The organism is Streptomyces sp. NPDC002125 (genome assembly GCF_053593715.1).
Window position 1 is genome coordinate 225829 of the sequence record NZ_JBSFDD010000003.1, and the last position, 111787, is coordinate 337615.

Annotated in this window: 119 protein-coding genes, 3 tRNA genes and 1 pseudogene; 48 read left to right on the forward strand and 75 right to left on the reverse strand. The window is 69.6% G+C overall.

Annotated elements, in window-relative coordinates; translation table 11 throughout:
• The 26 genes and pseudogenes from ACWCQM_RS06855 to ACWCQM_RS06980 all read right to left on the reverse strand — a co-directional run.
• Positions 1-563 (reverse strand): annotated as a pseudogene (locus ACWCQM_RS06855) (phage distal tail protein); the annotation flags it as partial.
• A gap of 16 nt (positions 564-579) precedes the next feature.
• Positions 580-4542, reverse strand: a complete 3963-nt coding sequence (locus ACWCQM_RS06860) for a phage tail tape measure protein (RefSeq protein ID WP_450914247.1) — start codon at positions 4540-4542, stop codon at positions 580-582.
• Between the two features lie 3 nt (positions 4543-4545).
• Entirely contained in the window at positions 4546-4818 is a 273-nt protein-coding gene (locus ACWCQM_RS06865; protein WP_450914248.1) for a hypothetical protein, read from the reverse strand.
• A gap of 47 nt (positions 4819-4865) precedes the next feature.
• Complete coding sequence (locus tag ACWCQM_RS06870; RefSeq protein WP_450914249.1) at positions 4866-5387, reverse strand: hypothetical protein; 522 nt, start codon at positions 5385-5387, stop codon at positions 4866-4868.
• Positions 5387-5866 (reverse strand): phage tail tube protein, encoded by a 480-nt coding sequence (locus tag ACWCQM_RS06875; RefSeq protein ID WP_450914250.1) that lies wholly within the window; start codon positions 5864-5866, stop codon positions 5387-5389. Before ACWCQM_RS06875 ends, ACWCQM_RS06870 begins: the two co-directional genes overlap by 1 nt.
• A 64-nt stretch (positions 5867-5930) precedes the next feature.
• On the reverse strand, positions 5931-6260 hold the full coding sequence (locus ACWCQM_RS06880) for a hypothetical protein (RefSeq protein WP_450914251.1): 330 nt from the start codon (positions 6258-6260) through the stop codon (positions 5931-5933).
• Positions 6261-6272: 12 nt separating this feature from the next.
• Positions 6273-6644, reverse strand: coding sequence for a hypothetical protein (locus tag ACWCQM_RS06885; RefSeq protein WP_450914252.1), 372 nt, complete (start codon positions 6642-6644; stop codon positions 6273-6275).
• A 29-nt stretch (positions 6645-6673) separates the two neighbouring features.
• On the reverse strand, positions 6674-7081 hold the full coding sequence (locus ACWCQM_RS06890) for a hypothetical protein (RefSeq protein ID WP_450914253.1): 408 nt from the start codon (positions 7079-7081) through the stop codon (positions 6674-6676).
• Positions 7078-7488: a DUF6093 family protein gene (locus ACWCQM_RS06895; RefSeq protein ID WP_450914254.1), complete on the reverse strand. Its 411-nt coding sequence runs from the start codon at positions 7486-7488 to the stop codon at positions 7078-7080. Before ACWCQM_RS06895 ends, ACWCQM_RS06890 begins: the two co-directional genes overlap by 4 nt.
• Positions 7485-7853, reverse strand: coding sequence for a hypothetical protein (locus ACWCQM_RS06900; RefSeq protein WP_450914255.1), 369 nt, complete (start codon positions 7851-7853; stop codon positions 7485-7487). The genes ACWCQM_RS06895 and ACWCQM_RS06900 overlap by 4 nt, the downstream gene beginning before the upstream one ends.
• Before the next feature lie 3 nt (positions 7854-7856).
• A complete protein-coding gene (locus tag ACWCQM_RS06905; protein WP_450914256.1) occupies positions 7857-8174 on the reverse strand; it encodes a hypothetical protein in 318 nt (105 codons plus the stop codon).
• A 13-nt stretch (positions 8175-8187) separates the two neighbouring features.
• Positions 8188-9144, reverse strand: coding sequence for an SU10 major capsid protein (locus ACWCQM_RS06910; protein WP_450914257.1), 957 nt, complete (start codon positions 9142-9144; stop codon positions 8188-8190).
• Positions 9145-9190: 46 nt separating this feature from the next.
• The gene (locus tag ACWCQM_RS06915) at positions 9191-9841 is read right to left on the reverse strand and encodes a hypothetical protein (protein ID WP_450914258.1); all 651 of its coding nucleotides are present in this window, start codon (positions 9839-9841) and stop codon (positions 9191-9193) included.
• A gap of 47 nt (positions 9842-9888) precedes the next feature.
• Entirely contained in the window at positions 9889-10887 is a 999-nt protein-coding gene (locus tag ACWCQM_RS06920; RefSeq protein WP_450914259.1) for a VG15 protein, read from the reverse strand.
• An 18-nt stretch (positions 10888-10905) separates the two neighbouring features.
• Positions 10906-12324, reverse strand: coding sequence for a phage portal protein (locus tag ACWCQM_RS06925; RefSeq protein ID WP_450914260.1), 1419 nt, complete (start codon positions 12322-12324; stop codon positions 10906-10908).
• Between the two features lie 4 nt (positions 12325-12328).
• Positions 12329-13969 (reverse strand): hypothetical protein, encoded by a 1641-nt coding sequence (locus tag ACWCQM_RS06930; protein ID WP_450914261.1) that lies wholly within the window; start codon positions 13967-13969, stop codon positions 12329-12331.
• A complete protein-coding gene (locus tag ACWCQM_RS06935) occupies positions 13956-14420 on the reverse strand; it encodes a hypothetical protein (RefSeq protein WP_450914262.1) in 465 nt (154 codons plus the stop codon). Before ACWCQM_RS06935 ends, ACWCQM_RS06930 begins: the two co-directional genes overlap by 14 nt.
• A 208-nt stretch (positions 14421-14628) precedes the next feature.
• The gene (locus ACWCQM_RS06940; RefSeq protein ID WP_450914263.1) at positions 14629-14847 is read right to left on the reverse strand and encodes a hypothetical protein; all 219 of its coding nucleotides are present in this window, start codon (positions 14845-14847) and stop codon (positions 14629-14631) included.
• Between the two features lie 450 nt (positions 14848-15297).
• Positions 15298-15663 carry a hypothetical protein gene (locus ACWCQM_RS06945; protein WP_450914264.1) on the reverse strand — a complete coding sequence of 122 codons (366 nt, stop codon included), beginning with the start codon at positions 15661-15663 and terminating at the stop codon, positions 15298-15300.
• A 65-nt stretch (positions 15664-15728) separates the two neighbouring features.
• Positions 15729-15980 carry a MerR family transcriptional regulator gene (locus ACWCQM_RS06950; RefSeq protein ID WP_450914265.1) on the reverse strand — a complete coding sequence of 84 codons (252 nt, stop codon included), beginning with the start codon at positions 15978-15980 and terminating at the stop codon, positions 15729-15731.
• A gap of 327 nt (positions 15981-16307) precedes the next feature.
• Positions 16308-17147 (reverse strand): hypothetical protein, encoded by an 840-nt coding sequence (locus ACWCQM_RS06955; RefSeq protein ID WP_450914266.1) that lies wholly within the window; start codon positions 17145-17147, stop codon positions 16308-16310.
• Between the two features lies 1 nt (position 17148).
• The gene (locus ACWCQM_RS06960) at positions 17149-17595 is read right to left on the reverse strand and encodes a hypothetical protein (RefSeq protein ID WP_450914267.1); all 447 of its coding nucleotides are present in this window, start codon (positions 17593-17595) and stop codon (positions 17149-17151) included.
• Positions 17596-17607: 12 nt separating this feature from the next.
• Positions 17608-18258: a hypothetical protein gene (locus tag ACWCQM_RS06965; RefSeq protein WP_450914268.1), complete on the reverse strand. Its 651-nt coding sequence runs from the start codon at positions 18256-18258 to the stop codon at positions 17608-17610.
• The gene (locus ACWCQM_RS06970; protein ID WP_450914269.1) at positions 18255-19319 is read right to left on the reverse strand and encodes a protein transporter Sec31; all 1065 of its coding nucleotides are present in this window, start codon (positions 19317-19319) and stop codon (positions 18255-18257) included. The genes ACWCQM_RS06965 and ACWCQM_RS06970 overlap by 4 nt, the downstream gene beginning before the upstream one ends.
• Positions 19320-19385: 66 nt before the next feature.
• Complete coding sequence (locus ACWCQM_RS06975) at positions 19386-19544, reverse strand: hypothetical protein (protein ID WP_450914270.1); 159 nt, start codon at positions 19542-19544, stop codon at positions 19386-19388.
• A complete protein-coding gene (locus ACWCQM_RS06980) occupies positions 19544-19888 on the reverse strand; it encodes a hypothetical protein (protein WP_450914271.1) in 345 nt (114 codons plus the stop codon). Before ACWCQM_RS06980 ends, ACWCQM_RS06975 begins: the two co-directional genes overlap by 1 nt.
• A gap of 129 nt (positions 19889-20017) precedes the next feature.
• Between ACWCQM_RS06980 and ACWCQM_RS06985 the strand changes: the two genes are divergently transcribed.
• Complete coding sequence (locus tag ACWCQM_RS06985) at positions 20018-20293, forward strand: hypothetical protein (RefSeq protein WP_450914272.1); 276 nt, start codon at positions 20018-20020, stop codon at positions 20291-20293.
• A 64-nt stretch (positions 20294-20357) separates the two neighbouring features.
• On the opposite strand, the gene ACWCQM_RS06990 is transcribed toward ACWCQM_RS06985, so the two are convergent.
• The 19 genes from ACWCQM_RS06990 to ACWCQM_RS07080 form a co-directional block, all read right to left on the reverse strand.
• The gene (locus ACWCQM_RS06990; RefSeq protein WP_450914273.1) at positions 20358-21110 is read right to left on the reverse strand and encodes a hypothetical protein; all 753 of its coding nucleotides are present in this window, start codon (positions 21108-21110) and stop codon (positions 20358-20360) included.
• 21 nt (positions 21111-21131) lie between these two features.
• Positions 21132-21590: a hypothetical protein gene (locus ACWCQM_RS06995; RefSeq protein WP_450914274.1), complete on the reverse strand. Its 459-nt coding sequence runs from the start codon at positions 21588-21590 to the stop codon at positions 21132-21134.
• Entirely contained in the window at positions 21587-21724 is a 138-nt protein-coding gene (locus ACWCQM_RS07000) for a hypothetical protein (RefSeq protein WP_450914275.1), read from the reverse strand. The genes ACWCQM_RS06995 and ACWCQM_RS07000 overlap by 4 nt, the downstream gene beginning before the upstream one ends.
• Complete coding sequence (locus tag ACWCQM_RS07005) at positions 21721-22047, reverse strand: hypothetical protein (protein ID WP_450914276.1); 327 nt, start codon at positions 22045-22047, stop codon at positions 21721-21723. The genes ACWCQM_RS07000 and ACWCQM_RS07005 overlap by 4 nt, the downstream gene beginning before the upstream one ends.
• Positions 22044-22466 carry an Lsr2 family DNA-binding protein gene (locus ACWCQM_RS07010; RefSeq protein ID WP_450914277.1) on the reverse strand — a complete coding sequence of 141 codons (423 nt, stop codon included), beginning with the start codon at positions 22464-22466 and terminating at the stop codon, positions 22044-22046. Before ACWCQM_RS07010 ends, ACWCQM_RS07005 begins: the two co-directional genes overlap by 4 nt.
• A gap of 101 nt (positions 22467-22567) precedes the next feature.
• Positions 22568-22798 carry a hypothetical protein gene (locus ACWCQM_RS07015; RefSeq protein WP_450914278.1) on the reverse strand — a complete coding sequence of 77 codons (231 nt, stop codon included), beginning with the start codon at positions 22796-22798 and terminating at the stop codon, positions 22568-22570.
• Positions 22795-23109: a hypothetical protein gene (locus ACWCQM_RS07020; RefSeq protein WP_450914279.1), complete on the reverse strand. Its 315-nt coding sequence runs from the start codon at positions 23107-23109 to the stop codon at positions 22795-22797. Before ACWCQM_RS07020 ends, ACWCQM_RS07015 begins: the two co-directional genes overlap by 4 nt.
• Complete coding sequence (locus tag ACWCQM_RS07025) at positions 23106-24530, reverse strand: hypothetical protein (RefSeq protein ID WP_450914280.1); 1425 nt, start codon at positions 24528-24530, stop codon at positions 23106-23108. Before ACWCQM_RS07025 ends, ACWCQM_RS07020 begins: the two co-directional genes overlap by 4 nt.
• 129 nt (positions 24531-24659) lie before the next feature.
• The gene (locus tag ACWCQM_RS07030) at positions 24660-25109 is read right to left on the reverse strand and encodes a hypothetical protein (protein ID WP_450914281.1); all 450 of its coding nucleotides are present in this window, start codon (positions 25107-25109) and stop codon (positions 24660-24662) included.
• Positions 25106-25318 carry a hypothetical protein gene (locus ACWCQM_RS07035; RefSeq protein WP_450914282.1) on the reverse strand — a complete coding sequence of 71 codons (213 nt, stop codon included), beginning with the start codon at positions 25316-25318 and terminating at the stop codon, positions 25106-25108. The genes ACWCQM_RS07030 and ACWCQM_RS07035 overlap by 4 nt, the downstream gene beginning before the upstream one ends.
• Positions 25315-25593: a hypothetical protein gene (locus ACWCQM_RS07040; RefSeq protein WP_450914283.1), complete on the reverse strand. Its 279-nt coding sequence runs from the start codon at positions 25591-25593 to the stop codon at positions 25315-25317. Before ACWCQM_RS07040 ends, ACWCQM_RS07035 begins: the two co-directional genes overlap by 4 nt.
• Position 25594: 1 nt before the next feature.
• On the reverse strand, positions 25595-26509 hold the full coding sequence (locus ACWCQM_RS07045) for a hypothetical protein (RefSeq protein WP_450914284.1): 915 nt from the start codon (positions 26507-26509) through the stop codon (positions 25595-25597).
• Positions 26509-26640 carry a hypothetical protein gene (locus ACWCQM_RS07050; RefSeq protein ID WP_450914285.1) on the reverse strand — a complete coding sequence of 44 codons (132 nt, stop codon included), beginning with the start codon at positions 26638-26640 and terminating at the stop codon, positions 26509-26511. The genes ACWCQM_RS07045 and ACWCQM_RS07050 overlap by 1 nt, the downstream gene beginning before the upstream one ends.
• The gene (locus ACWCQM_RS07055; protein WP_450914286.1) at positions 26637-27185 is read right to left on the reverse strand and encodes a hypothetical protein; all 549 of its coding nucleotides are present in this window, start codon (positions 27183-27185) and stop codon (positions 26637-26639) included. Before ACWCQM_RS07055 ends, ACWCQM_RS07050 begins: the two co-directional genes overlap by 4 nt.
• Positions 27182-27577: a response regulator transcription factor gene (locus ACWCQM_RS07060; protein WP_450914287.1), complete on the reverse strand. Its 396-nt coding sequence runs from the start codon at positions 27575-27577 to the stop codon at positions 27182-27184. Before ACWCQM_RS07060 ends, ACWCQM_RS07055 begins: the two co-directional genes overlap by 4 nt.
• The gene (locus ACWCQM_RS07065; RefSeq protein WP_450914288.1) at positions 27574-27930 is read right to left on the reverse strand and encodes a phiSA1p31-related protein; all 357 of its coding nucleotides are present in this window, start codon (positions 27928-27930) and stop codon (positions 27574-27576) included. Before ACWCQM_RS07065 ends, ACWCQM_RS07060 begins: the two co-directional genes overlap by 4 nt.
• Positions 27927-28298, reverse strand: a complete 372-nt coding sequence (locus ACWCQM_RS07070; RefSeq protein ID WP_450914289.1) for a hypothetical protein — start codon at positions 28296-28298, stop codon at positions 27927-27929. The genes ACWCQM_RS07065 and ACWCQM_RS07070 overlap by 4 nt, the downstream gene beginning before the upstream one ends.
• Positions 28299-28380: 82 nt before the next feature.
• Positions 28381-28662, reverse strand: coding sequence for a helix-turn-helix domain-containing protein (locus ACWCQM_RS07075; protein WP_450914290.1), 282 nt, complete (start codon positions 28660-28662; stop codon positions 28381-28383).
• The gene (locus tag ACWCQM_RS07080) at positions 28662-28844 is read right to left on the reverse strand and encodes a helix-turn-helix transcriptional regulator (protein ID WP_450914291.1); all 183 of its coding nucleotides are present in this window, start codon (positions 28842-28844) and stop codon (positions 28662-28664) included. The genes ACWCQM_RS07075 and ACWCQM_RS07080 overlap by 1 nt, the downstream gene beginning before the upstream one ends.
• A gap of 652 nt (positions 28845-29496) precedes the next feature.
• Between ACWCQM_RS07080 and ACWCQM_RS07085 the strand changes: the two genes are divergently transcribed.
• The 4 genes from ACWCQM_RS07085 to ACWCQM_RS07100 all read left to right on the forward strand — a co-directional run bounded on the left by ACWCQM_RS07085 (position 29497) and on the right by ACWCQM_RS07100 (position 33335).
• Positions 29497-29874: a hypothetical protein gene (locus ACWCQM_RS07085; RefSeq protein ID WP_450914292.1), complete on the forward strand. Its 378-nt coding sequence runs from the start codon at positions 29497-29499 to the stop codon at positions 29872-29874.
• 96 nt (positions 29875-29970) lie between these two features.
• Entirely contained in the window at positions 29971-30216 is a 246-nt protein-coding gene (locus ACWCQM_RS07090) for a hypothetical protein (RefSeq protein ID WP_450914293.1), read from the forward strand.
• A gap of 37 nt (positions 30217-30253) precedes the next feature.
• The gene (locus ACWCQM_RS07095; protein ID WP_450914294.1) at positions 30254-31861 is read left to right on the forward strand and encodes a LacI family DNA-binding transcriptional regulator; all 1608 of its coding nucleotides are present in this window, start codon (positions 30254-30256) and stop codon (positions 31859-31861) included.
• Positions 31862-32045: 184 nt separating this feature from the next.
• Positions 32046-33335 (forward strand): MFS transporter, encoded by a 1290-nt coding sequence (locus ACWCQM_RS07100; protein WP_450914295.1) that lies wholly within the window; start codon positions 32046-32048, stop codon positions 33333-33335.
• 101 nt (positions 33336-33436) lie between these two features.
• On the opposite strand, the gene ACWCQM_RS07105 is transcribed toward ACWCQM_RS07100, so the two are convergent.
• On the reverse strand, positions 33437-34879 hold the full coding sequence (locus ACWCQM_RS07105) for a CCA tRNA nucleotidyltransferase (protein ID WP_450914296.1): 1443 nt from the start codon (positions 34877-34879) through the stop codon (positions 33437-33439).
• Between the two features lie 180 nt (positions 34880-35059).
• Here ACWCQM_RS07105 and ACWCQM_RS07110 point away from each other — a divergent pair, with 180 nt between their 5' ends.
• The 7 genes from ACWCQM_RS07110 (at position 35060) to trxA (ending at position 44532) form a co-directional block, all read left to right on the forward strand.
• Complete coding sequence (locus ACWCQM_RS07110) at positions 35060-37357, forward strand: DUF6049 family protein (protein WP_450914297.1); 2298 nt, start codon at positions 35060-35062, stop codon at positions 37355-37357.
• Positions 37358-37406: 49 nt separating this feature from the next.
• Complete coding sequence (gene murJ, locus ACWCQM_RS07115) at positions 37407-39566, forward strand: murein biosynthesis integral membrane protein MurJ (RefSeq protein WP_450914298.1); 2160 nt, start codon at positions 37407-37409, stop codon at positions 39564-39566.
• A gap of 129 nt (positions 39567-39695) precedes the next feature.
• Complete coding sequence (locus ACWCQM_RS07120) at positions 39696-41402, forward strand: serine/threonine protein kinase (protein ID WP_450914299.1); 1707 nt, start codon at positions 39696-39698, stop codon at positions 41400-41402.
• A 25-nt stretch (positions 41403-41427) separates the two neighbouring features.
• Entirely contained in the window at positions 41428-42132 is a 705-nt protein-coding gene (gene sigM / locus ACWCQM_RS07125) for an RNA polymerase sigma factor SigM (protein WP_267074711.1), read from the forward strand.
• Complete coding sequence (locus tag ACWCQM_RS07130) at positions 42129-43055, forward strand: hypothetical protein (protein ID WP_450914300.1); 927 nt, start codon at positions 42129-42131, stop codon at positions 43053-43055. The genes sigM and ACWCQM_RS07130 overlap by 4 nt, the downstream gene beginning before the upstream one ends.
• Positions 43056-43181: 126 nt before the next feature.
• Positions 43182-44153, forward strand: coding sequence for a thioredoxin-disulfide reductase (gene trxB / locus ACWCQM_RS07135; RefSeq protein ID WP_073750691.1), 972 nt, complete (start codon positions 43182-43184; stop codon positions 44151-44153).
• A gap of 46 nt (positions 44154-44199) precedes the next feature.
• A complete protein-coding gene (gene trxA / locus ACWCQM_RS07140) occupies positions 44200-44532 on the forward strand; it encodes a thioredoxin (protein ID WP_145808006.1) in 333 nt (110 codons plus the stop codon).
• 75 nt (positions 44533-44607) lie between these two features.
• Here the strand turns inward: trxA and ACWCQM_RS07145 are convergent, their stop codons facing one another.
• The 9 genes from ACWCQM_RS07145 to rpmH form a co-directional block, all read right to left on the reverse strand.
• Positions 44608-45225, reverse strand: coding sequence for a GNAT family N-acetyltransferase (locus ACWCQM_RS07145; protein ID WP_450914301.1), 618 nt, complete (start codon positions 45223-45225; stop codon positions 44608-44610).
• 305 nt (positions 45226-45530) lie between these two features.
• Positions 45531-46628 (reverse strand): ParB/RepB/Spo0J family partition protein, encoded by a 1098-nt coding sequence (locus ACWCQM_RS07150; protein ID WP_450914302.1) that lies wholly within the window; start codon positions 46626-46628, stop codon positions 45531-45533.
• Entirely contained in the window at positions 46625-47719 is a 1095-nt protein-coding gene (locus tag ACWCQM_RS07155) for a ParA family protein (RefSeq protein ID WP_323179245.1), read from the reverse strand. The genes ACWCQM_RS07150 and ACWCQM_RS07155 overlap by 4 nt, the downstream gene beginning before the upstream one ends.
• 304 nt (positions 47720-48023) lie before the next feature.
• Positions 48024-48743: a 16S rRNA (guanine(527)-N(7))-methyltransferase RsmG gene (rsmG, locus tag ACWCQM_RS07160; RefSeq protein ID WP_073750685.1), complete on the reverse strand. Its 720-nt coding sequence runs from the start codon at positions 48741-48743 to the stop codon at positions 48024-48026.
• A 110-nt stretch (positions 48744-48853) separates the two neighbouring features.
• Complete coding sequence (locus ACWCQM_RS07165) at positions 48854-49363, reverse strand: Jag family protein (RefSeq protein ID WP_073750684.1); 510 nt, start codon at positions 49361-49363, stop codon at positions 48854-48856.
• 14 nt (positions 49364-49377) lie between these two features.
• Complete coding sequence (gene yidC, locus ACWCQM_RS07170) at positions 49378-50643, reverse strand: membrane protein insertase YidC (protein ID WP_450914303.1); 1266 nt, start codon at positions 50641-50643, stop codon at positions 49378-49380.
• Positions 50644-50646: 3 nt separating this feature from the next.
• A complete protein-coding gene (gene yidD / locus ACWCQM_RS07175; protein ID WP_450914304.1) occupies positions 50647-51006 on the reverse strand; it encodes a membrane protein insertion efficiency factor YidD in 360 nt (119 codons plus the stop codon).
• Entirely contained in the window at positions 51003-51374 is a 372-nt protein-coding gene (rnpA, locus tag ACWCQM_RS07180) for a ribonuclease P protein component (RefSeq protein ID WP_450914305.1), read from the reverse strand. Before rnpA ends, yidD begins: the two co-directional genes overlap by 4 nt.
• Before the next feature lie 18 nt (positions 51375-51392).
• Complete coding sequence (gene rpmH, locus ACWCQM_RS07185) at positions 51393-51530, reverse strand: 50S ribosomal protein L34 (RefSeq protein WP_014047156.1); 138 nt, start codon at positions 51528-51530, stop codon at positions 51393-51395.
• Positions 51531-51911: 381 nt separating this feature from the next.
• On the opposite strand from rpmH, the gene dnaA reads away from it, so the two are divergent.
• The 9 genes from dnaA to ACWCQM_RS07230 all read left to right on the forward strand — a co-directional run bounded on the left by dnaA (position 51912) and on the right by ACWCQM_RS07230 (position 64673).
• Positions 51912-53702, forward strand: coding sequence for a chromosomal replication initiator protein DnaA (gene dnaA / locus ACWCQM_RS07190; protein WP_450914306.1), 1791 nt, complete (start codon positions 51912-51914; stop codon positions 53700-53702).
• Positions 53703-54750: 1048 nt separating this feature from the next.
• Positions 54751-55881 carry a DNA polymerase III subunit beta gene (dnaN, locus tag ACWCQM_RS07195; RefSeq protein ID WP_356742083.1) on the forward strand — a complete coding sequence of 377 codons (1131 nt, stop codon included), beginning with the start codon at positions 54751-54753 and terminating at the stop codon, positions 55879-55881.
• Positions 55882-56026: 145 nt separating this feature from the next.
• Positions 56027-56905: a phosphogluconate dehydrogenase (NAD(+)-dependent, decarboxylating) gene (gene gnd, locus ACWCQM_RS07200; protein WP_073750678.1), complete on the forward strand. Its 879-nt coding sequence runs from the start codon at positions 56027-56029 to the stop codon at positions 56903-56905.
• Between the two features lie 86 nt (positions 56906-56991).
• Positions 56992-58122 carry a DNA replication/repair protein RecF gene (gene recF / locus ACWCQM_RS07205; RefSeq protein WP_450914307.1) on the forward strand — a complete coding sequence of 377 codons (1131 nt, stop codon included), beginning with the start codon at positions 56992-56994 and terminating at the stop codon, positions 58120-58122.
• On the forward strand, positions 58119-58688 hold the full coding sequence (locus ACWCQM_RS07210) for a DUF721 domain-containing protein (protein ID WP_450914308.1): 570 nt from the start codon (positions 58119-58121) through the stop codon (positions 58686-58688). The genes recF and ACWCQM_RS07210 overlap by 4 nt, the downstream gene beginning before the upstream one ends.
• A 379-nt stretch (positions 58689-59067) precedes the next feature.
• A complete protein-coding gene (gene gyrB / locus ACWCQM_RS07215; protein ID WP_450914309.1) occupies positions 59068-61137 on the forward strand; it encodes a DNA topoisomerase (ATP-hydrolyzing) subunit B in 2070 nt (689 codons plus the stop codon).
• A gap of 67 nt (positions 61138-61204) precedes the next feature.
• Positions 61205-63832, forward strand: a complete 2628-nt coding sequence (gene gyrA / locus ACWCQM_RS07220) for a DNA gyrase subunit A (protein WP_450914310.1) — start codon at positions 61205-61207, stop codon at positions 63830-63832.
• Positions 63833-63925: 93 nt separating this feature from the next.
• A complete protein-coding gene (locus tag ACWCQM_RS07225) occupies positions 63926-64525 on the forward strand; it encodes a DUF3566 domain-containing protein (protein ID WP_267074721.1) in 600 nt (199 codons plus the stop codon).
• A 71-nt stretch (positions 64526-64596) separates the two neighbouring features.
• A tRNA-Ile gene (locus ACWCQM_RS07230) sits at positions 64597-64673 on the forward strand.
• Between the two features lie 435 nt (positions 64674-65108).
• On the opposite strand, the gene ACWCQM_RS07235 is transcribed toward ACWCQM_RS07230, so the two are convergent.
• Entirely contained in the window at positions 65109-65468 is a 360-nt protein-coding gene (locus ACWCQM_RS07235; protein WP_450914311.1) for a DUF6344 domain-containing protein, read from the reverse strand.
• Between the two features lie 281 nt (positions 65469-65749).
• Between ACWCQM_RS07235 and ACWCQM_RS07240 the strand changes: the two genes are divergently transcribed.
• Both ACWCQM_RS07240 and ACWCQM_RS07245 read left to right on the forward strand, forming a co-directional pair.
• Positions 65750-65884, forward strand: a complete 135-nt coding sequence (locus tag ACWCQM_RS07240; protein ID WP_003958712.1) for a DLW-39 family protein — start codon at positions 65750-65752, stop codon at positions 65882-65884.
• A gap of 530 nt (positions 65885-66414) precedes the next feature.
• Positions 66415-67749, forward strand: a complete 1335-nt coding sequence (locus tag ACWCQM_RS07245) for a hypothetical protein (RefSeq protein WP_450914312.1) — start codon at positions 66415-66417, stop codon at positions 67747-67749.
• A 4-nt stretch (positions 67750-67753) separates the two neighbouring features.
• On the opposite strand, the gene ACWCQM_RS07250 is transcribed toward ACWCQM_RS07245, so the two are convergent.
• Positions 67754-69136 (reverse strand): serine/threonine protein kinase, encoded by a 1383-nt coding sequence (locus ACWCQM_RS07250; protein WP_450914313.1) that lies wholly within the window; start codon positions 69134-69136, stop codon positions 67754-67756.
• A 265-nt stretch (positions 69137-69401) separates the two neighbouring features.
• Positions 69402-69950: a helix-turn-helix domain-containing protein gene (locus ACWCQM_RS07255; protein WP_450914314.1), complete on the reverse strand. Its 549-nt coding sequence runs from the start codon at positions 69948-69950 to the stop codon at positions 69402-69404.
• A gap of 169 nt (positions 69951-70119) precedes the next feature.
• On the opposite strand from ACWCQM_RS07255, the gene ACWCQM_RS07260 reads away from it, so the two are divergent.
• Positions 70120-70192, forward strand: a tRNA-Ala gene (locus ACWCQM_RS07260).
• Between the two features lie 291 nt (positions 70193-70483).
• On the opposite strand, the gene ACWCQM_RS07265 is transcribed toward ACWCQM_RS07260, so the two are convergent.
• A complete protein-coding gene (locus ACWCQM_RS07265; protein WP_450914315.1) occupies positions 70484-71209 on the reverse strand; it encodes a DUF5324 family protein in 726 nt (241 codons plus the stop codon).
• A 349-nt stretch (positions 71210-71558) separates the two neighbouring features.
• On the opposite strand from ACWCQM_RS07265, the gene ACWCQM_RS07270 reads away from it, so the two are divergent.
• Both ACWCQM_RS07270 and ACWCQM_RS07275 read left to right on the forward strand, forming a co-directional pair.
• Positions 71559-72086: a peptidylprolyl isomerase gene (locus ACWCQM_RS07270; protein WP_450914316.1), complete on the forward strand. Its 528-nt coding sequence runs from the start codon at positions 71559-71561 to the stop codon at positions 72084-72086.
• A 158-nt stretch (positions 72087-72244) separates the two neighbouring features.
• On the forward strand, positions 72245-73150 hold the full coding sequence (locus ACWCQM_RS07275; RefSeq protein ID WP_450914317.1) for a rhomboid family intramembrane serine protease: 906 nt from the start codon (positions 72245-72247) through the stop codon (positions 73148-73150).
• A gap of 242 nt (positions 73151-73392) precedes the next feature.
• Here ACWCQM_RS07275 and crgA read toward each other — a convergent pair whose 3' ends face one another.
• Positions 73393-73647, reverse strand: a complete 255-nt coding sequence (crgA, locus tag ACWCQM_RS07280) for a cell division protein CrgA (protein WP_383567994.1) — start codon at positions 73645-73647, stop codon at positions 73393-73395.
• 178 nt (positions 73648-73825) lie between these two features.
• Between crgA and ACWCQM_RS07285 the strand changes: the two genes are divergently transcribed.
• From ACWCQM_RS07285 to ACWCQM_RS07305, 5 genes are all read left to right on the forward strand, one after another.
• A complete protein-coding gene (locus ACWCQM_RS07285; RefSeq protein WP_073750648.1) occupies positions 73826-74551 on the forward strand; it encodes a DUF881 domain-containing protein in 726 nt (241 codons plus the stop codon).
• Between the two features lie 127 nt (positions 74552-74678).
• A complete protein-coding gene (locus tag ACWCQM_RS07290; RefSeq protein WP_073750646.1) occupies positions 74679-74867 on the forward strand; it encodes a hypothetical protein in 189 nt (62 codons plus the stop codon).
• The gene (locus ACWCQM_RS07295) at positions 74864-75502 is read left to right on the forward strand and encodes an aminodeoxychorismate/anthranilate synthase component II (RefSeq protein WP_450914318.1); all 639 of its coding nucleotides are present in this window, start codon (positions 74864-74866) and stop codon (positions 75500-75502) included. The genes ACWCQM_RS07290 and ACWCQM_RS07295 overlap by 4 nt, the downstream gene beginning before the upstream one ends.
• Positions 75499-76974 carry a class E sortase gene (locus ACWCQM_RS07300; protein ID WP_450914319.1) on the forward strand — a complete coding sequence of 492 codons (1476 nt, stop codon included), beginning with the start codon at positions 75499-75501 and terminating at the stop codon, positions 76972-76974. The genes ACWCQM_RS07295 and ACWCQM_RS07300 overlap by 4 nt, the downstream gene beginning before the upstream one ends.
• A 26-nt stretch (positions 76975-77000) precedes the next feature.
• Complete coding sequence (locus ACWCQM_RS07305; protein ID WP_450914320.1) at positions 77001-77729, forward strand: class E sortase; 729 nt, start codon at positions 77001-77003, stop codon at positions 77727-77729.
• Positions 77730-77825: 96 nt separating this feature from the next.
• Here ACWCQM_RS07305 and pknB read toward each other — a convergent pair whose 3' ends face one another.
• From pknB to ACWCQM_RS07335, 6 genes are all read right to left on the reverse strand, one after another.
• Positions 77826-79790 (reverse strand): Stk1 family PASTA domain-containing Ser/Thr kinase, encoded by a 1965-nt coding sequence (gene pknB, locus ACWCQM_RS07310; RefSeq protein WP_450914321.1) that lies wholly within the window; start codon positions 79788-79790, stop codon positions 77826-77828.
• A 168-nt stretch (positions 79791-79958) separates the two neighbouring features.
• Positions 79959-81416, reverse strand: coding sequence for a peptidoglycan D,D-transpeptidase FtsI family protein (locus ACWCQM_RS07315; protein ID WP_450914322.1), 1458 nt, complete (start codon positions 81414-81416; stop codon positions 79959-79961).
• Complete coding sequence (locus ACWCQM_RS07320) at positions 81413-82813, reverse strand: FtsW/RodA/SpoVE family cell cycle protein (RefSeq protein WP_450914323.1); 1401 nt, start codon at positions 82811-82813, stop codon at positions 81413-81415. The genes ACWCQM_RS07315 and ACWCQM_RS07320 overlap by 4 nt, the downstream gene beginning before the upstream one ends.
• Positions 82814-82834: 21 nt before the next feature.
• Positions 82835-84316 carry a Stp1/IreP family PP2C-type Ser/Thr phosphatase gene (locus ACWCQM_RS07325; RefSeq protein WP_450914324.1) on the reverse strand — a complete coding sequence of 494 codons (1482 nt, stop codon included), beginning with the start codon at positions 84314-84316 and terminating at the stop codon, positions 82835-82837.
• Between the two features lie 129 nt (positions 84317-84445).
• Complete coding sequence (locus ACWCQM_RS07330; protein ID WP_450914325.1) at positions 84446-84961, reverse strand: FHA domain-containing protein FhaB/FipA; 516 nt, start codon at positions 84959-84961, stop codon at positions 84446-84448.
• 10 nt (positions 84962-84971) lie between these two features.
• Positions 84972-85832 carry an FhaA domain-containing protein gene (locus ACWCQM_RS07335; protein ID WP_450914326.1) on the reverse strand — a complete coding sequence of 287 codons (861 nt, stop codon included), beginning with the start codon at positions 85830-85832 and terminating at the stop codon, positions 84972-84974.
• A gap of 315 nt (positions 85833-86147) precedes the next feature.
• On the opposite strand from ACWCQM_RS07335, the gene ACWCQM_RS07340 reads away from it, so the two are divergent.
• Positions 86148-86230, forward strand: a tRNA-Leu gene (locus ACWCQM_RS07340).
• Positions 86231-86572: 342 nt separating this feature from the next.
• On the opposite strand, the gene ACWCQM_RS07345 is transcribed toward ACWCQM_RS07340, so the two are convergent.
• The gene (locus ACWCQM_RS07345; protein WP_450914327.1) at positions 86573-87184 is read right to left on the reverse strand and encodes an FMN-dependent NADH-azoreductase; all 612 of its coding nucleotides are present in this window, start codon (positions 87182-87184) and stop codon (positions 86573-86575) included.
• 155 nt (positions 87185-87339) lie between these two features.
• Here ACWCQM_RS07345 and ACWCQM_RS07350 point away from each other — a divergent pair, with 155 nt between their 5' ends.
• On the forward strand, positions 87340-87684 hold the full coding sequence (locus ACWCQM_RS07350; protein WP_450914328.1) for a winged helix-turn-helix transcriptional regulator: 345 nt from the start codon (positions 87340-87342) through the stop codon (positions 87682-87684).
• Positions 87685-87716: 32 nt separating this feature from the next.
• Here ACWCQM_RS07350 and ACWCQM_RS07355 read toward each other — a convergent pair whose 3' ends face one another.
• Positions 87717-88169, reverse strand: coding sequence for a MarR family winged helix-turn-helix transcriptional regulator (locus tag ACWCQM_RS07355; protein ID WP_450914329.1), 453 nt, complete (start codon positions 88167-88169; stop codon positions 87717-87719).
• 82 nt (positions 88170-88251) lie between these two features.
• Here ACWCQM_RS07355 and ACWCQM_RS07360 point away from each other — a divergent pair, with 82 nt between their 5' ends.
• The 4 genes from ACWCQM_RS07360 (at position 88252) to ACWCQM_RS07375 (ending at position 92542) form a co-directional block, all read left to right on the forward strand.
• The gene (locus ACWCQM_RS07360; RefSeq protein WP_450914330.1) at positions 88252-89355 is read left to right on the forward strand and encodes a hypothetical protein; all 1104 of its coding nucleotides are present in this window, start codon (positions 88252-88254) and stop codon (positions 89353-89355) included.
• A 254-nt stretch (positions 89356-89609) separates the two neighbouring features.
• Positions 89610-91067 carry a DUF2252 domain-containing protein gene (locus ACWCQM_RS07365; RefSeq protein ID WP_450914331.1) on the forward strand — a complete coding sequence of 486 codons (1458 nt, stop codon included), beginning with the start codon at positions 89610-89612 and terminating at the stop codon, positions 91065-91067.
• 58 nt (positions 91068-91125) lie between these two features.
• Positions 91126-92151, forward strand: a complete 1026-nt coding sequence (locus ACWCQM_RS07370) for a J domain-containing protein (protein WP_450914332.1) — start codon at positions 91126-91128, stop codon at positions 92149-92151.
• Positions 92152-92197: 46 nt separating this feature from the next.
• Positions 92198-92542, forward strand: a complete 345-nt coding sequence (locus tag ACWCQM_RS07375; protein ID WP_450914333.1) for a rhodanese-like domain-containing protein — start codon at positions 92198-92200, stop codon at positions 92540-92542.
• Positions 92543-92999: 457 nt separating this feature from the next.
• Here ACWCQM_RS07375 and ACWCQM_RS07380 read toward each other — a convergent pair whose 3' ends face one another.
• From ACWCQM_RS07380 to paaA, 5 genes are read right to left on the reverse strand one after another with little or no spacing between them, the layout of a single operon-like run.
• A complete protein-coding gene (locus ACWCQM_RS07380) occupies positions 93000-94061 on the reverse strand; it encodes a 2Fe-2S iron-sulfur cluster-binding protein (RefSeq protein WP_450914334.1) in 1062 nt (353 codons plus the stop codon).
• The gene (paaD, locus tag ACWCQM_RS07385) at positions 94062-94559 is read right to left on the reverse strand and encodes a 1,2-phenylacetyl-CoA epoxidase subunit PaaD (RefSeq protein ID WP_450914335.1); all 498 of its coding nucleotides are present in this window, start codon (positions 94557-94559) and stop codon (positions 94062-94064) included.
• Complete coding sequence (gene paaC, locus ACWCQM_RS07390) at positions 94553-95254, reverse strand: 1,2-phenylacetyl-CoA epoxidase subunit PaaC (RefSeq protein ID WP_450914336.1); 702 nt, start codon at positions 95252-95254, stop codon at positions 94553-94555. Before paaC ends, paaD begins: the two co-directional genes overlap by 7 nt.
• Entirely contained in the window at positions 95251-95541 is a 291-nt protein-coding gene (gene paaB / locus ACWCQM_RS07395) for a 1,2-phenylacetyl-CoA epoxidase subunit PaaB (protein WP_031090474.1), read from the reverse strand. The genes paaC and paaB overlap by 4 nt, the downstream gene beginning before the upstream one ends.
• Positions 95538-96566: a 1,2-phenylacetyl-CoA epoxidase subunit PaaA gene (paaA, locus tag ACWCQM_RS07400; protein ID WP_450914337.1), complete on the reverse strand. Its 1029-nt coding sequence runs from the start codon at positions 96564-96566 to the stop codon at positions 95538-95540. The genes paaB and paaA overlap by 4 nt, the downstream gene beginning before the upstream one ends.
• A gap of 115 nt (positions 96567-96681) precedes the next feature.
• On the opposite strand from paaA, the gene ACWCQM_RS07405 reads away from it, so the two are divergent.
• From ACWCQM_RS07405 to ACWCQM_RS07415, 3 genes are read left to right on the forward strand one after another with little or no spacing between them, the layout of a single operon-like run.
• Positions 96682-97560: a DUF5819 family protein gene (locus ACWCQM_RS07405; protein WP_450914495.1), complete on the forward strand. Its 879-nt coding sequence runs from the start codon at positions 96682-96684 to the stop codon at positions 97558-97560.
• Positions 97557-98825 carry an HTTM domain-containing protein gene (locus ACWCQM_RS07410; protein ID WP_450914338.1) on the forward strand — a complete coding sequence of 423 codons (1269 nt, stop codon included), beginning with the start codon at positions 97557-97559 and terminating at the stop codon, positions 98823-98825. The genes ACWCQM_RS07405 and ACWCQM_RS07410 overlap by 4 nt, the downstream gene beginning before the upstream one ends.
• Positions 98822-99532: a TrmH family RNA methyltransferase gene (locus tag ACWCQM_RS07415; protein ID WP_450914339.1), complete on the forward strand. Its 711-nt coding sequence runs from the start codon at positions 98822-98824 to the stop codon at positions 99530-99532. Before ACWCQM_RS07410 ends, ACWCQM_RS07415 begins: the two co-directional genes overlap by 4 nt.
• A gap of 87 nt (positions 99533-99619) precedes the next feature.
• Here the strand turns inward: ACWCQM_RS07415 and paaN are convergent, their stop codons facing one another.
• Entirely contained in the window at positions 99620-101320 is a 1701-nt protein-coding gene (gene paaN, locus ACWCQM_RS07420) for a phenylacetic acid degradation protein PaaN (protein ID WP_450914340.1), read from the reverse strand.
• A 124-nt stretch (positions 101321-101444) separates the two neighbouring features.
• Here paaN and ACWCQM_RS07425 point away from each other — a divergent pair, with 124 nt between their 5' ends.
• On the forward strand, positions 101445-102035 hold the full coding sequence (locus tag ACWCQM_RS07425) for a TetR/AcrR family transcriptional regulator (protein WP_267074753.1): 591 nt from the start codon (positions 101445-101447) through the stop codon (positions 102033-102035).
• A gap of 10 nt (positions 102036-102045) precedes the next feature.
• Here ACWCQM_RS07425 and ACWCQM_RS07430 read toward each other — a convergent pair whose 3' ends face one another.
• The gene (locus ACWCQM_RS07430; protein ID WP_450914341.1) at positions 102046-102567 is read right to left on the reverse strand and encodes an Lrp/AsnC family transcriptional regulator; all 522 of its coding nucleotides are present in this window, start codon (positions 102565-102567) and stop codon (positions 102046-102048) included.
• 211 nt (positions 102568-102778) lie between these two features.
• On the opposite strand from ACWCQM_RS07430, the gene pdhA reads away from it, so the two are divergent.
• The 7 genes from pdhA to ACWCQM_RS07465 all read left to right on the forward strand — a co-directional run bounded on the left by pdhA (position 102779) and on the right by ACWCQM_RS07465 (position 111693).
• Positions 102779-103942 carry a pyruvate dehydrogenase (acetyl-transferring) E1 component subunit alpha gene (pdhA, locus tag ACWCQM_RS07435; RefSeq protein WP_450914342.1) on the forward strand — a complete coding sequence of 388 codons (1164 nt, stop codon included), beginning with the start codon at positions 102779-102781 and terminating at the stop codon, positions 103940-103942.
• Positions 103939-104970 carry an alpha-ketoacid dehydrogenase subunit beta gene (locus ACWCQM_RS07440; protein ID WP_450914343.1) on the forward strand — a complete coding sequence of 344 codons (1032 nt, stop codon included), beginning with the start codon at positions 103939-103941 and terminating at the stop codon, positions 104968-104970. The genes pdhA and ACWCQM_RS07440 overlap by 4 nt, the downstream gene beginning before the upstream one ends.
• Positions 104970-106430, forward strand: coding sequence for a dihydrolipoamide acetyltransferase family protein (locus ACWCQM_RS07445; RefSeq protein ID WP_450914344.1), 1461 nt, complete (start codon positions 104970-104972; stop codon positions 106428-106430). The genes ACWCQM_RS07440 and ACWCQM_RS07445 overlap by 1 nt, the downstream gene beginning before the upstream one ends.
• A gap of 243 nt (positions 106431-106673) precedes the next feature.
• Complete coding sequence (locus tag ACWCQM_RS07450; RefSeq protein WP_450914345.1) at positions 106674-107549, forward strand: NTP transferase domain-containing protein; 876 nt, start codon at positions 106674-106676, stop codon at positions 107547-107549.
• A gap of 479 nt (positions 107550-108028) precedes the next feature.
• Positions 108029-109537: a molybdopterin molybdotransferase MoeA gene (locus ACWCQM_RS07455; protein ID WP_450914496.1), complete on the forward strand. Its 1509-nt coding sequence runs from the start codon at positions 108029-108031 to the stop codon at positions 109535-109537.
• Entirely contained in the window at positions 109495-110637 is a 1143-nt protein-coding gene (locus ACWCQM_RS07460; protein WP_450914346.1) for a potassium channel family protein, read from the forward strand. Before ACWCQM_RS07455 ends, ACWCQM_RS07460 begins: the two co-directional genes overlap by 43 nt.
• A gap of 69 nt (positions 110638-110706) precedes the next feature.
• The gene (locus ACWCQM_RS07465; protein ID WP_450914347.1) at positions 110707-111693 is read left to right on the forward strand and encodes an NAD(P)H-quinone oxidoreductase; all 987 of its coding nucleotides are present in this window, start codon (positions 110707-110709) and stop codon (positions 111691-111693) included.
• Positions 111694-111787 lie beyond the last annotated feature (94 nt).

The window sequence follows — 111787 nt, forward strand, 5'->3', positions numbered from 1 at the left end:
GCGGCCGTCCCGGCGTTGACCGCGGTGATCTGCCCGGACGCGGTGGTGGCATCCAGCGTCACCGGCAGGGTGACCGGCGGAGTGATGCCCCCGGTGGACATCGGCAGCCCGGCTGTCTCCGCGTGCTCGTCGACTCCGTAGCGGCGCGGGTCCGCGGCCGTCACCAGCAGGCTGTACGACGCGATTGTGTCGGTCACGTACTGGATGATCGGCCGCCCCGACCGGCGTACTACCGCCCTTTTCCACACCGCTTCCTGGACGACCAGCACGGTGTCGGTGAGTGCGGCCGCCGCCCGGGCCCGCTCCATCGCCTCCTCCAGCGCGGTGCGGTCCGGTGCGATGATCAGCCCCTCCAGCGTCATCGGCCGCTCGGCCAGGTACACCGGGGTGAACCACGCCCCGTGGTCCCCCTCCCTGCGCTGCACCTCCGACCGGGCGTCGGAGGAATCCCAGCCCTCCAACTTCTGGAGGCGCCAGGCCACTCCCTTGCCGTCGACCCCGCCCAGTGGGAGCTCGCCAAGGTCTGCCCGCAGGCCGCCCAGGTCCTGGCCCGGTGTGTACATCCGTCCCGCCCCCTTCTCAGCCGATCAGCTGCATGTGACGGGCCACGTCCATGGCCTGCTCGGCGCTGGACTGCTTCGCGCCGTACAGGTGGACCTCGTTGTGGGTGGTGATCTGCTGCGTGCCCGGCACCGACCGTGCCGGGCCGCCCCACCGACCGGCGGGGCGTGCGTCGTACCCGAGCATTCGGGCCGTCGTCGCGAGCAGCGCCCGCGACCGCGCGGATCCGTTGATCGGGATGTACGCCTCGGGGATCTTCGCCTCACCAGCGATGACCGTTGGCGAGCGGAGAATCCCGCCGGCCGCCATGGCCACAGTCCCGCCCTGCCCCGCCCACTGCCGTAGAAATTCGTCCTTGTACGGGCCGGGCAGGCTGTTGATCTGCGCCATCATCCGGGGCACCAGCGCCTTGACCGTGGCCGTGTCCAGCCCGGCCGCGATCAGCTCGGCGTACCCGGCGCCCGACTTCCCCCGCAGGGTGGACAGCAGGACGAGGGAGTTCACCAGGTCGTCCCCTGTCAGGGCCGCCTGCTGCGCCTTGACTGCGGCGGAGGCTGCGGACACGTCCTTGGCCGAGCCGGAGGCGGCTTGCCGGGCCAGAGCCATGGCCGAGGAGTCGCCCTGTGCGGCCAGGGCCTGCGCCAGGTCCCCGAACCCGCGCGCCGCGAGGCTCTGCAGGTCCTTCGCGAACTGATTGGACTCCTTGGTGGACGCCCCGAGCTGCTTCGTGAAATCGGCCAGGGTCGCCTTCGCGATCTCCCCGGTGGCCTGAAGCTTCTTGATGATGTCGTTGAACTGCTTGGTGTTCGCCCCAGCCAGGGAGTTGACCAGCGCGTAGCCCTCCTCGCCCATGCCCGCAAGCATGTCCGCAACGTCCTGCCCACCCCGCCGGGCGATCTGGGCCAGGTTGTTGCGCCACTTCGTGGTCGCAGCCAGGGACTTGGTGAGCTGCAGCTGGTACGCGGACAGGTTGAACGTCTTCGGGGCCTGTGCGCCGGCCTTCAGGCCGAGCGCCTTGTCGTACACCTTCACGTCGGCGTACTCCTCGGCGACCTTGCGGCGCGCCGCGTCGCGCTCCTTCTTCGTCGACTTCTTGTCCTTCAGGACCTTGGTGAGCTCCTTGACCGCGTCCTTGTACTCCGCCCACGCGTCCTTGAGCTTGCCGACCAGGTCGGTGTACCGCTCCATGCCGTCACCCTGGCCGCCGAGCGCCGGGGTGCTGGTGGGCGAGTAGGTGAACCCGTTCAGGCCGCCGGAGGCGTACCACTCGACCCGGCCCCCGAGGCGGCTGACAGTCTCCGCAGCGATCGCGCGCGAGCGGGGACGCTTCGACTGGGCGAGCGGGATGTATGCCTCGCCGCCGGTCTCACGCTCCGCCCATACACGCATCGCGCCGGCAGGGGCGATCTGGGCGACGTGGTTCTCCCGAACACCCCCGTTCGCGTAGTAGTCGACGACGGCGCCCCGGGCGTGCGACTGGATCATGTCCGGCACGCCGTTGGCGTCCGAGTCGGAGGCGGTGGCCTTGAGGTACACCCCGATACCCACGGGCTTGCCCTGGATCCCGTTGATGGCCCGCTGAATCGCACCGACCTGAGAGATCGGCGTCCCCGTCGGCACGGTCACCGACACCGAGCCGTCCTTCATGTGCGTGACCTTGAACCCGAGCGTCTTGAGCTGCTTCTCGGCGCCGCTAGTCAGCGCCTTCATCGTGAAGGACTTGCCCTTGGTGCCCCGGATCTTCGCCTGCACCGCCTGCAGGTCCTTCACGGCCGCCGCGGTGTCGGCGGACACCTTCGTTGTGGCCGCGTCCGGCAGCTGCAGGTACGCCGACGTGAGCTTGTCGATGGCGTCCTTCGAGAAGCCCGCGGCGTCCATCTGCTTGCGCAGGAGGCCCACGTTCTTCTCCAGGACCGCCTGCCCCTGCTCCTGGCTCCCGGTCTGCTCGGCCACCGACTGGGCGTACTCCATGGCGCCCTTGGCCGCGTCCAGGAACGCGCCCTTGACCGCGCGCCCCTTCTCCGTGGTCACGTCAAGGCTGGTGCCGTTTTCCTTCACGGCCTCGCTGAGGTCAGCCAGCGACTTCCGGAATCCGATCTCCTGCTCAGCGGTCGAGATGGCAACGCCGTTCAGGGTCTTCAGCGCGTCGGCGAGCTTCTCCGCCTCGGTGCGCTGGTCCTTCATCTGGTCCGCGGTCATCTCGGCCGCGTCGCCCAGGCCGGCCTGACTCTGCGCCGCGAGCTTCTGCTGGGTGTCCGCCCCGGACAGCGCCTCGGCGTACTGCGGCAGCAGCGTGCGCAGCTTCTCCGTGCTGGTGCCCTGCGCCTCGGCCTCGGCGGCCATCTGCCCGAATGCCTTTGCGGCGACATCCGCACTTCCGGCGCTGACGAGACCAGCCAGAGCCTCATCCAGACTCTTGACGTTCTCCCGCGCCTTGGTCAGCTCGTAGCTGTCAGAGCCGAGATGGGTGATGTTGTACAGCGAGTCGCCGATGCGGTCCAGGGTCCCGGCATGCGCGATGCGGGACACGGAGATCCCGAATTTGTCGAGGTCCTCGCCGAACGCCTTGGTGAGCTCGCCGCCCGCCTTGCCCTTGAGCGCCAGGTCGACCAGCGAGTTGGTGAGCTTGGTGACGTTCGGCGGCGCCTCGTCGAACTGCTTCATCATCGTCTCGACGCCGTAGCTGACCGCCGCGAGCCCGGCCACGACGAGCGTCATGCGGCCGAGCATCATCATGGCGGACCGCACGGTGGTTGCCGTGACACCCATCGCGGTCAGGGCCGCCCGGGTCGCGGCGATCCTCGGCAGGAGCAGCAGGAAGGCGCCGCCCACGAGCGCCACGGCGCCGCCGACTCCCATGAACCCGGTCACCGTGTGCTGCAGGCCCGGTGGGAGGCTGTTGTAGGCGTTGACCAGCGCGGTGATCCACTGCGTCATCTCGCGCAGGGTCCCGTTCGCTGCGGATCCGCCCTCGATGAGCGCGACCTCCAGGGCGCCCTTGAGGCGCTCCAGGTCACCAATCAGGTTGTCCGTCTGGACAGCGGCCATGCGCTGGGCGGCGCCAGCGTCGTCCACGCTGGTGACGTACCGGTTGATGCCCTCGGACCCGAGCTCGTACAGGATCGTCGCCGACCGGACAGCGTCCGCACCGAAAATGGTGGCCATCGCCGAGTTCCGGGCCTCGGGGGTGAGCTTGCTGAAGCTGGTCTTCATGCGGCCGGCCATCTCGGACAGGCCGACAAATTTCCCGCGGGAGTCGTAGGCCGTGAAACCGATCGCCTCCATGGCGAGCTCGGCCTCTTTGGACTGCGGCACCAGGCGCTGCAACATCACCTTGAGGGACGTACCGGCGTCCGAGCCGATGAGGGCGTGGTCGGCGAAAGCCGCCAGAGTTCCGACGGTGTCCTCGATGGACAGGCCCGTCTGGTGGGCGAGGAGCCCGCCCATGCGCAGGGACATGCCGAGCCCGTGGACGTCGGCTGCGCTCTTGTTCGCGCCTGCGGCGAGGAGGTCCGCGATGTGGCTGACGTCCCGGCCCGCCAACCCGAAGGTGTTCATCGCCTGGGCGCTGACGACTGCGGCCTCGGTGAGGTCGACCTGGCCGGACGCGGCGAGGGCCAGCGCGCCCTTGAGCGCGCCGCCGATGATGTTGGCGGTGGAGATGCCCGCGCGCGCCAGCTCGGCCTCGGCGTTCGCCGCCTCGGTGGCCGTGAAGCTGGTGGTCTTGCCGGCCTCGAGCGCCGCCGCGCGGAGCTTGCCCATCTCGGTCGCGTTGGCCCCGGTGACCGCCCGAACGTTGGACAGTGCCTTGTCGAATCGGGCTGCAGCCGCTGCGGCCACCGCGAAACCGGCGAGCATCGTGGCGCCGGCCGCAGCGCCCGCGTTGGCCAGTCGAGAGGTGGTGTCAGAGGCCTGCCGCATGCCGCGGGTGTAGTTGCTGATGTCGGCGCGGAGCCGGACGGTGACAGTACGGACGGCCACGGTTCACCTCCCCTTCTTGTTCTTGCGGTGCTCCAGATGGACGTGGAGCCCGTCAGCCGAGCCCTTCTGATCCTGGTGAGCGCGGACGGTCTTCGCCGAGGTCGCACAGGAGTGGCACATGATCAACTCGGCCGTGTACTCGAATTCGTTCGCCGGGTCGGTGGCCTCTGACCATGCCTGTCCGCAGTCCGGACACGTGTCCGCCTCGATCTCCTTCAGGGCCAGGGCCCACGCCCGGTCCTCCTCGGTGAACAGCGGCTCTCCAGGAGCCACCACCCGCCCGAGGAACACCGAGCGCGGCACGCCCCAGTCGCGCGCGGTTTCTACTTCTCGCCGCCAACGGCCGCCGCCAGGAGAGCGGAGGCGGCCAACGAGAAAGGGGCGAGACCCGAGCTGTTGTGGACGTCCCACGCGGTGTCGAACAGCCGCTTGATGTCGCCCTGGCTGATGACCTCGAACAGCGCCTTCACGTCGTCCTCAGCCATCTCCGGGTCGATCGCCGAGGCGGCGATCAGGGCCCGTGGGAACGTCACCGAGTCGAAGCCCTCGTTGGGATCCTTCGACGGGTGGGCGGCCAGCAGGCTGGAGTACGCCTCGTCGCCGATGTATCGAAAGCGGAACACCGCCTCGGAGGTCTTCGCCTTCTGCCGGAGCTTCGCGATCTGCTCGCTGATCTTCCGACCCGGGTGCTGCTCGGTCAGGTCGGTCGGCTGCCAGTCCTCCGACACCTGGAGCAGCTCGGCCTCCAGGCGCTCGATCTCCCCGGCGGTCTGACCGTCGAGGAGGACCGTCGTGCTGCCCTCGCGCGGCTTGGCCTTGGCGAGCAGGGCCTTGATGTCGGGCATCAGGCCACCGTCGCGGCGGTCGCCGGAACGTCCGTCACCCGCATCGGGCTGGTGAACTTCATGACCTCGTTGGCGGCCGGGGAGTTGTTCGCGGGCTCCCCGCAGGTGATCGGGTACACCTCGGCCTTCTGGCCGACCGCCCACGCCGTGGCGAAGTCGACGCCACGGCGCACCGCGAGGAACCCGCCGACGCCGTACTTCAGGGTGGTGTAGGGCGCGTCGTCCGTAGGGTTGTCGCCCCGCTTGAACGTGAGCTCCACGTCGAAGCCGACCCTGCCGACGGTCTTGGTGTCGAACTTGCTGGCCAGCGAGGACGTGTCGACGTCGGCCGTGGTCGGGTCCAGCTTGAGCCCGTCCGGGGTGATCCGCTTCGTGTAGTCCGCGCCCGCGTTCAGCTCGGCCACGGTCGGGGCGTTGATGTTCGCGCAGGTGGCCATCCACACCACGCGGGTCTTTCCGTCAGAGATCAGGTCAGCCATTGGGCCCTCCAGGGCATAAGAGAAGCCCCGGCCGGCGGCGCGGGGCGTACGGGGCGGGTGGGGGTCAGATGCGCAGCGAGGCGACCGTCACCGTGGTCGCCGAGGAGTACCCGACGGCGCACAGGCCATCACTCGCGTTCTGGAGCAGATCGGCGGGGAGCGGGCCGACCATGCGCTCACCGGACGCCGGGACACTGACGGTGACGTTCGCGGCGGCCTGGCCACGCACGGTGGCGGTGGACGTCAAGGTCACCGTGATGGGGCTGGCCGCGCCGTTCTTCACGTGAATGAAGTTGCGGTCACCGCACTCGACTTTGTCTCCGCCGCCGGCCGCCGCGGTGTAGGTAGGGGCGAGGCCGCCGAGGGCCACGGTCTGGGTGGCGAGGGTCGCCATGAGGGTCTCCGATCAGGAGGGGATGGACTGGATGAGGTAGAGCACCGGCACGTACCACAGGGGCGGGGCCATGTCGTCGTCGCGCTGCAGCGGGGGGCCGCCCTGGTCCTCCGGCTGCCATGCCAGGCGGCCCGCCACGGTCAGCGGGCGGTCCAGGGCCTTGCGGGTCTGGTCCGCGACCCACATGGCGCGCTCAGGGTCCCCGCCCACGCACGTGATCTGGCACAGGTGGCGGAAATCCGTGCGCTCCCCGCCGAGGGACGCGCGGCCGGCCACCCCGGGGTCGGGGTAGAGGACTGCGAACTTGTCCGGCGGGGTCCAGATGCCGCCGGGTGTGCCGCCGATGTAGACGGTCAGCCCTCGGTCCTCGAGGGCCTGCTTCACAGCATCGACGTGGGGAAGGACGGTCGGTGTCACCACCAGGTCAGCCCCCTCTGCTGGATCAGCGCCATCTGAGCCTCGAACGCCAGCAGTTCGTTGATCAGGGCCCGGCCGCCGTCGTTGTGCGGCGGGTTCTTCACCGACCCGTACTCCAGGATGTTGCCAAGGGCGCCCTGGGGGCCGCCCTTGTCCGGGCCGATGATGGCCAGCAGCTGGTCAGGGCCGAAGGCGAGCAGGTCGAACCCGATGGTCCGCGGGTAGTACGGAGCATGCTTCGGGGCGGACGCGCGAGCATTCGCCCGCCACTCGTTCTTGATGTTCAGCGCGCCGCGCATCATGACGGCCCGGGTGTCGCGGCGCGCCTCCGGCACTACCCGAGCCAGATGGGTGCGCAGCCGCTGGACATCGCGCATGTCGAACGGGTTCCGCCCGCTGGTCACGAGCGGTCCTCGGTGCTGATCCGCCACCCGGTGGCCTGCCCGGAGAACTGCGACGACGCCACCCACAGGACCAGGCCCGTCATCCGCTGGTCCTCGGAGGCCAGGACTTCCACCCGCGCGCCGGCCAGCAGGCGGGTACCCGAGGGCAGCCCAGTCGCCCACGGCAGGATGACCTCGAACTCCCGGAGGACGACCTCCCGCTCACCGGCCTGCGTGTCCTCGCCGGTGGACTGGGACACCGGTTTCACCCGGGCCCGCCCCTCGTAGAGAACCGTCACCGGGCCCGGCACGGTGGTGCCCGACTCCCGGTCGAAGACGTCCTCGCCCTGGGTGTAAAGCCGCACCGTGTCGAGCATGCGGGCCTCCGACGCGGCCCGACCCCGGGCGAGGGCTTCCGCGATGCTCACGGCGTCACCGCCGGCGCCCCGGGGACGATGGAGAACGCGGCGCCGCCCCCGGGCGCGGGCCGGAGCTCCTCTACCTCGGCCTGGGTGAGGTAGATCTCCCCTGTCGAGCGGGAGGAGTCGATCGTGTACGAGTAGTCGTCGATCGACTCCTGCCGCTTGCCAGACGGGTTGTCGAGCTTGCGCAGCACCATGGCGCAGCAGACCTTCTTGGAGATCGCTGTCGGCGTGGTGGCGTACCGCGGGAACCGGTCGAGGATGACGGCGGTGGCGTCGTCGAGGAAGACGGGGGCCTGGCGCTCCTCGACGGCCGTCAGGTCACGGCCGAGCCGGTCCGCCAGGTCCTCCAAGGTGGCCAGGGCCGCCATCGGTCACTCCTTCGGGTCGGCGTCCGCGTACTGCTCCGCCAGCTGGTCGCGGGTCAGTGCGGACGCCTCTTCCTCGGTGGCCCCGACCTTGACCGCCCAGGCCACCCAGTCGTCCTTCGATGCCCGCTTCGACGGGGCCCTGTCGCCGGCAGGCTCGCCGCCCCCGGTCTCGGTGATGCCCTCGGATTCGGGCAGGGACCGCAGCCGCTTGGCCACGGCCGCATCCGACGTCTCGAACCGTCCGTCCTCGAAGCGTGCCCACACCCCGTCGTCGTCCTGGAGGGTGAGTGCCGGATAGGTGCTGCTGGTGAATGTCGCCATGGTGGCGGTCTCCTTAGCTGAGGTCCTTGATGACGCCGTGGTAGGTCTCGGGGCCGTACTCCAGGCCGACCTCGCCGTACAGCTGCCACTTCTCGGCCGCACCGGTCTTGGCGAGCTGCTCGGCGAACAGCAGGCCCTTGCCGGGGATCTCCAGCCACACCGGGGCGCAGACGGAGAGGTCGACGACAGCGACCTGCCCGGTCGGCATCCACCGGTCGAGCATTACGCCGAACGTCCCGAAGTCCGTGACGAGCGTGTCGACGGCGACGCCACCGATGTTGCGGGTCATGGTCGGCTGGTTGAGCGAACCGGTGCCGTAGAGGTTGGACAGGGCAACCTTCTGCGCCGGCCCGACCATGAACACGGTCGACTCCTGCGGCAGCTTCGCGCCGGCGGCGAACATCGCGGCCAGCTGCGCGTCAACGATCGCCTTCGAGATGGCGCGCGGGGTGCCGCCGTTCGCGTTGACGTTCGTCGTGATCGCGGTCAGCAGGCCACGGGTCTTGCGGGCGGTCGCGTTGTTCGCGGGCTTCGCGTAGGTGCCGGTCAGGAACGACATCTCCACGTCGACCGCCATCGACTCCAGCTCGGTGGTGATCTGCATGGTCAGCTCGTCGTTGACCGGGTTGTCGTCCGCCCCGATGTTGACCCCGGAGTACATGCCGGTGGCGGCCTGCCGGGTGTAGGACACCTCGATCGCGGAGTGGTGGATCTCCACCACGTTGGAGACGTTCGACCGGGACCGGGCGACCGCCGTCGGGGCGTTGGCCCCTTCGACGACCGCGTTACCGGCGGTCGACGTGCGGCGGTCCACGGTCTGCCACTCGAACTCGACCGACTTGGTCCGCTTCCCGCCGGACAGGCCGCCGATCGCGGCCAGGAACGGCGTCTCGGTCGGCGTGACCGTGTAGAGCTGACCGTGGTAGTTCGGCAGGTTGAAGGTCGTGCCCTGCCCGGAAACTGCACCCATGGGGTTGTCCTCTCAAAAGGGTGAGGGCCCGGCCTGGTGGCCTGCCCTACTTGGTCTTCGTGATCTCGCGCAGCTGCTGCGTCTTGAGCGCCATCACGAGCTTTGTGTTCCCGGCCTTCTCCGCCTCGGCGATCTGTCCGTCGAGGGTCGGAGTCCCGCCGGGGCGGGCGCCCTGGGCCGGGTCCGGGGCGGGAACGCGCGGAGCTGCGGGCCCGGCCGCCCAGTGCGGCTTGCGCTCCAGCAGCCCGTCCAGAGCCGCTGTGATCGCGTCGCTGTCAACAGCCCCGCCCTCAGTGAGGAACGAGCCGCTGGCGAGAGCGTCCACGGCGTCCTGCGGGTCCTGGAACCGGCCGGCCGCGAGTGCCTGAACCGACGCGGACACGGCCAGCCTCGTGGCCTGCTCAGCACGCGTCTCCGCCGCCTTCAGCGCGTCCGCCTGCCGCTCGGCCTCGGTCTTGTCCCGGTCCTCGTACTCCCGCAGCCGGGTGGCCTGCTCGGCGCGCTCTTTCTCCGCCGTCTTCGCGCGGGCCTTCCACTCGGCCAGCGCCTTCTCACCGGCGGGGCCCAGGGGGACGTCCGCGGGCGGTTCCCCGGCCGAGGCCGGAGGGTTGGCGGGGGGAGCCGGGTTCGGTTCGGCCGGCGGCGGGTTGCCCGCGCCCGGGTCCGTGATCGGTTCGGTCGGTGTGGGTGTGCTCATCAGTGCTCCCGTTGCAGGAGGTTGCGACCGTCGGCATTGCGCCGGGGTCAGGTCAGGTAGCCGTAGCGCCGCAGCATGCGCACCGCGTCCTCACGGCTCGTGGCGATACGGAAGATCTCTTCGGGCATCAGCCGTGCGGACCGGAGCCGGAAGGCCCGGTCGACGTCCGCCGTGATTTCCCCGGCGTCCAGCGCGCGGCGCCGCTCCACATGCCAGTACCGGCTGCCGCGCCGGGTGCCCATGCGCGTCGCGGTGCCCGCGGCATTCATGCCACGCCTCGCGTTGACGACCTGGCCCATGTCCGCGCCCTCGCGAATGGCACGGGCCCCGGCGTCACCGAAGATGCGGCGCTGCTCGGCAGCCGAAAGGCTGTTGAAGTACGCCCGCGGGTCGAGGAAGCCTGAGCCCTGGTCCGCGCCCGCACGGCCACGGTGCTGGTTCCGGGCGATCAGGGTGGTCGGCAGGTGAATGCAGTCGCACTTCGGGTGCCGCTGGAAACCGGTGTTCCACCCGAACTCTTTACCGGCCAGAATCACGCACCGGGAGCAGGCCGGAGGCTGGACCACCCGGACGTAGCCCTGGATCGTGCGCCGCCCGGCCATACCGGAGGCAACCGCGCCACGGCCGGCATCCGCGACCTGCGTGCTCGTGATCCGCAACGCTGACGCCAGCGACCCGCGGGCCGCATCCTGCATTGACTGCCCAGCCAGCAACCGCACTTTCCAGTCGATGATCGGCTGGTACAGCAGAGACAGCAGCGGTCGCCCGTCCGACGCGATCCCGCCGAACGCCGACGCCCGCACCGCACCGGCCGCCGCGGCTTCGGCGCCCTCGGCGGCCTGCACGGCGTCGAGGTAGGCATCGGCCAGCGCCGCCGCCGCGACCTGCTGCGCCGTCAGGGCCTGCTCCAGCGCGGGGGCCAGGGCCGCCCAGGAGCCGGTCAGGTCACCCCGGTCGAGCTGCCGCCACAGGGCCTGCACCTGGTTTGTGGCACGCCGCACGATCCGCTGCTGCGCCCGGTACTGGGCGGTGGCGACGGCCCGCACGTCCTGGGAGACCATCGCCTACTCCAGAGCCGGGATCTCGGCGGGCTCGGGCTCCGGCTTGGGGCCGAAGCCGGCCGCCAGGTCGTCACCCATGGCCCGGTCGAGGGCAGCCTGGTCCATCTGCCGCATCCGCTGCCGCTGCACCGCGGTGTACCCGAGGTCCTCACGGGCCTGCTCAACCGGCAGAATGCCCGACGCCACCAGCTTCGTGACCGCGTCAGCCTTCTGCGCGTAGGTCGGCGTCGCCGGGTCCCGCCACAAGGTCTCCAGCGACCGTGCGCGCGGGTCCCAGCGCCCGTCCCGGATACGCAGGACCAGCCGGTTCATCTGCTCGTAGGAGCCACCGAGCGGCCGGTGCCGCCGCTCGGCACGCTTGATGAGCCGCGTCTCAGCCGACCGGATCGCGTCCGCCGACGGCGGGTTGTTCGTGTCCAGGCCCATGTAGTTCGGCGGCAGACCGGCCAGAGACGCCACCAGGCGGGCCAGGAGCTCGATCGTCTGGTGGAAGTTCGACAGCTGGGCTTCGGGGAACTGGATGACGTCGGCGCCGTCGCCGCCCTCACCGGTCTTGCGGTTCTTCACCGTGGCCCAGATGCGGCCGGCCAGACGCGACCAGGCGGAGACGGGGTTGCCGTCCGCGTCCCGGAAGTCGTCCTCGTCGAACCCAAACGCCACCCGGCGGGGCATGGCGTGGTACTCCGAGCTGACCATCATGTCCGTGGCTTCCTTGCACGCCGCGTCGGACAGCGGGATCACGTCGGTCAGTTCGCTGATGCCGCCGGGACGCATCAGCCGCGGCCGGTTCACCAGCGCGACAACGGGCGGTACCTCCAGGCCGTGCTCGTCGCGGTCGACCTCGCGCCACCCGTTCGCGGTGGTCTGCTCGTACCAGTGGGTCACCCCGGGGACGTACAGGGCCGCGTACCGGTCGGTGATCGCGTCGGTGATCGGGTCCTGCTCGTGCCAGCGTTTCAGCGCGGCCCGGACCGCACGGGTCTGCGGGTCCCAGTCGACCTGCATCTGCAACGGCGACTCCACTGTCACCAGCGGCGTGGATGGGTCCTTCTCGTTCGTGCCGACCACCAGGAACGAGCGGCGCATCACCAGCGAATCGACGTGCGCCTGCTGGCTGGCCTCGTCCATCCCGTTGGCCTGCCAGATTTGCCACAGGTCCTCCGCCGCGCTCTCGTCGTCGGCGTACCGGAACCCTTCGACGTCCAGGCGTTCCTCCAGCGCGTCGACGACCAGCCGCGGCCAGTTGATGACGACCTGGCGCAGCTGCTCGCCGAGCTCCTCCAGAAGCTCCGGGTGCAGGTACGCGAGAGGCTGCTGGCCCTCGTAGTAGCGGTTCAGTTCCTCCAGGCCGGGCTTCTGTGCCTCGTGGACCCGGGCCAGGTGGGCCACCCACTCATCGGGGGTGCGGTCCGATGCCTTCACCTCGTCACCTCCGCCCCATCACGATCATTCGCCCGGACTTCTTGGGCTTGGCCTGTCCTGCCGCGATGGCGTCCGACGCCGCCTCGTGGGCGAGCACCGAGCACACGGTCAGGTCGATCTTCTGCAGCACGGACGCCTTGCGGAGCACGTACCGGTTCGACGGCCGCGCGGCTTTGCGGGCGTTCCGGATGTGCGTGGACGTTGTCTCGCACCCGTCGTGCCGGAAGGTGGTCTCGGCTTTCAGTACGTCTGTGAGGAGCGACTCGCACGCCGCGTGCATCTGCACCACCCGCGTCGTGTGCCACTCCGTCACCCGCTTCTCTCCGAAATCGGCCTGCCAGGCGGCTACCTCCGACGTCCAGTACGGCGGGTCGCAGTACGCGCGCACCACGTCGAACCGGGCAAACATCTCCCGGAAGGCCACATCGACCTCCAGCCGGGGGACCTGGCCCTCCCAGTCCGCCGGATTCCACACTGTCGGCAGCCGGTCAGGCCCGTACACCGGGGTGAACTGGTAGCCCTCCAGCGTCTCCGCCCGGATACCGGTCCAGTCGTCCACGTCGGACCCGTCGAACCCGAGGACGACCCGGGTACCGTCCGGGATGGTCTGGATGTCCTTGCGGGCGTCCCAGCGGTCCTGCTGGATCCAGGCACCCATACCGGCGACGATCCGGTTGCCGTAGAAGCGCTCGGCCTCGGCCGGCTCCTTCTCCAGCAGCTCGGCCGCCTCGCCCTCGATAGCGTCGAGGTCGATGTGGTGGCTGCCCTCGTAGACGTGTGCGTGGATACGGCGCCGCTCAGCCTTGTTCGTGTACGAGAGGCCCTTCGGCGGCAACCGGTGGTAGCGGTAGATGTCCACCGAGCTGGACTCCGCGGTCTTCTGCGCCACGCTGTTCTCGCTGGGGTCCCACCCGTTCGTCGTTTCCATCGAACGGCCGGACATGCCGGCCAGGCCGCGGCGCTGGGTGGTCGCGACCTTCGTCATCTTGTTCGTCTCGGTCCAGATCCCGGTCTCGTCCTGCACGACGAAGGTGACCGGGTTGCCCAGGCGGCTCTGCGCGCTGCTGGTGACGACGTCGATCCGCCCGTCGTTCGGCAGCCGGATGAACTGCTCGCCGACCTTCATCAGCTCGGACAGCGGACCGTTGCGGATCATCGCCTGCAGCGGCCGGTACACGTTGTCCGTCTGGTCCTCGGACGTCGCCGTGATCTGGAGCAGCGGAGTCGTCCACGGGCGCCCCAGAGGTTCGCCGGGCTCGTACTCGTACACCCAGCCGCAGCCGCAGCCGTGCTTGCGGCAGTCGTACCGCTCGCCACCCTCTGCCCAGCCCCCGAAGAGGACCGGGCCGACAGCTTCGGCCGCCACGATCCCAGCCGTCCACGGGCCCTTGCCGGACTTCTGCGGGGCGACGACCTGCGCGCGCCGGTAGTGGAACGCGGTGGACAGCTGGCCCACCGTGGCAGTCGGTCGGACCCGGTAGAAGCTCGCCGTGGCCCGGAGTTGCCAGTCGTACATCTCGAACGGCTGCGGCTCGGTGACCAGTCCGCCCACCGACTGGAGTTGGCAGTGCGCAGCGATCCAGTCCGGGACGACGAACAGGGTGGGGAAGTCCAGCGGCCACGTCCCGTCGTCAGCCGCTACCACCAGGCACCGCCCTCAGCCTGGCCCGCGCCGAGTTCGGGGCAGGCTGTACCGGCCCGGCCGGCCGCTCCTCGATCTCCTCGGCCCGGTCGATCCGCCACCGGTTCGCCCGCATCCCCGGCGTCGTCAGCCCGAGACTGTCGGACATCTGCCGGACCAGGGTGCCGACCGTGACCGGGGCGTCCGGAGACTCGGCCTCAGCCAGGCGCCGGACGTACAGGGCCACCTCGATGTCCTGCCCGTACCGTTCCCACATCAGGGCCTGCGGCATCAGCCACAGGCGTTCCCAGAGCGCATCCTCGCGGGCCGTCTGATCCGTCAGGGGCCAGGTGGGCGTTGCGCCCTGGCGGCCCTCGGCGGGCAGGATCGACCATTCGCCGGCGTCGCGTTCCCGGCGCAGGGCGTCGGGGTCGGGGGCCGGTCCGGAGCGTGCGCGTGCACCACCCTTTGCCATGTTGATCACTCCAACTGAGCCGCGTTGCACGGCGAAAGCGCCATCACATTGCGTGACAGCGGAGTATGATCGACACCCCTCGGACCATGATCACGAAGGCTCTGAACCTGGCAAACCTGCCAGCCACCTCCCCGGCGGTCCTTGGGATGATCTTGGTTGGGGCCCCTCCCCGGGGGTGATCATGGGTCGGGATCACCGTGTGTGACGATCACCCGTCGTCGTCGGGCTGCCGGACCGAGTCGGTCTCCAGGGTCTCGGCGATCCGGAGCATGCCGGCGCGCTCGATCCAGCCGAGGCCGTCGGAGTGGGCGAGGCTGAGCCTGGTACCGCCGTCTGCGTCCAGGACCTTCAGCAGCACCAGGGCGCCGGCCACGAGGTCGTCGGGGCCGACGGTCGCTTCGATGCCGAGGGCGTCGATGAAGGTCACCGATCGGGCGTGTTGGCGTGCCCGCGTTCTCGTCCCATCCGGTCACTGGTGCCACCCTCCCGGCTGGTGCCGTGCTGTCTCGCTGCTGTGGCATGGAGGGCAGAGGCCGCGCCCGTGCTTCGGGTCGTCGGGCTCGAGGCCCTGGCTCGCAAGCTCGCGCCGGCTGAGTGGCCAGTGGTCTGCGTGCACGGACGGCTGACCGCATGGTCCGTCGTGTCCGTGCCCCTGCTCGATGCACACGCACCGCGGGTCGCGGGCGAGGACTGCCGGCCGAAACCGGGTCTCGTGTCGCCTGCCGTATCCGCGCTGCCGTGCGCTGCCGCGCCGCTGTTCGGCTTCCCGCCTGTGCTCGGCACAGCGACCGCCTTGGTCGGTGTACTCGGGGCACCCGGGGGTGGAGCAAACGCGCCAGCGCTGGGGCTTGGCCATGGCGTCACCCCCGCGCTGTGGTCAGTGGCTGTAGCTGGCGTCCACGAGGTAGACGGATGCGCCGATCTCGGTGGTCTTCGCGGTGGCGATGGGCTGGCACGCGGTGGCCATGTCCTGCTCGAACCGGTCGACGTCGGTATCGGCGGGCAGTGTGGTCAGCCCGTCGTTCTTGCGGGCGCCGACGAGCATGTCGGCGGCGAGGGCCCAACGCTGGTGGTGGTCCATGGTGGTGAGGTAGTCGCCGCAGGTGGTGCTGCTGTACGGCGTGGGCCACGTCTGCGTGTACTTTCCGGCCGGGGCTGCCGCGCGGTCGCCGGTCGTGCCGCAGCCGGTGAGGCTGAGTGTGAGGGTGGCCGCGAGGGCGGCGAGGGTGTGTCTAGTGCGCATGGTCCCCCCTGGGACTGAACGGTGAGGGGCCATCGTGGCGCAGCGCGGGCGCTGGTGTCCTGGGGTCAGCGGGTCTCGGTCATGCCGACCATGCGCAGGGCTCGGCTGCGGGTGGCGCGTTCGGCTCGGGCGACGTCGGCGAGGGCGTAGAGGCGGGTGCGGCCGTCTTCGGCGAGGCCGGTGGGGGCGAGGTGGCCGCGGCTGCGCCATTGCCGGATGGTGCAGGACTTGATGTGCGCAGCGCCGGCGCTGAGCGCCTGGCGGGCCCTGTCTGCGTGGGCGGCGGCCTGCGCGGCGGTGAGCAGGATGGGGTCCATGGGCCTCCGTCCGGGCATGCGAAAGCCCCCGACGGTTGGTCAGGGGCTCGGTGTGGGCACACGTGTGGCGCTGGCAGCAGTGTGACGCTGATTGCCGATCTTGTCCAGCGGGACGCGGTGCGCCCCGTCCCGACGGGGGGCCGGGGCGGGGGCGCTCGGGTCCAAGAGCAAGCGGTGCCTGGACGTGTCAGACGGTACGGCGCAGCGCTGACAGTCGGGACGCTACTTGGGCTTCGCGGTGCCCTTGCCAGCGGCCTGGGCCTTCTTGGTCTCCTCGTTCTTCCGGGCGAGGTCGCCGATGCTGATCTGCTTCTGGAGTGCCATGGGTCAGGTCCTCTCGGTGTGGAGCACGGTGTGCCGTACGGGGTTGTCGGGGTCGTCGGTGATCACGTACGTGGGGGTGTTGCTCGCGTTGTTGTTGTTGCTCTGACCTGGGACAACAACGCCAACAAGGGGCGGTCCAGGCGTGGGGGAGGGGAGGGGTGGGACGTCGTCCCGGTGGACGCCCTCTCGGCCGCTCACCCCGGGGACCCTCACGCCGGGCCGTACGCGGATACCCACGCGGGCCAGGAGGGCGCGCACGTCGCGGGTGGCCCACGGGGCCTTCTTGGCGCGCGCGGGGAGCACCTCGGCGAGGGCCTTGAGGTGAACGCCGCCGGTGTCCTGCAGGAGGCCGCGCAGCAGGCACGCGACGTCGTCTCGGGTGAGGGTCTCGGCAGGGTCCGGACCAGCCTTCTCCGTCCTCTCCTTCTGCTCGGCGGCCGGCCTCTCGGCGTAGGCGGCGATGTAGCCGAGGGCGATCGAGGTGAGCGCCCAGGCGGCGATGAGGCCGAGGGCGATGTTCGTGGTCCAGGGCAGGCCCTTCGCGACGGCCACGGCGATCAGGAGACCGACCCAGCGGAGCAGGGCCGAGCCCCCGTCGTCCTCCCCCGCCGGGGCCTCAGCCGTCTTCGGCGCGGGCTTGGACTGCTCCCCCGCTGCCTCGGTGGCGGGCTTCCCCTCGCTCTCCCCCGCGAGCTCCTGCGGGGCCTCGGGCGCCTTCTTCGCGGGCTTCTCGGGCGCAGCGGCGGGCTTGGGCTTGGAGTTGCACAGCCAGTTGACGGTGAGGTGGGTGAGACGAGCCCAGCCGACCCATACGGCGGTCCAGAAGCCGATCCAGTACTCCACGTCACGCCCCGACCATCATCGACAGGGCGGCGAAGAACTGGCCAGGCACGGCCCAGATCGACCCGATCCCGGCCATGGGCCAGGTGAACGCGGCGACCAGGGAAAGCACAGCCGCCCGGGCCGGGTTGAGCGGGGCGAAGACCATGAGGACGACCAGGAGGCCGCAGGCTGCACCGATCCCAACCTCTCCGAGGGGCCCGGCCGCTCCGCCGACGCCGAGGCCTGTCCAGCCCTGCTCGACGACCTGCTGCGGGGAAGCCCAGATTTTCCCGGCGGCAATGTAGGCGGATCCGGCGACGAATGCGGTGATGCCCGACCAGAGGGTGTTGAGCTTGCGGGAGCCCTTGCCGATGACGCCGAAGACGAGGATGGCGGTGGCGATCAGGGCGAGGCCTCCGGCGCCGACGTAGTCGAACGTGCCGCCGCTGGCGGCTGCTGCGAGGTACATGACGGGGGTCTCCTAGACGGTGCCGGGCGCGTAGAGGGCCAGGGCGAGGGCGACGGAGCTGACGGGGATGCGGGCGGCCCAGACGAGGGCGGGGCGCAGCGCCGGGGGCATGTAGGGCAGGCCGGGCAGGTAGGAGGCGACGATCCAGCCGACGAAGCCCATGGCGATACCTACGGCGGCCCCCTGCTGTCCGGCGTCGTCCAGGACGCTGCGCATGGCACCGACGAGGCCGAACGCCCACCCGGCGGCTCCTGCGGAGAGGTGGTAGGCGAACCAGAGGCGGAGGCGGCGAAGGCGCTCGGCCGCGCGCTCGGCCGCCGGATCCGGGGCGAGCCACGGAGGTGCGACCGGGGCGGGCTGGTTCACCGTGACGTGGATGCCGGGCGTAGCGGCGAGTTGCTCCTGTGGCGTTGGCTCGGGCGTCTGGGTGGCCGGGCTGCCGAACGGACGCGGGACTACGTGCCACCAGGGGCGTGCGGCCTCGGGCTGCTCCTCCTGGTCGTCTTCCTCGTCCTGGTCCTCGTCGTCCTCGGCGGCGGGCGCCGTGGGTTCGGGGATGACGTGGACCTGTACGAGTGGGGCCGGCGGCTGCTCCTGGTCGGGCGGGGGGCCGTCGATGATGCGGCGCAGCCGGGCGCGCAAGGTCTTCTCGTCGTCGCTCATGCGGAGCGCTCCAGCTCGCGGTTGAGCGTGCGGACGATGGTGGAGCGTGGGACACCTGTCCCGTGGATCTTGTGGACGTAGGACACGACCCTGTCCTTGTCCTGGACACCGGAGGACAGGGCTGTCCTGACGCTGTCCGTGACGCTCTGCCCGGGCGGGGCGATGGAGGGCAGCGTGCCGTCTGACCTGGTGTCTCGCGTGTCCTGCCCGTTGTCCTGGTTGTCCAGGACAGCCAGGACAATGTCCGGGTCGTAGTCCAGGCCGAGGGTGTCGAGGTGGTCCAGGACGTCATCGTGGGACAGGCCCGGGACGGTTGTCCTGATCGCCCGGACAGCGGACAGAACAGTGGGGGACAGCTGTCCCGGCGTGTCCCGGGCGCTGTCTTGCGGCGCGGCCTCCAGCGCCTGCGCAGGGGCGTACACGGCGGCCTGTCCCTCGATCCTGGCGAGGTGGCGGGTCCGTGAGGCGAGCGCGAGGCGCGCGGTGATCTCGGCCTCTTCCTGGATCAGCCACGCCCTGGTGCGCGCGGGCAGCGGCCGGGACTGGTGCCGCATCACAACGGTCCACATCTTCTTCGCGACGGCGGAGACCGCGGCACCGGCAAGGCCGACGTACAGGGCCTCTTCGACGTAGCCGTGGGTGGCGACGACGGCCATGTCCAGGAGCAGGGCCCAGGTGCCGGCCTTTCGGGGCCCGGCTGCGCGGTCGGCGTCATAGCGGGCGAGCCATTCCAGCGCCATGCAGGCCACCCAGGCGATGGCGAATGCGCCGGCGGCCAGGTAGGCGATGGGTGCAACGACTGCCCGGGCGAGGAGGTCTCCGATGCTCGCGACCGACCAGACGACGGCGACGGCAACCAGGACGACGGCTGCGATGGTCACCGCGGTGGTGACGACCTGGTCCCAGTCGCGGGGAGGCACGGGCACCATCGCCTCGTAGTCCTCCTCGACCATCTTGGTCTTGCCGTTCACGGTGTGCGGGACGAGGCGCTGCCGGGTCTCGGTGCGGTATTCGACGCCGGGGAGCAGCTGCTGCTCGACGGGGGTCTGTTCGGTGGTCACGCTGCTCCTCCAGGAGCGAAGAGGCCGGGCCCGTGCGGTGCCGGGCCCGGCCGTGGGGGTGGAGTGTCAGCTGCGGCGGGCGCGGGCGGCCTGCTTGGCCATGGCCTCGCGGGCAGCGGCGCCTGCGGCGTAGTCGCGGCGGCAGGCCTCGATCGTGGCGGGCTCGGAGATGACGCTGCTCGGGCTGCGCTCGGGCGTGACGGGCTGCGCCTGCTGGCGGGCCATCAGACGGTCCTCGCGGCGGAGCGCAGGCAGATGGCCCACTCGCCGCGCGTCCGGGCGCTGGCCCAGAGGTCGGCGGACAGGGCGGACATTGCGCGGCAGGCGGCGTGGTGGGCGATGGCCTGCGGGTAGCCGGACAGGATGCGCTGGTCGGCGCGGGCGAGCGTGCGGCCCCAGCCGGTGATGGTGAGGTCCTGCTCGGGGTGGCGTTCGGTGAGCTGGTCGGCGGCGTGGAGCAGCAGCTGCGCGGCGAGGCTCGGCATCGAGGTGAGCTCGTGCACGCGGGCGTCCAGCTCGGTGCGGGCTGCCGGGATACCGGCCCCGCGGATACGATCGGTCACGGTCATCACTCCTGGTGTTGCAGGCGGATGGCTGGCCCCGACCGGAGTTCGCATCTCTGGTCGGGGCCGTTGTGTTGGCGAGTACGACCGTACGGAATAGTTGCGTCGGACGCAACTATTCAGGGAGGATGGCGCATGCCCAAAAGCGAGCGCAGGAAGGAGGAGCAGCGCACGATGCTTACGTTCGCGCAGGCTGCGGCACGACTCGTAGATGACGGGCACGTGCGGAGCATGGGGCCCGAGGGGTTGCGCAAACTGGCCCGGACGGACCCTGAATGGCTGCTCACCGAGGACGACTACGGCACGGTGGCCGGCGCCCGCACTGTCCCGTACGAGCGGGTGGTGGAGTACATCCAGACCCGGAGCAAGCGCCCCGGCCGGGGCCCGGCGAAGCCTCCAGCCGCTGAGTAGACCGACACGGCTGCGCCCCTCCCAGGAGTGATGGGAGGGGCGCAGCCGTGTCTGCAGCCTACGGTCAGGCGGCGGCTGTGCGGGCCTGCTCGCGGGCGGCCTGGATGAGGATCGCGGTGCGGGCGAGCGCGGGCATCACCATGGCGCGGTATACGTCGTACTGCTCGGGGGTGAGCCGGTGCCCGCACGCCTCGCACGTGATGTGCAGGCTGTCCTCCCGCTCGACCAGGGCCCACCCGTCGCAGGCCGGGCACGGAGCGTCCTTGACGGTGCGGCGCTCCTCGGTGTGCGTGATCCGCTGGATCCGCCCCATGAGGTCCTCGAGCTGGGTGTAGATCTGCTCGGCGTACGGGCGGGTCACGGCGTACGGGAGGTAGCCGATCAGCCACGTCGACCAGGCGGCGATACCCGTGCCGGTCCGCGGGTGCGCCGTGCCGCAGCCGAGGCGCTGGACCCGGGCCGTGCCGTGCGCGTCGCGGTAGACGGCCGGGATGTCAGCGGCGATGAAGTGCGCCCACCCGGCGAGGAGCGCGGTGATCGGGATGCCGCCGGTCTGGTCGCCGTGCGGGTCGGCGATGGGCACCGGGTGGCCCGGGCCGAGCAGGTCCAGGGCGCGCAGGTCGACAGGGAGCGGGGAGTGCGCACGGCCGGTGCCGCCGCGCTGCGCGGGGCCGGCGGCGGGCTGCAGAGAGACCTGCAGCAGAGCGGCCTGCCCGGGCATACTGCGCAGCCAGGTACGGGCCTGGTACTCGCACCCCTCGCACAGATACCGGTCCTCGGCGGTGCCGTGGCCGCAGATGGTGCAGGTGTTGTCCATGTCGTACTCCCGTGCGGTGGGTCAGGTGGTGGCGGGGTCGGGGCCGGTGCATCCGAGCTGCTCGCGGATGGCCCCGGTGTGGCGGGGGTCGGTGCACGGCTGCGCCGGGGGCAGGCTGGCCCCGGGGGTGACGTCGCCCCCGGACACGAGCGGGTCCTGCTGCTCCCCGGTCCAGTCCGCGACGGTGGACGTGCCGGGGAGCGTCTCGCCGTACTGGGTGCAGCCGCCGCACAGGCCGCCGATGACCGGGGCCTGCGGGTGCCGGGCGCAGCGCTGGGACGGGGCTGCGCCCTGGTCGGGCCACTCGATGCGGGAGTCCGGGTAGCAGGCCGTCAGGAGGTCGACGGAGCTGGCACCGCTGCAGAGGCCCCACTCCGGGTCGTCCATGACGATCACCCGCCCGTTGGGGAACGCCGCGCCGTCCAGGACCTGGCCGTGAGCGAGGTGGAGGCGGAACCCTCGCGCGTAGGTGGCGGTCACGGACCCACCACCGTGACGCAGACACCGGACAGGCACAGGACCTGTCCGTCGCTGGCGTAGTGGACGTGCTCGCCCTGCTGCAGGAGCTGCTCGGCGGCGGCCCGGGCCGGGCTGGTCTGATCGGCGGTCATCATCGGTTCGGTGTCTCCTTGGTGCAGTGATCGGGGTTGTGGAGGTCGCCGTGGGTGACCCAGCCGCGCTCGCAGCACCAGCTGGCCCAGGGCTCGATGCCGGTGCGCTGGTCGGCCAGGGCCTGCTGGCGGGCCTGGTGGTGGGCGGTCTGCAGCTGCTCGGCGGCACGCCGGACCCAGGAGCAGGCCTCGGCGCACGCACCGGTCAGGAGCAGACAGACCGCGGCAGGCGCCGGTGCGCCGGCCTTGGCGTACAGCAGGGCCAGGGCGCCGAGCGTGATGGCGGTCAGGCCGAGGGCGGCATACCGCAGGCGGGCGGATATCACCGGGCGCCGCCCGGCTGCTGCGCCTGGCGCCAGGCGGCCACGACGTCGCGGGGCACCTGTCCGCGGTCGGGCACCGTGTGACCGTGCGCCCGGGCCCACGTACGGACCGCAGCCGGGTCGTAGTCACGCGGCGCCGGACTCTTCCGCCGGGGGCGCAGCTGCGCCCGCCGGGCGCGCACCGCCTCCAACTTCCGCTGCAGCTCCTGCTCCTCGGCATCGACCTCGGCCATTTCATCCTCGGCGGCCTTGCGGGTGCGGAGCTCCTCGAGGGCGGTGCGGGCCTGCTCGCCGAGGCGGACGATCGAACGGTCCGTGTGCTGGACGGCCCAGGCGATGAGTGCCCCCGTGGTCGCCACGGTCAGACCGGCGGACGGGGCCTGCTGCGGACTGCGGGGGCCGGGGATCGGTCGCTGCTCCATGTGCTTCCTCTTTCTGGCGGTGGTGTGAGGGATCCAGGGCGCCGGGTGGCGCGGTACTTCGGGCTGCTCCTGGTCCAGGAGCAAGCGCAGGGCGGCGATCGTCACGACTTCTCGGTGTGCAGCTGCTCGGCCCGGGCGGCGAGCTCGGCACGAGGGCCGACGTGCCAGTCCTCGAGGGCCTCGGCGAGCTCCTGGGCGTGCAGGGCGCCTGCCGGGTCCGGCTGGCCCGGTACGTACGGGGGGCGCAGCGGTCGGGCTCGGCCGTACGTGCCGTCGGGCCACTCCTCGCCGGCAGCGGTGACCCGCTCGAGGGCCTCGGCGTCGGTGGTCACGGCCGGGCCTGCCACGGGACCGGCCGCACCCCGGACCGGGCACGCTGCCCGCCGCTGCGCCTGGGCGGCGGGGCCTTGCACGTGGCGTGGTGCGGCATGGCCCGCCACTCGCCCGGGCGGATCTCCGGCCGGGCCGCAGTAACCGCCCGGACGTACAGCGCCCCGTCCGCGGCCTGCATCACGGCCAGGTTCCCGGCCTCGGTCGGTTCGGCGTCCACGGGCTGTCGCCGACCGTTGGCGCTGGTGAGCGCCCAGCAGATCGAGGCGCCGCACCGGCGGCAGCGAGTCAGGTGGTGGCTGGCGGGCTTCATGCTGGGTTCCCTTCGGGGTCGGGCTCGGTGAGATGGGGCAGGACCAGGCGGTGGCCGTAGAGGTAGAGCGCTCGGGTGCGCCCGAGCTCGGCAACGGCCTGGCGGATGGCGTCGGGGGTGGCGGCTGCCCGGAGCTCCCGCAGCTGCTCACCGGTCAGGTCCGACGTCGGCGGGGGCTCGGCGGCCGGGGCCGGGCGGGGCACCCAGTCCGTCACCACCGGCCGTACGGGCCGCGCCTCTGGCACCGGCCGCTGCTGCTGCGCCCCGCGGTCCTCGGCCGGGGCCTGGTTCTCAAGGCAGACCTGGCAGGGCTGGCCGGTGTGCCACATGGCGCCGGACTCGCAGCCCGGGTGGTGGCAGCCGCGGCGGAGCAGGCCCGGACCGAGGATCCACCGGCCCGGGTCCCGGGGTGTCTCGGTGGAGGCGTAGCGGGCGGTGAGCCGGGCGGTGAGGCGCTCGGTGCCGGTGCCGTGGGCGAGTTGGCGGCCGATCTCCGCATCGATCCGGCGCAGGACCCAAGCGGAGAGGCCGGGCAGCAGGTGGTGCACGGGGGCGAGGACCTGCCAGGACCGGCGGGTCAGGTGCCCACCAGGCTTGCCGGATTCCGGGCCGCTGGTGTTGCTGCGCTTTTCGCCGTGACCCGCAGCGCGGAACGCGGTCGGTGCCAAGTTATCCACAAGGGGTGTGGGCTTACTACCTGTAGGTCGCCTACGGCGGATCCCACCACCAACCCCCGTCTTCGTCACCGGTCGGTCAGTCCTGAGGTCTTCCCTAGACGTGAGGGATCCGTCGTGATCGTCGGCACCCGATCCGTCATGGATGTCAGGTGCGACGTCCTCGAGCTGGACGGCATGCAGCGGGGAGCGGTGGGCCTCGTAGGCGTGCCGGCCCTGCAGTCCCTCACGGTGGTGGACGGTGGCCCAACCGGTGGCGTCGAGCTCTTCGAGGAGCCGGGCGGCCTGGCGCTCGCCGAGGTGCTGCCCGGCCTTCTGCCCGGTGTGGTGGTAGAGCATCGCGCCGAGGTCCCCCACGGCCAGCGGCTGGGTGCGCACGGCGGCGTAGGCGATCAGGGCGTAGAGGCGCAGCAGGCGCGGCGAGAGGGCGTCAGCGGCCCGTACGGGGATCCATACGAAGTGCTCGGCCGGGTCGGCCGTACGGACCGTGCGGTGCGCGGACTGGCCACGGCCACCGGGCAGGGTCCGCCGGGTCGTGAGGACCTCGACCAGGCCGTCGACGTCGTCGGGGCGGGCGAGCTGCTTGAGCGCGCGCTCCACTTCGGACTTGCTCAGGCCGAGGTACTCGGCGATGACGGCGACCTTGGCGGTGCAGCCGTCGGTGCGCATGGCGAGCGCTGCGACCTTGATGTAGACGCTCAGGGCCGAATCACGGTACTGAGCGCCTACAACGATGCGCAGGGGCACACGAACGCGGAGACCACCGCCGGTGCGCGGCCGTGCCGGGGCCGCGGGTTGCGGCGGGCACGGCGCAGCAGCAGCCGGGGCTGCTGCTGCGTACGCGACGGCGGTGGTCAACGGGATCTCCGGGGTGGGTCAGACGGCGGGCTGCGCGGCGGGCTGGTGGTAGCCCTCGCGGGCGCGGCCCATGGAGTGGGTGGGGATGACGGGCTGCAGGTTCGCGGTCTCGTACGGCATGGGCCCGGTCCGCTTGACCCACCCGCGCTGCTCGAGGGCCCGCAGCGCCACGACGACCTGGCCGGCGGACAGGCCCGTGGCGATGGCCAGGCCGTGCAGGCCGGGCTGGCGGGCCATGCGGCCGGTCCGCCCGTTCGCGAAGGTGGCGAGGGTGAGCGCGGTCAGCCTGGTCTGCGCGGTCATCCCGGACGTCCGCACCGCGATGTCGTAGAGCGGGCGGAACCGTTCGCCGGGGGCGAGCACGGCCGGGGCGAGCATCTCGGTCAGGCGGTGCTCGGCTCGCCGACGGGCGGGGGACCGGAGCGCCAGATCGGCGGGCGACGGACGGTGCTCTGCAGCAGTGGTCACGGCTGCTCCTGTTCGTTGTGCTGGACGGCCTCGAGCTGGGCGAGTTTGAGATAGGACCCGGCGGGCCACCCCGGGCCCGGCTCGGGCTCGGGGCGGCCCTGCAGGGCGGACGGGGTGTGGATGTTGCAGCGCCAGCCGCACGGGTAGAGGCGGGCGTAGCGGAGACCGCACGGTGGCGGGGTCTCGCAGGCTTGGGTGGAGCCGCTCACAGGGCAGGGGTGCGGCCGCACCGCGTGCACTGCACCTCGCCGGTCGCGGTGTGGTCGTGCTCGGTCGGCAGGCCCCGGCACGTACCGGACTCGCACAGCGCCCAGATGAGCCCTGTACGCGGGTCCAGGCCCAGCACCGGTGCGTCAGGGGCCGTGCCGAACAGCCGGGCCAGGGCCCGGCACCCGGCGATGATGGCCAGCGCGCCGATGACGACCCAGAAGACGACGCCAGTCAGGGTGACGGAGATCAGTACGGTGATGACCCATGTAGGCATGTCAGCCCTCGTTCGTGGTGCGAGCGATGAGGGCTGCCACCTCGGCCCAGCGGCTTGACACGGCCTCGAGGAGCGAGCGTTCGCGTTCCATCGATTCCGTGGCCGAAGTCCAGAGGCCGGCATCCCGGTACGCCCAGATCTCGTCTTCGATCAGGCGGTCGAGCATGGACGGCTCGAGGGCGTCCAACTCCCAGCTGCTGTCCCCGTGCTCGGCGATGTAGCCGCGGGCGCGGGAGTCGGTCAGCTTGGCCGGGTTGGGCGGCGGCTGATGAGCCTCGACCTGATCCATATTCAGGGCGATACGCCGGACCTCGGCCTGGGCGCCGAAGAGCTCCAGCCGGTCGGCGATGTCTCGGGTCATGTCCACACCGGACGGGTCATGGTCGCCGAGGTGAATGACGATCGGCTTCTGCCCCTGCTGCTCGTACTTCCTCAGCCGACGTGCTGCACCCCACAGTTCCGACTGGGAGGTGTAGCCACGGCAGCTGAAGTAGTCCACGTCGTTGCGCTGGCAGACTCCGCTGATCACGCCGACCAGGGCGTCCTTCTCGATCCAGACCTCCACGCGGTGTGGCTGGTCGGCCCAGCGCTCGGTGCGGTACCCGTATGCGGCGGACTGGATGACCGAGCCGGGGTTCTCCCAGTGGGACAGGCCGCGCAGGTTGCGCGTGCGGTCCACGATGTATCCCCAGTCCAGGAGGCCAGCCAGGCGGGCATCGTTCACGATCGAGCCGAGACGCTTGTACTCGGTCTGCTTGTTCGCGATGAACCCGCGTGCGACGAACTGGTAGTACAGCTGGCGCAGCGTGAGGTCGAAGCCCTGGCGTGCGTAGTCCGCGCAGATGGAGTCTGCCGTCTGGATGAGGTCCAGGCTCGCGGTGCTGAACTTCTTCTCTACGTAGGTGATGCGAGGCATCAGGCCTGTTCCTTACGGTGACGTGCGGTGTGGGTGAGGTGCCGGTCGGCGAGCCAGCCGGTGGCAATCCAGAGGAGATCGGCCAGGCCGAGCGCCAGAACGGCGAGGAGTAAGGCCTCCTCGGCGGTCACTCGTCGGCGTCCGGGTCGTACGCGGCGGCGACCTCGACCGGGGTGACGGTGTAGCCGGTGTGCACCTCGGGGCCGCCGTTGACCATGACGACCAGTTCGGCGACGGCCATGGGGTCGTCCGGCTCGCCGGTGGGGTCCTGGTCCTCGTCGGTCAGCCAGAGGAAGATCACCGACGCGGCGGGCGGGTGCTCGCGGGAGATGAGGGCCTCGCAGTGCCGCTGCGCCTCAGCCGCCGTGGTGTAGCGGTCGGCCACGATCCCCTCGTGATCGGCCCTGTAGTACCTGAACGGCCCGGCAGGTGCAGGGGCGGGGATACGGGCGAGGTAGCAGAGCGCGGCAACCGTCGCGGCGATCTCGCGGGGGTCCTCGTCGCACACGGACAGCTCGCCGAGCTCGTCCAGGCCGTCGAGGATCTGTCGACCCGTGGGTTGCTCGCGCAGCGCCCGGGCCAGTGCGGCCAGGACCGTGGTGACCGGAGTGAGCTCCGCCCCGGCGTCGGCCGGGGTGCCCTTCTCCGGTGCCGTCGTGCGCTGGTCCTGGCTCATGCCCCGGCCTCCCGTTGGCCAGGCAGCGAGAGTGGAGCGGCGTGCAAGCCCGGGCGGAGCAGCCCGTACGACATGGCCGTGGCGACAGCCGCCCCGGCCGACGTCACGCCGAGCGCCTTGTAGAGGGACTGGCGGTGCGACTTCACAGTGAAGGGGCTGATGCACATGCGGCGGGCGGTGTCTCGCTCGGCGTCACCGCGGGCGAGACCGATCAGTACGCCGAGCTGCTGGTTGGTCAGCTGCACCGGGGAGGCCGGGCGCGGCGTGGAGAGAACGGCAGTCAGTGCGGCCTCGGCCAGCGCGGCAACGTCCGTCGTCGTGATGGCCAAGTCCCGTTCCTCGGCGACCGCCAAGAGCTGGGTGCGGATCGCGGTCTGCAGCGGGTGCGTCATGCCGACCGCCCCCGCAGCCGTCCGAGAAGGCCGGCGAACGTGCGCGGCGTGGGGACGGTCTTCACGCTCTGGGACACCGGGCCGGTGCAGACCGGGGCGGCCAGGACGGCGTGGCGCTCCTCGGCGGTCACCGGGCCGGGCGCGGGCACCAGCGGCCCGAACAGTTCGTACAGGAAGCAGAGACGCAGGTCGGCAGCGTCGTGCTCGGTGTGCATCAGCGGCATGCCGGTCCCGTCCACGGCGCCGGTCCACTTCCAGTGCCAGCCGAAGACGTCAGCCTGGGCGCGGTCCAGATCGATGGTCACCCCGGTCCCGATTCCGGAATCCTCGGGGATGGTGAAGAGGATCGTCATGCCACACCGCCGGCAGAGTCGTCTGCGGTCGCGGTCGCGTTGATCGTCCAGGCGCGGACCTGTACGCCGCGGATGGTGACGGTGGCCTCGGTGAACTCGTGGCGCTCACGGGTCTGGTGGGGGACGTGGTCGACGGCGCTGTTCCAGGCGGCGGCGAACTCGCCGACGCGCTCGGGCTGCTGTGGGAAGAACAGGTTGACCTCGTACGCCTGGCCGTTCTCCGTCAGGCTGACGGTCGCGGGCATCTCGATCTGCAGGACGCTCACGGCCTCCTCGGCGACGGCCAGCGCGTGCATCAACGCGTCCATCTGGTCGGGGCGACGGGAGGTGCTCAGGGTCAGGGTGGAGTCGGTAGTCTCAGCGGTCACGGTGACCTCGTCTCTAGTCGGGTGAGGTGTGCCGGTAGGGGGCTGCCACGGACCAGGCCCGGTCCGGGTGGCCCCGCGGCCGTTACTGGCCAGCTGCTCGGCGCGGGATCCTGGGGACGAGCGCGAGTGCGGGGGCCGGAGAGTCGGCGCGGCGGCGAGGGGTCACCTCGACGGCGGGGGCGGTCTCCGGGGTGGTGGTGTGCAGGTCCACCAGCAGCTGGACCTGGTGGTCGGTGAAGCGCCAGGTGCCCGCGATCTTCACGGCGGGGACATGGCCTGCTTTGGCCTGCTCCCGCACCCACCACGCCGAGACCTTCAGAGCGTCGGCCACGTCCTTGGGGGTGTGAAGCGAGGGCAGGGCCATCAGGCGCGCTCCAGCATGGCGATGTATTCAGCCACCGCGTGCTCGTGTGCGACGACGCGACCACCGATCTTGAAGGTGGCCGGACCGTGCCCCTTCATGCGCCACTTGCGGAGCGTCCCGGGGGTGATGCCCAGGCGGGATGCGATTCCGGGACCGGACGCGGTGTCTGCGATATAGATCAAACCGGGTGGGGGGCACGGGCGTGTTCGCACGGCTCATCCTTTCGGGTGTCAGTGGATTCTTGGTGCGGTGACAGAGTCGCTTCGTTCCAGTTCGGAGACGACGGAGGCGCGAAGAGCACCAACAGGGCTACCCCCAGGGCCTCCGCGATTGCGTGAGCCGACTCCGGATCGCACGTCGCCCTACGCCCGCTGACCAGATGCCCGACCGTCGCATGCGGTAGCCCGACAGCGTCTGCAAGTGCACGGATGCTGTACGGGGCGCCCCGGCCCGGGTGTTCCATGACCCAGGCGAGGATGCCTCGATCACGGAGGGTGTAGCGGACTCTCACGGCGGCTCCAGATTCGAACGTGACGACTACGTTCGGGAACACTTAAGCACAACGTATCCGGTTATTCTACGAATCCGAACGGCCGGATGTGGCGTTTTTGTGAAAGCACAGTCGGCGGTACCGTGAGGTGTAGACTGTTCGTCTACAGATCCGACAAGGTTGTACGCGCTGACCAGCATCTTTGAAGAGGGACTGATGGTCACACCGAGACAGAGCGGCTGGAGTTACACGGCGCCGGGAGGCGCGGAGAGGCAGTCATGGGAGCCGAGCCGACACGGCGACGAGATCACGACACCGACATCCCCTCTCGGCTAGCGCAAGAGATGGACACTGACGACCTCAGCCAGCTCGTGCGCCGGGTGAACGACAGCGGGGTCTCGTACCAGGACATGGCGGACCGGGCGGCAGTAGCTGGCTGGCAGGTCAGCAAGCCGTACTTCCAGAAGCTGGGGACCAATGCCGTGTCCAAGGCGCCGGACCGCCGGCAGCTGCCGGGAATCGCAGCGGGCCTGGGTGTCCACGTGCAGGCCGTGAAGCGAGCGGCGGCCCGCCAGTTCCTCGGCTACGAGGGGCGAGAGCTGACGAGCTTCTCTGACGATGTGCGAATCATCGTGTCCCACTTGGCGGACATGACCGAGGAAGACGCTCGGCGATGGCGGGCCATGATCGAGGCGGACGAGCGAGCTCGCCAACAGGAATGACCTCGTCCAACCCTATTCATGATCACGCCCAGTATATGTATCGTGACCGAACAGACATGCGTTTGGCATATGCATCTACGGAGGACGGGGCGGCACGTGATCACCTTCCGGCTTGCAGAGAGCGACCTCCCGGGACCGGCCTACACCAAGGTCTACCGGGGGGGCATGACCTTCGTACTCAACCGGGGCATATTCCTGCCTGAGCAGGCAGCTGCCCTGAACGCTGCGACACGGGAGGCTCTGTCCGCCGTGCCGCATTTCCAGATGTGGAACGGCGAGATCGTAGAGCTCGGAGAGCTCATGGAAGAGCCGTCACCACTGCATCACGTTCACCACCGCTGAGCCCACCTGGCGCTGCGGGGGCGCCAAGGAGGGCATCGTGGGGTACGCAGAGAACCGCGGCGCGTACTACCGGGGACGGTACAAACTCGCTGACGGAACGTACGGCACGGTCAAGGACGGCCACGGGCAGACGATCCGGTACCGGACGAAACGCGACGCGAAGCAGGCGGCGGACGCGGCTGAGGTGACGGTCAGGGCCGGCATGCACGTGGACCCAACTGCCGTCCCCACGTTCGCCGAGTACGTCAACCAGACGTGGTGGCCGACGCAGGACCTTGCCGCGTCCACGATGCAGAACTACCCGAGCCACATCCAAGGTCATCTGCTGCCGTACTTCGGCGACAAGCTCATCACGGCCATCACCCGGGCCGACATTGCTGCGTGGGAGAAGGGGCAGCGCGCGCTGTACGCGGCGTCCAGTGTGACGACGTACCGCAGCGTGCTGCACCTGATCCTGCAGGACGCGGTCGACGATGTGCCTGCCATGCTGGTCAACCCCGCCTCGCGACGGCGCGGGCGGGGGAAGCGGGCCGGCCGCCGGTCTCAGAGCCGAGGGCCGGAGAAGGTCGTCACGACGCCACTGGGTGCCCTGCTGATCGCCGAGCGGGCAGCCATCCTGACCGGGCGGTGCGACGAGTTCATTGAGACCATTACGACGGCATACACCGGGATGCGGTGGGGTGAGGTCGTAGGCCTTGGCCGCAAGTACGTCCGGCCTCGGAGTATCCGGGTCGAGTGGCAGCTGTACGAGCTCACCAGCGGCAAGCTCGAGCGGTGCCCGCCCAAGGACGACAGCATGCGGGACATCGACACCCCGCATTTCCTGGCCTTGCTCCTGGCCGAGCAGAAACGGCGCTGCCCACCAGCGCCGTGCCAGTGTCACGGCATGCAGACCATGTTCCGCTCGGCCACCGTCCGCCAGGAGCTGCGGGTGCCACGGGCTCGGATCGCGGAACTCGCTGGTGTGGGTGTGGCCACAGTGTCCCGGGTCCGGACTCGTCCGGATGCTGTCAGCCAGGCGGCCACCGAGCGGGTGCTCGCGGCCATGGCTGAACTGGGTGTGCTCGAGGAGACTCAGCCCGAGCACATGCTGCCGCACTGGACGCGGGACGACCACCGGTCCCAGGTGACCGAGCCGGCCGCGTCGGGCTGGTACCCGAGGCACGGTGCGGCTGAACCTGCCCGGCCGGTGCGCGTGGTGGCCGGCGACCAGTGGCCCGGCACCGTAGTGCGTGGCCGATGGTCAGCCACCCAGGCGGACGCCTGCTGGACACCGGTGGCAGCAGGGCTCACCAACCATGGGCTGAGGCACTGCCACGCCACCTGGCTCGAGGACCTCGGCACTCCGTCGATCCTCATCGATGAGCGCATGGGCCATCTCGACGGGTCCGTGTCAGCGCGCTACAAGCACACCACCCAGGGCATGCGGGATCGTATGCTGGCCGGGCTGTCCCAGCTGTGGCTGGAGTCCCTCGCGGCCCGGGCGGCGATGTCTCCCAGGTCTCCCGTCGCGGTCCTGGACCGCCTGCTGCAGGAGCACTCGGCAGAGATCATCTCCCAGAATTCTCCCCAGCGGGTCATCTCTCAGGCGATCAGAACCATGGGAACAGCACCTGACCTGCACCTTTCCAAGTGGACTGCGTGAGCAGGGACTTACTACTTCATGAAGTCCCCGCCGGTCCAGTACTTCGACGACGAGGCCCGCGAGAACGTCGAGAAGTTCATCGCCGGCGACGTCGAGCGCTGATCCAGCCGCTCACCGCTTCTTCATCTGGGGGGTCCCGGGGCAATGCGCCGCGGGACCCCCCACATGTGTGACCCTTGCCCACATGCCTGTCGTGCGTGATCTGGGCGTACTCCTGCGCCTTCGGAACTTCCGTCGCCTGCTCGCCGTACGACTTCTCTCCCAGTCGGCCGACGGGGTCTACCAGGTCGCGCTCGCCACCTATGTCGTCTTCTCCCCGGAGAACCAGACGACGCCGGGGGCCATCGCCTCCGCCATGGCCGTGCTGCTGCTCCCGTACTCGCTGATCGGCCCGTTCGCCGGAGTCCTCCTCGACCGCTGGCAGCGCCGCCAGGTCTTCCTGTACGGAAACCTCCTGCGGGCGGCCCTGGCCTGCTGCACGGCCCTGCTGCTCCTGAGCTCCGTCCCGGACTGGCTCTTCTACGCCTCCGCCCTCTGCGTCACCGCCGTCAACCGCTTCGTGCTGGCCGGGCTGTCGGCTGCCCTTCCACGGGTCGTCGACACCGAACGACTCGTCCTCGCCAACTCCATCTCACCGACGGCGGGAACGCTGGCGGCCACCGCGGGCGGCGGGCTGGCCCTCGGCATCCGGCTGCTGACCGACGGGTCCGACGCCGCCGTGGTCCTGCTGGGGGCCGCCCTCTACCTTCTCTCGGCACTCGCCTCCCTGACCCTGACGCGCAGTCTCCTGGGGCCCGACGAGGACGAGCACCATGTGCGCCTGCGTGAGGCACTCACCACCACCGCGCGAGGACTGGTCGCGGGGTTGCGCCATCTGGCCGAGAGGCGGGACGCGGCGCACGCGCTGGCCGCCATGACGGTGTTCCGCTTCTGCTACGGAGCACTCACCGTCATGCTGCTGATGCTGTGCCGCTACGCCTGGTCGGACGGCGAGTCCGGCGGCCTGGCCCTGCTCGGCCTGGCGCTCGGCACCTCCGCCGCCGGGTTCTTCGTGGCCGCCTTGATCACTCCCTGGGCCGTGGGACGCTTCGGGCGCTACGGCTGGATGGCGTGCTGTGCCGGATCGGCCGCCGTCCTGGTACCGGCACTGGGGCTGCCCTTCGCCCCCGCACCGATGCTCGCGGCGGCCTTCGTGCTCGGGCTCGTCACTCAGGGCGCGAAGATCGCGACCGACACCGAGGTGCAGACCTCCGTGGACGACGCCTACCGCGGCCGGGTGTTCTCGCTCTACGACGTGCTGTTCAACGTCGCCTTCGTCGCGGCCGCAGCGATGTCCGCCCTGGCACTGCCCCCCGACGGGCGCTCCGCGCTCGTCGTCCTCGTCGTGGCCGCGCTCTACACGCTCATCTCGGTGGCGATGCTTCGCAGGCGGCGGGCAGGCAGGGCACTCCAGCGCGCCGCTGGCAGGGAATGAGTGAGGGGTGGTGTTTCACGTGAAACACCACCCCTCACCCTCACCGTTCCTCACGGCTCGGCCCGTCATGTTTCACGTGAAACATGACGGCCGCAGCACCCTCAGCCCTGCGCGGCCCACCACTCCTTGAGGGCGGCGACCGCCGCATCTCGGTCCATGGGCCCGTTCTCCAGGCGCTGCTCCAGCAGGAAGGAGTAGGCCTTTCCGATCAGGGGCCCTGGACCGACGCCGAGGATCTGCATGATCTCGTTGCCGTCCAGGTCCGGCCGGATCGCGTCCAGCTCCTCCTGCTCCTGCAACTGCGCGATGCGCTCCTCAAGACCGTCATAGGTGCGCGACAGGGCGTTCGCCTTGCGCTTGTTCCGCGTCGTGCAGTCCGAGCGCGTCAGCTTGTGCAGCCGGTCCAGCAGCGGACCCGCGTCCCGTACGTACCGGCGCACCGCGGAGTCGGTCCATTCGCCGTCGCCGTATCCGTGGAAGCGCAGATGCAGCTCCACCAGCTTCGAGACGTCCTTGACCATGTCGTTGGAGTACTTGAGCTCGGTCATCCGCTTCTTGGTCATCTTCGCCCCGACCACTTCGTGGTGGTGGAACGAGACGCGGCCGTCCTTCTCGAAACGGCGCGTCCTCGGCTTCCCGATGTCGTGGAGCAAGGCCGCGAGCCGCAGGACGAGGTCCGGGCCGTCCTGCTCCAGATCGATGGCCTGCTCCAGAACCGTCAAGGAGTGCTCGTAGACGTCCTTGTGGCGGTGATGCTCATCACTCTCCAGGCGAAGCGCGGGAAGCTCGGGCAGCACCTGGCCGGCCAGCCCCGTGTCCACGAGCAGCCCCAGGCCCTTGCGGGGGTGCGCGGAGAGCAGCAGCTTGTTGAGCTCCTCACGGACACGCTCGGCCGAGACGATCTCGATACGCCCTGCCATGTCCGTCATCGCCTTGACGACATCGGGGGCGACCTCGAAGTCCAGTTGCGCGGCGAAGCGAGCCGCGCGCAGCATGCGCAGCGGGTCGTCGGAGAAGGACTCCTCAGGGGTGCCGGGAGTGCGCAGGACACGCTGCGCCAGGTCGTCGAGGCCGCCGTACGGGTCGATGAACTCCTTCTGCGGCAGCGCGACGGCCATGGCATTGACCGTGAAGTCGCGGCGCACGAGGTCTTCGTCGATCGAGTCGCCGTAGGAGACCTCCGGCTTGCGCGAGGTCCTGTCGTACGCCTCCGACCGGTAGGTCGTGACCTCGATCTGGTAACCGTCCTTCTGCGAGCCGACCGTGCCGAACGCGATGCCGACCTCCCAGACCGAGTCGGCCCAGGGTCGGACGATCTTCAGGACGTCCTCAGGGCGGGCATCGGTCGTGAAGTCGAGGTCGTTTCCGAGCCTGCCGAGCAGCGCATCGCGGACCGATCCTCCGACCAGGGCCAGGCCGAACCCGGCCTCCTGGAATCGGCGGGCAAGGTCGTCGGCGACGGGGGACACCCGCAGCAGTTCACTGACCGCGCGGTGCTGCACCTGACTCAGTTCACGGGGGCTGTCTTCGTTGGCGTTCGGCACAACAGAAAAGGGTACGTGCACCGACCGGCCCGGGCGTCATCGATTCTTGCGGCCCTGCGAGACTCTCCCGATCATGTGGCACGGTCCCCGGCACTCAGCCCTCGGGCGCATCGTTACCATGCGGGGACGCAGAGACCGGCAAGACCGATACCAGCTGACGACGACGAGGGACGGATACGCGTGGCCGAGGCGGCAGACCTTCAGGGGATGAATCCCTCCCCTGCCCGCCGGTGGCTCCGGCGCACAGCCTCCTTGATCGTCGGGGCGCCCCTGATCGCCGGCCTCCTGGCCGGTACCGCGGCCCCCTCCGCGCAGGCCGAGGGAGTGACCAAGGCGCCCACCGGCTCACGCACCGTGGCTGTGTCCCTGGACACGCTCTCCCCCAGCGCGCCCGTCGAAGGCGACACCCTCAGCGTCTCCGGCACCGTGACCAACAAGGGCAAGAAGACGATCACGGACGCCGAGGTCGACCTGCGCGTCGGGCCCAGACTTTCCGGCAGGACCGCGATCGACGAGGCCGCCAAACGCACCGGATACCAGCCCGGCAGCGACCCGGCCAAGCTCGGTGGCTCGTACACGGTGAAGATCGGCAAGCTCACCTCGGGCGTCAGCCAGGACTTCACGCTCGCCGTGCCGGTGGACAAGCTGGGGCTGGACGACGCGGGGGTGTACCAGCTCGGGGTCTCCATCACCGGCAGGACGACCGACTACACCTACGACCAGGTGCTCGGTATCCAGCGGACCTTCCTGCCCTGGCAGCCAGAGGACTCCGAGAGCAGGACCAAGCTGACGTTCCTCTGGCCGCTGATCGCCTCGGCGCATGTCACCGCCGAGACGGGGTCCGACGAACAGCAGACCCCCGTCTTCACCGACGACGATCTCGCCATGGAGCTCGCTCCCGGTGGCCGGCTGGAGCAGATGGTGTCACTGGGCCGCCAGCTCCCCGTGACATGGGTGATCGACCCGGACCTGCTGGCCTCGGTGGACGCGATGACGAGGAACTACCGCGTCCGGGTCGGTGACACCACCGTCGCCGGGACGAACCAGGCCGTCGCCAAGAAGTGGCTCACGGCTCTGGAAGCGGCCGTCAAGGACGGGAAGGTGGTGGCTCTGCCGTTCGCCGACCCGGACCTGGCCTCCATCGCCCACCGGGGCAAGAACGTCTCGGGAACCCTCAGCCACCTCCAGACGGCCACCGAGGTGGCGAGCACGACGGTGGAGACCGTGCTGCATGTGAAGCCATCCACCGACTTCGCCTGGCCCGTGGACGGGGCGATCGATCCCTCCGTGGTCGATGTCGCCACCTCGGCCGGCGCGCACAAGGTGATCGCCCGCAGCGACAGCCTCGAAGAGACCGCCGGACTGCTCTACACACCGACCGCGGCCCGGCCGATCGGCGGTGGCACCACGGCGGTCGTCTCCGACTACAGGCTCTCCACGGCGTTCACGGGCGATCTGGCGAAGGCCGGCGATTCCACGCTCGCCGTCCAGAAGTTCCTCGCCCAGACCCTGGCGCTGACGGAGCAGGACGCCGACAAGGAGCGCAGCATCGTCGTGGCGCCGCAGCGTGCGCCCACGGCCGCCCAGGCACAGACCATGGCGCGCGCCCTCCAGGCACTCACCTCGGGACGCTGGACGCAGCCCCTCGACCTGATCGCGGCCGCCGAACAGAAGCCGGACGCCCGGGCCACCACCAAGGTTCCCAGGGCTTCCCAGTACCCGAAGAAGCTCCGCAGCCAGGAGCTGCCCACTCAGGCCTTCCAGGACATCCGGACGACGCAGGACTCGCTCGAGAGTTTCCAGGTCATCCTCACCCAGCCCGACCGGGTGGTGACCCCCTTCGGAAACGCGGTCAACCGCTCCATGTCGACCTCGTGGCGTGGCAGAGCGCTGGAGGCTCAGCAGTACCGCGACGCGGTCCGCACCTATCTCCAGGGCCTCACCAACGAGGTGCAGCTGGTCGCGAAGTCGGACGTCACCCTGTCCGGTCGCAGCGCGACGATCCCCGTGACGGTGCAGAACAAGCTGGTCCAGGGTGTCGACCACTTGGTGCTCCGGCTGACCTCGGGCAACGCCACGCGCCTCAAACTCAACGACGGCGGAGCCGTCGCCGAGCACCCGGTCGAGATCGGGGGCGGGCACAGCCAGTCCGTGAAGTTCGACGCCTCCGCCAATGCCAACGGGCAGGCGCAGGTCACGGCGCGGCTCTTCACCGCGGACGGAGTGCCGTACGGCGAGGAGATGACCTTCACGGTGAAGGTCTCAGAAGTGACGCCGACCGTGCTCCTAGTGATCGCCGGCGGGCTGCTGCTGCTGGTTCTGGCAGGCATCAGGATGTACACCCACCGCAAGCGCACCGTCGCCGGCGGCGCGGAGGAGAACGACGGCGGTGAACCCGAGCAGCCGAGTGACCCGACGCCGGACACCGGTCCGGAAAGCGGGAACACGTCGGGCCCGGGTGAGAAAGTGGACCGTTGAGCGATGTCTGTCGGGGCCGGTCGGCCGGGGACAATGAGGTGGGGTTTCGATGAACGCGCCGTACGACGGTGACCGCGGCCAAGGCGCGGGCGGAGCTGGGTCTTCCAGCGGTCCGCCGGTGCCACCTGGCGGTGGCGAGCACGGGGAGACACCCGACCCGTACCTCCAGCACGCGTACGACCACGATCCGTACCGTGCCCAGGACCTCGCCGCCCAGGACCCGGTCGCCGAAGCTCTCTACGACCGCGCCTCGCACCCCCCGCCGCCTCCGGGCACCTATCAGGAGCCGCAGGCGCTCTACCAGCAGCCTCCCGCTGCCCAGTACGCCCCTGACCCCCGGATCTGGGCCCAGACGCCTCCACCGGAGCCCGGGGGCCCTTCCCGGCACCTTCCCTACGGGGACAACGCCGCCACCACCCAGTACGTGGGAGTCGACGACCTGGTCACCCAGGCGTCCGACGACCGTGACGACCAGGACGCCTTCGCTCACCTCTTCCGCGACCAGGAAGGTTCCGGCAGGCCGCCCGGTCCCCCTGCCGAGCCGGAAGCGGCTCCGGCGCCCGTGCCGCCCAAGTCCGGTGGCCGTGGCGCCGGAATACTGAAGTCCAGCGCACTGATGGCGGCCGGCACCTTGGTGTCCCGGCTCACCGGCTTCGTCCGCAGTCTCGTGATCACCGCCGCGCTGGGCGCGGCACTGCTCGGCGACAGCTTCACCATCGCGTACACCCTCCCCACGATGATCTACATCCTCACCGTGGGCGGCGGGCTGAACTCGGTCTTCGTCCCCCAGCTCGTCCGGTCCATGAAGGACGACGAGGACGGTGGCGAGGCGTATGCCAACCGTCTGCTGACCCTCGTCATGGTCGCCCTCGGCGTGATCGTCGCGATCGCCGTGTTCGCGGCACCGTGGCTCATCCACATGATGTCGCCGACCATCGCGAACGATGCCGCGTCGAACAGCGTCGCTGTCGCCTTCGCCCGCTACTGCCTGCCGACCATCTTCTTCATGGGCGTCCATGTCGTCATGGGCCAGATCCTCAACGCCCGCGGACGATTCGGCGCGATGATGTGGACCCCGGTCCTCAACAACATCGTCATGATCTTCACGTTCGGACTGTTCATCTGGGTCTACGGCACCTCGGCCGAGTCCCGGATGGGTGTGGAGACGATCCCGCCTGAGGGTGTCCGGCTGCTCGGCATCGGCACACTGCTCGGCCTGATCGTCCAGGCGCTCGCGATGGTCCCGTATCTCCGTGAAGCGGGATTCCGCTTCCGCCCCCGCTTCGACTGGAAGGGCCACGGGCTCGGAAAGACGATCAGGCTGGCGAAGTGGACGGTCCTCTTCGTTCTCGCCAATCAGGCCGGCGTCATCGTCGTCACGCAGCTGGCGACCTCGGCCGGAAAGCTCTCGGGCAAGGACGGGACCGGTTTCCTCGCCTACTCCAACGCCCAGCTGATCTGGGGCATGCCGCAGGCCATCATCACCGTCTCGGTCATGGCGGCCTTGCTGCCCCGCATCTCCCGCGCCGCCCACGACAACGACCCCGGTGCGGTGCGCGACGACATCTCGCAGGGGCTGCGCAACTCCGCCGTGGCGATCGTGCCGGTCGCCTTCACGTTCCTGGCGCTCGGACTGCCGATGTGCACGCTGCTCTACGCCTCCAGCGGCACCGAGGCGGCACGCTCCATGGGCTTCATCCTGATGGCGTTCGGACTGGGCCTCATCCCGTACTCCGTGCAGTACGTCGTCCTGCGCGGCTTCTACGCGTACGAGGACACCCGCACGCCCTTCTACAACACGGTCATCGTCGCAGCGGTCAACGCGGCGGCCTCCGCCCTCTGCTACGTGATTCTTCCGGCCCAGTGGGCAGTCGTGGGTATGGCGGCCTCGTACGGACTGGCCTACGCGGTCGGCGTCGGCATCGCATGGCGCAGGCTGAGCAACCGGCTCGGCGGCGACCTCGACGGCGCCCGCGTGGTGCGCACCTACGCACGCCTCTGCATGGCGGCGATCCCCGCGGCACTCGTCGGCGGTGGCATCGGATTCGCGCTTCTCCGTGTGCTCGGAGAGGGAGCGGGCGGCTCGGTCGTGGCCCTGGTCTGCGGCAGTGTCGTACTCCTGGGTGTCTTCTTCGTCGCGGCGAAGAAGATGCGGATCGAGGAGCTCAACGGCATGGTCGGCATGGTCCGGGGACGACTCGGACGCTGAACAGGCTCCGAGCAGCACAACCATCGCCGGACACCGCGTGTCGTGCATAGCGCCGGAGTGTGGGCACAATTGGCGTGACTGTGCAGAGCTGGCTGGCATCGCGCAACGGATGGGGAGGCAGGAACGACGGTGGCGGAACGTAGCACGGCTGCTGTCGACGTGGCCGACAACAGCGGCGACGAGCCGCTGACCGCCAAGGCGGACGCGGCCACGACCGACGGGACGGCGCAAACCCAGGACGACAAGGGCGCGAGCTCCAAGGACACGGCGGAGAGCGGGCGGGACGGCTCGGCCGCCGTTCCGGCCTCCCCCGATCTGCACAGTGGGCACAAACTGGCCAGACGCTACCGCCTCGAGGAGTGCGTCACCCGGCTGGACGGATTCAGCAGCTGGCGGGCCGTCGACGAGAAGCTGCGCCGCGCTGTGGGGGTCCATCTGCTCCCCGCCGACCATCCGCGCGCCCGCTCGGTGCTGGCCGCGGCCCGCTCCTCCGCGCTGCTCGGTGATCCACGCTTCGTCCAGGTCCTGGACGCCGTGGAGGAGGACGACCTCGTCTACGTCGTCCATGAATGGCTCCCCGACGCCACCGAGCTCACGGCGCTGCTCGCCGCCGGGCCCCTGGAAGCTCATGATGCCTACCAGCTCGTGAGCCAGATCTCCCAGGCCATGGCCGCGGCGCACAGGGAAGGGCTCGCCCACCTGTGCCTCACACCCGGCGCCGTACTGCGCAGCTCGACCGGGCAGTACCGCATCCGCGGCCTGGCGGTGAACGCCGCTCTGCGTGGCATCACCGCCGACCAGCCGCTCCGTACGGACACCGAGGCCATCGGCGCGCTCCTCTACGCCGCCCTGACGCGGCGCTGGCCCTACGAGAGCGACGCTTACGGCCTCTCCGGGCTCCCCAAGGACCTGGGCCTGATCCCGCCCGACCAGGTACGGGCCGGCGTCCACCGCGGCCTGTCCGAACTGGCCATGCGCGCACTCGCCAACGACGGCGCCACCGCTTCGCGGCAGGAACAGCCGTGCACCACCCCTGACGAACTGGCGAAGGCGGTCGCGGCCATGCCGCGCATCCTCCCCCCGGAACCCGCCTTTACCGCCCCGCCCGAGTACCAGCGCACGACGTACCAGCAGGGCACCTACGGGCGCCCGTCGGCGCGGCCCCCGTCCACCACACAGCCGGTGATCGCGGTTCCTCCGCCTCCTCTGCAGAGCCGCACCGGCAAGGCACTCAAGTGGGCGGTCTCCGCACTGCTCATCGCCGCTCTGGGCCTCGGCAGCTGGCAGCTGGCGGAAACCGTCCTCGACAGGGGGAACGACTCGGGAGAGCCGACCCCCACACAGACCACCGGCGACGACGGCGGTGACGACAACAACGCCGTCGCTCCCAGCAAGCCCCTCACCATCGTGGGGGCCCAGGACTACGACCCGCTGGGCGCGGACGGATCCGAGAAGCCGGCCTCGATAAAGAACGTCTACGACGGGGACACAAGCTCCTACTGGAACACCGACGGCTACTTCAGTGCCGACTTCGGCAGGCTCAAGGAGGGCGTCGGCGTCGTTCTCGACCTCGGCGAAGTCCAGGAGGTCGGCAAGGTCGACGTGTCCTTCCTCGGCGGCAACACCTCCGTCGAGCTGCGGACCACCGAGGACTCGTCCGTCCCGCAGATGCCCGACGGCTTCACCAAGGTCGCGCAGGGATCCGGAACAAAAGTCTCCCTCAAGCCCGACAAGCAGGTGAAGGCGCGATACCTTCTGGTCTGGCTCACCAAGTTGCCGTCGAGTGACGACGGGAACTACAGGGGCAGGATCTCGGATATCAAGGTCACCAGCTGACGGCACCAGGGGAGGGGGCTCACCGTTGGACGACGCCAGATTCGCCGACATCAGCGACCAGGATCTTCTGGCCCAGCACGTCGCAGGCGAACCGGACGCGTTCGGTGAGCTCGTTCGGCGGCACCGTGACCGCCTCTGGGCCGTGGCGATCCGCACGCTCGGGGACCGCGAGGAGGCCGCCGACGCGGTGCAGGATGCCCTCGTCTCCGCGTTCCGTGCGGCGCACACCTTCCGGGGCCAGTCCGCCGTCACCACCTGGCTGCACAGGATCACCGTCAACGCCTGTCTCGACCGTGCCCGCAAAGCAGCCTCACGCAAGACCGCGCCGGTGGACGACGCCGAGCGGCTCGATCAGCTCCTGGAGCCACACGAGTCGGCCGAGGCCCCGGCCGAACGTCAGGACCTGCACCGCGAACTCCTCGCGGCCCTCGCTACTCTGCCCGCCGAGCAGCGTGCCGCCCTCATCCTGGTGGACATGCAGGCGTATCCCGTCGCCGAGGCGGCCCGCATTCTCGACGTCCCCACAGGGACGGTGAAAAGCCGCTGCGCGCGAGGCCGGGCCAGACTCCTTCCTCTGCTGACTCATCTGCGCAGCAACAGAGGGGACAGCGGGGACGGCACCATGGAAAGGAACCGCACACGGGGGACATCCGTCCCACCGGCGTCAGGACCAAGAGATGCAGGCGACGGCAATCCTGCGGCTGTGAAGGGTGGAGGTGGGCTCGCATGACATCCACAGCCGACACGGCTCAGCACCCGGAAGTCGAGGAGATCTCCGACCTCACCGAAGGCATCCTCCCGCCGTCCCGCGAGACGGCGCTCCGCCGCCACCTCGACGCCTGTGAGCAGTGCGCCGAGATCCACACCTCGCTCGAAGAGATCCGCTCACTGCTCGGGTCCATGACCGCCCATGAGCCCATGCCTGACGACGTCGCCGAACGCATTGACGCCGCCCTGGCGGCGGAAGCGGCCGTTGCGCCGGACACGGCCCCTCCCGATGTGCCGACCTCGGTGGTTCATGTTTCACGTGAAACACAGGAGCTCGCGGCAGAGGCAACCGTCGCGCCGAGGCCTGCGGGGCGCCCTCGGGGCTCCACCGGCCCGGGCAGGAACCCGGCCAGGCGCCGTCGCCGCACAGTGATCCTGGGAACCGCGTTCGGTGCGGCTGCCGTCGGCATGAGCGTCCTTCTGTTGCAGACGGTCCAGGACTCGACCGGCACGTCGGCCGATCAGGGTTTCAGCGCGGCCGAGAAGAGCGTGGCAGATTTCTCGGAACGCACGCTCGAAGGCCAGGTCCATTCGCTCCTGAGCGGAACCACGGCATCCGAGTCCCCCGGTGCCCCGGACGAGCCCTCCGCGGACACCAAGTCGTCCCCCCGGGGCATGTCCCCCGACGCCGCGTCCACCCGCACTCCTCTGCTTACCCCCGTCGTGGTTGTTCCGCCGTGTGTCCAGCAGGGCACTGGCCGGGAAGCACCGGCGCTGGCCGTCGAAGAGGGCAGGTACCAGGACACGGACGCCTTCCTCGTCGTACTGCCACACGCGACCGACTCCAGCCGTGTACAGGCCTACGTGGTCGACGCCGCGTGCGTGGACTCCGCCCCCGCGGCAAAGGGCCGACTGCTGCTCACGGAGTCCTACACACGCCCCTGAGGACCGCGCCACCAGCCGGTCCGGGACTTCGGGAATGCATGCCCCGTAGGATCCGTTGGGTGGGGTGAGAGTCGTGGAACCGACCCCAGATGGCAGTAGGCAGTCTGCAGAGACGAGGAAGAACCCGTGAGCGACGTCCGTAATGTGATCATCATCGGCTCCGGGCCGGCTGGTTACACCGCCGCCCTGTACACCGCTCGCGCGTCGCTGAAGCCGCTGGTGTTCGAGGGTGCCGTCACCGCCGGCGGTGCGCTGATGAACACCACCGACGTGGAGAACTTCCCGGGGTTCCAGGACGGGATCATGGGCCCTGAGCTCATGGACAACATGCGCGCCCAGGCCGAGCGCTTCGGCGCCGAGCTCATCCCCGACGACGTGGTCTCCGTCGACCTCTCCGGCGACGTCAAGACGGTCACGGACACCGCGGGCACGGTTCACCGCGCCAAGGCCGTCATCGTCACCACGGGCTCCCAGCACCGCAAGCTCGGCCTGCCGAACGAGGACGCGCTCTCCGGACGCGGCGTCTCCTGGTGCGCCACCTGCGACGGCTTCTTCTTCAAGGACCAGGACATCGCCGTGGTCGGCGGCGGCGACACCGCGATGGAGGAGGCGACCTTCCTCTCCCGGTTCGCCAAGTCCGTCACCATCGTCCACCGCCGCGACTCCCTGCGTGCCTCCAAGGCCATGCAGGAGCGCGCCTTCGCCGACCCGAAGATCAAGTTCGCCTGGGACAGCGAGGTCGCCACGGTCCACGGGGACCAGAAGCTCTCCAGCCTCACCCTCCGCAACACCAAGACCGGCGAGACCTCCGAGCTTCCGGTGACCGGCCTGTTCATCGCTGTCGGCCACGACCCCCGCACGGAGCTCTTCAAGGGCCAGCTCGACCTCGACGACGAGGGCTACCTCAAGGTCGCGGCTCCCTCGACGCGCACCAACCTGAAGGGTGTCTTCGGCGCCGGCGACGTGGTCGACCACACCTACCGTCAGGCGATCACCGCGGCCGGTACCGGCTGCTCGGCGGCCCTCGACGCCGAGCGCTTCCTGGCTGCGCTCTCCGACGAGCAGCTTGCCGAGCCGGAGAAGACCCCGGCAGTCTGACTGCCACCCCCTAGACCCCACACCCCGCGAAGTTAAGGAGGCCGCCGTGGCCGGCGCCCTGAAGAACGTGACCGACGACTCCTTCGATGAGGACGTCCTGAAGAACGACAAGCCCGTCCTGGTGGACTTCTGGGCCGCTTGGTGCGGCCCGTGCCGCCAGATCGCGCCTTCGCTGGAGGCCATCGCGGCTGAGCACGGCGACCAGATCGAAATCGTCAAGCTCAACATCGACGAGAACCCGGCCACCGCAGCCAAGTACGGCGTGATGTCGATCCCGACGCTCAACGTGTACCAGGGCGGCGAGGTCGCCAAGACGATCGTCGGAGCCAAGCCGAAGGCCGCGATCCTTCGCGACCTCGAGAGCTTCCTCGGCGAGTAACAGCGGATCGCTGTTTCACGTGAAACGGGCCCACCCTTCGGGGTGGGCCCGTTCTGTATGTTCTCGTGAGACAGCTCAGAGAGGTCGCAGCACCGGCTCCTTCTGTACGACGCCGAGCAACCGGTCCAGTGCCAGCTCGACGTCCTCCTTCCAGGAGAGCGTCGTACGCAGCTCGAGTCGAAGCCGCGGATGCACGGGGTGCGGGCGCACCGTCTTGAAGCCGACCGCGAGCAGGTGATCCGCCGGCAGTACACAGGCCGGTTCCTTCCACCGCGCATCGCCGAAAGCCTCGATCGCCTTGAAGCCCCGCCGCAGCAGGTCCTTGGCAACCGTCTGCACCATTACACGCCCTAGCCCTTGCCCCTGAAAACCTGGCGTGATCAACGCCGTCATCAGCTGCACGGCATCGGGGGAGACAGGACTGGTGGGGAACGCCGTGGCCCGCGGAACGTAGGCGGGCGGCGCATAGAGAACGAAGCCCGCCGGGACCTCGTCCACATAGACGATCCGTCCGCAGGAACCCCACTCCAGCAGCACGGCCGAGATCCAGGCTTCCTTCTCGAGCTCGGGCCTGCCCGCCTTTACCGCAGCTTCCCCGCTGACCGGATCAAGCTCCCAGAAGACACACGTGCGGCAGCGCCTGGGGAGATCCGGAAGGTTGTCCAGTGTGAGCGGTACGAGCCGACGCCCCATGAAGGCGGTTCCTCACTTCCTTCGCCCGCCGCATCACGTGCGGCTGCGAGCGCACTCCGTTCTCGGAACAGACTGCCGACGAACCCTCCGACAGCTCCAAGCCCCAAACCGACTGACACCAGGTGGCTGCGATTCACTGATCGCACGGCCGCCGCCTCCTCTGAGGTGGATCACGGTGATGGATACGCCATACCAGAACGCATCGTATCCACCCAGAGGTGATGCGGATACCGAGAGAGAGCAAAGGGCGGGCCTAGTTCCGGAGAACTCCCAGAACCAGGCCCGCCCTTTGCTCTGCCGCAGACTCAGGCGTCTTCGCCCTCGGCCTGCTCCTCTTCGATGCTCCGCTCCAGCACGCGTCCCTCGCCCGGGGCAAGGCTGCCGAGAATGCGGTCCAGATCCTCCATCGAGGCGAACTCGACGACGATCTTGCCCTTCTTCTGGCCCAGGTCGACCTTCACCCGCGTCTCGAAGCGGTCCGAGAGGCGCGAGGCAAGGTCGGTCAGAGCGGGCGACACCCGCCCTCCCGCCCTGGGGCCTCGGGGCTTCGCGGAGCTCGCGGGTTCGGAGCCGAGAAGATTCACGATCTCCTCGACCGCACGCACCGACAGGCCCTCGGCCACGATGCGGTGAGCCAGCCGGTCCTGTTCCTCGGAATCATCCACCGACAGCAGCGCCCGTGCATGACCGGCCGAGAGAACACCCGCTGCCACCCGACGCTGCACCGGCGCGGAGAGCCTGAGCAGCCGGAGCGTGTTCGACACCTGGGGACGGGACCGCCCGATCCGGTCCGCCAGCTGATCATGCGTGCACTTGAAGTCCTTCAGCAGCTGGTCGTACGCAGCCGCCTCCTCCAGGGGGTTCAGCTGCGCCCGGTGCAGGTTCTCCAGGAGAGCGTCCAGAAGAAGCTTCTCGTCGTCCGTCGCACGGACGATCGCGGGGATGCGCTCCAGACCGGCCTCGCCACAGGCCCTCCAGCGACGCTCACCCATGATGAGCTCGTAGCGGTCCTCGGCGACCTTGCGGACGACGACGGGCTGGAGGAGACCGACCTCCTTGATGGAGGTAACCAGCTCGGCCAGAGCGTCCTCGTCGAAGACCTCACGGGGCTGCCTGGGGTTGGGCGTGATCGATGCAAGAGGAAGCTCGGCGAAATACGCTCCGGCGGAGTCGGCCTGCTCCGTGACGGACTCCCGCTCACCGACGGGAGAGCTCGGCTCCGGCACCACCGGTCCTGAGGGGAGCCCTGCCAGCTTCGCGGCGGCCACTCCTCGCTCGGCGGTCAGCACGGGCGAGGTGCTGGTGTTCGCACCGGCTCCGGGACTGGGGACCTGCTTCTCCTGAGGAGCTGCGGGGATCAGTGCACCGAGTCCACGCCCCAGCCCTCTACGACGCTCACTCACTGCATGCCCTCCGAGTTGCTCTGCTGACTGTTCTGAACGCCCGTATGGGCAGGCTCGCCCGCAGGGGCGTGCTGGGCTTCGTAATGCACTCCTACGCCCCTCAGAGCGATCTCACGGGCCGCTTCCAGGTAGGAGAGGGACCCGCTGGAGCCCGGATCGTACGTCAGGACCGTCTGCCCGTAACTCGGCGCCTCCGAAATACGTACGGATCGCGGAATGCTGGTCCGCAGCACCTCCTTACCGAAGTGGGTGCGCACCTCCTCGGCGACCTGCGAAGCAAGCCTGGTCCTGCCGTCATACATGGTGAGCAGGATCGTCGATACGTGAAGGTCCGGGTTCAGGTGCCCTCGGACCAGGTCGACGTTGCGCAGCAACTGCCCGAGGCCCTCCAAGGCGTAGTACTCGCACTGGATCGGGATGAGCACTTCGGCTCCGGCAACGAGAGCGTTGACCGTGAGCAGGCCGAGCGACGGCGGGCAGTCGATGAGGATGTAGTCCAGCGGCTGTTCATACGCCTGGATCGCCCGCTGGAGCCGGCTCTCTCGCGCCACCAGCGACACCAGCTCGATCTCCGCACCGGCGAGATCGATGGTGGCCGGTGCACAGAAGAGACCTTCGACATCAGGGACGGGCTGAACCACCTCGGAGAGAGGCATGCTCTCCACGAGAACGTCGTAGATGGACGGGACCTCTGCGTGATGGTCGATCCCCAGTGCCGTGGAGGCGTTTCCCTGCGGGTCGAGGTCCACGACCAGAACACGCGCGCCGTGCAGTGCGAGCGAAGCGGCAAGGTTGACCGTCGAGGTCGTCTTGCCCACACCGCCCTTCTGGTTGGCGACAACCATGACGCGTGTCCGGTCTGGTCGCGGCAGTCCCTCGCCGGCGCGGCCAAGGGCCTCGACCGCCAGCTGAGCCGCACGACCAATGGGTGTGTCGTCCATCGGCGGCGGTGTTTCACGTGAAACACCGTCCCCCAGGGACTCGGTACGGGGACCGGGGACCGGATCGGTCATCGGTCCCGCGATGTTGGCGTCGGACCGCAAGGATTCACTCTCCTCGACTTCAGGCTCGCAATGAACAGAGCCTGCCATGCTTTCGGGGTCGTGAACCAGCGAGGCCGACTGTTCTGTGGATGAATCCGGTTCTGTGGACAACTTCGTAGCCCGTACGGGCTTGCGGTCGCGCGGCGCGGCAGCCGCACGACCGCGGCCGATGATTCCCTGCAGCAGAGAGCGACGTTTCACGTGAAACACGATGCCTCTGCGGCACAGCGGCACGCTCCCGACACTCCGCAGGCAGCGCATATCGCTGCTTGCATGGAGCATCAGCGCAAAAGGGCCGCAACTTGCGAGAAAGGGATGAAAGCCATCCCCTTATTCAAGGGCCGCCGGACACTCAACGGCGCCGACGCGTCCGGCCGACCCTGGCGGCCTTGGCCCTCTTTGCGGCGAACCTCACACCGCCCGGGCTCTCCCCGACTACCACGCGCACGACGGTCGAAGCAGGGTCGACCAACCCCTCACCCACATGAAGCACCTCTGTCTCCACCACGCCGAGTTTGCTCAGAGCGGCACGCGCCCCCTGGATCTCCTCCTCGGCGGTTCCTCCCTTGAGCGCCAGCATCTCCCCGTACGGGCGGAGCAGGGGCACACCCCATCCCGCGAGCCGGTCGAGCGGCGCCACGGCCCTGGCCGTCACCACATGCACGGGCTGCAGCGTCCCGAGCACCTCTTCGGCCCGGCCGCGGACGACCGTCACATGGTCCAGGCCCAGGAGCTCGACGACCTCCTGGAGAAAGTTCGTACGGCGCAGCAGCGGCTCGAGCAGCGTGATCTTGAGGTCGGGGCGCACCAGCGCCAGCGGGATACCGGGAAGCCCGGCCCCCGAACCCACATCGCACACCGTGACGCCTTCGGGAACCACCTCGGAGAGGACCGCGCAGTTCAGCAGATGGCGCTCCCAGAGCCGCGGCACCTCGCGTGGACCGATCAGTCCCCGCTTGACCCCCGCGTCCGCCAGCAGCTCCGCGTACCTGACAGCCTCTGGAAAGAACTCACCGAATACCGCCTGCGCCTCCTTGGGCGCCTGGGGGAGCTCGGCTGCTGCCTCCGTCACGGGGAACCGTCCTTCCGTACCGCACTAGCGCACTGTGGGTGGCTGACTATCAGGCTGACAAAGATCGGCCCCGCCTGCGAACAGACGGGGCCGACAGTACAAGGATCCGGTCAGGCCGGCAGAACGACGACGAAGCGCTGCGGCTCCTCGCCCTCGGACTCGCTGCGCAGCCCTGCTGCCGCGACCGCGTCGTGCACGACCTTGCGCTCGAACGGCGTCATCGGCTCCAGCTTCACCGGCTCGCCCGAGCTCTTGACCTCGTCCGCGGCCTTGGCACCCAGCGCGGCGAGAACCTCACGCTTCTTGGCCCGGAAGCCCGCGATGTCCAGCATCAAGCGGCTGCGGTCACCGGTCTCACGGTGCACGGCCAGGCGCGTCAGCTCCTGGAGAGCCTCCAGCACCTCTCCGTCGCGGCCCACAAGCTTCTGCAGGTCACGCGCCGATTCGCTGATGATCGAGACCGCGGCCCGGTCCGCCTCCACATCCATGTCGATGTCGCCGTCGAGGTCGGCGATGTCGAGCAGGCCTTCGAGGTAGTCGGCCGCGATCTCCCCCTCCTGCTCGAGGCGAGTCAGGGTGTCGCTGCCCTCAGCGGCCGTGGTGGTGGTGCCTTCCGTCACGGATGGACTCCTTCTTACTTCTTGGACGGGTGCTTGGGCCGCTGCGGACCCTTGCGCTGTCCGGACTTGGCTTGGCGTGAGGAGCCGGACGCGGCGGGCTTGTCCGCCGTCTTCGGCTTGTCCTGCGATGCGTCCTGCTTCTCCAGCGAGGTCTTGGACTCCGAGCCGGTGGACTCGGAATCCTTCGCCGCGCCGGGATGCGTGGCAGCAGTCTGACGCTTCGCCTTGGTCTGACGCTTGGGCTGGTGGCGCTTGGGTGCGGCGCCGCCCTCGGCCTCGAGGACGGCTGCGTCGCTCTTCGCCACCGTCCCGTCCTCCTGGGCCGCGAGACCCAGCTTGCTCAGACCGGTGATGAACTTGCGCTCGATGTCGTTGCGGTCGGTCCCCTTGGCGACGATCCGCTTCACGGTGTTGCGCCGGGTCCTGCCCCGCACCTGACCGTGAGAGGTCACGCTCTTCAGCAGCCGGCCGAGGTACTGGTCCTGCGCCTTGCTGCCCGGGGTCGGGTTCTGGTTGATCACGTACATCTGCTGGCCCATGGTCCAGACGTTGGTGGTCAGCCAGTACACGAGGACACCGACGGGGAAGTTGATACCCATGACGGCGAAGATCACGGGGAAGATGTACATCAGCATCTTCTGCTGCTGCATGTAGGGCGTCTTCACCGTCAGGTCGACGTTCTTCGTCATCAGCTGGCGCTGCGTGAAGAACTGCGAGGCCGACATCATCACGATCATGATCGCCGTGACGACGCGGACATCGGTCAGCGAGGCGCCGAGCGCCGCGACCTTCTCCTCGCTGTCCATGAACTTCGCGGCCAGCGGGGCGCCGAAGATGTGCGCCTGGCGCGCGCTGTCGAGCAGCGGCTGGTCGATCACGCCGATGGTCTTGCCCGAGGCGATGGACGACAGCACGTGATACAGGGCGAAGAAGAACGGGGACTGCGCCAGAATCGGAAGGCACGAGGAGAGCGGGTTGGTACCCGTCTCCTTGTACAGCTTCATCATCTCTTCGGACTGACGCTGCTTGTCGTTCTTGTAGCGCTCCTGGATCGCCTTCATCTTCGGCTGGAGCACCTGCATGTTCCGGGTCGACTTGATCTGCTTCACGAAGAGCGGGATCAGGCAGATCCGGATCAGGACCACCAGGGACACGATGGACAGGCCCCAGGCCCAGCCCGTGTCATCGCCGAAGAGGGCTCCGTACACCTTGTGGAACTGGACAATGACCCACGAGACAGGTGTGGTGATAAAGCTGAACAGACTGGCAATCGTGTCCACTAATCAGGCTCCTTGAGCATTGGGCGAGGTCTCTTTGGCCGGGCTCAGGGGTTCGGAGACCGACCCCCCGGAAGGCACATCGGCGGCGGAGTCCCCGCCCTTGCCACCACGCGCATAGCTGCGCAGCAGTTCGTGCCAACGCGGACGTTTGCGTGGCGGTACGTGATCCACGCCGCCGGGTGACCACGGATTGCATCGCAGGATGCGCCATGCGGTCAGCGCAGTTCCCTTGATCGCACCGTGCCGGTCGATCGCCGTATATCCATAGTGGGAACACGACGGGTAGTAACGGCAGACAGGCCCTAGGAGCGGGCTGATCGTCCACTGATACAGCTTGATAAGAGCCAGCAGCGGGTACTTCATCGCGCGCCCCCTCCCAGTAGCCGCTGAAGTGCGGCATCCAGGTCTCGGGCCAGCTGTGCATGGTCGGCGTCGCCCGATCCGGGCAGCGCTCGTACGACAACAAGGCTACCGGGGGGCAGCTGAGCCAGCCGTTCGCGCATCAGATGGCGAAGCCTGCGCTTCACCGCGGTCCGGACGACCGCGCCACCCACTGCTTTGCTGACAACGAAACCCGCACGCGGCGGGGGAGCACTCTCCCCTGTCACGTGCGGGTCCGTAACACCGCTGCGTAGATGTACGACGAGTAGCGGGCGTCCGGCCCGACGTCCCCGGCGTACAGCGGCTGCGAAGTCCTCGCGCCGCCTCAGCCGATTCTCGGTAGGCAGCACGTCATGACCTGGCCGCGATCAGGCGGACAGGTTTGCGCGACCCTTGCCACGGCGGTTCGCGAGAATCGCGCGGCCGGCACGGGTACGCATACGCAGCCGGAAGCCGTGGGTCTTGGCGCGACGACGATTGTTCGGCTGGAAGGTGCGCTTGCTCACTCGGGGGCTCCAGAAATGATTCGTGTGTTGGCGGGACATCGCCTGGCTGTCACCGTGCGCCCACGAGGAACTCGCGTAAACGCCTTAGTGCACCGCTTCACAATCACAGATCGTGATGTTTGCCCATCGGAGGCAGGCGGCAGCAGCCATCGACAACTCGACCTGGTCACGGTACGCGCGGCTGCGCCATTCGGTCAAACCAGCTCCTCGGCACCCCGTGCTGTACACAGCCTGTGGACAACAACTTGAACCGTGCGGGTCGGGCTGACTACCGTGGCTGAACTCCGGTTCTTTTCCTTCCCCCCTGCCGGGCCTCACCCGACCCGACCCATCCCGTCCCGAGAAGCACACATTCGTGGGACATGCGAGAGAGCGTGCCTTGTGGCTGACGTACCTGCCGATCTTGCCGCAGTGTGGCCACGAGTGCTGGAACAACTCCTCGGAGAGGGCCAGCAGGGCATCGAGCCGAAGGACAAGCAGTGGATCGAGCGCTGCCAGCCTCTGGCACTCGTCGCCGACACCGCGCTGCTTGCCGTGCCCAACGAGTGGGCCAAGGGTGTCCTCGAGGGCCGGCTCGCGCCGCTGATCAGCGAGACGCTCACCCGTGAGTGCGGTCGGCCGATCCGGATCGCGATCACCGTCGACGATTCCGCCGACCAGCCCCCCGCGCCGCCCGCGCCCCCGATGCACCAGCCCCACCAGGGCCAGCAGTCCCATCGCTACCAGGGGCCCCAGCACGACGAGCCCTCGCGCAACGACGGGTACGACAGCTACGGCCCCAGGCCCTTCGACGACGGCATGCCGACGGCCCGCCCCGCCTACCCGGACTACCAGCAGCACCGCCCCGAGCCCGGCGCCTGGCCCCGCGCGCAGGAGGACCTCTCGTGGCAGCCGCGGCACGGCGGCTACCAGGACCGCGACCCGTACGCGAGCCCGCGCCCCCAGCAGCCGCAGCACGACTACCGCCCGCAGCCGCCCGAGCACCAGGGCTACGAACAGCAGCGTGACGGCCGCGACCGCCACGATCTGCAGGAGCAGCAGCCGCAGCACCGCCAGACCGGCCCCGGGCCCTCGCGAGCCGGCGGCAGCGGCGGACCCATGGGCACGCAGTCCGCGCCACCGCCCGGCACGGGTGAGCCGCACGCCCGGCTGAACCCGAAGTACCTCTTCGACACCTTCGTCATCGGCGCGTCCAACCGGTTCGCCCACGCGGCCGCGGTGGCCGTCGCCGAAGCCCCCGCGAAGGCCTACAACCCCCTCTTCATCTACGGGGAGTCGGGGCTCGGGAAGACCCACCTGCTGCACGCCATCGGTCATTACGCGCGCAGCCTCTACCCGGGCACCCGGGTGCGGTACGTGAGCTCGGAGGAGTTCACCAACGAGTTCATCAACTCGATCCGCGACGGCAAGGGCGACACCTTCCGCAAGCGCTACCGCGACGTGGACATCCTCCTGGTCGACGACATCCAGTTCCTGGCGAGCAAGGAGTCGACGCAGGAGGAGTTCTTCCACACCTTCAACACGCTGCACAACGCCAACAAGCAGATCGTGCTGTCCTCGGACCGTCCGCCCAAGCAGCTGGTGACCCTGGAGGACCGGCTGCGCAACCGGTTCGAGTGGGGCCTCACCACCGACGTGCAGCCTCCGGAGCTGGAGACGCGTATCGCGATCCTCCGCAAGAAGGCCGTGCAGGAGCAGCTCAACGCCCCGCCCGAGGTGCTCGAGTTCATCGCCTCCCGCATCTCGCGCAACATCCGTGAGCTGGAGGGCGCGCTCATCCGCGTGACCGCCTTCGCGAGCCTCAACCGGCAGCCGGTGGATCTCGGTCTCACCGAGATCGTGCTCAAGGACCTGATCCCCGGCGGCGAGGACTCCGCCCCCGAGATCACGGCGCCGGCCATCATGGCGGCGACCGCGGACTACTTCGGGCTGACGGTGGAGGACCTCTGCGGATCCTCGCGCAGCCGTGTCCTGGTGACGGCGCGCCAGATCGCCATGTATCTGTGCCGCGAGCTGACGGATCTCTCCCTGCCCAAGATCGGGGCGCAGTTCGGGGGGCGCGACCACACCACGGTGATGCACGCCGACCGGAAGATCCGCGCGCTGATGGCGGAGCGCCGCTCCATCTACAACCAGGTCACCGAGCTCACCAACCGCATCAAGAACGGCTGAGACCGAAAGCGGCGGCCAGACCCCGCTGCGGCGCGCTCCTGAGGGCGCCCCGAGAGGACCGTAAGACGTCCTCCTGGGGCGCCCTCTGTCGTCAGGGGCACTCCCCGGAAGGCTCCCCGAGTTCCTTAGGAGGCTCCCCGGAGTTCCCCAGGAGGCTCGGCGGAGTTCCCCAGGACGGCTTCAGGAGTGGCCGGGTGACGGGCGGGGAATGGTTCCCGAGACCGCTCGGCACGCCTCCTCCGGCCCCGGGTGGGGACCTGTGGGCAGGCCGAGTCGGCGGCCGATGTTCGAATACGGGCCCCGGAAGGGCCTCTCTCCACAGATGATCGAGGAATCCCGTGTCCACAGCCTGGGGACTGTGAAGTTGTCCAGATTGCTTCCACAGGACCGGCTGTCGATACTCCATCAGGCCAGGTCACATGCCTGGGGATTTGTGGTCAACAGTGATCCACAGCCTGTGGACAGAATTTCCGTCCACAGGGCCTCACCGATGTTGTCCACCGGCGGCCCACAGGCTGTGGCCCGTTGTCCCCAGCTTCTCCACACCCCTGTCCACTGTTCGGCAACGCGACACCGCCTTTCACTGCCGAGAGTGAAAGGCGTCACACCAGGGGCCTCGGTTGAGCTGTGGGGAACGTGGGTAAAGCTGGGGACAGCCCTGGGGAGAAGTCACCCGGCCCTGTGCATCGGGTGTGCAGAACTTTCGCGTGTCCACAGAAGCACCTGGTTGTCCACCGGTGCCGCCCACAGGGTCGGTGGACAAAAAACCGGCTCTGACCTGCGCAGATGGTGTTATCCACGGTTTCCACAGGGCCTACTACTACTACCACTCAGAGTTAGCCAGGAATCAGCTTCGAAGTGGGGCCTGTGCACAACTCGAGAAGCGAGCGCGGCGAACCTCTTGGCTCGACTTGACCCCGAGCAGCAACGAGTGTCGGTGCCGTACGTCAGACTGGTCCCCGGCGGCCTCCCCAGCCCTTCGGCAGGGAGCCCCGATCAGACGACGAAGGCCAGCAGGGCGAGCGAGCAACAGCAGGAGGCGGTTCCGGTGAAGATCCGGGTGGAGCGCGATGTACTCGCGGAGGCGGTGGCCTGGGTGGCCCGCAGCCTCCCGGCCCGTCCGCCGGCGCCCGTTCTCGCGGGCCTTCTCCTGAAGGCTGAGGACGGAGCCCTCAGCTTCTCGAGCTTCGACTACGAGGTCTCGGCCAAGGTCTCGGTGGACGCCGAGGTCGAGGAGGACGGCACGGTGCTCGTCTCCGGCCGGCTCCTCGCCGACATCTGCCGCGCCCTGCCCAACCGCCCGGTGGAGATCTCCACAGACGGTGTACGGGCCACGGTGGTCTGCGGCTCCTCGCGGTTCACCCTCCACACACTGCCTGTGGAGGAGTACCCGGCACTGCCGCAGATGCCGACCGCCACGGGCACCGTCCCCGGTGAGGTCTTCGCCTCGGCGGCCGCCCAGGTCGCCATCGCGGCCGGGCGTGACGACACCCTGCCCGTCCTGACCGGCGTCCGGATCGAGATCGAGGGCGACACCGTCACCCTCGCGTCGACCGACCGCTACCGCTTCGCGGTCCGCGAGTTCCTGTGGAAGCCGGAGAACCCGGACGCGTCGGCCGTGGCCCTGGTGCCCGCCAAGACGCTCCTGGACACCGCCAAGGCGCTCACCAGCGGTGACACGGTGACGCTCGCCCTGTCCGGTTCGGGTGCGGGAGAGGGGCTCATCGGTTTCGAGGGCGCGGGCCGTCGCACGACCACCCGGCTGCTCGAGGGCGACCTCCCGAAGTACCGCACGCTCTTCCCGACCGAGTTCAACTCGGTCGCGGTGATCGAGACCGCCCCGTTCGTCGAGGCCGTCAAGCGTGTCGCCCTCGTCGCCGAGCGCAACACCCCGGTGCGGCTCAGCTTCGAGCAGGGTGTGCTGATCCTGGAAGCCGGTTCCAGCGACGACGCACAGGCTGTGGAGCGTGTGGACGCCGTGCTGGAGGGTGACGACATCTCGATCGCCTTCAACCCGACCTTCCTGCTGGACGGTCTCAGTGCGATCGACTCCCCCGTCGCCCAGCTCTCCTTCACGACGTCGACGAAGCCGGCCCTGCTCAGCGGCCGTCCCGCCGTCGACGCCGAGGCGAACGACGCGTACAAGTACCTGATCATGCCGGTCCGTCTCTCGGGCTGACCCGGCGGTCGTTCCTGTCATGGCAGCCACCGGTGGACAGGCTCAGCGCCGAGCGAGCCCGCCGTGCTGCACCCCGCCGTGCGGTACCGGCCGGGCGTAGGCTCGGTCCCAGGTACGAATCGGCACAACGCTTAAGGAATCTCTGATGGAGCTCGGTCTCGTCGGCCTCGGCAAGATGGGCGGCAACATGCGCGAGCGCATCCGCCGCGCAGGCCACACGGTCATCGGTTACGACCGCAACCCGGACGTCGCGGATGTCCACAGCCTGGAAGAGCTTGTGGGCAAGCTCAAGGGCCCGCGCGTCGTGTGGGTGATGGTCCCGGCCGGCGCCGCGACCCAGTCCACCATCGACGAGCTGGCCGAGCTGCTCTCCCCGGGCGATGTCGTCGTCGACGGTGGGAACTCCCGCTGGACCGACGACGAGAAGCACGCCGTCGAGCTGGGCATCAAGGGCATCGGCTTCGTCGACTGCGGCGTCTCCGGCGGTGTCTGGGGCCTGGAGAACGGCTACGCCCTGATGTACGGCGGCGACGCCGCGAACGTGGAGAAGGTCCAGCCGGTCTTCGACGCGCTCAAGCCCGAGGGCGAGTTCGGTTCCGTCCACGCGGGCAAGGTCGGCGCCGGCCACTTCGCCAAGATGGTCCACAACGGCATCGAGTACGCCATGATGCAGGCCTACGCCGAGGGCTGGGAGCTCCTGGAGAAGGTCGACTCCGTCACGGACGTACGCGAGGTCTTCCGCTCCTGGCAGGAGGGCACGGTCATCCGTTCCTGGCTGCTGGACCTGGCGGTCAACGCGCTCGACGACGACGAGCACCTCGACCAGCTCCGTGGCTTCGCCGCGGACTCCGGCGAGGGGCGGTGGACGGTCGAGGCCGCCATCGACAACGCCGTGCCGCTCCCCGCGATCACCGCGTCCCTCTTCGCGCGCTTCGCCTCGCGGCAGGACGACTCGCCGCAGATGAAGATGATCGCCGCGCTGCGCAACCAGTTCGGTGGCCACGCCGTCGAGAACAAGAAGTAGCGGCGAGCAGGAAGCAGCCGTGAGCCGGAGGACGGCACGCGGCACAGCAGCACACAGCAGAGCAAGCAGTCGAAGGGTCGGCGATCATGCACGTCACGCATCTTTCGCTGGCCGACTTCCGCTCGTACGCCCGGGTCGAGGTTCCTCTCGATCCGGGCGTCACCGTGTTCGTGGGGGCCAACGGTCAGGGCAAGACCAATCTCGTCGAGGCGGTCGGCTATCTCGCGACGCTCGGCAGCCACCGGGTGTCGTCGGACGCCCCGCTGGTGCGGATGGGCGCCGAGCGCGCCGTGGTCCGTGCCGCCGTCACCCAGGGCGAGCGCTCACAGCTGATCGAGCTGGAGCTCAACCCCGGCCGCGCCAATCGGGCGCGTATCAACAGGTCCTCGCAGGTCAGGCCGCGTGACGTCCTGGGGATCGTGCGGACGGTGCTCTTCGCCCCCGAGGACCTGGCCCTGGTGAAGGGCGATCCGGGCGAGCGCCGGCGCTTCCTGGACGAGCTGATCACCGCGCGCTCCCCCCGCATGGCAGGTGTCCGCTCCGACTACGAGCGGGTGCTGAAGCAGCGCAACACCCTGCTGAAGTCGGCCGCCATGGCCCGCAGACACGGCGGCCGGTCGCTGGACCTGTCCACCCTCGACGTGTGGGACCAGCACCTCGGCCAGGTGGGGGCGGAGCTGCTCGCGCAGCGGCTCGATCTGATCGCCACCCTCCAGCCGCTCGCGGACAAGGCGTACGCCGATGTCGCCCCGGGCGGGGGACCGGTGACCCTGGAGTACCGCAGTTCGGTCGGGGCCGATGTGGAGCCCGCGCGTACCCGCGAGGAGCTGTACGCGCAGGTGATGGCCGCGCTGGCCGAGGCCCGCAAGCAGGAGATCGAGCGTGGGGTGACACTGGTCGGCCCGCACCGTGACGACCTGGTGCTGGGCCTGCGCGGGATGCCGGCGAAGGGGTACGCGAGCCACGGCGAGTCCTGGTCCTACGCGCTCGCGCTGCGGCTGGCCTCGTACGACCTGCTGCGCACCGAGGGCAACGAGCCGGTGCTGGTGCTCGACGACGTCTTCGCCGAGCTGGACGCGCGCCGCCGTGAGCGACTGGCCGAGCTGGTGGCCCCCGGCGAGCAGGTGCTGGTGACGGCCGCCGTGGACGACGACGTCCCGGGGGTTCTGAAGGGTGCTCGTTACGCGGTGTCCGCGGGAGCCGTGGAGCGGCTGTGAGCGATCAGGGCGAGAAGGGCGAGCAGGGCGGGTCCGGACCCGCCCCGGCGAAGCAGCCGGAGGTCTCCGGGGTCGACCTGGCGCGGGTGGCGCTGCGGGCGGCGAAGGAGCAGGCCCGTGCCAGAGGCGCGGCGGCCCAGCAGAAGAAACAGGCCAGGCGCGGTGGCGGGCTGCGTTCCGGTGCGCGCTCCGACGGCCGCGATCCGTTGCCCCTGGGGTCGGCGATCAACAGGCTGATCACCGAGCGCGGCTGGGAGACCCCCGCGGCGGTCGGCGGCGTGATGGGCCGGTGGCCGCAGATCGTGGGGGACGATCTGGCCAATCACTGCGTTCCCGTGCGGTACGACGAGGATCCGGCCGAGCGGGTTCTGACGGTGCAGTGCGACTCGACAGCGTGGGCGACACAGCTGAGGCTGCTGGCCCCGCAGCTGGTGGCCCGGCTGAACACGGACCTGGGCCACGGCACGGTCCGGATGATCAAGGTGCTCGGTCCGGGCGGACCGCAGCGCAGATTCGGCCCTCTTCGGACGCCTGGGAGCAAGGGCCCCGGAGACACCTACGGCTGAGCAGGCCTTTTCCCGGAGCAGCCTCCCGGCCCGGCAGCCGGCCCCTCCATGTCTGTCCCGTTTTGCCGAGGACTCGGTGTTTCCGGTCTGTACGGCTTTGTCTGTCTTTGTGGCGTAGGGGAAACCTGAGGCGTCCCTCACCGTAGCGGGAGGTTGACAGCCCGAAGCGCGCAATGCCCTCGTGAGCCTCTCGGGGGCCCTTCCTGAATATGGGGAGTCGTCAGCCGCTCATTCAGGGCGGCACATGCGTACTCAGGCACCGGCAAACCCCCATTCATGTCGGCGCTACCGGTAGACTGGTGGACAATCCCGCTTCCTCGCGGGAGTCGTCGATACAAGCCGAACGACGCAGCCGCTCCCGCCTGCCGGAGAACGGCCTGTGCTGTGCCAGAAAGGGCGCTTCGTGGCCGATTCCGGCAACCCCAACGAGAACATTCCGTCCACAGCCGGTGAGCACGGCGAGGTGACCGCCTCGTACGACGCGAGCGCGATCACCGTGCTCGAAGGCCTGGACGCGGTCCGCAAGCGACCCGGCATGTACATCGGGTCCACCGGTGAGCGCGGTCTCCACCACCTCGTGCAAGAGGTTGTCGACAACTCGGTCGACGAGGCGATGGCCGGGCACGCGGACACCATCGACGTCACGATCCTCGCCGACGGCGGGGTGCGCGTGGTCGACAACGGCCGCGGCATCCCGGTCGGCATCGTGCCGTCCGAGGGCAAGCCGGCCGTCGAGGTCGTGCTCACCGTCCTGCACGCGGGCGGAAAGTTCGGCGGTGGCGGTTACGCCGTCTCCGGTGGTCTGCACGGCGTGGGTGTGTCCGTCGTCAACGCCCTGTCCACACGGGTGGCTGTCGAGGTCAAGACGGACGGCTACCGCTGGACCCAGGACTACAAGCTCGGTGTCCCGACGGCCCCGCTGGCCCGTCACGAGGCCACCGAGGAGACGGGTACGACCGTCACCTTCTGGGCCGACGGCGACGTCTTCGAGACCACCGACTACTCCTTCGAGACCCTCTCGCGCCGCTTCCAGGAGATGGCGTTCCTCAACAAGGGACTCACTCTCAAGCTCACCGACGAGCGCGAGGCGGCGAAGGCCACGGCGGGCGCGGACAGCGCCGAGGCGGTGGACGTCCCCGACGAGGAGTCGACCCGCACGGTCACGTACCACTACGAGAACGGCATCGTCGACTTCGTCAAGTACCTCAACTCCCGCAAGGGCGAGCTGATTCACCAGTCGGTGATCGACATCGAGGCCGAGGACAAGGAGCGTCTCCTCTCGGTCGAGATCGCCATGCAGTGGAACACGCAGTACAGCGAGGGCGTCTACTCCTTCGCCAACGCGATCCACACGCACGAGGGCGGTACGCACGAGGAGGGCTTCCGTGCGGCGCTGACCTCGCTGGTCAACCGCTACGCGCGCGACAAGAAGCTGCTGCGCGAGAAGGACGACAACCTCACCGGTGAGGATGTCCGCGAGGGTCTGACGGCGATCATCTCGGTGAAGCTGGGCGAGCCGCAGTTCGAGGGCCAGACCAAGACCAAGCTGGGCAACACCGAGGCGAAGACCTTCGTCCAGAAGGTCGTCCACGAGCAGCTGACGGACTGGTTCGACCGGAACCCCAACGAGGCCGCCGACATCATCCGCAAGGGCATCGCGGCCTCCACGGCCCGTGTCGCGGCCCGCAAGGCGCGTGACCTCACCCGGCGCAAGGGGCTTCTGGAGAGCGCCTCGCTGCCGGGCAAGCTGAGCGACTGCCAGTCCAACGACCCGACGAAGTGCGAGATCTTCATCGTCGAGGGTGACTCCGCCGGTGGTTCGGCGAAGTCCGGCCGTAACCCGATGTACCAGGCCATCCTGCCGATCCGGGGCAAGATCCTGAACGTCGAGAAGGCCCGCATCGACAAGATCCTGCAGAACACCGAGGTCCAGGCGCTGATCTCGGCCTTCGGTACCGGGGTCCACGAGGACTTCGACATCGAGAAGCTCCGCTATCACAAGATCATCCTGATGGCGGACGCCGACGTCGACGGCCAGCACATCAACACCCTGCTGCTGACCTTCCTGTTCCGCTTCATGCGGCCGCTGGTCGAGTCCGGGCACGTCTACCTATCGCGCCCGCCGCTCTACAAGATCAAGTGGGGCCGCGACGACTTCGAGTACGCGTACTCGGACCGTGAGCGCGACGCCCTGGTGGCCCTGGGCAAGCAGAACGGCAAGCGCATCAAGGAAGACTCGATCCAGCGCTTCAAGGGTCTCGGTGAGATGAACGCCGAGGAGCTGCGCGTCACCACGATGGACGTCGACCACCGCGTGCTCGGCCAGGTCACGCTGGACGACGCCGCGCAGGCCGACGACCTGTTCTCGGTGCTGATGGGCGAGGACGTCGAGGCGCGCCGTTCGTTCATCCAGCGCAACGCCAAGGACGTCCGCTTCCTCGACATCTGAGTCGGCCGTACAAGGAGGAGGGTCCGGCGACCCTCCAAGCCGCAGCGCGAAAGGACTTTGACCAGCAATGGCCGACGAGAACACCCCTGTGATGCCCGAAGAGGAGCCCGTCGTCCCGGGCGTGGGCATGCGTGTCGAGCCCGTGGGGCTCGAGACGGAGATGCAGCGCTCCTACCTCGACTACGCGATGTCCGTCATCGTGTCGCGTGCCCTGCCCGACGTGAGGGACGGCCTGAAGCCCGTCCACCGCCGCGTGCTGTACGCGATGTACGACGGCGGCTACCGGCCCGAGAAGGGCTTCTACAAGTGCGCCCGCGTCGTCGGCGACGTCATGGGCACGTACCACCCGCACGGCGACTCCTCCATCTACGACGCCCTGGTGCGCCTCGCGCAGCCGTGGTCGCTGCGCATGCCGCTGGTGGACTCCAACGGCAACTTCGGTTCTCCGGGCAACGACCCGGCCGCCGCCATGCGGTACACCGAGTGCAAGATGATGCCGCTGTCCATGGAGATGGTCCGGGACATCGACGAGGAGACCGTCGACTTCCAGGACAACTACGACGGCCGCAACCAGGAGCCGACGGTCCTGCCGGCGCGCTTCCCGAACCTCCTGGTGAACGGTTCCGCCGGCATCGCGGTCGGTATGGCGACCAACATCCCGCCGCACAACCTGCGCGAGGTCGCCGCCGGTGCCCAGTGGTACCTGGAGAACCCGGAGGCCTCGCACGAGGAGCTCCTGGACGCGCTGATCGAGCGGATCAAGGGCCCGGACTTCCCGACCGGCGCGCTGGTCGTGGGCCGCAAGGGCATCGAGGAGGCCTACCGCACGGGCCGCGGCTCGATCACCATGCGGGCGGTCGTCGCGGTCGAGGAGATCCAGAACAGGCAGTGCCTGGTCGTCACCGAGCTGCCGTTCCAGACCAACCCCGACAACCTCGCTCAGAAGATCGCCGACCTGGTGAAGGACGGCAAGGTCGGCGGCATCGCGGACGTCCGTGACGAGACGTCCTCGCGCACGGGCCAGCGCCTGGTCGTCGTGCTGAAGCGTGACGCGGTCGCCAAGGTCGTGCTCAACAACCTCTACAAGCACACCGACCTGCAGACGAACTTCGGCGCGAACATGCTGGCCCTCGTCGACGGGGTTCCGCGCACGCTGTCGATCGACGCGTTCATCCGCCACTGGGTGACGCACCAGATCGAGGTCATCGTCCGGCGTACGAGGTTCCGCCTGCGCAAGGCCGAGGAGCGGGCGCACATCCTGCGCGGCCTGCTCAAGGCGCTGGACGCGATCGAAGAGGTCATCGCCCTCATCCGTCGCAGCAACACGGTGGAGATCGCGCGCGAGGGCCTGATGGGCCTGCTGGAGATCGACGAGATCCAGGCGAACGCGATCCTGGAGATGCAGCTGCGCCGTCTGGCCGCGCTGGAGCACCAGAAGATCACCGCCGAGCACGACGAACTCCAGGCGAAGATCAACGAGTACAACGAGATCCTCGCGTCGCCGGCGCGGCAGCGGCAGATCGTCAGCGAGGAACTGGCGGCGATCGTCGACAAGTTCGGCGACGACCGGCGCTCGAAGCTGGTCCCCTTCGACGGTGACATGTCCATCGAGGACCTCATCGCCGAGGAGGACATCGTCGTCACGATCTCCCGCGGCGGCTACGTCAAGCGCACCAAGACGGACGACTACCGCTCGCAGAAGCGCGGCGGCAAGGGCGTCCGGGGCACGAAGCTCAAGGAAGACGACATCGTCGACCACTTCTTCGTGTCGACGACGCACCACTGGCTGCTGTTCTTCACGAACAAGGGCCGGGTCTACCGTGCCAAGGCGTACGAGCTGCCGGACGCCGGCCGGGACGCGCGTGGCCAGCACGTCGCGAACCTGCTCGCCTTCCAGCCGGACGAGCAGATCGCCCAGATCCTCGCGATCCGCGACTACGAGGCGGCGCCCTACCTGGTCCTCGCGACCAAGGGCGGTCTGGTGAAGAAGACCTCGCTCAAGGACTACGACTCGCCTCGCTCCGGTGGCGTTATCGCGATCAACCTCCGGGAGACCGAGAGCGGCGCGGACGACGAGCTGATCGGCGCCGAGCTGGTGTCGGCCGAGGACGACCTGCTGCTCATCAGCAGGAAGGCCCAGTCGATCAGGTTCACCGCGACGGACGACGCGCTGCGCCCGATGGGCCGCGCGACGTCGGGCGTGAAGGGCATGAGTTTCCGCGAGGGCGACGAACTGCTCTCGATGAATGTTGTCCGGCCCGGTACGTTCGTGTTCACTGCCACCGACGGCGGGTACGCGAAGCGGACCGCGGTCGACGAGTACCGCGTCCAGGGCCGTGGCGGTCTGGGCATCAAGGCGGCCAAGATCGTCGAGGACCGCGGGTCGCTCGTCGGCGCGCTGGTGGTGGAGGAAGCGGACGAGATCCTCGCCATCACGCTCGGCGGTGGTGTGATCCGTACGCGAGTCAATGAAGTCAGGGAGACGGGCCGTGACACCATGGGCGTCCAACTGATCAATCTGGGCAAGCGTGATGCCGTCGTCGGCATCGCGCGCAACGCCGAGGCCGGTCGTGAGGCCGAAGAGGTCGACGGGACCGATGAGGCCGAAGGCGCCACGGTCGAGGCCCATGCCGAGAGCGTGGTCGAGGGCACAGTCGAGGGCACGGCGCCTTCGGCCGGGGAGCACGAGGAGTAAAGCGTGAGTGGAGCCACGGGCGCCGGTTCGGCCGCTTCCGGAGCAGGCGCGAACGGCGCCCGTGGCCCTGCCACGGACTCCCAAGGGGGCACTGTGACGGATACTCGGGGACCTCAGCCGCAGTACGAGGGGTACGCGACCGGGCCTCTGCCCGGTGAGCGGGAGCCCGCACCGGGCCAGGCGGGGCCCTACCACCCGCCGCAGGCGTACCCGTCCCCCGCGGGCGGTACGCAGGGTGGCGGCGGCACACAGGGCGGAGCACAGGGCGTGGGCGGCGTACAGGGGACCCGGCTGCCCCGGACGGGGGCACGGACCACTCCGCGCACCCGGAAGGCGCGTCTGCGGGTGGCGAAGGCCGACCCGTGGTCGGTGATGAAGGTCAGTTTCCTGCTCTCCATCGCCCTCGGCATCTGCACGGTGGTCGCCGCGGCGGTCCTGTGGATGGTGATGGACGCGATGGGCGTCTTCTCCACCGTGGGCGGCACGATCAGCGAGGCCACCGGTTCGAACGAGAGCAACGGCTTCGATCTGCAGTCGTTCCTCTCGCTGCCGCGCGTCCTCATCTTCACCTCGGTCATCGCGGTGATCGACGTGGTGCTGGCCACCGCGCTGGCGACGCTGGGCGCGTTCATCTACAACCTGTCGGCCGGCTTCGTGGGTGGCGTGGAGCTCACTCTCGCCGAGGACGAGTAGGGCGCCGGGTATCGATTTTGGGACTGGCCCCGACGTGCGCTAATCTTCAGAAGTCAGCGCAGCAGCGCGGCGGGGCTATAGCTCAGTTGGTTAGAGCGCATCCCTGATAAGGATGAGGCCACAGGTTCAAATCCTGTTAGCCCCACCAGCAAGAAGAACCCCTCACCGATCGCGGTGGGGGGTTCTTGCGTGTACGGGGACGTGTGCGGTTCCGGCCGGCCCGGGGATGCCGGTCGGGTGGCCGCAACGAGGTACCGGCCCGTGAGTGCTCCGGGTCGCGGGGGGTTCCGGCCCGTGAGGACTCTTCGGGTTGCGAGAGGGTTCCGGCCTGCGCGCTCGTCTGGTTGCGGCACCAGCGGCACCAGCGGCACCACGCGGCACCAGCGGCACCACGCGGCACCAGTGGGCCGCAGGCCGCGTGCCGGGATGCCGCCAGGGAGCCGCTGAGGCGCCGGCGGGAGGGCTGCGGCGTCCGGCAGGGGCGCGGTACCGGCGCAGGCGTCGCAGGGGCGCGTACGGGCGCACGGAAAAGGCCCCCGCCGGTGTGAACCGGACCAGGGGCCTGGACGAGTGCGCGGCGCGCTCAGGGTGGCAGCGGGGACGAGTCCCCGGCAGGTGTGGCGCCGTGGGTGGAGCGGGTGCTGTTCGTCGCGTGCACCGCGTCGGTGGCGTCCGAGGACAGCTGCCGGGTGGCCGGGGAGGAGCCGTGCGCCTCGGCGCGGATGCGCTGCTTCATCGTGGGTGGCAGCGCCCTGTCACGCGGAAGGGTCCATCGCACCGACGGGGTGGTCGCGGTTGCCGCGGTCGCACCCGTGTGCTCGTGGCTCGTGGTCGTGGGCTCCGCGGCCGTGGCCTGGGCGGTGGCGAGGCCCAGCGAGGCGAGAAGTGCGAAGAAGGCGGTGATGAAGGCGGTCCAGATGCTCTTGACCCTGAAGGTGCTCATGGCCCCTCGCTTTCAGGTGGTCCGGTTTGCTTACCTTTCCGATGATGTGGATCCGGGCCGTGGAATCCGGGACCGACGCCCCCGGTGCGCCGATCTTCTGATGAACACCACTCTTATGGTTCAACCGGCCCGAAAAGCTGCTTCCGGGGGTCGCGAGAGCTTCTGACGGGGGTCCGGAAAGGGTGGCGGCCGGGTTCCGGGGAGGTCACCGAACGGTATCGGCCGGTGTGTATAGTCGGGCGGCAGAAGTCCCTTACGTCAAGGAAAGACGAGGTCGCGCGGTGAAGAAGCTTCTCCTGGTCGCACTGGCCGCCATCGGCGGGCTCCTCGTGTACCGCCAGATCCAGGCGGATCGCGCCGAGCAGGATCTGTGGACGGAGGCGACCGACTCCGTGCCCGCAGGTTCGGGTGTGTGAGACGGAACAGTCTGCTAGAAGCCCCGGCCGCCGAGCGGCCGGGGCTTTGTGCTGTCCGGGGACCGCTGGTGTGCGACCGGGCGCCCGCCCCCTTGCGTTCGCCCAAGCGAACTATTGAGTTGCGTGAGCAATGTGATCGGTGTGGGTGGTCGCTGCCGGCTCGTCGTCGAACGTTCAAGAAGGGCTCGGACGGCGCGCGTTGACCCCTGAGACGCGGCTGTTCACCCCGGCCCGGTTCCCGGTCGACGGCGCTGTCCGGCGGGAAGCCCGCGGAGCGGTGTGGCGCTGCGCGTGGCGGTGCTCCGCGACGAGCTCGCCGGCCCCCGGCGCGTCCGTACGGGCGAAGAGGCCGGGTGGTACGGGCCACGATGGCAAAAGGGCGGTGGCGGCAGACACCGGTGGTACGGGCGGTGCAGGATGGACCGGCATCGCGACCGCTGCCGGCGCGGGCGCCGCGGTGTACCGGCCGCCGGGCTCGTGCTCGTACGCGGGCGACGCAGGGAAGGCACGCAGACGACGAGGGGAAGCGCGTGAACAGCCAGCGCAACAGGGGCCGGGTGATGCTCGCTTCGCTCGCGGCGATGTGCGCGGTGGCGGCGCTGCCGGGGCAGGCGCACGCGGCCGACGGCCCCGCGGCGTACACGTTCGATCCCGCGGCGACATCGGTCCGGGGTGCGGAGACGAACGCCGACGCGGAGGAGCTGAAGCCCGGAGCGGTCTACAAGAGCTCCATCAAGGGGAGCCAGAAGCTCTATTACCGCCTGGAGCTGGACGACAGCACCAACGCGTACGTCTCCGCGGTGGCCGTCCCGAGGACCGGCGGAAAGGTCGCCTACGGGGACGGCATCACGATCAGCCTCAGGGACCTCGACGACAACCGCTGCAGTTCCGAGGACGCGGACTTCGCGTCGGCGGAGTTCCCGCGCCCGATCACCGCGTACGCCCACCGGACCATGAAGAAGGACAGCACGATCTGCCAGGCGGGCGGCACGTACAACGTCCTCGTCGAGCGGGAGAGCAAGGCGACTTCGTCACCCGAGGCATGGGACCTGGAGCTGCGCTTCGAGACCGAGCCCGCGCTGAAGGACGGCGAGACGCCGCCGACCGAGGCGCCGGAGGACTGGTCCTCCGCCTCACCCGCACCGGCCCCGGGGAAGCAGAAGCGGACCGGAGGCAGCAGCTACTACGACGCGACCAGCCTGGAGTCCGGTGAGTGGGTGGACGCCGTCGCACCCGGACAGACGCGCTTCTACCGGGTGCCCGTGGACTGGGGCCAGCAGATCTTCGCCACGGCCGCGCTGAGCAACAGCGGCACGTCGACCGAGTACCTCGGCAACGTCCTGGCGGTGTCCCTGGACAACCCCGCGCGTGGTCATGTGGAGGACGCGACGCTGTCGTACTCCGGGGCGCCGAACTCGGTGGCGCTGGACCCGCTGCCCCCGGTGGCGTACGAGAACCGCAACGACGTCGCCTCGGACGTCAGTGCGATGCGCTTCGCCGGCTGGTACTACCTGTCGGTGACGCTCTCCCCCAAGGTCGCCGAGCACTACGGAACCGACCCGATCGGGCTGACGCTCAAGATCAACGTCGTCAACGACAGCGAGCCGTCCCCCTACCAGGGGGATGCGGGGATCTTCGGTGTCACCGATGACGACAGGGACATGGCCAAGAGCGGGCAGAGCGCGCCCGAGGCCGGCGAGAGCGACACGATGAAGATGGTGGCCGCGGCCGGGATCGGCACCGGTGCCGTGCTGGTGCTCGGACTCGGGGTGTGGACGCTGCTCGCCCGGCGCCGGGCTGCCGCCGTGCCGCCGACCGCGGGCGGGCAGCAGCCGCTCGGGGGGCCGCCGCCCCAGGCCTGGTAGCCGGTCAGATCTGGGTGAGCGCCCAGATTCCCACCGCGAAGCAGATCAGAGCCACCAGCAGGACCGGGATCGCCACCTTCGGGGGCGGTCCCGGCCGCTTCACGGGGGACGGCTGCGGGGCGGCGGGCACGGGAGGAGCGGCGGGGCCGGGGGCCAACGGGTGCTGCGCGGTATAGGCGCGGGTGGGCGGAGCCGCCCCGTACGGCACGGATGCCGTGGCGGCCTGCGCGAAGTCCGGCGGGGCGGCGTCGGCGTAGGGGGACGGCTGCGGCTGCGTGCCCTGAGGCGCCTGCGGCACGGGCGCGTGCTGCTGTTGCGGGGGCGGGGCGAGGTGGAAGCTGCCCGTCTCGGACATCGCCGGGTGTGGCGCGTACGGCTGCTGTCCCGCTCCCTGGGGCTGCTGTGGCGGTTGGGGCGAAGGATGAGGCAGCGAGATGCCGCCGACGGCCTGTGCGGGCATCTGAGGGCCGCTCACGGGCCCCTCCGGGCCTCGGGGGGCCTGGGGTGCTTGAGGGCCTTCGGGGCCGAATCCGGCGGGCAGGGGGCCGATCTGGTCGAACACCTCCACCGGCTCATCGTCCGCGGAGGGCTCCGGCAGCATCTCGACCGCCTCGGCCAGGGCCTTGCGCGCCCCCGTGGCCGTACGGAAACGGGCGTGCGGGTCCGGCTGCAGCAGTCCCGCGAGAACCTGCCACAAGGGCTCCGGCACACCCTGAGGGGCGCCGGGGGTGCCGTGTGCCGCGAAGTACTCGATCAGCGCCTGGGAGTCGGGCTTCTGACCCTGCAGCAGATAGAGGGCGACGAGACCCACGGCGAACAGGTCCGCCGGGAAGTCCGGCTCCGCACCCATCATTTGCTCGGGTGCGAAGTAACCGGGCGTTCCGACGACGTAGTTGGTCTCCGTCAGCCGGGGCTCGCCCTTGCGCATCGAGATACCGAAATCGGAGAGCCGCAGATGCGGCCGGCCCGTACCGGTGGCCTCCATCAGGATGTTGGCCGGCTTGATGTCCCGGTGCACGACCCCCTCGGCATGCACCGTGGACAGCCCGGAGAGCAACTGGTCGAGCAGGAGGCAGACGAAACGCGGGGGGAGCGGCCCGTAGTCGCCGATGACATGGGCCAGAGATCCGCCGCTGACCAGATCCATCGTGAACAGGACCTTGTCGTCGTCGGCCGCCCAGCTGGCCGGGGCGAGGACATGCGGATGCTCGATACGCAGCGCCTGTTCACGGACGAAGCGCAGCAGCGTGTGCGCGTCGCTCTGCTGGAGGACCTTGGCCGCCACGTACCTGCGGCGTCTGTGGTCCCATGCGCGCCAGACGGCGCCGACCCCACCACGTCCGATCGGATCCACCAGCTCGTACCGACCAGCGAAGACCTCACCCATTGCGCTGCGCCCGCTCCCGTTCCCGTATCGGTCCGTGTCCCGGCTGTCGGGATACTGCCACGGCTCTGCCGCCCGGGGCGGTTCCCGGGCCTGGGTCGTGCTTCAGGGCCTCTCGTCCGGATCGTGCCGGGCTCGCGTGCCCTGGCACCGCACCCCGAGGCGTTGTCGTCTGGAGTCATGGCTCAGCCATGGCTCCCGCCTCCGCCTCGCGCCGCACGGCACCGGACCCCCGCTCCCCGATTCGGCCTGATCCGGACGAAGGGCCCTAGCTCTGGTGGCCTTCGTAATGCGCGACCGCGTCGGCGGTGCGCCCAGCTCCGTACACCCTGAGGAACTCTGCCAGTTCAGGGTGGGCCGGGGCGAGGGAGTCGGCGGCATCGATGATGTCGCCGGCCGCGGCGACCGAGCGGAGGAGCGACTGGATCTCGCGGACCACGCGCCGCACGGTGGGGGCCCCGCCGGTGGTGGCGGTCTGCCCGGTGCTGGTCAGTACCGAACCGCCCTGCGACTTCTTGATCTCCTCCATCCGGTCGGTGGCCTCTCCCGCGCTGACGCTGCCGTCCGCGACCTGGCTGGCGAGCTCCTGGAGAGCCTGGACCCGCTGGACGACCGCCGGATTGCCGATCTTGGCCCGCTGGCCGCTCATCAGCTGGGAGAGCATGGGCGCGGACAGCCCGAGCACCGCGGCGAGGCGTGCCTGGTTGAGGCCGAGGTCATCGATCAGCCTGCGGAAGAGCGCACCCAGCGGCTCCCCGTACCAGCTGCGCTGGAGCTCCCGGGCTCTAGCCGTGGCCTCTTGCTGCGCTGCGTCCATTGCGTCTCCCCTTCGCTGCGGCTTCGCTGCTGCGAACCTCGTCGTGCATCTTACGGAGAGCCGTTGACGACGGGGAGTCCCAATCCTTTTGCAGGTTTCGGGGGGTCACCCGGTACTCTGTTCTGCGACGGACGTCACCGCATGGATCTGTCCTGTGGTGTCCGTTTTCGGGGCCTTAGCTCAGTTGGTAGAGCGCTGCCTTTGCAAGGCAGATGTCAGGAGTTCGAATCTCCTAGGCTCCACAGCAGAACGCCCCTGACCTGTGTTTCATCAGGTCAGGGGCGTTCTTGTGCGTGGGCCCCCTGGTGCCGAGCCGGTACCAGGAGCAGTTGCGGCAGTTTCACGTGAAACAGCGGGAGTCCAGGTTTCACGTGAAACTGCCGCAGTCGGGCCACATGAACACCTCGTAGTCCATGGGCAGCCCGTAGGTGGTGCGGAACAAGAGGATGGGGGCGCTCGGCACGGCAAGAGGGGCGCCGGAGGCCCTGAGGCTTTCCGCCGCCCCTCCTGGGCGTCGTTCCCGGTGGTCCGGGTCAGCGCTTGTCGTCGCGGTCAGTGCCGTCCGCCGCGTCCGGTCCGGCTTCCGCCTCGTCCTGCTTGGCGCGGACGTCCGGGTCGAGCAGCGGCTGGCCGCTGCCGTCGACGGAGGTCAGTGGAGCGCGGTCATCGCCCACCTCGGTGGGGGCGGGCGGCTCGACCAGCCAGTCCGGGTTGGCCTGCTTGTCCCACCACTTCCAGGCGGCGAAGGCTCCGCCCGCCAGGGCGCCCAGCACGAGGAAGCCCTTGGCCAGCTTGCCTGCCTTGGCCCGCCGCTCGTGCTTCCTGACGATCTTCTGGATCTCCTTGGCCGTCACTTGGCCTCGGAGTGCGGCGAGCGCGGCGGTGCTGCGCGCGGTGGCCTCCTTGGCCATTGGGCGGCTGGCCGCCACCGCGTACTCGACGCGCGGCACGGTGTAGTCCGCCGCGGTCCTTGCGGCGCTGCGCGTCTGGACGGCGGCCTTGTGTGCGGCCTCGTCGACCTTGGGCGGCACATGCGTACGAGCCTGTTCGATGCGGGGCGCGAGATGTGCGCTGTACTGGACACGGGCCTGCGCGGCTGCCTTCGACACCTTGGGCGCGAGCAGTGCGCGAGCCTCCTGCGCGTAGTGCGCGGCCTGTTCCTTGGCCGTGTCGGCGTAAGGCGCCACCACTTCCGCGGCGTGCTGCGCGCTGTCCTTCGCCGAGTAGGTTGCGGCGCGCACGCTGTCGATGCGGGTCACGGGATCCTCCTCCTTGGTGGCGGGTAGGTACTCCGCCTATCCACCCATTTCGAAATCATGCCCGCTGAGGCATCGAGCGCCATGCGGGACGGGGCATCCGGGTCATGAGCGTCATTCTCGGGCAATGTGGTGCAAGGGGAGCGTGCCGCTGACGATGCCACGGTTCGCGCCGAGGCGCTCCGTGTCGTCTGGCACTTGGCCGCATTTATCCCGCAGGAAGTGTGGAAAAGGTGCAGGAAACCGGGCAACAAGGTGAGTGCGGCATGTCCCGGGGTGATGACCGGACTGTGGAGGAGCGCCCCCGTGCGAGGATCGGAGGTCATCAGCGAAGACTTACGGAAGGCAGATCGTGGCCGAGCAGCTTTACGCCACTTTGAAGACCAACCAGGGCGACATCGAGATCCGGCTTCTGCCGAACCACGCGCCCAAGACGGTCAGGAACTTCGTCGAGCTCGCCACGGGTGAGCGCGAGTGGACGAACCCCGAGACCGGCAAGAAGTCCACGGACAAGCTGTATGACGGAACTGTCTTCCACCGTGTCATCAGCGGCTTCATGATCCAGGGCGGCGACCCGCTGGGTAACGGCACGGGCGGCCCAGGATACGAGTTCGGCGACGAGTTCCACCCGGACCTCGCCTTCACCAAGCCCTACCTGCTGGCCATGGCCAATGCCGGTCCGGGCACCAACGGCTCCCAGTTCTTCGTGACGGTCTCGCCCACCGCCTGGCTGACCGGCAAGCACACGATCTTCGGTGAGGTCGCCGGTGAGGCGGGCAAGAAGGTCGTGGACGCCATCGCCGCGGCTCCGACCAACCCGCGCACCGACCGTCCGCTCCAGGACGTGGTGATCGAGTCGGTCGTCATCGAGACCCGCTGACCCGTCGGACAGCCGGCCTCCGGGGCCGCTGACCCGACAGGCCGCGCCCCCGCGCGGGGAACCAACCGCCCTGCTCGTCCGTACTGTTACATAACGGGCGAGCGGGGCGGCCGCATGTGTGCCGCCGCCACGGACGAGGACCGAAGGGGCCGTGACCGATGGAGAAGCACCAGCCGCCGGAAGACCGGGACGGGTCCGCGGCTGCGGGCGGTCCTCCCACCTGTTATCGCCATCCGGACAGGGAGACGGGGATCCGCTGCACCCGGTGCGAGCGGCCGATCTGCACGGACTGCATGATCGGGGCCTCCGTGGGCTTCCAGTGCCCGGAGTGCGTCCGCGAGGCCACGGGCACGGGCCACCACCCCGCAGCCAGCCGGCCGCGGACCCTCGCGGGCGGCAGCGTCGCTGCCGACCCGAGGCTGGTCACCAAGATCCTGCTCGGCATCAACATCGCCGTCTTCATCGCCGTCCTGGCGGCGGAACGCCCGCTGGTCGACGATCTGCTGCTGTTCGGCCGTGCCTACTCCGGCGATCCTGCGGCCGGCATCGAAGGGGTGGCCGAGGGCCAGTGGTACCGGCTGCTGACGTCGGTGTTCCTGCACCAGGAGGTGCTGCACATCGCCTTCAACATGATGGGGCTGTGGTGGCTCGGCGGACCGCTGGAGGCCGCCCTGGGGCGCGCCCGCTATCTCGCCCTCTATCTGCTCTCGGGGCTCGCGGGCAGCGCGCTCACCTATTTGACCTCCGACCCCGGACAAGGGTCCCTCGGCGCTTCCGGTGCCGTGTTCGGTCTGATGGGTGCCACGGCTGTGCTGATGCGCCGGATGAACTACGACATGCGGCCGGTCATCGTGCTGCTCGTGGTGAACCTGGTCTTCACCTTCACCTGGGGTGGGATCGCCTGGCAGGCTCATGTGGGCGGCCTGGTCGCCGGCGCGCTGATCGCCATCGCCATGGTCCATGCCCCTCGCGAGCGCCGGAATCTCGTGCAGTACGGCGCGTGTGCGCTGGTTCTGCTGGCGGTCGTGGGGATCGTCCTCGCCAGGACCGCCGCGCTCACCTGAGCGGAATCCGTTGCTCCAGAGGTGCGGTTGTCCACAGAGCGTGCCGGATCTTGTGCATGACGTGGGGAACAGGTGTGCCCCTTGTCGCTGAACCGGGTTTTCCCAGTCAGGACAAGGGGCGTACCCTCTCGCGATGCGTAAGTGTGTAGTCACACCGGCGTCAACCTTGAGGGAAGTTATCCACAGATCGTCTGACCTTTTCCCCTACCTGTGGATAACCCTGTGGGTAACTCAGGGCAGAGCTACTTCCACTGTGTGGAGACGCCGAAGCCACCGGCGATGAACCCGAAGCCCACGACGATGTTCCAGTTGCCCAGTGCGTCGATCGGCAGATCGCCCTCGGTGACGTAGAAGACCACGATCCAGGCCAGACCGATCAGGAAGAGCGCCAGCATCACCGGCGCCACCCAACTGCGGTTGGTCAGCTTTATGCTCGTCGCCTGCTTCGCGGGCGGAGGCGTGAAGTCTGCCTTCTTGCGGATACGTGACTTCGGCACGAGGGACTCTCCTGTCGATGCGCTGCGTGACCGCGCAGGGATCTGTGGCTTGCGCCGGGGCGCGAGGGGGAATGCTGCCTCCCCGGGGCGTCCGTTAGCGTAGTGCTTCCGTGGCGCCTAAGGAGATAAGGGTACGTTGAGCAATTCTGCCGAATCTCCTCGAGGTCCGGCCCGGCGCATGTCCCGGTGGCCGGTCCAGGGCCTCACCGCTGCCGTTTTCGCTCTGGCCGGACTGATCTTCGTCACCAGCGCCAATACGGCCAAGGGGACCGATATCCGTACGGACTCCTCCCTGCTGAAGCTCTCCGATCTCATTCAGCAGCGCAGCGAGAAGAACGCGGAACTGGACGAATCGACCGCGTCCGTGCGGGCGGACATCGACTCCCTCGCCCGGCGCGACGACGGAAGCACCCGTGCCGAGGACGCCGAGCTCGACGCGCTGGAGAAGGCCGCGGGCACGACACCGGTCACCGGGGAGGCGCTCGCCGTCACGCTGAACGACGCCCCGCCGAACGCGACCGCGAACCCCGGATACCCCGAGCCGCAGCCCAATGACCTGGTCATCCACCAGCAGGACCTGCAGGCTGTCGTCAACGCCCTCTGGGAGGGCGGAGCGAAGGGGATCAAGGTGATGGACCAGCGGCTGATCTCCACCAGTGCGGTGCGCTGCGTCGGCAACACCCTGATCCTGCAGGGCCGGGTGTACTCCCCTCCCTACAAGGTCACCGCCGTCGGCGACCGGGAGAAGCTCAGGCAGGCGCTCAACGACTCCACGGCGATCCAGAACTACCAGTTGTACGTGAAGGCGTACGGGCTGGGATGGAAGGTCGAGGAGGACGACAAGGTGACCCTCCCCGGCTACTCGGGCACGGTCGACCTCCATTACGCACAGCCTGTGGAATAGCGGCGGGACGCCAGGGTCCACAGGCCGCGCCACGCTGTGACGGACGCCTAGCGGCGGCTTTCCACAGCTGACCCACGCCCGTGCCCCGGCCGTTTAGTCTGGTGCCGTACCGAATGGAGGCAACAGCATGTACGGCTGGATCTGGCGGCATCTGCCGGGCAACGCATGGGTGCGGGGCTTCATCTCGCTCGTGCTCGTCCTGGCCGTTGTCTACGCGCTCTTCCAGTACGTCTTCCCCTGGGCGGAGCCCTTGCTCCCGTTCGGTGATGTGACGGTGGACGGCGAAAGCACCAGCGGAGCGGGGTCCGGTCAGTGAGCGCACGCATTCTCGTCGTCGACAACTACGACAGCTTCGTCTTCAACATCGTCCAGTACCTCTACCAGCTCGGTGCCGAGTGCGAAGTGGTGCGCAACGACGAGGTGACCACGGCACACGCCGACGACGGCTTCGACGGAGTCCTGCTGTCTCCTGGACCCGGCACACCCGAACAGGCCGGTGTCTGCATCGAGATGGTGCACCACTGCGCGCGCAGCGGCGTACCCGTATTCGGCGTCTGCCTGGGCATGCAGTCGATGGCCGTCGCGTACGGCGGTGTGGTGGACCGGGCGCCCGAGCTGCTGCACGGCAAGACCTCGCCCGTCCTGCACGAGGGCAAGGGGGTGTTCGCCGGCCTCCCGTCCCCGTTCACGGCGACCCGCTATCACTCGCTCGCCGCCGAACCGGCGACGGTCCCGCCCGAGCTCGAGGTCACGGCGCGTACCGCCGACGGCATCATCATGGGGCTGCGCCACCGTGAACATGCCGTCGAGGGCGTGCAGTTCCACCCCGAGTCGGTGCTCACGGAGCACGGTCATCTGATGCTCGCCAACTGGCTTGAGGGCTGCGGTGACGTGGGCGCAGTCGGGAGATCGACGGGGCTCGCCCCGGTGGTGGGCAAGGCCGCGGCGTGACCTCGCTCCGCCCCGGCGCCGGGCAGGAAGGCCCGTACGCGCAGGGTGCGTACGAGCCCGCCGGCACGTTCGAGGCGGCGGTGGACCAGCTCGCGGATCCGCTGAACGATCCGCTCCCGGGGCAGCATGCGTTGCCCTGGTTCCGGGAGGAGACCGCCCGGCCCGACACCGTGCCGGGGCAGATGCCCCAGACGGCGGAGCAGGGGCCCGTGGAGCCCCCGGGCGAGTGGTACGACCCGGAGGGGTATCAGCGGGACTGGTACGGGCAGCAGGGGCCGGAAGCGCCCCGCGCAGCCCCCAGGGCGGGCACGGTCCAGGGGACTGCGACGATGCCCGGACCCGCGACGGCGATGCCCGATCCCGCGGCGGTGACGCGCGAACCCGGGCCGGTGAGGCGCGAACCTGCCGCCCCGATGCGTGAACCCGGTGGACTGATAGCCGAAGCCCCGGCCGCGGTGCCCGATGTCACGGCGGTTCTGCCCGTGTCCGGGCCGGGAGTACCCGGAACGCCCGGCCCCGCGCACGGCCATGCGGTGCCCAACGCTGGTTCGCTCCGGCACGACGAGACGGTCGCCCTGCGGACGTCCGACACACGGCACGCCTCGCGGCACACCCCGTCCGACGTCCCCTCGCCCCCCGCCGAGCACCTGCCGACGGGCGGCAGGGCCGAGCGCAGACGGGCCGCCAAGGGGCGCGGCAGACGGCGGCCCGAACCGCAGCGTGCCGCCGGGGCGGAGGCCGCGGGGCCCGCGGTCCCGATGTCGCGTCTGGAGGCCAGACGGGCGGCACGCGCCGCCAAGGACAGCCCCGCCGTCGTGGCCAGCCGGGTCGTCGGCGAGGTCTTCATCACCTTCGGCGTGCTGATGCTGCTCTTCGTGACGTATCAGCTGTGGTGGACCAACGTCCGCGCCGACCAGATCGCCGGCCGCGAGACGAACAAGATCCAGGACGACTGGGCGAGTGGCGAGCGCTCCCCCGGCGCCTTCGAGCCCGGTCAGGGATTCGCCATCATGCACATCCCGAAGCTGGACGTGGTCGCACCGATCGCCGAGGGCATCAGCAAGGAGAAGGTGCTCGACCGCGGCATGATCGGTCACTACAGCGAGGGCACGCTGAAGACCGCGATGCCTTCGGCGGAGAAGGGCAACTTCGCGGTGGCCGGCCACCGCAACACCCATGGCGAACCCTTCCGCTACATCAACAAGCTGAAGCCGGGCGATCCGATCGTGGTCGAGACGCAGGACGCCTACTACACGTACGAGATGACGAGCATCCTTCCTCAGACGTCGCCGTCCAACGTGGCTGTGATCGACGAGGTGCCGCCGGGGTCCGGCTTCACCGGCCCGGGCAGGTACATCACGCTGACGACCTGCACGCCGGAATTCACGAGTACGTACCGAATGATCGTGTGGGGCAAAATGGTCGACGAACGGCCACGGAGCAAGGGGAAGCCCGACGCGCTCGTCGGCTGAACATCATCACGACAGGGACGGGTGCGGTGGCAGCGAGGACCGAGCACGAAGAGCGCGTCGACGAGTCGGCGCCCCCGGCGCGGTACAAGAAGCGCCATCCCGTCGCGACGGCGGTGAGTCTCTTCGGCGAGCTGCTCATCACGGCCGGTCTGGTGCTGGGCCTCTTCGTCGTCTACTCGCTGTGGTGGACCAACGTCCTCGCCGACCGTGCCGCCGACAAGCAGGGCAACACCGTCCGCGACCGCTGGGCAGGCGGCCCGGGTGCGCTGGACACCAGGGACGGCATCGGGTTCCTCCATGTCCCGGCCATGAAGAACGGCGAGGTGCTGGTCAAGAAGGGCACCGACACCACGACGCTCAACAACGGCATCGCCGGCTACTACACGGATCCCGTGAAGTCAGCCCTTCCCTCGGACGAGCAGGGCAACTTCGCGCTCGCCGCGCACCGGGACGGCCATGGCGCCAAGTTCCACAACATCGACAAGCTGAAGAAGGGTGACGCGGTCGTCTTCGAGACCAAGGACACCTGGTACATCTACAAGGTGTACGCGGAGCTGCCGGAGACGTCGAAGTTCAACGTCGACGCAATCGCCCCGGTGCCCAAGGAGTCGGGCGTCAAGAAGCCCGGCCGCTACATCACGCTGACCACGTGCACGCCCGTGTACACGTCGAAGTACCGCTACATCGTGTGGGGCGAGCTGGTACGCACGGAGAAGGTGGACAGGGACCGTACGAAGCCGGCGGAACTCCGCTGACCACGATCCCCGCTGAGCTGCGCTGACCACGAAGACACAGGGCCCCGGTCACCTCAACGGTGACCGGGGCCCTGTGTCTGTCCTACGGCTGGGGCGTCAGCCGAAGATGCCGCCCCCGCCGCCTTCGATGGTCGTCAGGGTCACCGTGCTCCCCTTGGCCACCTGGCTGTTGGGGGCCGGGTTGCTGCCCATCACCCTGGCGCCGGGCTTGTCGACCGAGTTGGGGGCCAGCGCGACCACCAGACCCAGCCCTTCGAGCTGCCCCTTCACGTCCTGATAGCGCTTGGTCAGGATGTCGGCGGGGATGGTGACCTGCTCCGGCTGGGCGGGTCCCTTGGAGACCTTCAGGACGATCTGGACGTCCTTGGCCTGCTTGCTGTTCGCCTCGGGGGTCTGCTCGACCACCGTGCCCGCCGGCTGATCCGAATCGACGTCGGTCCGGGAGACGTTGGCGAAGCCGACGCCCTTCAACTGGGCTTCTGCGTCCGCGTAGGACCGGCCTACCACGCCCGGCACGTTCTGGGTGGCTTCCTTGGCCACCGTGATCGTGATCTCGGTGTCCTTCTCCACCTCCGAGCCGCCCTCGGGGTCCTGCGCGATGACGGTGTCCGGGGTCTTGTCGGACTCGGCCGTCTTCACGTTCACCGTGAAGCCCTTGTCCTCCAGCGCCTTACGGGCATTCTCCTCGGACTTCTCCAGGACGTCCGGGACCTCGACCTTGGGGGCACCGGTGGAGACGACGACCGTCACGGTCTCGCCGGTCTCCATCTGTTCGTCCGCACCAGGGGTCTGGCTGCAGATCGCGTCCTTCTCCTGGGTCTCGCAGGGCTCCCTGCCGCCGACCTTGAGGACGATCTCGGAGTTGTCCGCGAGTTTCTGCGCCTCGTCGACGGTAGAGCCGACCATGTTCGGCACGTCGACCTTGCCGTTGCCACCGTCCGTGGAGCTGAACACCGAACGGCCGATGAGGATCGCGCCGATGAGCACCAGGATTCCGGCGACGACCAGGAGGATCGTCGAGGTGTTGCTCTTCTTCTGGCGCCGGCGGTCCGGGCGGTCGTCGTAGCCGTATCCGCCGTCGTCGGGGTTGACCGGGGGCAGCATGGACGTCTGGGCGCCGCCCGGGTCCGTCGCCCGCAGAGCCGTGGTGGGCTGGTCGTTGTTGTAGCCGTCGTAACCGCCGTAGCCCACGGCCCCCATCGCCGCCGTGGCCGCGACCGGCTGGCCGTCGAGGCAGGCCTCGATGTCCGCGCGCATCTCGTCGGCCGACTGGTAGCGGTAGTCGGGGTCCTTGGTCAGCGCCTTCAGCACGATCGCGTCCATCTCGGGCGTGATCTCGGGGTCGAAGTTGCTGGGAGGCTGAGGCTCCTCGCGCACGTGCTGGTACGCGACCGCGACGGGGGAGTCACCGACGAACGGCGGCCGCACGGCCAGCAGCTCGTAGAGCAGACAGCCGGTGGAGTACAGGTCGGAGCGTGCGTCGACCTGCTCGCCCTTGGCCTGCTCGGGGGAGAGGTACTGGGCGGTGCCGATGACGGCCGCTGTCTGGGTCATCGTCATGCCGGAGTCACCCATGGCGCGGGCGATGCCGAAGTCCATGACCTTGACCTGGCCGGTGCGCGTCAGCATGACGTTCGCCGGCTTGATGTCGCGGTGGACGATCTGCGCGCGGTGGGAGTACTCCAGCGCCTGGAGGATCCCGACCGTCATTTCGAGGGTCCGCTCGGGCAGGAGCTTGCGGCCGGAGTGCAGAAGCTCTCTGAGGGTCGAGCCGTCGACGTACTCCATCACGATGTACGGGATGGAGACCCCGTCGACGTAGTCCTCGCCGGTGTCGTAGACGGCGACGATCGCGGGGTGGTTGAGCGAGGCGGCCGACTGGGCCTCACGGCGGAACCGTGCCTGGAAGGACGGATCGCGGGCGAGATCGGCCCGCAGCGTCTTCACAGCGACGGTGCGGCCGAGCCGGGTGTCGTGCGCGAGGTAGACCTCGGCCATGCCACCACGGCCGAGCACCGAGCCCAGCTCGTACCGGCCGCCGAGGCGACGCGGCTCTTCCATAACTGATCCAGCCCTCTCCGTCAGTCCCGACCGCACCCGTGTGTGGTCCGGCGGTGCGCTGTTCGGGCATACGCTACCGGGCACGCCCGGCGTGATCGGCCCGCACCCTTCAGCTGATATCCGACCGGTATCCCAATGTGCTGGTGTGGACAGAAGTTGTGACGGTTGTCACTTCTTTCCGTCGAGTACCGCCTTCATCACACTCTTGGCGATCGGTGCTGCGAGACCGCCACCGGAGATGTCGTCCCGGTTGGCGTTCCCGTCCTCGACCACCACGGCGACGGCGACCGGCGAGCCGCTGTCGGTCTTGGCGTACGAGATGAACCACGCGTACGGCTTCTCGCTGTTGTTGAGGCCGTGCTGCGCGGTGCCGGTCTTGCCACCCACGGTGACGCCGTCGATCTGTGCGTTGGTTCCCGTGCCGTCCTTGACCACGGTCTCCATCATCTGCTGCACCTTCTGGGCGTTCTCCGCCGAGAGCGGCTGGCTCAGCTGCTCCTTCTCGTGCGTGTAGATGACGTCCAGGTTCGGTGCCTGGCGCTCGGCGACCATGTAGGGCTGCATCAGCTTGCCGTCGTTGGCGATCGCCGAGGCCACCATGGCCATCTGGAGCGGAGTGGCGCGGTTGGAGGCCTGGCCGATGCCCGCCATGGCGTTCTGCGGGCGGTTGTCCTCCGGGTAGACGCTGGCGTCGGCCCGGACCGGAGTGAAGACTTCCTCGTTGAAGCCGAACTTGTCGGCCTGCTCGATCATCTTCTTGTTGCCGAGGTCGTCGCTCATCTTGCCGAAGACCGTGTTGCACGACCAGCGCAGGGCCTCCCGGAGCGAGGCGTCCTTGCAGGGGATGCTGCCCTCGTTCTGCAGCAGGTTGGTCGACTGCGGGAGCCGCCAGGGCAGCGGCGAGTCCGTCTTCGCGTCGATGTCGGTGTAGAGGCCGTTCTCCAGGGCCGCGGCGGCCGTGACGACCTTGAACGTCGAGCCGGGCGGGTAGGTCTCCCGCAGGGCCCGGTTCAGCATCGGCTTGTCCTTGTCGTCAAGGAGCTTCTGCCGTGCGTCGGAGTCCTTCATGGAGTTGCCCGCGAAGACCGAGGGGTCGTACGAGGGGGTGCTGGCCAGCGCCAGGATCGCGCCGGTCTGCGGGTCGAGCGCGGCGACGGCGCCCTTCTTGTCGCCGAGGCCCTCGAAGGCGGCCTTCTGGGCGTTGCCGTCGAGGGTGGTGACGATGTTTCCGCCGGTCTTCTTCTCGCCGGTGAACATCGACAGGGTGCGGTCGAAGAACAGCTGGTCGCTGTTGCCGGTGAGGATGCCGTCCTCGATGCTCTCCAGCTGCGAGGAGTCGAAGGCCTGCGAGGAGTAGCCGGTGACGGGCGCCCACATGGGGCCGTTCTTCCAGACCCGCTTGTACGTGAAGTCGCTGTCCGTGGTCTCCACGGAGCCCGTGACGGGCTCCCCGTCGACGATGATGTTGCCGCGCTCATGGGCGTAGCGCTCGATCTGGACGCGGCGGTTGTGCTCGTTCGAGTTGAGCTCGTCGGCACGGACGTACTGGATGTAATTGGTGCGGATCAGCAGGGCCAGGACCAGGATCCCGCAGAAGATGGCGATCCTGCGGAGCGGCTTGTTCACGGTCGGACCACCTGGGTCATTTCGGCGTCCGGGGACGGTGCGGGGGCCGGGGCGGGACGGCGGGCGGTGTCGCTGATTCTGATCAGGATGCCGATCAGGGCCCAGTTCGCGATGACGGACGAACCACCGGCCGCGAGGAACGGCATGGTCATACCGGTCAGCGGGATGAGGCCCATGACACCGCCGGCGACGACGAAGACCTGGATGGCGAAGGAGCCGGAGAGCCCGATCGCCAGGAGCTTGCCGAAGGGGTCGCGTGCGGCGAGTGCCGTGCGGACGCCGCGCTCGACGATCAGGCCGTAGGCGAGCAGGACCGCCATCATCCCCGCCAGGCCGAGCTCCTCGCCGACGGTGGCGAGGATGAAGTCGGAGTTGGCGGCGAAGCCGATGAGGTCGGAGTTGCCCTGGCCGAGACCGGTGCCGAGGGTGCCGCCCGAGCCGAAGGCCATCAGGGACTTGGCCATCTGCTCGCTGGCCGCCAGCTCGCCCCATCCGGCGAAGGGGTCGAGCCAGGCGGTGACGCGCTGCTGGACGTGCGGCTCGAACATGGCCACGCCGACGGCGCCCGCCGCGGACATCAGCAGACCGAAGACGATCCAGCTGGTGCGCTCGGTGGCGACGTACAGCATGACGACGAACATGCCGAAGAACAGCAGCGAGGAGCCGAGGTCGGTCTCGAAGACCAGGATCAGGATCGAGAAGGCCCAGACCATGAGGATCGGACCCAGGTCACGGCCACGGGGCAGGTAGAGCCCCATGAAGCGGCGGCTGGCCAGGGCCAGGGCGTCGCGCTTGACCATGAGGTAGCCGGCGAAGAACACCGCGATGATGATCTTGGCGAACTCTCCCGGCTGGATCGTGCCGACGCCGGGGATCTTGATCCAGATCTTGGCGCCGTTCACCGCGGGGAAGAACATCGGGAGGATCAGCAGGAACAGCGCGACCAGCATGGAGATGTAGGTGTAGCGCTGCAGGATGCGGTGGTCCTTGAGGAGCAGGAGGACCACGACCATCAGGGCCACGCCCGCCGCCGAGAACAGCAGCTGCTTGGAGGCGGCCGCGACGAAGTTGTCGGTCGCCTGGAACCGCTCGGACTGGTCCAGCCGCCAGATGACGGCCAGACCGAGGCCGTTCAGCAGGGTCGCCAGCGGGAGCAGCAGCGGATCCGCGTACGGCGCGAATCTGCGTACCGCGATGTGCGCGACGCCACCGAGCAGGGCGAGGCCGAGCCCGTAACCGAGCATGCCCGAGGGCAGCTCGCCGTTGATGGCGAGTCCTACGTTGGCGTACGCGAACACCGAGATGAGAACGGCGAAGGCGACAAGGGCAAGTTCGGTGTTGCGGCGGCTCGGTGCGTCGATCGCGCCGATGGTGGTCGTGTTGGTGACAACGCTCATGTGCTGAAGGCCCCCTACGGCTTACTGCTTACCGCACTGCAGGGCCAGCTTCTTCTCTTCCTCCGAGAGGCTGGGGCCGGGAGTGGGAGTCGCGTTCGTCTTGGTCCCCTTGGCGGGGGACGTGGCGGAAGTGCTGTCGGCCTTCTCGTCCTGGTCCTTGGCGGCGTTGGTGTCCGCCTCGGCCGCGCGGCGCTGCGCGTCCTTCTTGCAGGCGGAGGCCTGCGCCTCGAGCTCGCCGAGCTTCTTGCGCGCCTCGGTGATGTTGCCCTCGGCGATGGTCGCTTCGACCTTCTTGCGCTGGTAGGGCGGGAGGTACTTGAGTTCGATCCGGGTGTCCTCCTCGACCTTCGAGAGGGAGACCCAGGCGAGGTCCTGGCTGATGCCGCGGAACAGCGCGACCTTGTCGTCCTTGGCGCCCAGGTAGAACTGCGTCTGCGTCCAGCGGTAGCCGCCGTAGACGCCGCCGCCGATCACGGCGAGGGCCAGCACGATGTAGAACGACCGCTTCAGCCACCTGCGCCCGTTGCGCGGCTTCACGAAGTCGTCGTCGGTGTACGAGTTGAAGGCGCCGTCCGGACCCGAGCCGTAGCCCATGTCGTCGCCGCTGCCGGGAGGACCGAAGCCTCCGGCCGGGGGCGGCACGGGGCGGCCGAGGCCGGCGGCGCGTCCCGCGGGTGTCTCCATGGCCCGGCCGTCGTTCGCCTGGGCGGCCTGGTTCTCGGCGACCGCGCCGACGATGACCGGGGTGTCGTTGAGCTGCCCGGCCAGGGTGTCGTTGCTGTCGACGTCCAGGACGTCGGCGACGATGCAGGTGATGTTGTCGGGACCGCCGCCGCGCAGGGCGAGCTGGATGAGGTCCTGGATGGTCTCCTGCGGTCCCTGGTAGCTGGCCAGGGTCTCTTCCATGGTCTGGTGCGAGACGACGCCGGAGAGGCCGTCGGAGCAGATCAGATAGCGGTCGCCGGCACGGACCTCGCGGATGGAGAGGTCGGGCTCGACGTGGTCACCGCTGCCCAGGGCCCGCATCAGCAGGGAGCGCTGCGGGTGGGTGGTCGCCTCTTCCTCGGTGATCCTGCCCTCGTCCACGAGGCGCTGGACCCAGGTGTGGTCCTGGGTGATCTGCGTCAGGACGCCGTCACGCAGGAGGTAGGCCCGGGAGTCGCCGACGTGGACGAGGCCCAGGCGCTGACCGGTCCAGAGCAGGGCGGTGAGCGTCGTGCCCATGCCCTCCAGCTGGGGGTCCTCCTCGACCATGACGCGCAGCTGGTCGTTGGCCCGCTGGACCGCGGTGCCGAGCGAGGTGAGGATGTCCGAGCCCGGGACGTCGTCGTCGAGCTGGACGAGGGTGGAGATCACCTCGGAGCTGGCGACCTCTCCGGCCGCCTGGCCGCCCATGCCGTCGGCGATGGCGAGAAGGCGGGGGCCGGCGTATCCGGAGTCCTCGTTGCCTTCCCGGATCATGCCCTTGTGCGATCCGGCGGCGAAGCGCAGGGACAAGCTCATGCGCACCTCGCCCGTCGGTTCGGGGTACAGCCGGTCTCGAGCCACACTGCCCACCCTCCGGTCGGGAGCCCGGCAGGGTCCTTCGTCAGGACCGCCGCGGCTCGCTCGCTCCGCTCGCTCATTGTCGTACTACTTCCGCAGCTCGATGACGGTCTTACCGATGCGGATCGGCGCGCCCAGCGGAACAGGTGTCGGGGTGGTGAGCCGGGTCCGGTCGAGATAGGTGCCATTGGTGGACCCGAGATCCTCGACGATCCACTGGCCGTCACGGTCCGGGTAGATCCTGGCATGCCTGCTGGACGCGTAGTCGTCATCCAGCACGATCGTTGAATCGTGCGCCCGGCCCAGGGTGATGGTCTGGCCCTGGAGCGTGACAGTGGTGCCGGTGAGCGTGCCCTCGGAGACGACCAGCTTGGTGGGTGCTCCGCGGCGCTGGCGCCCGGACTGCTGGCGCTGCTGAGGCGGCGCCGCCTGCTGTTGGCGGCCTTGCTGCGGGCGGGCGTCGCCGGCAGTGCGGCGTGAGCCGCGCTGCGTGACGCGCGTACCGAACAGGTCGCTGCGAATGACCTGGACGGCCACGATTACGAATAGCCACAGAACAGCCAGGAAACCTAGCCGCATGACCGTCAGGGTCAGCTCTGACATTGCCCCCGCTTCACCCTTCGGCTTGCCGGTAAACGATGGTGGTGCTGCCCACGACGATCCGCGAGCCGTCGCGGAGCGTAGCGCGGGTGGTGTGCTGCCCGTCCACCACGATGCCGTTGGTGGACCCGAGATCCTGGATCGTCGAGGGCGTTCCGGTCCGGATCTCACAGTGCCGGCGCGAGACGCCGGGGTCGTCGATCCGCACGTCGGCGTCGGTGCTTCGGCCCATCACCAACGTCGGGCGGGAGATCTGATGGCGGGTGCCGTTGATCTCGATCCAGCGCCGTACCTGCGCGTCCGGCATGGCGCCGGAGGCGGCGGGCTGGCGCCAGTCGCTGGAAGGTCCTCCCGGGCGCCCCGAGCCGGGCGGCGGAGCCGCGGGCATGGGCGGAGCGGAGGCCGGCGGGTAGCCGTAACCGCCCTGTCCCTGCGGGGAGGGCCGGTTCGGCTGGGCGTGGGGAGCGGGGCCGCCCTGCTGGCCCTGCTGCTGTGACGAACTCGACGCCAAGGTCCGGCTGCGTACGCGGTAGAGACCCGTGTCCAGGTCGTCGGCCTTCTCCAGGTGGACCTTGATCGGCCCCATGAAGGTGTACCGCTGCTGCTTGGCGTAGTCGCGCACGAGACCGCCCAGCTCGTCACCGAGCTGTCCGGAGTACGGGCTGAGACGCTCGTAGTCGGGGGTGCTGAGCTCGACGATGAAGTCGTTCGGCACCACGGTCCGCTCGCGGTTCCAGATCGTCGCGTTGTTGTCGCACTCGCGCTGGAGGGCGCCCGCGATCTCGACCGGCTGCACCTCGGACTTGAAGACTTTGGCGAAGGTGCCGTTGACCAGACCTTCGAGACGCTGCTCGAAACGCTTCATGACTCCCATGGGGCACCTCCTCCGGTGTCGTCATCCCTGTACTGCTTACTGATCGTATCCACGCGTCGGGAAATCGGCTGGTTCCCCTTGTCTGCACTGCGGATGAGTGTCACCCCTCACACGGATCGTAGAGGTGGCCTCCTGACAGTGTCCCGCACTCCGGGTGCACTCAGGAGGAGTGGGGCCGGGCTTCCCGCGTTCCCGGTTCCCTTCGTGGGTTCCGCGAAACAACGGATGTGAATCCACCCTGTCCAGCGTGCTAATCTTCCGGATGTCGCCAGGCGCTCGCACCACACGGTGAGAGAGTCTGAAAACACCACTCATGCGCGAGTGGCGGAACGGCAGACGCGCTGGCTTCAGGTGCCAGTGTCCTTAGGGACGTGGGGGTTCAAATCCCCCCTCGCGCACAACGGGCAGTCGCTTGCGATTGCCGGGTTGGTTCGACAGAACCCCCGCACCGGAGAGATCCGGTGCGGGGGTTCTTCGTTGTGCGGTCCCGGCGGTCCTGTGAGTGGCTGTGAATCTCGGGAGACCGTCTGTTGCCGGTGGGCCGTATGTCTCCGGCGCGGTTTTCGGCGTGGTCTTCGGCGTGGGCTCCCGGTGTGGGCTCCGGCGGCGAGGGATGGCTTCTGTTTCACGTGAAACGTCGGATGCGCACCAATGAGGGTTTTTGGTGACCGGGCGCCTTGCGTGGCGCCCGGTAGGACATCCGGGTGCCTGCCCCGATCCTCAGGCCGCCTCAGGCCGCCTCAGGCCGCGAAGCGGGCCGCCAGGGCCTTGGCCTTCTCTGCGGCGTCGGTGAACGCCTGGGCGCGCGACGCGTCGGCGAGGGGGATGAGCTCGGCCATCGAGGGCTGTGAACGGGCCAGCGTCAGCTCCGGCACGATGAAATCGACCTCGGCGCCCAGCATGCCCGTCAGCACTTTCTCCAGGTAGTTCTGGACGAACTCGAAGTCCTCCCGGGGCGTTCCGGGGGCGTATGAACCGCCTCGGCTCGCCACGACCGTGACGGGCTTGCCGGCGACCGGGCCGTCGGGGCCGGAGTTGTGGCCGACGATGATCACCTGGTCCAGCCAGGCCTTGAGAGTGGACGGGATCGAGAAGTTGTACATCGGTGCGCCGATGAGCACGGCGTCCGCGTCGGCCAGCTCGGCGGCCAGTTCCCCGCGCAGTGCGTCATCGGCGCCGGCGGCCGCAGATGAGGCGTCCAGGTGGGGAAGGGGGTCTGCGGCGAGGTCGCGGTAGACGACACGGCCCTCGGGGTGCTGCTCGCGCCAGGCCGTGACGAACGCTGCGGTGACATCGCGGGACGTGGATCCATGGGGAAAGACGGCGGAGTCGAGGTGGAGGAGCGTGGTCATGGAGGTCTCCGGGGGAATCGGGCGGGCGGATCTGCGTGCGTCTGGGGCGAGTGGCGAGCGCGCTTGGACCAGCCCTGAATTTCAGTACGTACCTATTATTAACACAGTCACTTACTTTTAATAAGTCCCGCACGGTGGCGCAGTACTCTGGGGGCATGGCGGATCACAGCGAGCAGTCCTGTCGGCAGGTCGATGTGGGGATCACCCGCGTCTTCGAGCTGTTCGGGAAGCGCTGGACCGGTCCGATCGTCTCGGTGCTGATGCGGCAGCCGGTGCACTTCGCCGATCTGCGCCGGGCGGTTCCGGGTATCAGTGAGCGCATGCTCTCCGACCGGCTCACCGAGTTGGGGGCGGCAGGTCTCGTGGTGCGCGAGGTGGACGAAGGGCCCCCGCTGCGGGTCGCCTACCGCCTCACGGAGGCGGGCACCGCCATGGGGCCCGCGCTCGATGAGCTGGGTAAGTGGGCGAACGCGTATCTCGGGGAGTCCGGGGGCTGTTGACCGCGGTCGGCCCGGGGTCGTGTGGGCGGCCCTCAGGGGGCGGTGGTGTCCTCGCCCGTCGAGTTGTAGCGCAGCAGGTACTCCGCGAACTGTGCGAGGTCGTCCGACGACCATGCGCCGAGGCGCTCCCGGTAGGCGGCACGGCGGCTGGCATGGGTCGAGGCGAGAGCCTCGGTCCCGGCGGCTGTGGGGTGCAGCACCTGGATGCGCTGGTCGTCCGGGTCGGGGTGGCGCTCGACCAGGCCGAGCTTCTCCAGCGCGGCAACCTGCCGGCTGACCGTGGACTTGTCCAGCATGTAATGCGCCGCCAGATCGGTCGCGCGGCAGCCGTGCCGGTGTTCGATGTGGGCGAGCAGCGTGTACGAGACCAGTGGCAGATCGGGGTGGAGCTGTGCCGCCGCAGCGCGTGCGCGGCGCGCGAAGGCCGTCAGCTCGCGCTGGATGACGTCCAGCGACTCCTCGCGCTGCCAGGGGGTGTCTGCCATGTGAATCACCTTCTCGAACTTTAGTTGTATGCTACAACGAGTGTAGGAGTTGTAAAAGCCAACCATTGGAGGAATGGCCGAAATGTCCGCAGGTCCGAGTACCGCCTCCGCCGCCCCCACCGCCGGTGCGCTGCGTCATGTTCTCAGTCACCTCGTCACGCCGCTGCTGATGTGCATCGGTATGGGGCTCGCCTATCTGGGGGCTTTCCACGCCCCGGAGCCGCACGATCTGAGGGTGGACGTCGTCGGCTCGGGAGCGAGTGCCCAGGTGCTCGCGCAGACCTTGCAGGACAAGGGTGACGGTGCGTTGAGCGTGCGTACCGTGGCCGACCGGGCCGGCGCGGTGGACCATCTGAGGACGCAGCAGAGTTACGGCGCCTACGTGCCGGGCGCCGGCCCCGAGCTGATCGTGGCCGGCGCGTCGTCGGACACCACGGCCACCGTGGTCCAGAAGGTGTTCACCGAGGTCGCGGCCGGACAGGGAGAGCCTCTCCGGGTGACGGACGTCGCGCCCACGGCGGACGGTGATCCGACCGGGCAGGGCATCTTCTTCCTGCTGGTGGCGGTCAGCATCGGTTCGTACGCCTCGGTCGCCGTGATCGGCGGCGCGGGCGCGGTGCTTGCCCTGCGGATCAGGGCGGCTCTGGCCATCGGCACCTCGCTCGTGGTGAGCCTGATCGGTGTGGCCTTCGCGGGACCGGTGTTCGGCCTGGTGGACCATGGGCTCGGCGGGCTCTGGGCCATGGCATGGCTGTACTCGGCGGGAATCCTGCTCATCGGCGTCGGGCTGCACACGTTCCTCAAGCGATGGACGACCCTCGGAGTGATGCTGCTCTTCGTGATGCTCAACTTCACGAGTTCCGGGGGCATCTTCCGGCCCGAGCTCCAGCCCGGCTTCTTCGGATCGCTGCACGCCTTCTGGAACGGTGCGGGCTTCGTCGAAGGGGTGCGCAGCCACGTGTACTTCGGCGGCTACGCGCTGGGCGGCCATGTACTGGTGCTGGCCCTGTGGTTCGTGGCCGGACTGGTCATCGTGGGGGTGGCGGGCCTGGCCGAGGCGAGGCGGCGCCGCGAGGCCGCCGCGCGGAGGCACGCGGTGGAGTCCGCCGCGCGGACGCATGCGGTGGAGGCCGCCCGGTCGGCCGTCGGTGCCGAGGAGGAGATGGAGGAAGCGGTCGGGGTGTGAGGGGGGCCCGGGCAGCGCTGGCCGTGTGGCGTGTGGTCCCGGCGATGTGGCCGGCCCGGGTGGTGCGGGCCGGCCTGGGGGCCCGGGTGGTGCGGGGCGGCCTGGGGGTCCGGGTGGTCCAGAGGTTGTCCACAGGCCGGCCGCCGGAGTTGTCCACAGGGGCAGACGGCTGTGGCGGGACAGTTGTACGGTCGTCCGCAGTTGATGTTGGTCGGACGGAACGGCCGGCACGAGGGCGGGGGAGGCGGCGCTCCATGGGTGAGGTCGAGGCGACGGTGCCGGCGCAGCGGACGGCAGGGGACGGGCGCATTCCGGTGGTGCCCGGTTTCGCGCCGCGTGTCCCGGTGGGGGCGCGGCGGCTCGGGCCTGCTGGGGTGTCCCCGAAGGAGGCCGGCAAGGCGCTGAGGCTCAAGGTCACCAGGTCCTCGCACAGTTCACTCGTCCTGCCCGCGGACCGGCCGGACACGGTGCAAGCGGTGGAGGAGTCGAACCGGGGCCGGGTGCCGGGCCTGACGCCCATCAGGGTGGGGCGGATGGCCGCAACGCCCTTCGCCTTTCTGCGCGGTTCGGCGGGGCTCATGGCACATGACCTGACGGGCACGCCGGTCACCGGCGTAGGCGCCCAGCTCTGCGGCGACGCGCACGCGGCCAACTTCGGTCTGTACGGCGATGCGCGCGGCAGCCTGGTCATCGATCTCAACGACTTCGACGAGACCGTCTTCGGCCCCTGGGAGTGGGATCTGAAGCGGCTCGCCACCTCGCTGGTCCTCGCGGGACGTGTTGCGGGAGCGGACGAGGACACCTGCCGGCAAGGCGCGTACGACACGGTCGGCGCGTACCGGCGCACGATGCGTCTGCTGGCCGGCCTGCCCGCACTCGACGCGTGGAACGCCATCGCCGACGAGGAGCTCGTCTCCCACACGGACGCGCGGGACCTGCTGGGGACGCTGGAGCGGGTCTCCGCCAAGGCACGCAACAACACGAGCGCCCGTTTCGCAGCCAGGTCCACCGAGGTCTGCGAGGACGGTGGCCGCCGCTTCATCGACGCACGGCCCGTGCTGCGCAGGGTGCCGGATGCGGAGGCCGCGGCGGTCGCGGCCGGGCTCGAGGGTTACCTCGGGACGATCTCGGAGGACAGGGTCCCGCTGCTTGCTCGTTACGCGATACACGATGTGGCGTTCCGGGTGGTCGGCACAGGCAGCGTGGGGACCCGGTCGTACGTGGTGCTGCTGCTCGACCACCGCGGTGAGCCGTTGGTCCTCCAGGTGAAGGAGGCCCGCCCTTCCGCGCTGGCGCCGTATCTCCCGCAGGTGGGCTTCGACGTGCCGGATGTGGAGCACGAAGGGCGCAGGGTGGTGCTCGGGCAGAAGCGGATGCAGGTCGTCAGCGACATATTGCTCGGCTGGGCCGAGGTCGACGGCAGGCCGTATCAGGTGCGCCAGTTCCGGAACCGCAAGGGCAGCGTGGATCCGGCCGCCCTGGCCCCGGACCAGGTGGACGACTACGGGCGGATGACGGGCGCGCTGCTGGCCAGGGCCCACGCGCACAGCGCGGACCCCAGGCTGCTCGCCGGCTACTGCGGGAAGAACACCGAGCTGGACGCGGCGGTGGCCGATTTCGCCGTGACGTACGCGGACAGGACGGAAGCGGACCATGCCGAGCTCCTCAAGGCCGTCCGGGCCGGGCGAATAGCCGCCGAGCTCGGAGTCTGAGCGGTATTCCGGGCACCGTGTGTCTTCATGCCCCTGGGCATGGCCATACGCTGGACGGGTGACCCACGAAGCCGCCGGGGTGCCGACCACCCGGAACGACGAAGACCGCCAGGACCAGGACCGGCAGGAAGAGCCGCAGCACGCGCGTGAGGCGGCCCAGGACGACCTGCGGACGGCTCCGGGCGATGCGACACAGCCCGACCCCGTCGCGGGTGACGCCGGCCCCGCCGTGGGGGGCGCGGGGGGCGGTACGGCCGGTGACACGGCTGGTGACGCCGGCGGTCGGGCGGCCGAGGGTGAGTCCGGTACGCCCAGGCCCGAGGAGCGGCTCGCGAAGGCCGTGCGGGTGGCCGAGCAGGCGCTGATCGAGTTCGAGATCGCGGTGGAGACCTTCCGGGTCGAGGTGGAGAACTTCTCCCGGCTGCACCATCAGAAGCTCGGCCCGATGTACACGCGACTCGATGAGCTGGATGCTCAGATCGCGGAGGCCCGGGCCGCGAGGACCGGTGATCCGGAGGATCTGCGCAAGGCGCAGGAGGCGCGGGCGATCGTGATGCCGATGCCCGGCGTCGACGAGCTCTTCCACGACTGGATGGACTCCGACGGGCTCTCGCCGGAGGCCTCGGCCATGCTCACCGAGCAGCCTGTCCGGCCGCCGAAGAGGGTCAGGCCGAGCGAGGAGGCGCGCAAGCTCTACCGGGAGCTGGCCCGCCAGGCACATCCGGATCTCGCGCCGGACGAGAAGGAGCGGACCCGGCGGGACGAGTTCATCGCCCGTGTGAACGCCGCCTACGGTCGTGGCGACGTGGCGCTGCTGCAGGAGCTGGCCGCCGAGTGGGCGGCGGGCCCGGTGGCGCCGGAGCTGCGGCTGAGCGAGAGCGAGGAGCTCTACGCACGGCTGGAGTGGCTGAGCCGCCGGAAGGAACTGCTCACCGTCCTGGCGCAGGAGCTGGAGGAGAGCGCGATCGGCTCGATGCTGAGGATGGCGCCGGACGACCCCGACCGGCTGCTCGACGACATCGGCGAGAGGCTTCTGGCCGATGTGGCCCAGCGTGAGAACGAGCTGGCGAGCCTGGTGCAGTAGCGTTTCGGAAGACCTTGGCGCGTACGTACGAGAGAAGGCATGACCCATGAATTTCGCTCCGCTGCCCTCGGTGGACGTCGCGGCGGTTCCGTCCGACGGTTTCGTACTGGACGTACGGGAGGCCGACGAGTGGGCGGCCGGTCACGTCGAGGGCGCGCTGCACATTCCCATGAGCGACTTCGTGAGCCGCCTCGGTGAGCTGACCGAGGCGGCCGACGACGGGCGGCGCGTGCATGTGATGTGCCGGGTCGGGGGCCGGTCGGCCCAGGTCACGCAGTACCTCGTGCAGCAGGGCATCGACGCCGTGAACATCGACGGCGGCATGCTCGCCTGGGACGGTGCAGGACGCCCGATGGTCACGGACAGCGGGAACTCGGCCTTCGTCCTCTGACGGACCGATCGTCCTCTGACGGCCCGATCCGCCTCGAACGGACTGATCCGCTTCTGACGGCCGATCCGTCCGGCATTCGCGCACCCATTGCTTCTGCCTGGCACCTGCGCCTGCGCCCCTGGCACCTCCGCCCTTAGCACCTGCGCCCCAGGCACCTTCGCCCTTGGCTTCAGCGTGGCAGCCGTGCCCCATGGCTTCGGCTTCGGCCTGAGCACCGCGCCCTGGTAACCGGCCCGGGTGCTCAGGCCTGCTTACTTCTCAGGCCTGCTCCAGGCCCCCGCACCTCCGGGTTCGGACCGGGCGCCCTCATCCGGCCTGCGACCGGCGCCGAAGCTCTGGGTGTTCCGCAATCCAGCGGGGTCGATCCGTCGGCCGTTCGCCGGCGTACGCGGAGGGGCACCGGCCCGACGTGGAGTGACTGGCCAGGGCGGGCCGGGGCGGGATGTCGGAGCGTGTCTCAGCGGTCGAAGTCGATCTCCACCTCGGGGGTGACCGGGTGCGACTGGCAGGCAAGCACGAAGCCGGCTCCGGTCTCCTCCGGTTCCAGCGCGAAGTTGCGGTCCATCCGCACCTCGCCGGAAACCAGGAACGCCCGGCAGGTCCCGCACACTCCCCCCTTGCAGGCGTAGGGAGCGTCCGAGCGGCTCCGCAGCACCGTGTCCAGCAGTGATTCGCCGCCCTGGACCGGCCAGCTGCCCGACCGGCCGTCCAGCGTCGCCGTGAGCGTGCTCTCCGCAGGCGCCTCCACCCGGGCGGCCGTGGACCGGGCCGTCCCCTCGTCGGCGACGTGGAAGATCTCCTGATGGATGCGCGAGCGGTCGGCGCCGAGTGCGCGCAGCGCGCCTTCGGCTTCCTTGACCAGGCCGAGCGGCCCGCACAGGAACCAGCCGTCCACGTCGGACACAGGCAGCAGTGCGGGCAGCAATCCGGTCAGCCGCTCACGGTCCAGCCGGCCGGAGGGGAGCCCGGCCGCCTGCTCCTCCCGGGACAGCGCGGTCACCAGCTGGAAGCGGTCCGGATAGCGGTCCTTGAGCTCGGCCACCTCGTCGAGGAACATCGTCGACGCCGCCGTACGGTCGCTGCGGATCAGGCAGAAGCGCGCTCCGGGCTGCCGCGCCAGCAGTGTCGAGGCGATCGACAGCACCGGGGTGATGCCGCTGCCGCCGACGATCGCCGCGAAGTGTCCGGGGCGCGGGTCGAGGATGAAACGCCCCATCGGGGGCATCGCCTCCACCTGGTCACCGACGGCCAGCTCCTTGAGGGCATAGGTGGAGAACGCGCCCCCGTCGACCCTGCGGATGCCCACCCGGAGCGTGGGCTCGGCCGGTTGCTCGGTGGCCGGTGCGCAGATCGAGTACGACCGACGGATCTCCTGGCCATCGATCCGGTAGCGCACATTCAGGTGCTGGCCGGGCCTGTGGCGGAAGGTCTCGCGCAGCTCGGCCGGCACGGCGAAGGTGACGGCCACCGCGTCGTCCGTGATCCGTTCGATCGCGCTGACCCGGAGCGGATGGAACATCTACAACTCCTTGAAGTGGTCGAACGGTTCGCGGCACGCCACGCATCGGCGCAGCGCCTTGCACGCCGTGGAGGAGAACCGGCTCAGCAACTCCGTGTCCGTGGACCCGCAGTGCGGGCAGCGCACCGACAGCGTCAGCGGCACCGGCCCGCCCGCCGCGTGCCCGGGCCGTGGCGGCGCTATGCCGAACTCCGCGAGTTTGCGGCGGCCTTCGTCACTGATGTCGTCCGTCGACCAGGCCGGGGCGAGCACCGTGACCACGGAGACCTCCGCGACCCCGTGATCGTGCAGGACGCGCTGGATGTCGGTGGACATGGTCTCGATGGCAGGGCAGCCGGTATAGGTCGGGGTGAGCCGCACCGTGACCTTGTCCGGCCCGTCAGCCTGCACACCGCGGAGCACGCCGAGCTCCTCCAGGGTGAGCACCGGGAGTTCGGGATCGGGCACGGAGCCCGCCAGCCGGTGGAGTTCCGCTTCGAGAGGGGTCTCGGTCACCATGACGCCCCCGGGTGGCTGCGGTGCAGGTGCTGCATCTCGGCGAGCATGCGGCCGAACGGCTCCGTGTGCACGCCCTGCCGGCCCGCTCCCGCCGTCCAGGCACCTGACTGCGGGCCCGACGGAAGGGTCAGGGTGGCGCGCTCCACCACGGAGGACACGGCGGTCAGCCAGCTGTCGCGCAGGGACTGCTGATCGACGTCGAGGCCCTCGACGGGCTCGGACAGCTCGCCGGTGAACCGCCACAGCGCGTCCAGCGCCCGCTGCATGCGCTCGTGGCTCTCCGGGGTGCCGTCGCCGAGGCGCAGGACCCACTGCTCCGCGTGGTCGCGGTGGTAGGCGACTTCCTTGACGGCCTTCGCCGCGAGATCCGCGAACTCGCTCTCACCGGCGGCCAGCTGCTCGTACAGCAGGTGCTGGTGCACGGAGAAGTAGAGCTGGCGGGCGATGGTGTGGGCGAAGTCGCCGTTCGGCTGCTCCACGAGCTGGACGTTGCGGAAGGCGCGCTCCTCGCGGAGATAGGCCAGCTGGTCCTCGTCGCCCACGAACGAGAGCAGCATCCGGGCCTGTCCCAGCAGATCCAGGGCGATGTTGGCCAGTGCCACCTCCTCCTCCAGGACGGGGGCACGGCCGGCCCACTCCCCCAGACGGTGCGAGAGCACCAGGGCGTCGTCGCCGAGGGCGAGGGCCGCGGTCACAGGTGCTTCACCCCTTCCGGGATCTCGTAGAACGTGGGGTGGCGGTATGGCTTGTCCCCGGCGGGCTCGAAGAACGAGTCTTTCTCGTCCGGTGAGGAGGCGGTGATCTCCGTGGAGGGGACCACCCAGAGGGAGACGCCTTCGGAGCGCCGTGTGTACAGATCACGTGCGTTGCGCAGGGCCATCTCGGCATCCGGCGCGTGCAGGCTGCCCGCGTGGGTGTGGGACAGTCCGCGCCGTGACCGCACGAACACCTCCCACAGAGGCCAGTCGGTCGAGCTGCTCATGCGGTGGCCTCCACTGGCTGGGCGGTCGTTCCGGCTGTTCCGGGCCGTGCCGCGTGCTTGTCCGCGTATGCGACTGCCGCCTCGCGGACCCAGGCGCCTTCCTCGTGGGCCGTGCGCCGCTGGTCGAGCCGCTGTTCGTTGCAGGGGCCGTTGCCCTTGAGGACCTCCTGGAACTCCGTCCAGTCGATCGCCCCGTAGTCGTGCTGCCCCAGATCCTCGTTCCACCGGATGTCGGGGTCGGGCAGGGTGAGTCCGAGGGCCTGGGCCTGCGGGACACAGATGTCGACGAAGCGCCGCCGCAGCTCGTCGTTGGAGTGCCGCTTGATCTTCCAGGCCATCGACTGCGCGGAATGCGCCGAGGCGTCGTCGGGCGGACCGAACATCATCAGGGAGGGCCACCACCAGCGGTTCACCGCGTCCTGCGCCATCTCGTGCTGGGCGGGCGTGCCCCGGCTGAGGGCGAGCAGAAGCTCGTATCCCTGGCGCTGGTGGAAGGACTCCTCCTTGCAGATCCGGACCATCGCCCGGGCGTACGGGCCGTAGGAGCAGCGGCAGAGCGGCACCTGGTTGGTGATCGCGGCGCCGTCCACCAGCCAGCCGATCGCGCCGACGTCCGCCCAGGTCAGGGTCGGGTAGTTGAAGATCGAGGAATAGCGCTGCCGGCCCGCGTGCAGTTTGTCGAGCATCTCCTCGCGGCTGGTCCCCAGCGTCTCCGCCGCGCTGTACAGATACAGCCCGTGTCCCGCCTCGTCCTGGACCTTCGCCATAAGGATCGCCTTGCGGCGCAGCGAGGGTGCCCGCGTGATCCAGTTGGCTTCGGGCTGCATGCCGATGATCTCGGAGTGGGCGTGCTGGGCCATCTGGCGGATCAGCGTGGCCCGGTAGGCGTCGGGCATCCAGTCCCGGGGCTCGATCCGGTCGTCGGCCGCCACCGCGGCGTCGAATGCAGCCGTACGTGCCGCGTCCGCCGAATCCGCCGTGCCTGCCGTCGTCTGCGTCGTCTGGTCCGCAGTCACTGCCGCCATCCCGGGCTCCCTACCGACCGATCGTTCGGTTCCTTGACTTCAATGGTGGGTCGGAGGCCCGTAGGGTGTCAACCCTGTGGATAACTGAGCGGTGATCGACGGCGATCGGGGCGGGATGGATGCGGACCGCGGTGGGGGCACCGGGAACGAGAAGAAGCGCGCCTGGCCCGGCTTGACGAGCCACCCGCCCGTCGGTCAGGACGAGGACGCCGTGCCTGCGGGGATACCGGGCGGGCCGGACCCGCATGGGCCTCTCACCGCTGCGCCGCCGCCCCCGGGCGCCCCCGAAGGGACCGGTCTTCCCCGGCCGCGTCAGGGCGGCGGAATAGCCGCGCTCTCGCTCCCGTACCAGGTCGTCGCCGCGCTCGCGCTGTCCGTCATCGGGCTGGTGGCCTGTGGACATCTGGCCATGATCTTTCTGCACGTCGCGCCGTCCAACACGCTGACGAAGCAGCACGGCGAGGTGGTGGACGACTGGGTCTACCCCGAGTTCGAGCAGAACTGGAAGCTCTTCGCTCCCAATCCGCTCCAGCAGAACATCTCCGTGCAGGTACGCGCCGAGGTCTTCGGTGCCGACGGCAGCGTCACCACGCGCTGGATCAATCTCTCGCGGCAGGACGGCGACCAGATACGGGGCAACCTCCTCCCCAGCCACGTCGACCAGAACGAACTCCGGCGCGCCTGGGACTTCTACACCGGGTCCCACGACAGCGAGAACCGTCCCAACGGACTGCGCGGGGAGCTCTCCGAGAAGTACATCCGCCGCATCGTCATGCTGCGCCTCGCCGAACATGACCACGGCGGCACGGTCCAGCGCATTCAGGTGCGGTCCGCCACCCGGTCCGTCGGTGCTCCCTCGTGGAGCGACGAGAAGATCAGCACCCGGCCGGACTACCGGGTCCTGCCGTGGTGGACCATCACCCCGTCCGATCTTCCGGAGAAGGCCGGAGTGGACCGGTCATCAAAGTCACCGGGCGGGGAGGCGGAGGAGTGAACACACCCGCGCAGTTCCGGCACGGGGGACGGCCCGTCGACCGTTCGCTCGCCGGCGCCATCCAGCGCATCACCGCATCGACCCTCGGTACCTATCAGAGCGCCGTCGTCCGGATCGGTGTCGCTGCCACCTATCTGCTGTTCCTCCTGCGCGAGCTGCCGCACCGGCACGAGCTCTACGGCCCCGACGGCCCGTGGCGCTGGGACATGGCGCGTCGTCTCATCAGCAACAACGACGCCTTCACCGCCCTGATGTGGTCGGACGGCGCGTTCTGGTTCGAGTGCGTCTACGCGCTGACACTGGTCTCGGCCGCGCTGCTGATGGTCGGCTGGCGCACCCGCGCCTCCTCCGTGCTGTTCATGGCCGGGGTGCTCTCCCTGCAGAACCGCAGCATCTTCATGGGCGACGGCGGCGACAACGTCATCCATCTGATGGCCGTCTACCTGATGCTGACGCGCTGTGCGCGGGTCTGGTCCCTGGACGCGCGCCGTGCGCGCCGCGACGCCCTGCGGGTCGCGGCGGGCGGGTCGCCGGCCCGTGACGTCGCGGGTCCGGTCCTCTGGGTGGTGCTGGGGTCCGTCCTGCTTCCAGCCACGCTGCTGGGCGGCCTCGGCGGCACATGGTGGCTCCCGTCCCTGCTGTGGGTGCTGTGGCTGGGGAACGGTGCATGGTGGGCGCTGAACCGCTACGCCCCGGACCGCGAGCCGCGCGTCCTCCTCGACGTCGTGGCCAACCTCGCCCACAATGCCGCGCTCCTCGTGATCATGGCCGAGGTCTGTCTCATCTACGCGACCGCCGGCTGGTACAAGATCCAGGGCTCCCGCTGGCAGGACGGCACCGCGCTCTACTACCCGCTCAAGCTGGACTACTTCACGCCGTGGCCAGGGCTGTCCGGCCTCCTCGCCTCCAGCGCCCTCGCGGTCATGGTGCTGACGTACGCCACGGTCATCGTGCAGGTCGCCTTCCCCTTCACGCTGTTCAACCGGCGGGTCAAGAACGTCCTGCTCGTCCTCATGATCGGTGAGCACCTGGGGATCGCCGTCCTGCTGGGGCTGCCCTTCTTCTCGATGGCGATGATCGCCGCGGACGCCGTCTTCCTGCCGACGGTGTTCCTCGTGTGGCTGGGACGCAGGGCGACGCTCGCCAGGCAGCGGCTGTTCCGGCGTGCGGCAGACAGGCCACGGGTGCCCGGACAGCGGGCGGGGACGGACGAGGAGGAGGCTCCGCGCGGCGACGGTGGCGGTGGCCATACGCTCGTCGGGTGACCAGCGAGACCGGCAGTACAGAAGAGCCCCGGGCGGCAGCGGTGCCCGATCCGTCCGCGGAACCCGTCCAGTACGACGAGGGGTACGGCGAACCGATCGGCGTCGGGCCGCATCCGCTGCCCTGGCCCGAAGGCGAGCGCTACGACCCCGAGCTCCTCGCCGGCGGCGACCGGCGCAATGTGGGCGACGCCTACCGCTACTGGACGCGTGAGGCCATCGTCGCCGACCTCGATCTCCGGCGCCACGACTTCCATGTGGCGGTGGAGAACTGGGGCCACGACTTCAACATCGGCTCGGTGGTGCGAACCGCCAACGCCTTCCTCGCCAAGGAGATCCACATCGTCGGGCGGCGCCGCTGGAACCGGCGGGGGGCCATGGTCACCGACCGCTACCAGCATGTCCGGCACCACCCCGACACGGCGGATCTCACGGCTTGGGCGGAAGCCGAGGGGCTGCCGATCATCGGGATCGACAACCTTCCGGGCGCCGTTCCGCTGGAGCGCACGGAGCTGCCGCGCCGCTGCGTCCTACTGTTCGGGCAGGAGGGCCCCGGACTGACGGAAGAGGCCCGGGAGCACGCGTCGATGGTCTGCTCGATCGCGCAGTTCGGCTCGACGCGGTCGATCAACGCGGGGGCGGCCGCCGCCATCGCCATGCACGCCTGGGTGCAGCGGTACGCGGACATCCCGGAGCCCCAGGGCGGATGACGGGTGATCCGCGCCCGGTGACCTGTGTCCGGTGGAGCGGATCCCGCTCCACCGGACACCGTGACGGGCCACCGCCCCGATCCCTGCTCAGGCCTGGCGGCGGACCTCCACCACCCGGAAGCGGTTGGACACGAAGGCCCCGTCGCAGAGTGCCGCGTTGGCCGCGGGGTTGCCGCCCGATCCGTGGAAGTCGGAGAAGGCCGCCGTCTGGTTGACGTAGACGCCGCCGGTGAGATTCAGCGAGAGCTGAGCCGATTCGTCGAAGCAGACGTCCTCCACCGCGCGCTCCACATCGGGTGACGTGGTGTAGGCGCCGACGGTCATCGCGCCCTTCTCCCGGATCGTGCGGCGGAGCAGATCCAGGGCATCGGCGGTCGAGCCGACGGCGACCGCGAACGCGACCGGGCCGAAGCACTCCGAGAGGTAGGCCGCCCCTTCGTCGGGCTTGGCACCGTCCAGCTTGACGAGGAGAGGCGTACGCACGACGGCGTCGGGGAAGTCGGGGTTGGTCACCGGGCGCGAGGCGAGGGCGACGTCTCCCAGGGCCGCGGCCCCTTCCAGACGGGCCTTCACATCAGGGTTCACCAGGGCGCCGAGCAGTCCGTTGGCCCGGGTGTCGTCCCCGAGCAGCCCGTTCACCGCGTCGGCGATGTCGGACACCACCTCCTCGTAGGACCTGGGGCCCGCATCGGTCGTGATGCCGTCGCGCGGGATCAGCAGGTTCTGCGGGGTGGTGCACATCTGGCCGCTGTAGAGGGAGAGCGAGAAGGCCAGGTTGGAGAGCATGCCCCGGTAGTCGTCGGTGGAGTCGAGGACGATCGTGTTGACGCCGGCCTTCTCGGTGTAGACCTGGGCCTGGCGGGCGTTGGCCTCCAGCCAGTCGCCGAAGGCGGTGGAGCCCGTGTAGTCGATGATCTTGATCTCGGGCCGCACCGCGAGGGTCTTGGCGATGCCCTCGCCGGGCCGCTCGGCCGCGAGCGCGATCAGATTCGGGTCGAAGCCCGCCTCGGCCAGCACCTCGCGCGCCAGCTGAACCGTGAGGGCCAGCGGCAGGATCGCCCGCGGGTGCGGCTTGACCAGGACCGGGTTGCCGGTGGCCAGGGAGGCGAAAAGTCCCGGATAGCCGTTCCACGTGGGGAAGGTGTTGCAGCCGATCAGCAGCGAGATGCCGCGCCCGGCCGCCGTGTACGACTTGTGCAGCTGGAGCGGATCGCGCTTGCCCTGGGGCTTGGACCAGTCGGCGGTGCGGGGTGTGCGCGTCTGCTCCTCGTACGCATACGCCACCGCTTCCAGGCCGCGGTCCTGGGCGTGCGGCCCGCCCGCCTGGAACGCCATCACGAACGCCTGCCCGCTCGTGTGCATCACCGCATGGGCCAGCTCGTGCGTACGGGCGCTGATCCGGGCCAGGATCTCCAGGCAGACCAGGGCCCTCGTCTCCGGCCCCGCCGCACGCCAGGCGCCCATGCCCGCACTCATCGCGGGGAGCAGGACGTCCGGGTCGGCGTGCGGATACTCGACGCCGAGCTCCGGCCCGTACGGCGAGATTTCGCCGCCGGTCCAGCCGTCGGTGCCGGGCTGGCCGAGATCCAGCCGGGTGTTGAGCACCGCGTCGAAGGCGGCCTTGCCCTCGGCCGCACCGAGGCTGCCGGGGAGGCCGCCCTCGCCGTAGGCCTTCGGGTGCTCGGGGTGCGGGGACCAATAGGCGCGCGTGCGGATCGCGTCGAGGGCCTGGTCGAGCGTCGTGCGGTGGGTCTGTGACAGCTTCTCGGCGGAAAGCTCGGCGGCCATGACGGACCAACTCCTCGTTGAGCCGGGCAGGGATGTGCGGACGGAGTTAGAGTAACCGAACGATCGGTCGGGACAAGGGGCCCCAAAGAACCTTGTGGACAACTCATGGGGGAGGATCGCGGTCATGACCACGGCCAAGCGGGACACGTACACCCCGGAGACACTGCTCACCGTTGCCGTCCGTGTCTTCAACGAGCGCGGCTACGACGGCACCTCCATGGAGCATCTCTCCAAGGCGGCGGGCATTTCCAAGTCCTCCATCTACCACCATGTGGCGGGCAAGGAGGAGCTGCTCGAGCGTGCCGTGAGCCGGGCGATCGACGGCCTGTTCGGCATCCTCGACGAGACGGGGGCGATACAGGGACGGGCGATCGCCCGGGTCGAGTACGTCACGCGCCGCACGGTCGAGGTGCTGATGGAGGAGCTGCCGTACGTCACGCTGCTTCTGCGCGTGCGCGGCAACACGAAGACGGAGCGCTGGGCGCTGGAGCGGCGGCGTGAGTTCGACCAGCGGGTGTCCGACCTGCTCAAGGCCGCCGTGGCGGAGGGGGACCTGCGCGCGGACGTGGACATACGGCTGGCCACCCGGCTGCTCTTCGGCATGGTGAATTCGCTGGTCGAGTGGTACCGCCCGCAGCCGGACGGGTCGCCGGAGGCCGAGCAGCTGGCGGACACGGTCGTCCAGCTCGCCTTCGAGGGAATGCGGGCCGGCTGATCCGGAGGTCCTAGGCGAGCTCGGCCGGGCGGTCCGGGCGAGGGCCGAGATCGGTTTCCTCGAACACCAGCAGGGTGCGGGTGGAGAGTACCTCCGGTATGGCCTGGATCCGGGTCAGGACCAGCTCGCGCAGCGCCTGGTTGTCGGGGGTGTGCACGAGGAGCAGTACGTCGAAGTCGCCGCTGACCAGCGCGATGTGGGTGGCTCCCGGCAGGGCCTGGAGCTCCTCGCGCACGGTGCGCCAGGAGTTCTGGACGATTTTCAGGGTGATGTAGGCGGAGGCTGCCTCTCCCGCGCGCTCGTGATTCACGCGGGCGCTGAAGCCGCGGATGACGCCGTCCTCGACGAGCCGGTTGATCCGGGCGTACGCGTTGGCCCGCGAGACATGGACCCGTTCGGCGACGGACCGTATCGAGGCGCGGCCGTCCGTCTGGAGGATGCGCAGGATGGCGCGGTCGGTGGAGTCCAGCGGGCGGGCGGGCGGGATACGGCCGGGGTCCCCGCCCCGGTCGGCCAATTGTTCAGCTGTCATCTGCCCGCGCCTCCCTGTTGTGGACGACCTGCCTCTATCCCAGGCTGTGGAGAACCGTTTGTCCACAGGCTGAAGGTGCCTGTAGCCAAATTGCGCTCGCGACCGAACAATCGGTAGGTGAGGCACACCACACCGGTGCCCCGCTCACGCCCGGACGTCCACACAGATTTCGACACCCCTCGATCTATCCCGATGCCAGGAGGTGCTTGTCATGACGGTCCAAGAGCTGCCCGGCGCAGCCGCCTACCGGCCCACGCCGCCCCCGGCCTGGAAGCCGCTCACCGACCCCGCGCCGCTGCTCCCGGACCCCGAGCCGTACCGAGTGCTCGGTACGGACGCCGCGGCCGGCGCCGATCCCGATCTGCTGCTGCGGCTCTATGCCGAGCTGGTGCGCGGCCGCAGGTACAACGCGCAGGCCACCGCACTCACCAAGCAGGGCAGGCTCGCGGTGTATCCGTCGAGCACCGGCCAGGAGGCCTGCGAGATCGCGGCGGCCATGGTGCTGGAGGAGCGTGACTGGCTCTTCCCGAGCTATCGGGACACCCTCGCGGCGGTGGCCCGCGGCCTGGACCCGGTCGAGGCGCTGACCCTGCTGCGCGGGGACCGGCACACCGGTTACGACCCGCGTGAGCACCGCATCGCCCCGCTCTGCACCCCGCTGGCCACCCAGCTGCCGCACGCCGTGGGTCTGGCCCACGCGGCGCGGCTCAAGGGCGACGACGTGGTGGCGCTCGCGATGGTCGGCGACGGTGGGACGAGCGAGGGCGATTTCCACGAGGCCCTGAATTTCGCGGCCGTGTGGAAGGCCCCGGTCGTCTTCCTCGTGCAGAACAACGGCTTCGCGATCTCCGTGCCCCTGGCCAAGCAGACAGCGGCGCCCTCCCTCGCCCACAAGGCCGTGGGTTACGGGATGCCGGGACGGCTGGTCGACGGCAATGACGCCGCCGCGATGCACCAGGTCCTGGGAGAGGCGGTGGCACGGGCCAGGCGGGGTGAGGGGCCGACGCTGGTCGAGGCGGTCACGTATCGCATGGACGCCCATACGAACGCCGACGACGCCACCCGGTACCGAGGCGACAGCGAGGTGGAGGCGTGGCGCGCGCACGACCCGATCGGGCTCCTCGAACGAGAGCTGACCGGGCGCGGACTGCTGGACGAGGATGGCATCGAAACGGTGCGGGAGGCGGCGGAGCGGATGGCCGCGGGCCTGCGCGAGCAGATGAACGCCGATCCGGTGCTCGACCCGATGGATCTGTTCACCCATGTCTACGGGGAGCAGACGGGGCAGCTGCGTGAGCAGGCCGCGCGGTTGCGCGCCGAGCTGGACGCCGAGCACGGGACGGACGACGAGAGCGGCGCGGAGGGCGGGCGATGACCACCGTTGCGGCGACGGCGGGCCAGCAGACCGGCAGGGTGAAACCGGCCACGATGGCGCAGGCCCTCGGGCGGGCGATGCGCGATGCGATGGCGGAGGACCCGGCGGTGCATGTCCTCGGTGAGGACGTCGGAACGCTCGGCGGAGTCTTCCGGGTCACCGACGGCCTGGCGAAGGAGTTCGGCGACGAGCGCTGCACGGACACCCCCCTGGCCGAGGCGGGAATCCTGGGCGCGGCCGTGGGCATGGCGATGTACGGGCTGCGGCCGGTGGTGGAGATGCAGTTCGACGCCTTCGCGTATCCGGCGTTCGAACAGCTGGTCAGCCACGTCGCCAAGATGCGCAACCGGACGGGCGGCGCCATGCCGCTGCCGATCACGGTGCGGGTGCCGTACGGCGGTGGGATCGGCGGGGTCGAGCACCACAGCGACTCCTCCGAGGCGTACTACATGGCGACGCCCGGTCTGCACGTCGTCATGCCGGCCACGGTCGAGGACGCCTACGGGCTGCTGAGGGAGTCGATCGCCTCCGACGATCCGGTGGTCTTCCTGGAGCCGAAGAGGCTCTACTGGTCGAAGGCGGCCTGGTCGCCGGACGCGCCGGCCGCGGTCGAGCCGATCGGGCGGGCCGTTGTCCGGCGCCCCGGGCGCAGCGCGACCCTGATCACCTACGGCCCTTCCCTCCCGGTATGCCTGGAGGCCGCGGAGGCGGCGACCGCCGAGGGCTGGGACCTCGAGGTGGTCGATCTGCGGTCGCTGGTGCCCTTCGACGACGAGACCGTCGCCGAGTCCGTGCGGCGGACGGGACGCGCGGTGGTCGTCCATGAGTCGTCCGGTTTCGGAGGTCCGGGCGGCGAGATCGCGGCGAGGGTCACCGAGCGGTGCTTCCATCATCTGGAGGCACCGGTCCTGCGCGTCGCCGGGTTCGACATCCCTTATCCGCCGCCGATGCAGGAGCGGCACCATCTGCCGGGCGTGGACCGGGTGCTCGACGCGGTCGCCCGTCTTCAGTGGGAGGCCGAGAGCTGATGGCGCAGGTGCTCGAATTCAAGCTGCCGGACCTCGGCGAAGGGCTGACCGAGGCCGAGATCGTGCGCTGGCTGGTGGAGGTCGGCGACGTCGTTGCCGTCGACCAGCCGGTCGTCGAGGTCGAGACGGCCAAGGCGATGGTGGAGGTGCCGTGCCCGTACGGGGGCGTGGTGACGGCGAGATTCGGTGAGGAGGGCGCGGAGCTGCCGGTCGGGGCACCGCTTCTGACGGTGGCGGTGGGCCCGGAACCGGCCGGGTCGGCGTCGGCCGGCCCGGTGGGGCCGGCGACGGGGCACGCGGCGTCCCGGGAGCCCTCGGGCACCGGCGCTCGCTCCGGCTCGGACCCGGCCACAGGCTCGGGCGCGGGTGACGAGAGCGGGGCGTCCGGCAATGTGCTGGTCGGCTACGGCACGGGTGCGCCGGCCGCGCGGCGTCGGCGGGTCAGGCCCGCCTCGACGCAGTCCCCGGCCGCCGCCTCCCCCGCCATGGCTTCGGTCGCGGCGCCGGGTCCTGGTGCGGCGCGGGAGCCGGGTCCCGTCGCGGCGCCGGCTTCTGGTGTGGTGCGGGAGCCGGGTCCCGTCGCCGTCATCTCCCCACTGGTACGGAAGCTGGCGCGCCGACACGGCCTCGATCTCCAGCAGATCACGGGCACGGGGCGGGACGGGCTGATTCTGCGCACGGACGTGGAGTCCGCGATCAGGGTCACGGAGGAGGAGCGCACCGGCGGCGCGGTTCGAGCCCGGCTGGTGCCGGACACGGCGGACGAGCGCATCCCGCTGCGCGGGGTGCGGGGGGCTGTCGCCGAGAAGCTGGCGCGCAGCCGGCGGGAGATTCCCGAGGCCACCTGCTGGGTCGACGCCGATGCCACCGAGCTGATGGCGGCGCGGGCCGCGATGAATGGCACCGGCGGTTCTGCCACGGGGCCGAAGGTGTCCGTGCTCGCCCTGCTGGCCCGCATCTGCACGGCGGCGCTGGCCCGGTTCCCCGAGCTCAACTCGCGGGTCGACTCCGAGGCCCGGGAGATCGTGCGGTTGTCCGGGGTGCATCTGGGCTTCGCCGCCCAGACGGACCGAGGGCTGGTCGTTCCGGTCGTCCGGGACGCGCATACGCGGAACACCGAGTCGATCGGCGCGGAGATCGCCCGGCTGACCGAGGCGGCCCGGGACGGGAGGCTGACGCCCGCGCAGCTGACCGGAGGGACGTTCACGCTCAACAACTACGGCGTGTTCGGTGTCGACGGCTCGACCCCGATCATCAACCACCCGGAGGCCGCGATGCTCGGGGTGGGGCGGATCGTGCCCAAGCCCTGGGTACACGGAGGCGAGCTGGCGGTCCGTCAGGTCGTGCAGCTCTCGCTGACCTTCGATCACCGGGTCTGCGACGGAGGCACCGCGGGTGGCTTCCTGCGATACGTCGCCGACTGCGTGGAGCAGCCCGCGGTGCTGTTGCGCACGCTGTAGTGGAGGCAGGACTCCGTAGCGGAGGCGGGCCTCCGTCGAGGCGATGGCTTCCGTCGTGGAGGCGGGGCTCCGTCGCGGCGATGGGCCCGTAGTGGAGGCGGGCCTCTGTCGCGGCGATGGCCCCGTAGTGGAGGCGGGCCTCTGCCGCGGCGACGGGCCGGGGGGCGGCCTCGGCCCGGGGGGCTTCTGTGAGTTCGGCCCCGAGGGGGGCCGTCGTGAACGGACGGCCCGCATACTCGGGGCATGACCGCCTATGACGCCATCGTTCTTGCCGGCGGTGCCGCGAAGCGCCTCGGGGGAGCCGACAAGCCAGGACTCCGCGTGGGCGGCCGCGCGCTGCTCGACCGGGTGCTCGCCGTATGCGCCGACGCCTCGTCCACCGTGGTGGTGGGCGGGCGCAGACCCACCGCGCGTCCGGTCACCTGGACACGGGAAGTGCCCGAGGGCGGCGGTCCGTTGGCTGCGCTCGGCGCGGGGGTTCGGCACGCGTCCGAGGAAAGCGTTCTGGTGCTGTCCGCGGATCTGCCCTTCCTCGGGGAGCCGACCGTCCGCTCGTTGCTGGAGGCGGCGGGAACGCCAGGCCGTGAAGGCGCCCTGTGCACCGACCCGGAGGGCCGGGAGCAGCCGTTGGTCGCGGTCTACCGGGCCGAGCCGCTGCGGCGTGAGCTCGCCCTTCTCGCCACCGAGCACGGCGGCCTGGCCGGACTCCCGCTGCGACTGCTCACGTCCGAGCTGGATCTGGCGCGGGTCGAGGCCGGTCCGCTGGCTTCGTTCGACTGCGACACCTGGGAAGACATTGGTGCCGCCAGGGCGAGGATCAGGGAGCATGGGACCGTGCTGGACGAATGGATCACCGCAGTCAAGACCGAACTGGGCATCGAACTCGACGTCGACACCGGCGTCCTGCTCGACCTGGCCCGTGATGCCGCTCACGGCGTCGCCCGGCCCGCCGCCCCGCTGACCACCTTCCTGGTGGGGTACGCGGCGGGGGTGGCGAGCAGCGGCAAGAGCCCGGAGGCCGTAGCTGAAGCGGTTGCGGAGGCCTCCCGCAAGGCCACCGCCCTTGCGCTCCGGTGGGAGGAGGAGACGGGGGCGGGAAACGGGCCCGGCACGCCATGACGGGTCACGGTGGCGAGGCCCGGGCTGCGGAGGTGGCCAGGGCGGCCGAGGCAGAACGGGCCGCAGAGGAGGAGCGGGCGGTCGAGCAGGCGTTGGCGCTGGTCGGGCGTCAGCCGCGTGCGGCCCGTCCTGCCCCGGAACGTCCAAGCGACGCGGTACCGGGGCCGTCGCCGGCATTCTCGGAGCAGGGCACGCACCTGGGGTGGGCCCCGGGCGCCCCGCATCCGGGCGCCTCGACTCCTGGGCCGTCGACTCCGGATGCCGCGACAACGGCCCACTCAGCTGCCGCGCACTCATCTGTCACCGGCGCATCTGTCACCGGCGCATCTGCCGCTGGCGCATCCGCCGCCGCAGCGACTCCGGGTGCTGCGACCCCAGGCCTCCCGAGCCCCGCTCCGGCACCTCCAGAGGTTCCGACGTCAGGCTCTCCGGCTTCCGGCTTCTCGGCCCCACTCGCTTCGGCCGCCCCAGGTTCCCCGATCGCTTCGGCCGCCTCGGGTTCCCCGGTTGGTCCGGCTGCCTCGGCCGGAGCCGGCCCCGCCCCCGGTACACCGGATCGAGGCGCCACGTCCTCCAGCACCCCGAACCGAAGCGGCTCCGGGCCCGGCAGACCGTCCTCCGACACACGGTTCTCCGACAGACCGTCCTCCGACACGCTGCCCCCCGGCATCCAGGGCCTCCCGTCCGCAGGGGCCCCCGGCGCCGGTACGGCCTCGTCGGCCCACCAGGGTTCGCCGCCCGTGCGCGCCCACCGATCCGCACACGCCCACCGGTCCGAGGCCACCCCGTGGGACCGCGCGCGGGCTCTCGCGGAGCGTCTCGGCCGTGCCGCCCCCCTGACCGCGCACCGGCTCCCCTTGGACCGGTCTCTCGGGCATGTCCTGGCCGAGGCGGTTGTCGCGCTCACCGATCTGCCGTCCTTCGACACCTCGGCCATGGACGGCTGGGTTGTCGCGGGGCCGGGCCCCTGGACCGTAAGAGCGGGCGAAGGCCTGCTCGCCGGGCGTGCGGCCGGCGAACTGCTGCCGGACGGGGAAGCGCTGCGGATCGCCACAGGCGCACGCATTCCGCCGGACGCGACCGCCGTGATCCGTAGCGAGCACGCGCGGTTCGACGAGGCCAAGGGACTGCTGCACGCGACGCGCGACGTCGTACCGGGACAGGACATCCGGCCCCGGGGCCAGGAGTGCCGTTCCGGCGACGAGCTCCTGCCGGCGGGGACGGTGGTGACCCCGCCCGTCCTCGGTCTGGCAGCCGCCGCCGGGTACGACGCCCTCGTCGCCGTACCCCGTCCCCGCGTGGACATCTTCGTTCTCGGCGATGAACTGCTCACCGCGGGGCTCCCGCACGAAGGTCTGATCCGGGACGCGCTCGGCCCCATGCTGGGGCCCTGGCTCCGCGCCCTTGGCGCGGACGTCGCCGACCCTCAGCGCCTCGGCGACGATGCAGGCGCGCTCCGCCGCGCCCTCACCTCTTCCGACGCCGACCTGATCCTCACCACGGGTGGGACCGCCGCCGGGCCGGTCGACCATGTCCACCCGGTCCTGGCCGAGATCGGGGCCGAACTGCTGGTGGACGGAGTGGCCGTGCGCCCCGGTCACCCGATGCTCCTCGCCAGGCTCGCCGAGGGCGGCCCCTGCCTGGTGGGACTGCCCGGCAACCCGCTTGCCGCGGTGTCCGGGCTGCTCACGCTGGCGGAGCCCCTCCTCCGGGGGATCGCGGGCCGATCTGCCCAGGAGCCGTATCGTGCGCCCGTACACGAAGAGGTGCACGGACACCCGCACGACACCCGACTCGTCCCTGTGGTCCACCGTGACGACAGGGTCGTGCCCTTGCATTACAACGGGCCTGCCATGCTCCGCGGGATCGCCGCCGCTGACGGGCTGGCCGTGGTGCCGCCCGGCGGGGTACGGTCCGGCACCGAGGTGGAGATCCTCGATCTACCGTGGGCCTCGGCGACGCCGTGGACGGAAGGGTGTTTCACGTGAAACTTCCCGGCCACGATGCGATGGCCAGGCGCGCAGACGAGAACGTCGTGCCCACTCGCGTTCTGTTGCCCCGCAGGGTGGTCGACAGACCGCTGCGCCAAGTGGCCAAGCGGCTGGCGATGGCTCTCACCGTGCTGGCCACCACGGTCTTCATCGTCTGGGCGGACCGGGACGGTTACTACGACAACGCCGACGAGAAGGTCGACTTCCTCGACGCCGTCTACTACGCGACGGTGACCCTCTCGACGACCGGTTACGGCGACATCGTTCCGCAGAGCGACCCTGCCCGGCTCGTCAACGTGGTGCTGGTGACGCCACTTCGAGTCCTCTTCCTGATCATCCTGGTCGGCACCACCCTGGAGGTCCTGACGGAACGGACCCGGGAGGACTTCCGGCTGAACCGTTGGAGAACCAACTTGCGAGAACACACCGTTGTCGTCGGCTTCGGCACGAAGGGCCGTTCGGCGATCCAGACGCTCTGTGCCACCGGTCTGAAGAAGGAACAGATCGTCATCGTCGACCCGGCGGGCAAGGTGATCGAGGCGGCCAACGCCGAAGGCTTCGTCGGTGTACTGGGCGATGCGACGCGCAGTGATGTGCTGTTGAGAGCCGAGGTCCAGAAGGCCCGTCAGATCATCATCGCCACCCAGCGCGACGACACCGCCGTGCTGGTGACCCTGACCGCACGTCAGCTCAACCGGGGCGCGAAGATCGTGGCAGCGGTACGCGAGGAGGAGAACGCACCTCTGCTGCGGCAGTCCGGCGCCGACGCTGTGATCACCAGCGCGAGCGCGGCCGGGCGTCTGCTGGGCCTCTCCGTCCTCAGCCCCAGCGCGGGCACGGTGATGGAGGACCTCATCCAGCAGGGCAGCGGGCTCGATCTCGTCGAACGGCCGGTGATAAAGGCCGAGGTGGGCAAGAACGTCCGGGAGACCGACGACCTGGTGGTAAGTGTTCTGCGCGGTCACCGGCTGCTCGGTTACGACGACCCGGCGGCCAGCCCTCTGCAGCTGACGGACCGGGTGATCACGATCGTGCGTGCCTCACCGCTGCATACGTCTCCGCTGCCTCCCCATCAGCATCCCAACCAGCGGCCATAGGTTCAGGCGATACGCGGCGCAGGCAGGTCCGTCCTCTTCCGGGAGAGCGCACGGAGTAGCCTCGCCGCCATGTATGCGATCACGATCCCCGAACCAGGCGGCCCCGAAGCGCTCGTATGGGCCGAGGTCCCCGATCCCGTACCAGGCGAGGGCGAAGTCCTCGTCGAGGTCGTGTCCAGCGCGGTCAACCGTGCCGACGTTCTTCAGCGGCAGGGCTTCTACAACCCTCCGGCCGGCGCCTCTCCCTACCCGGGGCTGGAGTGCGCGGGCCGGGTCGCCGCCCTCGGTCCGGGGGTGACCGGATGGTCCGTGGGCGACGAGGTGTGCGGACTGCTCGCGGGCGGCGGATACGCGGAGAAGGTCGCCGTCCCGGCAGGGCAGCTGCTGCCCGTGCCCGACGGAGTGGACCTCGCGGACGCCGCCGCACTGCCCGAGGTGGCCGCGACGGTCTGGTCGAACGTCTTCATGGTGGCCCATCTGCGCCCTGGTGAGACCGTGCTGATCCACGGCGGTTCCAGCGGGATCGGAACGATGGCGATCCAGCTCGCCAAGGCCGTCGGCGCACGCGTCGCGGTGACCGCGGGCGGCCCCGAGAAGCTGGCGCGCTGTCAGGAGCTCGGAGCCGACATCCTCATCGACTACCGCGAGCAGGACTTCGTCGAGGAGCTGCGCCAGGCGACGGACGGCGCCGGGGCGGACGTCATCCTCGACATCGTCGGGGCGAAGTATCTGGACCGGAACGTACGGGCGCTGGCGGTGAACGGCCGTCTGGCGATCATCGGTCTCCAGGGCGGAGCGAAGGGTGAGCTGAATCTGAGCGCCCTGCTGAGCAAGCGGGCCGCGGTCACGGCCACCTCGCTGCGCGCACGCCCGCTCGCGGAGAAGGCCGCGATCATCGCGGCGGTGCGTGAGCATGTCTGGCCGCTGATCGCCGAAGGCGTCGTCCGGCCCATCGTGGACCGCACGATGCCGATGGCCCAGGCGTCGGAGGCCCACCGGGTGATGGAGTCCAGCAGCCACATCGGCAAGATCCTCCTCATCGCGCCGCAAGCCTGAGACCCGGCCGGAGCGCAGAAGGCCCCCGGCCTCGCCCAAGGCCCGACGCCGGATCGCACCAGGCCTGACGCCGCCACCGCAGGCACCGCGCCTC

Coding starts and splice junctions, on each gene's coding strand:
- ACWCQM_RS06870 (WP_450914249.1), bottom strand. CDS start 5,387: ATGCCCGACATCAAGGCCCTGCTCGCCAAGGCCAAGCCGCGCGAGGGC.
- ACWCQM_RS06875 (WP_450914250.1), bottom strand. CDS start 5,866: ATGGCTGACCTGATCTCTGACGGAAAGACCCGCGTGGTGTGGATGGCC.
- ACWCQM_RS06880 (WP_450914251.1), bottom strand. CDS start 6,260: ATGGCGACCCTCGCCACCCAGACCGTGGCCCTCGGCGGCCTCGCCCCT.
- ACWCQM_RS06900 (WP_450914255.1), bottom strand. CDS start 7,853: ATGGCGGCCCTGGCCACCTTGGAGGACCTGGCGGACCGGCTCGGCCGT.
- ACWCQM_RS06905 (WP_450914256.1), bottom strand. CDS start 8,174: ATGGCGACATTCACCAGCAGCACCTATCCGGCACTCACCCTCCAGGAC.
- ACWCQM_RS06910 (WP_450914257.1), bottom strand. CDS start 9,144: ATGGGTGCAGTTTCCGGGCAGGGCACGACCTTCAACCTGCCGAACTAC.
- ACWCQM_RS06915 (WP_450914258.1), bottom strand. CDS start 9,841: ATGAGCACACCCACACCGACCGAACCGATCACGGACCCGGGCGCGGGC.
- ACWCQM_RS06935 (WP_450914262.1), bottom strand. CDS start 14,420: ATGGCAAAGGGTGGTGCACGCGCACGCTCCGGACCGGCCCCCGACCCC.
- ACWCQM_RS06945 (WP_450914264.1), bottom strand. CDS start 15,663: ATGCGCACTAGACACACCCTCGCCGCCCTCGCGGCCACCCTCACACTC.
- ACWCQM_RS06950 (WP_450914265.1), bottom strand. CDS start 15,980: ATGGACCCCATCCTGCTCACCGCCGCGCAGGCCGCCGCCCACGCAGAC.
- ACWCQM_RS06960 (WP_450914267.1), bottom strand. CDS start 17,595: ATGTACCTCGCAGCAGCCGCCAGCGGCGGCACGTTCGACTACGTCGGC.
- ACWCQM_RS06965 (WP_450914268.1), bottom strand. CDS start 18,258: ATGAGCGACGACGAGAAGACCTTGCGCGCCCGGCTGCGCCGCATCATC.
- ACWCQM_RS06975 (WP_450914270.1), bottom strand. CDS start 19,544: ATGGCCCGCCAGCAGGCGCAGCCCGTCACGCCCGAGCGCAGCCCGAGC.
- ACWCQM_RS06980 (WP_450914271.1), bottom strand. CDS start 19,888: ATGACCGTGACCGATCGTATCCGCGGGGCCGGTATCCCGGCAGCCCGC.
- ACWCQM_RS06985 (WP_450914272.1), top strand. CDS start 20,018: ATGCCCAAAAGCGAGCGCAGGAAGGAGGAGCAGCGCACGATGCTTACG.
- ACWCQM_RS06990 (WP_450914273.1), bottom strand. CDS start 21,110: ATGGACAACACCTGCACCATCTGCGGCCACGGCACCGCCGAGGACCGG.
- ACWCQM_RS07000 (WP_450914275.1), bottom strand. CDS start 21,724: ATGATGACCGCCGATCAGACCAGCCCGGCCCGGGCCGCCGCCGAGCAG.
- ACWCQM_RS07010 (WP_450914277.1), bottom strand. CDS start 22,466: ATGGAGCAGCGACCGATCCCCGGCCCCCGCAGTCCGCAGCAGGCCCCG.
- ACWCQM_RS07020 (WP_450914279.1), bottom strand. CDS start 23,109: ATGAAGCCCGCCAGCCACCACCTGACTCGCTGCCGCCGGTGCGGCGCC.
- ACWCQM_RS07040 (WP_450914283.1), bottom strand. CDS start 25,593: ATGCCTACATGGGTCATCACCGTACTGATCTCCGTCACCCTGACTGGC.
- ACWCQM_RS07045 (WP_450914284.1), bottom strand. CDS start 26,509: ATGCCTCGCATCACCTACGTAGAGAAGAAGTTCAGCACCGCGAGCCTG.
- ACWCQM_RS07055 (WP_450914286.1), bottom strand. CDS start 27,185: ATGAGCCAGGACCAGCGCACGACGGCACCGGAGAAGGGCACCCCGGCC.
- ACWCQM_RS07060 (WP_450914287.1), bottom strand. CDS start 27,577: ATGACGCACCCGCTGCAGACCGCGATCCGCACCCAGCTCTTGGCGGTC.
- ACWCQM_RS07065 (WP_450914288.1), bottom strand. CDS start 27,930: ATGACGATCCTCTTCACCATCCCCGAGGATTCCGGAATCGGGACCGGG.
- ACWCQM_RS07075 (WP_450914290.1), bottom strand. CDS start 28,662: ATGGCCCTGCCCTCGCTTCACACCCCCAAGGACGTGGCCGACGCTCTG.
- ACWCQM_RS07085 (WP_450914292.1), top strand. CDS start 29,497: ATGGACACTGACGACCTCAGCCAGCTCGTGCGCCGGGTGAACGACAGC.
- ACWCQM_RS07100 (WP_450914295.1), top strand. CDS start 32,046: ATGCCTGTCGTGCGTGATCTGGGCGTACTCCTGCGCCTTCGGAACTTC.
- murJ (WP_450914298.1), top strand. CDS start 37,407: ATGAACGCGCCGTACGACGGTGACCGCGGCCAAGGCGCGGGCGGAGCT.
- ACWCQM_RS07130 (WP_450914300.1), top strand. CDS start 42,129: ATGACATCCACAGCCGACACGGCTCAGCACCCGGAAGTCGAGGAGATC.
- ACWCQM_RS07145 (WP_450914301.1), bottom strand. CDS start 45,225: ATGGGGCGTCGGCTCGTACCGCTCACACTGGACAACCTTCCGGATCTC.
- ACWCQM_RS07155 (WP_323179245.1), bottom strand. CDS start 47,719: ATGGCAGGCTCTGTTCATTGCGAGCCTGAAGTCGAGGAGAGTGAATCC.
- yidD (WP_450914304.1), bottom strand. CDS start 51,006: ATGAAGTACCCGCTGCTGGCTCTTATCAAGCTGTATCAGTGGACGATC.
- gnd (WP_073750678.1), top strand. CDS start 56,027: ATGGAGCTCGGTCTCGTCGGCCTCGGCAAGATGGGCGGCAACATGCGC.
- recF (WP_450914307.1), top strand. CDS start 56,992: ATGCACGTCACGCATCTTTCGCTGGCCGACTTCCGCTCGTACGCCCGG.
- gyrA (WP_450914310.1), top strand. CDS start 61,205: ATGGCCGACGAGAACACCCCTGTGATGCCCGAAGAGGAGCCCGTCGTC.
- ACWCQM_RS07235 (WP_450914311.1), bottom strand. CDS start 65,468: ATGAGCACCTTCAGGGTCAAGAGCATCTGGACCGCCTTCATCACCGCC.
- ACWCQM_RS07250 (WP_450914313.1), bottom strand. CDS start 69,136: ATGGGTGAGGTCTTCGCTGGTCGGTACGAGCTGGTGGATCCGATCGGA.
- ACWCQM_RS07255 (WP_450914314.1), bottom strand. CDS start 69,950: ATGGACGCAGCGCAGCAAGAGGCCACGGCTAGAGCCCGGGAGCTCCAG.
- ACWCQM_RS07275 (WP_450914317.1), top strand. CDS start 72,245: ATGGAGAAGCACCAGCCGCCGGAAGACCGGGACGGGTCCGCGGCTGCG.
- ACWCQM_RS07285 (WP_073750648.1), top strand. CDS start 73,826: ATGTCCCGGTGGCCGGTCCAGGGCCTCACCGCTGCCGTTTTCGCTCTG.
- ACWCQM_RS07290 (WP_073750646.1), top strand. CDS start 74,679: ATGTACGGCTGGATCTGGCGGCATCTGCCGGGCAACGCATGGGTGCGG.
- pknB (WP_450914321.1), bottom strand. CDS start 79,790: ATGGAAGAGCCGCGTCGCCTCGGCGGCCGGTACGAGCTGGGCTCGGTG.
- ACWCQM_RS07320 (WP_450914323.1), bottom strand. CDS start 82,813: ATGAGCGTTGTCACCAACACGACCACCATCGGCGCGATCGACGCACCG.
- ACWCQM_RS07325 (WP_450914324.1), bottom strand. CDS start 84,316: ATGAGCTTGTCCCTGCGCTTCGCCGCCGGATCGCACAAGGGCATGATC.
- ACWCQM_RS07330 (WP_450914325.1), bottom strand. CDS start 84,961: ATGTCAGAGCTGACCCTGACGGTCATGCGGCTAGGTTTCCTGGCTGTT.
- ACWCQM_RS07335 (WP_450914326.1), bottom strand. CDS start 85,832: ATGGGAGTCATGAAGCGTTTCGAGCAGCGTCTCGAAGGTCTGGTCAAC.
- ACWCQM_RS07345 (WP_450914327.1), bottom strand. CDS start 87,184: ATGACCACGCTCCTCCACCTCGACTCCGCCGTCTTTCCCCATGGATCC.
- ACWCQM_RS07350 (WP_450914328.1), top strand. CDS start 87,340: ATGGCGGATCACAGCGAGCAGTCCTGTCGGCAGGTCGATGTGGGGATC.
- ACWCQM_RS07355 (WP_450914329.1), bottom strand. CDS start 88,169: ATGGCAGACACCCCCTGGCAGCGCGAGGAGTCGCTGGACGTCATCCAG.
- ACWCQM_RS07360 (WP_450914330.1), top strand. CDS start 88,252: ATGTCCGCAGGTCCGAGTACCGCCTCCGCCGCCCCCACCGCCGGTGCG.
- ACWCQM_RS07365 (WP_450914331.1), top strand. CDS start 89,610: ATGGGTGAGGTCGAGGCGACGGTGCCGGCGCAGCGGACGGCAGGGGAC.
- ACWCQM_RS07375 (WP_450914333.1), top strand. CDS start 92,198: ATGAATTTCGCTCCGCTGCCCTCGGTGGACGTCGCGGCGGTTCCGTCC.
- ACWCQM_RS07380 (WP_450914334.1), bottom strand. CDS start 94,061: ATGTTCCATCCGCTCCGGGTCAGCGCGATCGAACGGATCACGGACGAC.
- paaD (WP_450914335.1), bottom strand. CDS start 94,559: ATGGTGACCGAGACCCCTCTCGAAGCGGAACTCCACCGGCTGGCGGGC.
- paaB (WP_031090474.1), bottom strand. CDS start 95,541: ATGAGCAGCTCGACCGACTGGCCTCTGTGGGAGGTGTTCGTGCGGTCA.
- paaA (WP_450914337.1), bottom strand. CDS start 96,566: ATGGCGGCAGTGACTGCGGACCAGACGACGCAGACGACGGCAGGCACG.
- ACWCQM_RS07405 (WP_450914495.1), top strand. CDS start 96,682: ATGGATGCGGACCGCGGTGGGGGCACCGGGAACGAGAAGAAGCGCGCC.
- paaN (WP_450914340.1), bottom strand. CDS start 101,320: ATGGCCGCCGAGCTTTCCGCCGAGAAGCTGTCACAGACCCACCGCACG.
- ACWCQM_RS07425 (WP_267074753.1), top strand. CDS start 101,445: ATGACCACGGCCAAGCGGGACACGTACACCCCGGAGACACTGCTCACC.
- ACWCQM_RS07430 (WP_450914341.1), bottom strand. CDS start 102,567: ATGACAGCTGAACAATTGGCCGACCGGGGCGGGGACCCCGGCCGTATC.
- pdhA (WP_450914342.1), top strand. CDS start 102,779: ATGACGGTCCAAGAGCTGCCCGGCGCAGCCGCCTACCGGCCCACGCCG.
- ACWCQM_RS07440 (WP_450914343.1), top strand. CDS start 103,939: ATGACCACCGTTGCGGCGACGGCGGGCCAGCAGACCGGCAGGGTGAAA.
- ACWCQM_RS07445 (WP_450914344.1), top strand. CDS start 104,970: ATGGCGCAGGTGCTCGAATTCAAGCTGCCGGACCTCGGCGAAGGGCTG.
- ACWCQM_RS07450 (WP_450914345.1), top strand. CDS start 106,674: ATGACCGCCTATGACGCCATCGTTCTTGCCGGCGGTGCCGCGAAGCGC.
- ACWCQM_RS07465 (WP_450914347.1), top strand. CDS start 110,707: ATGTATGCGATCACGATCCCCGAACCAGGCGGCCCCGAAGCGCTCGTA.